At 68.5% G+C, this 115,343-nt stretch carries 92 protein-coding genes and 2 pseudogenes (1 of these 94 only partly in view); 35 read left to right on the top strand and 59 right to left on the bottom strand.

Annotation, left to right across the window (positions count from 1 at the left end; all coding sequences use genetic code 11):
• Positions 1–326 precede the first annotated feature (326 nt).
• From AB0H54_RS18590 to AB0H54_RS18540, 11 genes are read left to right on the top strand one after another with little or no spacing between them, the layout of a single operon-like run.
• Positions 327–896 carry a DUF3558 domain-containing protein gene (locus tag AB0H54_RS18590; RefSeq protein WP_355271458.1) on the top strand — a complete coding sequence of 190 codons (570 nt, stop codon included), beginning with the start codon at positions 327–329 and terminating at the stop codon, positions 894–896.
• A 45-nt stretch (positions 897–941) separates the two neighbouring features.
• Positions 942–1,448 carry a hypothetical protein gene (locus AB0H54_RS18585; RefSeq protein ID WP_355271456.1) on the top strand — a complete coding sequence of 169 codons (507 nt, stop codon included), beginning with the start codon at positions 942–944 and terminating at the stop codon, positions 1,446–1,448.
• Positions 1,445–2,617, top strand: a complete 1,173-nt coding sequence (locus tag AB0H54_RS18580; protein WP_357346549.1) for a hypothetical protein — start codon at positions 1,445–1,447, stop codon at positions 2,615–2,617. Before AB0H54_RS18585 ends, AB0H54_RS18580 begins: the two co-directional genes overlap by 4 nt.
• Positions 2,614–3,405 carry an ESX secretion-associated protein EspG gene (locus tag AB0H54_RS18575; RefSeq protein WP_357346548.1) on the top strand — a complete coding sequence of 264 codons (792 nt, stop codon included), beginning with the start codon at positions 2,614–2,616 and terminating at the stop codon, positions 3,403–3,405. The genes AB0H54_RS18580 and AB0H54_RS18575 overlap by 4 nt, the downstream gene beginning before the upstream one ends.
• Positions 3,402–3,743, top strand: coding sequence for a hypothetical protein (locus tag AB0H54_RS18570; protein ID WP_357346547.1), 342 nt, complete (start codon positions 3,402–3,404; stop codon positions 3,741–3,743). Before AB0H54_RS18575 ends, AB0H54_RS18570 begins: the two co-directional genes overlap by 4 nt.
• 22 nt (positions 3,744–3,765) lie before the next feature.
• Complete coding sequence (locus AB0H54_RS18565; RefSeq protein WP_357346546.1) at positions 3,766–4,104, top strand: hypothetical protein; 339 nt, start codon at positions 3,766–3,768, stop codon at positions 4,102–4,104.
• Between the two features lie 3 nt (positions 4,105–4,107).
• Complete coding sequence (locus AB0H54_RS18560) at positions 4,108–6,069, top strand: hypothetical protein (protein ID WP_357346545.1); 1,962 nt, start codon at positions 4,108–4,110, stop codon at positions 6,067–6,069.
• A 26-nt stretch (positions 6,070–6,095) separates the two neighbouring features.
• Positions 6,096–6,419 (top strand): type VII secretion target, encoded by a 324-nt coding sequence (locus tag AB0H54_RS18555; RefSeq protein ID WP_357346544.1) that lies wholly within the window; start codon positions 6,096–6,098, stop codon positions 6,417–6,419.
• Positions 6,416–7,153, top strand: coding sequence for a hypothetical protein (locus AB0H54_RS18550; protein ID WP_357346543.1), 738 nt, complete (start codon positions 6,416–6,418; stop codon positions 7,151–7,153). The genes AB0H54_RS18555 and AB0H54_RS18550 overlap by 4 nt, the downstream gene beginning before the upstream one ends.
• Positions 7,150–7,650: a hypothetical protein gene (locus AB0H54_RS18545; RefSeq protein WP_357346542.1), complete on the top strand. Its 501-nt coding sequence runs from the start codon at positions 7,150–7,152 to the stop codon at positions 7,648–7,650. Before AB0H54_RS18550 ends, AB0H54_RS18545 begins: the two co-directional genes overlap by 4 nt.
• Complete coding sequence (locus AB0H54_RS18540) at positions 7,647–8,420, top strand: hypothetical protein (protein WP_357346541.1); 774 nt, start codon at positions 7,647–7,649, stop codon at positions 8,418–8,420. Before AB0H54_RS18545 ends, AB0H54_RS18540 begins: the two co-directional genes overlap by 4 nt.
• Before the next feature lie 39 nt (positions 8,421–8,459).
• Here AB0H54_RS18540 and AB0H54_RS18535 read toward each other — a convergent pair whose 3' ends face one another.
• The 7 genes and pseudogenes from AB0H54_RS18535 to AB0H54_RS18505 form a co-directional block, all read right to left on the bottom strand.
• Positions 8,460–9,659 carry a serine/threonine-protein kinase gene (locus AB0H54_RS18535; RefSeq protein WP_357346540.1) on the bottom strand — a complete coding sequence of 400 codons (1,200 nt, stop codon included), beginning with the start codon at positions 9,657–9,659 and terminating at the stop codon, positions 8,460–8,462.
• A gap of 70 nt (positions 9,660–9,729) precedes the next feature.
• Positions 9,730–9,972: pseudogene (locus AB0H54_RS18530) on the bottom strand (protein kinase); the annotation flags it as partial.
• Positions 9,973–10,120: 148 nt separating this feature from the next.
• Entirely contained in the window at positions 10,121–10,546 is a 426-nt protein-coding gene (locus AB0H54_RS18525; RefSeq protein WP_357346539.1) for a hypothetical protein, read from the bottom strand.
• Between the two features lie 50 nt (positions 10,547–10,596).
• Positions 10,597–12,294: a hypothetical protein gene (locus tag AB0H54_RS18520; protein ID WP_357346538.1), complete on the bottom strand. Its 1,698-nt coding sequence runs from the start codon at positions 12,292–12,294 to the stop codon at positions 10,597–10,599.
• Positions 12,295–12,325: 31 nt separating this feature from the next.
• Entirely contained in the window at positions 12,326–12,679 is a 354-nt protein-coding gene (locus AB0H54_RS18515) for a hypothetical protein (RefSeq protein ID WP_357346537.1), read from the bottom strand.
• A gap of 102 nt (positions 12,680–12,781) precedes the next feature.
• Positions 12,782–13,090: a DUF6802 family protein gene (locus tag AB0H54_RS18510; RefSeq protein ID WP_355271439.1), complete on the bottom strand. Its 309-nt coding sequence runs from the start codon at positions 13,088–13,090 to the stop codon at positions 12,782–12,784.
• A gap of 94 nt (positions 13,091–13,184) precedes the next feature.
• Entirely contained in the window at positions 13,185–13,376 is a 192-nt protein-coding gene (locus AB0H54_RS18505; RefSeq protein WP_355271437.1) for a PspC domain-containing protein, read from the bottom strand.
• Between the two features lie 145 nt (positions 13,377–13,521).
• Between AB0H54_RS18505 and AB0H54_RS18500 the strand changes: the two genes are divergently transcribed.
• On the top strand, positions 13,522–15,162 hold the full coding sequence (locus AB0H54_RS18500) for an ABC-F family ATP-binding cassette domain-containing protein (RefSeq protein WP_357346536.1): 1,641 nt from the start codon (positions 13,522–13,524) through the stop codon (positions 15,160–15,162).
• 8 nt (positions 15,163–15,170) lie between these two features.
• The gene (locus AB0H54_RS18495; RefSeq protein ID WP_357346535.1) at positions 15,171–15,602 is read left to right on the top strand and encodes a hypothetical protein; all 432 of its coding nucleotides are present in this window, start codon (positions 15,171–15,173) and stop codon (positions 15,600–15,602) included.
• Here AB0H54_RS18495 and AB0H54_RS18490 read toward each other — a convergent pair whose 3' ends face one another.
• The 6 genes from AB0H54_RS18490 to AB0H54_RS18465 all read right to left on the bottom strand — a co-directional run bounded on the left by AB0H54_RS18490 (position 15,603) and on the right by AB0H54_RS18465 (position 22,682).
• Positions 15,603–15,977 carry a hypothetical protein gene (locus AB0H54_RS18490; RefSeq protein ID WP_357346534.1) on the bottom strand — a complete coding sequence of 125 codons (375 nt, stop codon included), beginning with the start codon at positions 15,975–15,977 and terminating at the stop codon, positions 15,603–15,605. It abuts the gene before it with no gap.
• A 132-nt stretch (positions 15,978–16,109) separates the two neighbouring features.
• Positions 16,110–17,447 (bottom strand): phosphoglucosamine mutase, encoded by a 1,338-nt coding sequence (gene glmM / locus AB0H54_RS18485; protein WP_355271431.1) that lies wholly within the window; start codon positions 17,445–17,447, stop codon positions 16,110–16,112.
• A gap of 165 nt (positions 17,448–17,612) precedes the next feature.
• The gene (gene rpsI / locus AB0H54_RS18480) at positions 17,613–18,128 is read right to left on the bottom strand and encodes a 30S ribosomal protein S9 (RefSeq protein ID WP_355271429.1); all 516 of its coding nucleotides are present in this window, start codon (positions 18,126–18,128) and stop codon (positions 17,613–17,615) included.
• Entirely contained in the window at positions 18,125–18,568 is a 444-nt protein-coding gene (rplM, locus tag AB0H54_RS18475) for a 50S ribosomal protein L13 (RefSeq protein ID WP_022567307.1), read from the bottom strand. The genes rpsI and rplM overlap by 4 nt, the downstream gene beginning before the upstream one ends.
• A gap of 177 nt (positions 18,569–18,745) precedes the next feature.
• Positions 18,746–20,080: a hypothetical protein gene (locus AB0H54_RS18470; protein WP_357346533.1), complete on the bottom strand. Its 1,335-nt coding sequence runs from the start codon at positions 20,078–20,080 to the stop codon at positions 18,746–18,748.
• Between the two features lie 76 nt (positions 20,081–20,156).
• Positions 20,157–22,682, bottom strand: a complete 2,526-nt coding sequence (locus tag AB0H54_RS18465; protein ID WP_357346532.1) for an FHA domain-containing protein — start codon at positions 22,680–22,682, stop codon at positions 20,157–20,159.
• 107 nt (positions 22,683–22,789) lie between these two features.
• Between AB0H54_RS18465 and AB0H54_RS18460 the strand changes: the two genes are divergently transcribed.
• Entirely contained in the window at positions 22,790–24,235 is a 1,446-nt protein-coding gene (locus tag AB0H54_RS18460; protein ID WP_357346531.1) for a metallopeptidase, read from the top strand.
• Here the strand turns inward: AB0H54_RS18460 and AB0H54_RS18455 are convergent.
• Together AB0H54_RS18455 and AB0H54_RS18450 are read right to left on the bottom strand one after the other, a co-directional pair.
• Positions 24,232–25,524 carry an FHA domain-containing protein gene (locus AB0H54_RS18455; protein WP_357346530.1) on the bottom strand — a complete coding sequence of 431 codons (1,293 nt, stop codon included), beginning with the start codon at positions 25,522–25,524 and terminating at the stop codon, positions 24,232–24,234. The genes AB0H54_RS18460 and AB0H54_RS18455 overlap by 4 nt on opposite strands.
• 214 nt (positions 25,525–25,738) lie before the next feature.
• The gene (locus tag AB0H54_RS18450; protein WP_357346529.1) at positions 25,739–26,884 is read right to left on the bottom strand and encodes an RNA-guided endonuclease TnpB family protein; all 1,146 of its coding nucleotides are present in this window, start codon (positions 26,882–26,884) and stop codon (positions 25,739–25,741) included.
• A 175-nt stretch (positions 26,885–27,059) separates the two neighbouring features.
• On the opposite strand from AB0H54_RS18450, the gene AB0H54_RS18445 reads away from it, so the two are divergent.
• From AB0H54_RS18445 to AB0H54_RS18400, 10 genes are all read left to right on the top strand, one after another.
• Complete coding sequence (locus AB0H54_RS18445) at positions 27,060–28,265, top strand: hypothetical protein (protein ID WP_357346528.1); 1,206 nt, start codon at positions 27,060–27,062, stop codon at positions 28,263–28,265.
• Between the two features lie 138 nt (positions 28,266–28,403).
• A complete protein-coding gene (locus AB0H54_RS18440; protein ID WP_357346527.1) occupies positions 28,404–29,558 on the top strand; it encodes a hypothetical protein in 1,155 nt (384 codons plus the stop codon).
• Positions 29,555–30,796, top strand: coding sequence for a hypothetical protein (locus tag AB0H54_RS18435; RefSeq protein WP_357346526.1), 1,242 nt, complete (start codon positions 29,555–29,557; stop codon positions 30,794–30,796). The genes AB0H54_RS18440 and AB0H54_RS18435 overlap by 4 nt, the downstream gene beginning before the upstream one ends.
• Positions 30,797–30,877: 81 nt before the next feature.
• A complete protein-coding gene (locus AB0H54_RS18430; RefSeq protein ID WP_357346525.1) occupies positions 30,878–32,413 on the top strand; it encodes a serine/threonine-protein kinase in 1,536 nt (511 codons plus the stop codon).
• Between the two features lie 188 nt (positions 32,414–32,601).
• Positions 32,602–33,834 carry a hypothetical protein gene (locus AB0H54_RS18425; protein ID WP_357346524.1) on the top strand — a complete coding sequence of 411 codons (1,233 nt, stop codon included), beginning with the start codon at positions 32,602–32,604 and terminating at the stop codon, positions 33,832–33,834.
• An 11-nt stretch (positions 33,835–33,845) separates the two neighbouring features.
• Positions 33,846–35,069 carry a hypothetical protein gene (locus tag AB0H54_RS18420; RefSeq protein ID WP_357346523.1) on the top strand — a complete coding sequence of 408 codons (1,224 nt, stop codon included), beginning with the start codon at positions 33,846–33,848 and terminating at the stop codon, positions 35,067–35,069.
• Between the two features lie 3 nt (positions 35,070–35,072).
• Positions 35,073–36,287, top strand: coding sequence for a hypothetical protein (locus AB0H54_RS18415; protein WP_357346522.1), 1,215 nt, complete (start codon positions 35,073–35,075; stop codon positions 36,285–36,287).
• Positions 36,288–36,379: 92 nt separating this feature from the next.
• On the top strand, positions 36,380–38,002 hold the full coding sequence (locus tag AB0H54_RS18410; protein WP_357346521.1) for a serine/threonine-protein kinase: 1,623 nt from the start codon (positions 36,380–36,382) through the stop codon (positions 38,000–38,002).
• Between the two features lie 33 nt (positions 38,003–38,035).
• Positions 38,036–39,235 (top strand): hypothetical protein, encoded by a 1,200-nt coding sequence (locus AB0H54_RS18405; RefSeq protein ID WP_357346520.1) that lies wholly within the window; start codon positions 38,036–38,038, stop codon positions 39,233–39,235.
• A 39-nt stretch (positions 39,236–39,274) separates the two neighbouring features.
• On the top strand, positions 39,275–40,414 hold the full coding sequence (locus AB0H54_RS18400; protein WP_357346519.1) for a hypothetical protein: 1,140 nt from the start codon (positions 39,275–39,277) through the stop codon (positions 40,412–40,414).
• 86 nt (positions 40,415–40,500) lie between these two features.
• Here AB0H54_RS18400 and AB0H54_RS18395 read toward each other — a convergent pair whose 3' ends face one another.
• The 4 genes from AB0H54_RS18395 to eccCa (AB0H54_RS18380) form a co-directional block, all read right to left on the bottom strand.
• Positions 40,501–40,806 (bottom strand): WXG100 family type VII secretion target, encoded by a 306-nt coding sequence (locus AB0H54_RS18395; protein WP_357346518.1) that lies wholly within the window; start codon positions 40,804–40,806, stop codon positions 40,501–40,503.
• Positions 40,807–40,839: 33 nt separating this feature from the next.
• Complete coding sequence (locus AB0H54_RS18390; protein WP_357346517.1) at positions 40,840–41,163, bottom strand: WXG100 family type VII secretion target; 324 nt, start codon at positions 41,161–41,163, stop codon at positions 40,840–40,842.
• Between the two features lie 123 nt (positions 41,164–41,286).
• A complete protein-coding gene (locus AB0H54_RS18385) occupies positions 41,287–42,753 on the bottom strand; it encodes a type VII secretion-associated protein (protein WP_357346516.1) in 1,467 nt (488 codons plus the stop codon).
• On the bottom strand, positions 42,735–46,769 hold the full coding sequence (eccCa, locus tag AB0H54_RS18380; protein ID WP_357346515.1) for a type VII secretion protein EccCa: 4,035 nt from the start codon (positions 46,767–46,769) through the stop codon (positions 42,735–42,737). Before eccCa (AB0H54_RS18380) ends, AB0H54_RS18385 begins: the two co-directional genes overlap by 19 nt.
• A gap of 185 nt (positions 46,770–46,954) precedes the next feature.
• Between eccCa (AB0H54_RS18380) and eccD (AB0H54_RS18375) the strand changes: the two genes are divergently transcribed.
• The 3 genes from eccD (AB0H54_RS18375) (at position 46,955) to AB0H54_RS18365 (ending at position 50,645) form a co-directional block, all read left to right on the top strand.
• On the top strand, positions 46,955–48,421 hold the full coding sequence (eccD, locus tag AB0H54_RS18375) for a type VII secretion integral membrane protein EccD (RefSeq protein ID WP_357346514.1): 1,467 nt from the start codon (positions 46,955–46,957) through the stop codon (positions 48,419–48,421).
• Positions 48,418–49,818, top strand: coding sequence for a type VII secretion-associated serine protease mycosin (mycP, locus tag AB0H54_RS18370; RefSeq protein ID WP_355271397.1), 1,401 nt, complete (start codon positions 48,418–48,420; stop codon positions 49,816–49,818). Before eccD (AB0H54_RS18375) ends, mycP (AB0H54_RS18370) begins: the two co-directional genes overlap by 4 nt.
• A gap of 65 nt (positions 49,819–49,883) precedes the next feature.
• Positions 49,884–50,645 (top strand): potassium channel family protein, encoded by a 762-nt coding sequence (locus AB0H54_RS18365; RefSeq protein WP_357346513.1) that lies wholly within the window; start codon positions 49,884–49,886, stop codon positions 50,643–50,645.
• Here the strand turns inward: AB0H54_RS18365 and eccB (AB0H54_RS18360) are convergent, their stop codons facing one another.
• Complete coding sequence (gene eccB / locus AB0H54_RS18360; protein ID WP_357346512.1) at positions 50,646–52,133, bottom strand: type VII secretion protein EccB; 1,488 nt, start codon at positions 52,131–52,133, stop codon at positions 50,646–50,648. It lies immediately after the preceding gene.
• A gap of 83 nt (positions 52,134–52,216) precedes the next feature.
• Between eccB (AB0H54_RS18360) and eccE (AB0H54_RS18355) the strand changes: the two genes are divergently transcribed.
• On the top strand, positions 52,217–53,860 hold the full coding sequence (gene eccE, locus AB0H54_RS18355; RefSeq protein WP_357346511.1) for a type VII secretion protein EccE: 1,644 nt from the start codon (positions 52,217–52,219) through the stop codon (positions 53,858–53,860).
• 4 nt (positions 53,861–53,864) lie between these two features.
• Here eccE (AB0H54_RS18355) and AB0H54_RS18350 read toward each other — a convergent pair whose 3' ends face one another.
• Positions 53,865–54,425: an NAD(P)H-dependent oxidoreductase gene (locus tag AB0H54_RS18350; RefSeq protein WP_357346510.1), complete on the bottom strand. Its 561-nt coding sequence runs from the start codon at positions 54,423–54,425 to the stop codon at positions 53,865–53,867.
• Positions 54,426–54,541: 116 nt separating this feature from the next.
• Between AB0H54_RS18350 and AB0H54_RS18345 the strand changes: the two genes are divergently transcribed.
• Positions 54,542–55,522: a GAF domain-containing protein gene (locus AB0H54_RS18345; protein ID WP_357346509.1), complete on the top strand. Its 981-nt coding sequence runs from the start codon at positions 54,542–54,544 to the stop codon at positions 55,520–55,522.
• Here the strand turns inward: AB0H54_RS18345 and AB0H54_RS18340 are convergent, their stop codons facing one another.
• The gene (locus AB0H54_RS18340; RefSeq protein ID WP_355271387.1) at positions 55,523–56,332 is read right to left on the bottom strand and encodes an S-methyl-5'-thioadenosine phosphorylase; all 810 of its coding nucleotides are present in this window, start codon (positions 56,330–56,332) and stop codon (positions 55,523–55,525) included.
• Positions 56,333–56,476: 144 nt separating this feature from the next.
• Between AB0H54_RS18340 and AB0H54_RS18335 the strand changes: the two genes are divergently transcribed.
• Positions 56,477–56,812 carry a metal-sensitive transcriptional regulator gene (locus AB0H54_RS18335; RefSeq protein ID WP_357346508.1) on the top strand — a complete coding sequence of 112 codons (336 nt, stop codon included), beginning with the start codon at positions 56,477–56,479 and terminating at the stop codon, positions 56,810–56,812.
• A gap of 6 nt (positions 56,813–56,818) precedes the next feature.
• Here the strand turns inward: AB0H54_RS18335 and AB0H54_RS18330 are convergent, their stop codons facing one another.
• From AB0H54_RS18330 to infA, 17 genes are all read right to left on the bottom strand, one after another.
• Complete coding sequence (locus AB0H54_RS18330; RefSeq protein ID WP_357346507.1) at positions 56,819–57,694, bottom strand: nitrilase-related carbon-nitrogen hydrolase; 876 nt, start codon at positions 57,692–57,694, stop codon at positions 56,819–56,821.
• A gap of 106 nt (positions 57,695–57,800) precedes the next feature.
• The gene (locus AB0H54_RS18325) at positions 57,801–58,766 is read right to left on the bottom strand and encodes a helix-turn-helix domain-containing protein (RefSeq protein WP_357346506.1); all 966 of its coding nucleotides are present in this window, start codon (positions 58,764–58,766) and stop codon (positions 57,801–57,803) included.
• Between the two features lie 154 nt (positions 58,767–58,920).
• Positions 58,921–59,835, bottom strand: coding sequence for a nitrilase-related carbon-nitrogen hydrolase (locus AB0H54_RS18320; RefSeq protein ID WP_357346505.1), 915 nt, complete (start codon positions 59,833–59,835; stop codon positions 58,921–58,923).
• Positions 59,836–59,934: 99 nt separating this feature from the next.
• A complete protein-coding gene (locus AB0H54_RS18315; protein ID WP_357346615.1) occupies positions 59,935–60,837 on the bottom strand; it encodes an AraC family transcriptional regulator in 903 nt (300 codons plus the stop codon).
• A 240-nt stretch (positions 60,838–61,077) separates the two neighbouring features.
• A complete protein-coding gene (locus tag AB0H54_RS18310; protein ID WP_357346504.1) occupies positions 61,078–62,025 on the bottom strand; it encodes an AraC family transcriptional regulator in 948 nt (315 codons plus the stop codon).
• Positions 62,026–62,128: 103 nt separating this feature from the next.
• Entirely contained in the window at positions 62,129–63,133 is a 1,005-nt protein-coding gene (locus AB0H54_RS18305) for a helix-turn-helix domain-containing protein (protein ID WP_357346503.1), read from the bottom strand.
• A gap of 250 nt (positions 63,134–63,383) precedes the next feature.
• Entirely contained in the window at positions 63,384–64,361 is a 978-nt protein-coding gene (locus AB0H54_RS18300; protein WP_357346502.1) for a helix-turn-helix domain-containing protein, read from the bottom strand.
• A 62-nt stretch (positions 64,362–64,423) separates the two neighbouring features.
• Positions 64,424–65,374 carry a helix-turn-helix domain-containing protein gene (locus AB0H54_RS18295; RefSeq protein ID WP_357346501.1) on the bottom strand — a complete coding sequence of 317 codons (951 nt, stop codon included), beginning with the start codon at positions 65,372–65,374 and terminating at the stop codon, positions 64,424–64,426.
• A 136-nt stretch (positions 65,375–65,510) separates the two neighbouring features.
• Positions 65,511–66,728 (bottom strand): hypothetical protein, encoded by a 1,218-nt coding sequence (locus AB0H54_RS18290; protein WP_357346500.1) that lies wholly within the window; start codon positions 66,726–66,728, stop codon positions 65,511–65,513.
• Between the two features lie 77 nt (positions 66,729–66,805).
• Positions 66,806–67,645 carry a tRNA pseudouridine(38-40) synthase TruA gene (gene truA, locus AB0H54_RS18285; RefSeq protein ID WP_357346499.1) on the bottom strand — a complete coding sequence of 280 codons (840 nt, stop codon included), beginning with the start codon at positions 67,643–67,645 and terminating at the stop codon, positions 66,806–66,808.
• Positions 67,646–67,729: 84 nt separating this feature from the next.
• Positions 67,730–68,242 carry a 50S ribosomal protein L17 gene (rplQ, locus tag AB0H54_RS18280; protein ID WP_019045113.1) on the bottom strand — a complete coding sequence of 171 codons (513 nt, stop codon included), beginning with the start codon at positions 68,240–68,242 and terminating at the stop codon, positions 67,730–67,732.
• Between the two features lie 46 nt (positions 68,243–68,288).
• A complete protein-coding gene (locus AB0H54_RS18275) occupies positions 68,289–69,347 on the bottom strand; it encodes a DNA-directed RNA polymerase subunit alpha (protein WP_022567324.1) in 1,059 nt (352 codons plus the stop codon).
• 91 nt (positions 69,348–69,438) lie between these two features.
• Entirely contained in the window at positions 69,439–70,044 is a 606-nt protein-coding gene (rpsD, locus tag AB0H54_RS18270) for a 30S ribosomal protein S4 (protein WP_218717566.1), read from the bottom strand.
• A gap of 24 nt (positions 70,045–70,068) precedes the next feature.
• On the bottom strand, positions 70,069–70,482 hold the full coding sequence (rpsK, locus tag AB0H54_RS18265) for a 30S ribosomal protein S11 (RefSeq protein WP_019045110.1): 414 nt from the start codon (positions 70,480–70,482) through the stop codon (positions 70,069–70,071).
• 9 nt (positions 70,483–70,491) lie between these two features.
• Positions 70,492–70,863, bottom strand: coding sequence for a 30S ribosomal protein S13 (rpsM, locus tag AB0H54_RS18260; protein ID WP_355271363.1), 372 nt, complete (start codon positions 70,861–70,863; stop codon positions 70,492–70,494).
• Between the two features lie 179 nt (positions 70,864–71,042).
• Positions 71,043–71,156, bottom strand: a complete 114-nt coding sequence (gene rpmJ, locus AB0H54_RS18255) for a 50S ribosomal protein L36 (RefSeq protein ID WP_011207363.1) — start codon at positions 71,154–71,156, stop codon at positions 71,043–71,045.
• A gap of 148 nt (positions 71,157–71,304) precedes the next feature.
• On the bottom strand, positions 71,305–71,526 hold the full coding sequence (gene infA, locus AB0H54_RS18250) for a translation initiation factor IF-1 (protein WP_003418601.1): 222 nt from the start codon (positions 71,524–71,526) through the stop codon (positions 71,305–71,307).
• Between the two features lie 2,815 nt (positions 71,527–74,341).
• Between infA and AB0H54_RS18245 the strand changes: the two are divergent.
• Positions 74,342–75,607: pseudogene (locus tag AB0H54_RS18245) on the top strand (AAA family ATPase); the annotation flags it as partial.
• Between the two features lie 21 nt (positions 75,608–75,628).
• On the opposite strand, the gene AB0H54_RS18240 reads toward AB0H54_RS18245, so the two are convergent.
• The gene (locus AB0H54_RS18240) at positions 75,629–76,021 is read right to left on the bottom strand and encodes a DUF4254 domain-containing protein (protein ID WP_355271361.1); all 393 of its coding nucleotides are present in this window, start codon (positions 76,019–76,021) and stop codon (positions 75,629–75,631) included.
• Positions 76,022–76,302: 281 nt separating this feature from the next.
• Between AB0H54_RS18240 and AB0H54_RS18235 the strand changes: the two genes are divergently transcribed.
• Positions 76,303–77,112, top strand: a complete 810-nt coding sequence (locus AB0H54_RS18235) for a GntR family transcriptional regulator (protein WP_357346498.1) — start codon at positions 76,303–76,305, stop codon at positions 77,110–77,112.
• Complete coding sequence (locus AB0H54_RS18230; RefSeq protein WP_357346497.1) at positions 77,109–77,708, top strand: GNAT family N-acetyltransferase; 600 nt, start codon at positions 77,109–77,111, stop codon at positions 77,706–77,708. The genes AB0H54_RS18235 and AB0H54_RS18230 overlap by 4 nt, the downstream gene beginning before the upstream one ends.
• Before the next feature lie 4 nt (positions 77,709–77,712).
• Here AB0H54_RS18230 and eccCa (AB0H54_RS18225) read toward each other — a convergent pair whose 3' ends face one another.
• The 3 genes from eccCa (AB0H54_RS18225) to eccD (AB0H54_RS18215) are packed head-to-tail and all read right to left on the bottom strand — an operon-like array spanning position 77,713 to position 84,655.
• Complete coding sequence (gene eccCa / locus AB0H54_RS18225; protein ID WP_357346496.1) at positions 77,713–81,783, bottom strand: type VII secretion protein EccCa; 4,071 nt, start codon at positions 81,781–81,783, stop codon at positions 77,713–77,715.
• Between the two features lie 8 nt (positions 81,784–81,791).
• Complete coding sequence (gene mycP / locus AB0H54_RS18220) at positions 81,792–83,198, bottom strand: type VII secretion-associated serine protease mycosin (protein WP_357346495.1); 1,407 nt, start codon at positions 83,196–83,198, stop codon at positions 81,792–81,794.
• A complete protein-coding gene (gene eccD / locus AB0H54_RS18215) occupies positions 83,195–84,655 on the bottom strand; it encodes a type VII secretion integral membrane protein EccD (RefSeq protein ID WP_357346494.1) in 1,461 nt (486 codons plus the stop codon). The genes mycP (AB0H54_RS18220) and eccD (AB0H54_RS18215) overlap by 4 nt, the downstream gene beginning before the upstream one ends.
• Before the next feature lie 157 nt (positions 84,656–84,812).
• On the opposite strand from eccD (AB0H54_RS18215), the gene eccA reads away from it, so the two are divergent.
• A complete protein-coding gene (eccA, locus tag AB0H54_RS18210) occupies positions 84,813–86,654 on the top strand; it encodes a type VII secretion AAA-ATPase EccA (protein ID WP_357346493.1) in 1,842 nt (613 codons plus the stop codon).
• Positions 86,655–86,693: 39 nt separating this feature from the next.
• On the opposite strand, the gene eccB (AB0H54_RS18205) is transcribed toward eccA, so the two are convergent.
• On the bottom strand, positions 86,694–88,202 hold the full coding sequence (gene eccB / locus AB0H54_RS18205; RefSeq protein WP_357346492.1) for a type VII secretion protein EccB: 1,509 nt from the start codon (positions 88,200–88,202) through the stop codon (positions 86,694–86,696).
• A 117-nt stretch (positions 88,203–88,319) separates the two neighbouring features.
• Here eccB (AB0H54_RS18205) and eccE (AB0H54_RS18200) point away from each other — a divergent pair, with 117 nt between their 5' ends.
• Complete coding sequence (gene eccE, locus AB0H54_RS18200) at positions 88,320–90,059, top strand: type VII secretion protein EccE (RefSeq protein WP_355271348.1); 1,740 nt, start codon at positions 88,320–88,322, stop codon at positions 90,057–90,059.
• A gap of 103 nt (positions 90,060–90,162) precedes the next feature.
• On the opposite strand, the gene AB0H54_RS18195 is transcribed toward eccE (AB0H54_RS18200), so the two are convergent.
• From AB0H54_RS18195 to AB0H54_RS18125, 15 genes are all read right to left on the bottom strand, one after another.
• Positions 90,163–90,456: a hypothetical protein gene (locus AB0H54_RS18195; RefSeq protein ID WP_022567327.1), complete on the bottom strand. Its 294-nt coding sequence runs from the start codon at positions 90,454–90,456 to the stop codon at positions 90,163–90,165.
• A gap of 32 nt (positions 90,457–90,488) precedes the next feature.
• Positions 90,489–90,818, bottom strand: coding sequence for a WXG100 family type VII secretion target (locus tag AB0H54_RS18190; protein ID WP_218717557.1), 330 nt, complete (start codon positions 90,816–90,818; stop codon positions 90,489–90,491).
• 42 nt (positions 90,819–90,860) lie between these two features.
• On the bottom strand, positions 90,861–91,652 hold the full coding sequence (locus tag AB0H54_RS18185; RefSeq protein ID WP_357346491.1) for an ESX secretion-associated protein EspG: 792 nt from the start codon (positions 91,650–91,652) through the stop codon (positions 90,861–90,863).
• Positions 91,649–92,638: a PPE domain-containing protein gene (locus AB0H54_RS18180; protein ID WP_355271344.1), complete on the bottom strand. Its 990-nt coding sequence runs from the start codon at positions 92,636–92,638 to the stop codon at positions 91,649–91,651. The genes AB0H54_RS18185 and AB0H54_RS18180 overlap by 4 nt, the downstream gene beginning before the upstream one ends.
• 15 nt (positions 92,639–92,653) lie before the next feature.
• Entirely contained in the window at positions 92,654–92,965 is a 312-nt protein-coding gene (locus tag AB0H54_RS18175; protein WP_357346490.1) for a PE family protein, read from the bottom strand.
• A 28-nt stretch (positions 92,966–92,993) separates the two neighbouring features.
• Entirely contained in the window at positions 92,994–94,316 is a 1,323-nt protein-coding gene (locus tag AB0H54_RS18170) for a hypothetical protein (protein ID WP_357346489.1), read from the bottom strand.
• 35 nt (positions 94,317–94,351) lie between these two features.
• Entirely contained in the window at positions 94,352–94,663 is a 312-nt protein-coding gene (locus AB0H54_RS18165; RefSeq protein ID WP_355271339.1) for a type VII secretion target, read from the bottom strand.
• A 100-nt stretch (positions 94,664–94,763) separates the two neighbouring features.
• Positions 94,764–95,060, bottom strand: coding sequence for a YbaB/EbfC family nucleoid-associated protein (locus tag AB0H54_RS18160; RefSeq protein WP_357346488.1), 297 nt, complete (start codon positions 95,058–95,060; stop codon positions 94,764–94,766).
• Positions 95,061–95,085: 25 nt separating this feature from the next.
• Positions 95,086–95,418, bottom strand: coding sequence for a hypothetical protein (locus tag AB0H54_RS18155; protein ID WP_355271335.1), 333 nt, complete (start codon positions 95,416–95,418; stop codon positions 95,086–95,088).
• Positions 95,419–95,438: 20 nt separating this feature from the next.
• On the bottom strand, positions 95,439–96,221 hold the full coding sequence (locus AB0H54_RS18150; protein WP_357346487.1) for an ESX secretion-associated protein EspG: 783 nt from the start codon (positions 96,219–96,221) through the stop codon (positions 95,439–95,441).
• Positions 96,218–97,957 (bottom strand): hypothetical protein, encoded by a 1,740-nt coding sequence (locus tag AB0H54_RS18145; RefSeq protein WP_357346486.1) that lies wholly within the window; start codon positions 97,955–97,957, stop codon positions 96,218–96,220. The genes AB0H54_RS18150 and AB0H54_RS18145 overlap by 4 nt, the downstream gene beginning before the upstream one ends.
• Before the next feature lie 254 nt (positions 97,958–98,211).
• Positions 98,212–98,688, bottom strand: a complete 477-nt coding sequence (locus AB0H54_RS18140) for a YbaB/EbfC family nucleoid-associated protein (RefSeq protein WP_357346485.1) — start codon at positions 98,686–98,688, stop codon at positions 98,212–98,214.
• Positions 98,689–98,701: 13 nt separating this feature from the next.
• A complete protein-coding gene (locus AB0H54_RS18135; protein ID WP_357346484.1) occupies positions 98,702–99,898 on the bottom strand; it encodes a hypothetical protein in 1,197 nt (398 codons plus the stop codon).
• A 15-nt stretch (positions 99,899–99,913) separates the two neighbouring features.
• The gene (locus tag AB0H54_RS18130; protein ID WP_357346483.1) at positions 99,914–100,663 is read right to left on the bottom strand and encodes a hypothetical protein; all 750 of its coding nucleotides are present in this window, start codon (positions 100,661–100,663) and stop codon (positions 99,914–99,916) included.
• Positions 100,664–100,684: 21 nt separating this feature from the next.
• On the bottom strand, positions 100,685–115,343 hold the 3' portion of the coding sequence (locus tag AB0H54_RS18125) for a hypothetical protein (protein ID WP_357346482.1). 8,429 nt of this gene lie beyond the right edge of the window; 14,659 of the gene's 23,088 nt are visible here — the last part of the coding sequence; its start codon lies beyond the right edge, outside the window; the stop codon is at positions 100,685–100,687.

The following is a 115,343-nucleotide window of genomic DNA, read 5'->3' as shown; positions in this document are numbered from 1 at the left end:
GCGCAACATCTGGAACCCGGGGACCGGACGTGGCGACTCCGCCACCCCGCGAGTCGTGCAGGTAGGTCGGCGCGACTCCCGCTGATGCAGGTACGACACCCGCTCCAGATGTGCGCTACACCACAATCGACTATCGGCGGTGCCAACAGGGAACCGACAGGGCTGGTTCCGCGTCCAATCATCATGTGAGCGGGTCCGTTGCGATGATCTACGCGCACTGCGGTTCGACCTCGAATGAGCAGCCTCGTGCCGCTCGGACGGTCCGGTAGTGTCGTGGCCCATCGGGCGGGAGTCCCGCAGGGTGCTGGCGTCGGTAGGAGAGACCTGTGCAGGTGAGTCGGGGAACAAGGCTGGTTGCGGGCTTGGCTGTCGCGGGGATGCTGGCGGTGAGCGGGTGTGGATCCGATAAGCCGGAAGACCAGGCGACCGCGGCCCCGACATCGACCGATGTTCCCCTGCCGACCGGGTTCGATGGATGCAACCTGCCGCAGTCGGTGATCGATGCGGAACAGTTGAAGAAGGGCAGCGAGGACAACAACTGGAACAGTCCGGGCACAGCGCGCAAGTGGCTGGGCTGCAGTTGGATTCAAAGTGACGGATTCGCGGCAGGCGTAGCGGTGACCACGATTACCGGGCAGCAGATCCGCGAGAGTCCGAGTTCTCAGTGGGTCATTGGAACCCAGTCAACGATCGCAGGCCGCGCGGCGATCACCTACTGGATGCCCGCACGCAACCCTGCAGAGAACTGCAACATCAATGTTGAGATGAAAGGCGGCGGGATGGAGATCAGCATAACGAATCCGCCATCACGCCGGAAGTCGAAGGACCGGAACGCCTGCGACATTGCAACATCGATGGCCGAGAAGCTGGCTCCAACGATTGCAGCAGGCAGCTGACCATGAGCACCAGAATAGATGACGCTTCGGGGAGGGAGCGAAACCATGGCTGACTCGACGCCGCTGGCAAGCCTGATCGAACAGGCCAAGAACGGGAATCTGACGGTCGGCTTCAGCAACAATATCGTGGTGAACGCCGACGAATTCGCCTACATCGAACGCGACTGCGAAGCATTCAAGGCTAAAATAGAGGATTTACAGCTCCGGGCTCAACGGATATCGGAGCGCGAGAATTGGGGACTCGGCGAAAAGACCGATCGCCTGAACTCAGCGCAAGTCCTGGTCGGCCGATTCCGCGGCAAAGCCATGATCGTCGACCCCGCCAAGGACTCCGCCAACAACGTCTACGACATCCTCGACCAACACTACAAAATCGTCGACGACATCCAGATCCTGCACCGCACCATCGCCCAGAAGTACCGCGAAGCCGACGCCACTTTCGCAGCCGAGTACGACCGTGCGATGGCGAACATGCCCGCCAGCCCGATCACCACGAACCCGCCAGGAAAGATCGAACCCGGCACCATCTCGATCGCGGTAGGCCAGTCATGACGCACACCAACGAGCCGACCAAGATCACCGAAGCACTCCGCGAAAACGCCGAGGAGTTCGAGCATTGGGACATCTTCCGCTCGTTCAATCCACTCGATCCGACTACCGCGCAACAGTCCGCTCAGGAGTACAACGAACTTTCGATCGGCTGGAACAACGCCGTCGAGTACTTCGCCGCCCGCATCAAGCATTCCAGCTCCGCGGCGTGGGAGGGCAACGCCGCTGAAGCCTCACGGACAGCGATCACGAACTACGCGACTCGCGCGCTGGAGCTATCACCCGCCTTGTCCGCTCTCGCCTCCGAGGTGGGGCTGTCGGCCAATTCCGTTGTCATGACCAAACAAAAGGTTCATGAGCCGATGAATGGACGCGATACGTGGGATCTGACCGGAAAGATCGCCGACTGGGTGACCGACGGCCCGCGGTCGAGAGAACAGATCGATAAGGAGAAAGCAGACGCCCGGGCGGCGATGCAGACTCACTACATCAACCAATTCAAGGAATCAGACGGCAAGATCCCGGTACTTCCCGCCGCGATAAGCCCCGTCAACCCTCTGTACTCCTACGACCCGGATAACGATCCCGGCGGCAACGGATCCACCAACGGATCCACCAACGGCGCAACCACCACCACCCCAGGCGCCACCACCCCGGAAACGGAACAACCGGCGACCACCGAGGATCCGACCACTACTGACGACGAGTCCACTGACGACTCGACCGAGGATTCGAGCACCGACAATCCCGAAACCGAGGATTCGACGGAGCCCAGTTCGACCACGCCCGAGTCACCGTCGACCACACCTGCCGGAACCAATCCTGCGGGGGCCGGTTCACCCGGTTCTGGCTCGCCTGGCTCGGGATCGCCCGGCGGCGGAGGCTCTCCGGGTGGCGGATCTCCGTCCGCCCCCGGTCCCGGGAAGGCGATGCCAGGTACCCCGCTGACGGCCGGTATGACGGCTGCCGGCCTCGGCAGTACCGCCGCCAATGGTGGACGTGGCATGGCCGGAATGGGTGGTATGGGTGCACCGGGCGCTCGCGGTGGCGGGAAAGACGACGAGTCCACCCATGACATTCCGGACTGGTTGAAGAACATGGAGAATACCGAGGAACTCCTGGGTGAAGCACCGAAAGCCTTGCCCGGCGGTGTGATCGGCGGGGACGAATGACGGAATGGACTTGGGAGCCGGACGATTTCGCGGCGCTCTGGTACAGCCCTGGTCGCGACCGATTTCCCTTCCCCTTGGGCTACACCAGCCGGTTGTCCTCGGTGGCGGAAGTAGACCGACATCGTGCGACGGTCCGCGGCAGCTACGACAGGGACGCACACGAGCTGATCGATCTCGCATTCCATACCCTCACCACCGCGCAGCTGCGGGTGGAGATCCTGGGCGAGTCGAGCGTCCTCGGCAAGGGCACCGCGAAGGAGTACCGCGTCATCGGCGCTCGGACGCCCCACCACGCGGTGATGCTGACGCAGACGGCTACCCGCGAGGGAGTCGAAGAGCGGATTCGCTGCCGATTGCTCCGACCGGAACAACTGCCCGGCCGACTCTCGTGGATCGTCCCCGAATGCGCGCCTGGACGCACCGCGGCCGAAACGTTCCACCTCGATGACCTGACACCGAAGCAGACAGACTCGAGGGATTGGTCCGTCACGCCGAAACAGCGATTCGACAAGTTCGTCCACCGCCCTCGCGAAGGTTCCGCCTGGGCGCAGCTGCGGACCGGCCCGGTCACCGATCGCCCGGAACCCTGGTCCAGCGCACGCTGGTTCGATTTCACCGACGACGGCCGCTACCTCATGCAGCGCAACCGCGAGCACGTCCGGCTGAGCCCGGCCGGCACCAACGACCTGACCACGCTCTTCACGACCTGGATCGACCGAGCCCTCACCCGGCTGCACGAACAAGAGGAATACGCCATGTCGACACCATGGGGCGGTGGTCCGCGATGAACTGGCTCGCCAGAATCGACAGCATCACCAACGAGCACATCGCCGCCACCCACCAGATCGAAGACCGTGTCGAGCAAGTCCAGCGCGAAGCCTACGAGGCGACCCAGCAAATCGGCGAGCGAGTCGCCGCGATGGGATTCGGCGCCGAGACGCCGGAGGAACGTGCGGCGCGGGAGGCCCGCGAGGAACGGGACCGGCTGATGTACGAGTACCGAATGCGCTCGCAGCAGACAGCCTCACCGGCCCACAGCCGGGAAGTCTATGTGCAGCCGACGGATTGGACCGACGTCGACGAGGCTCGATCGCAGGGATACGGCCGCGATTCATGGCTGGTGTAGGTCACAGTGAAGGGGGTTGCCGGTGAGCGACTTGTTGAACATCGAGACGAATACGGTTCGCACACAGGGCGGAAAGCTGCAGAGCACCGCACAAGAGCTCTCGGCCGTCGCCGGCTCCTGGGGAAATATGTTCGGCAAGAACGACCTGGGAAGTGAATACGCGATCGAGGCCGCGGCGATCGTCACCGGTTTCGAGCACATGGCAAGCGCTGTGAAGAACTGGTCCAGCGCCTGCACCGCGTTCGGCGATGCACTGACCAACAGCGCAAACAGCGTGCAGTACACCGACGATCAGTTCTCCAGCGCGATCAGCAAGGTCTCGGTCGACAGCAAGGGCGACCTGACCGCAGGGGGGAAGTAGCTCATGGCAGACAATTCCAAACTCGGTCTGGGTGAGGGCAATGCGGGATCCTGGGTTACCGTCAACGGCACCGGCCAGGACAGGTCTGCGGTGTGGGCGGGCTACGGAAATCATGGCGATGGCGACGTCAAGGTAAACGAGTCGATTTCCACCGACTCCGGTGCATACAACACTCAATTCGATGCGGCGCAGATCTTATCTTACAGCGCCGTCGGCATGGGCCCGTACCAGATCTCGACAGCGAATAATGAAAGCGTCTTGCTCTGGTTCCATCTCGTGCAGGCGCGGTACGAGTTCTCGGGACATGGCGGCGAGAACGCCGCAACCGGTATCTGTCTGGAATCGAAGGACGCGATCAGCAAGGCATACTTCAAGCAAGCCGACATGAAGCTCAACCACCTCGTCGGCGCCGCTCAACGAATCTCTGCCGGACTGCCGAAGATCGAGACGGCACAATCCGATCAACAGCAGGTGGTTCGCGTCCTCGACGGTGCATGGCAAGGCACTAGCGGCACTACGGCGAAAACCAAGCTCAGCAACCTCAACACCTGGTCAGACGAGGCCTCCACCGAGATCGGGCAGCTGCCGGGCATTCTCAACGCCGCCGTCGATGGCATCAAGAGCTGCCTCCAGCGAAAGGCTAACGCCTTCGCCAAACTTCATAACGTCACCAAGATCAACGGTGTCGAAATGACAAACGGAAACAGCGGCGGACAGGGCATAAACCTCCGAAATACCCCCAACGCGGCAGCCGAAAACGATGACGTCTCGATGATTATCAACTATGCCGCAGAACGAGGGGTGGGTGACGAAGTACGAAGCCGTATCCAAGTACTCGCCGACAATGGGGTATTCGGCCCGAATCGCGGAGGGCTGGATCGGTTCGTGCGGGGACGAAGGGATCCAGATGACGAGAGCGTGGCTGGTCCAGTCGAATTCGACAACCAGGCCCAGGCGCTGTGCGAACAATGGCGCCTACACTTTCGTGAGAGCGCCGAGGGGTACTTCAGGGCCTACACAAATCTGTGCACAGAAACAGATACGGCGGTCAAGGGATACCTCAAGGTCGTCACCGATGCGCTGAACAACGTCGAGCATCTGTCGACACCACCCGCACCGGCCACCGAGCAGCCGAACCCCCAGTCACCGGGCACCTCACCCGCGACCAACCCGGCGGGCACCACCACCGATACCTCGACCGGCGCCGGCGGCACGACGACCGGAGACACCACCGGTACGACGACGGACGAGACGAAGACAACCACTGCGGGAACCACCAACCCGACAACGACGGACGATGACGATGACGATGACGACTCGACCACGGACCTGAGCAGCCTGCTCTCCACGGTCTCGAGTGGCCTGTCCACATTGAGCTCGGTGGTCAGCGAACTGTCGAGCCTGACCTCGGGATCCTCGACCTCGGCCGAGTCCATCGCCGAATCGATCGGCACCGGCCTGAGCTCGCTCGGCACGTCGATCACCAGCGGTATCGAGCAGTTGAGCACGCTGTTCGGTGGCACAGGGTCCACCGAATTCAACATCGCCGGAACCACTCTCAGCTTGGCGACCGGTGAAAATGGGCAGGTCCAGCTCACCACTACGGACTCCACCGGCACAACCCACCAATACGGCCTCACCCTGAACGAGAACGGCATCCCGGTGGTCAGCGACACCACCTCGACCGGCACTGTCGGCACCGGAGAGCCCTCGACGTCCTCGGGCCAAGGCCCCGCGGGTCTCGAAGATGCCGGGACGTCATCGGGCGCAACGCCGAATCCGACAGGCGCGCTCAACGCCAAAGGCGAGGAAGCCGAACACAATCCGGGCAGCTACGGCGGCGCTCCGCGCTGGAACGCGGACCCAGAGCTCGATTCCTTGCCTCAGCCGACCCTCCCTGACAGCGGCCGGTCACCGAATCCCGGTGACTCCGGCGCTCAGCTCGCCGAAGCCGGTCCGCTGTAGGCGCCCCTCCAGAAGGAAGGTACAGAATGACATACGAATTCAAGGTCACACCCGATGACCTGGACAAGACATCGAGCCAACTCGCCGCACTCGCGACCGGCAGCGCAAAGGCTGTCGACTATGCCAAGCAGAACCTCGATGTGGAAGGCAACTCCGGATTGGCACTCAAGCCCGTCATCGATCGCGTAGTAGAGATATGCGCTGACCTGGCGGAAAATTACACACGATTGGGCACAATCACAAGCACTGCAGCCGCCGAATTAGCCAAGGCAGCAACTATGTATCGAACAACAGACCGGAATTTCGCCGAGCAACTCGACAAGACCTACCCTTCGGGGGTGGGAAAGTGACCACAGCGATCGACCCCACTCAGCAGCTGACCACCCCGGAGGTGGAAGTCTGGTGGTCCACCGGTGGCAAGCTGGTAGATTTCGCCCTGGGGAACGCCTATAGCCTTACCTACTACATTGACGTGATCATCTCGTTGACTGGGTTCGAGCCGATCAAGGAAGCCCAAGAATATCTCGGCGGCGACTGGGAGGGACTTCTCAAATCCGCGAAAGCCGTCGAAAATCTGGCGGCATACAATACGGCATACAGTGACGCCATCGACGCTGCAATGAATAGTACCGAGTCATCGTGGAGCGGAAACGCCGCGACGAGTGCCGATGCCTACTTCTCCAAACTGACGGCCGCAATCGACGCCCAAGTCGATCCCCTCACACAGGTCTCGAACGTTATCGCGACCTTTGCGTGGGAGGCATACGGCGTGGCACAGGCTGTGCAAGCGTTGATACTCGAGCTCGGAGACTTGGCCATCCAGTGGGTCGTCACAGAGGGCGCGGCAGCGCTCTCGGCGGGCACAGGAGTAGGCGCCGCGGCGGCAGTCGCGCTTCAAGTCGCAGCCGCGGCCATCGCCGCATCTATGGTGGCCAACGTGGTGAAGCAGGCGAAGCTCTACGGTAGCCTCGCTGCTGCAGCGGCGGCCGCGGTCGGCGCCGTGTACGGTCTGATCGGAAGCTCCGTGGAGCTCGATATTCCCGACCTCGGTGGCACCTACGACCACCCCGGGGTACAAGCATGAAGCCCGACGAGCCGATGCTCGACTTGGTCAACGGCGATGTCGGAATGTCACGACACCTCGCCAAAGCGATCACCGTCTTGAGCTCCAGCCCAGGTATCTCCAACGATTTGCGGGCGCAGCTCGCGGATATCCTTCAGGGCAGGGGCACGATTCGCGATCTCGCGCAGAGCGAGGTGTTCAGAAGTCTGGGCGATTCGGTCATTCCACGGGCGCTGGCTGAATTCGATGCGACCCCGCCGGAAGTTCGGCAGCAGATGGCCGAGGCGGGCGAAGCTTTGCTCGAGCGCTATCGCAACCAGGACCCCGAAACCACGGCGCCACCGACGAGTACTCCGGCGACGGCTCCGCCTGTGGCCGACACGGCAAGCGCGCCGACTAGCCACATAGTTCCAGGAACCCGTAAACCCGACCGCAACCGTGTTGTCGCCCCCAGTGACCTAGATGATGACGATGATCAGTACTTCCAGGATCGTAACCGGGGAGGCTGGCTCCGATGAGCGTGCCAGACGTCCGATCGGAGTACTACCACCCGAACCATGACAAGGGCTTCGAACCGACCCCCTTGACGCCGACTCCGATGACCTATGAGCGGCCATGGACTCACCCGGACGACATCACGGTCTGCCTCAGCCGGTGTCAGGAGCGTTTGCCGAACAACGGTGAGGGCAGCCCTTGGTTGAAGCACGCCCTCCGTCCACTCAGTGTCGAACCGCTGGAGTTGGAGATCGCGCAACCGCTACCCGACGTCTGTCCTCGTCATGGCCGACCTGCGGTATCGCGAACGCCGGTGCGCGCCCTCTTCTACGACACCTCCACGCATCCCAGATTCCATAATCAGGCGGTCGTCCGGGAACTGGTCCGTGCGCCGTGGCGGACTCTGGTCGGCGCATATACTCCTGCGCGCGTCTCGACAATTGTCGCGGGAACTTGGCCCGTCTGCGACCGTTGTGTGCGTGCCTCCGAGCTCTACCGCAAGATTGCCCGCCTATTGCTTTGGCTGACCGCCGCCAACATCATCGCCTTGATACTTGTTAGCGTGGCGAACATCGATGCCCTGGTGCCGCTCCTAGCGTTGGCATTGTTTCCAGGGTCGTTGCCCGGCCTGCTTATGATTGCTGTTCTGCTCCAGAAGAAGACCGTTCGGACCGTGAGATTCCGGCCTATCTACGACGAACGGTTTGCCTTCATCCAAGCCCACCCGAATTTCAGTCAAGCCCTCGAGCAAGATCTCCGTGTCCACCCGACCTCACCCGAGCAGTGCCCCTGACCCAACACGCGGGGCCTAATGGGCGCACTGCCAGAGAGTTCAATCGCACATGGGCGCGTTCCGCCACCAGTTGGCATAGAAAGCCGCCAAGCGCTCCGACTGGCCCTCGGCGGCTCCGCTGATATCGACCGTTATCCGAAATCGCGACCTGTTGGGATCATCGGGGAACGTAGTAACATGCAAGGGCGCCGCCCCCAGCCTGGAAACGATAATGGTCGTGGGGTCCTGCGCACATCCCGTATGGGCTTCACGGCGACCTGGCCCTACTCGATCACGAAAAGTGGTCAAGCTGTCCTGCACGTCTTCGGCGGAGCCGTAATCCGATACCACGAACGGCAGGCCGTCGGGCGAGGTGCATATGACAGAATCCACCGCGGGCCATGCCGAGTTCTTGCAAGCCGCACCTCCGAATCCTGAGCCGAGATCACTACCGATCTCCCCGACCAGGCCTGGAAACGCACCGCCGATGGTCTTGTATCGAGCCTGCACAGCTTCCCGCGACTCCGTTCCGCGCATGCTGTCGACAAGAAGTCCGATCGGTACGGCCGCCAGAAGGACGAGCCCACCGATCAGTGCGATGCGACGCAGCCGTGTGCGAAGAACCGAGCGCGAAGCGGCACCAGAGTCCTCGACCGCACCACTCTCATCTGATGTTTCGACCGTTGGTTCCAGGCCAGACTCCGGTAGAGCACTCACACGGTTCGGCTGCGGTGACACGAAGAGTGTCGGCGCCAGTCGGTTCGCCGAAATCGTCGGAGCAGAACGAGCACTCGGAGCTACAGCGTGAGCTCTGTCGAACGCTTGCCGCACAGCTTCAGCTAATCCGCCACATGTGTCGAACCTGTCGGTCGCCTGCTTTGCCATGGCGCGGCGCAACACCGCGTCCAGACCATCCGGCAGACCTGGCCGCATCCTCGACACGAGCGGCGGGGGCTCGGACATATGCGACTGGATTACTGCCACCGGGTTTGTAGCAGCGAACGGCACAGATCCTGTGAGCAGAACGAATAGTGTGCAGGCCAGCGAGTACTGATCGCACGCCGGACCCAGGGGCATCCCGGAGAGTTGTTCGGGTGATGCATAGGCCAACGTGGCAGTGAACGTTCCAGTCTGTGTGAGCGGATTCTGGTCGAAGTGCAGCCGCGCGATACCGAAGTCTGCCAGCATGACTCGTTCGGGCAGTTCCGGTTCGACCTCGCCGAGCAGAATATTCGCGGGCTTGATGTCCCGATGCAACACCCCCGCGGCTGTGTGCGAAGTCGAGCGCCTCGGCGACTTCGGTCACGATACGCATGGCCCGAGCCGGGTCCGAAATCCCGACCGCACCAGCATCGGTCCCGTGTACGTACTGCATCGCGATCCAAGGCCGGCGCCCCTCGACTCCGGTGTCGTACACCGCGACGATATTCGGATGGTCCAGGCGCGCTGCGAGATCCGCTTCGCGGGCGAACCGCGCCCTGGCTTCCTCGTCTCCGAACATCTTCTCGCCCAGCAGTTTCAGTGCCACGGATCGTGGCAGCCGTGGATGGCGCGCCAGGTACACGATGCCCATGCCACCGCGCCCGAGCACTCGCTCCAGTTCGAACCCGGCGATAAACCCGTTCTCAGTCACCCTGTCCCCGACGAATCCGCAGGCACGAATCGTGCATCCCGTATTCGGTTTTCCACCGAACGTGCTCAGGTTGCCCGATCAGACCAAGTCAGTCCAGCCAGGTCGAGCGACGGTAGTACTCGGACTCGGAGTCGTAGTCACCATCCGACGGCGCGACTGTCGATCGGGCCTGCCGGGCCGCCTTCGCCCGGGCGACCGCTGCCCTGATCTCGGCTTGCTGCTGCTCGGGGGACAGGTTCGGGTTCGCGACATACGGCGTGGGCGGTGGCAACGGTTGTATGGGCGCGATTCGTTGCACCGGTTCCTCCGGAACCGGTTGCGGTTCAGTGGTTTCAGGCTCCTCTTCCGCGGATTCCTCTTCGGCCAACTCGCGTAGCCGCTCGGCGGCGTCGACGGCGAACTGTTCTGCCCGGAGCGAGGTCTGGCGATTGATCTCGTCGATCTCGTCCATGAGCATCGCCGAACGCCGACGCGCGTCCGCCGCGATCTGCTCGATCTCTGCCGCGTAGTCCACGGTCGATCATTCTCCCGATCTCGTGCGCCGGTCGCCACCGGTCACCGGAGTCACAGCGGTCCCGCCTCGGCGAGGACCGCACCGCTGTCGCCCGGATCGCTCACCGGGTGATCCTCGACGCTGGGCACATGCTCACCGTCGGTCTCCTGCTTGGTCGACCGAGGACCGACGGGCACTCCACCCGCGACGGAACCCGATGACTGCTCGCCCGAGCCGATCTCGCTGGTGACCGGAGCGTTCGTGAGGTCGGGAGTCTCCGAGGTGGTCGCATCCGCGCCACCGCGGCCTCCGGTTCCGGCATCGGTGAGGCCGGCTTCGCCCTGACCCGTGCCGGATTGCGGTGTGCCCGAACCCAGTACGCCGGTCTCGTCCGACTGCCCGGTGGTCGAACCATCGGCAGAGGTGGAATCCTGCGTCAATACAGGAATGCCGTTCTCGTCCAACGCCAGCTTGTATTGAGTCGACCCACCGTTGGCGTCAGTCGTCGTCAACGTCAGCCCGTCCGTGCCGGCTCCGATGCTCACCTTGGTGTCTCCGATTTGGAACGACGCCTCGGTCTCACCGGACAACAGAGCGCTCGCCTGTTCGGTCATCTGCTCGATGCCGTCACTGATGGATGTGCCCACCGATTCGATCGCCGAGGTGAGGGTGTCCCCGAGATCGCCGGTCAGCGCCTCAGAGAGGGTGGTGCCGAGTTCGCTGATCGTGGAGGTCAGCGTGCTGAGCGCCTCGCTGGTGTCCGAATCATCGTCATCGGTGCTGTCGTCGTCGGTGGTGCTGGTGTCCTTTGTCCCGGTGGTCGTTTTGGCGGTCGACCCGGTGGTCGTCGTATCGCCGGACTGGGTCCCGGCTGTCGTCGTCTGACCGCCGTCCGACTTGCTCTGATCACCAGATTGCGTACCCGCCGTGGTGGTCTGGTCGCCGGTCACCTTCGACTGATCCCCGGTGAGCTTGGACTGATCACCGGTTGGCTTCTGTTCGACCGGCACCGTGCTGCCCTTGGCCGCTGGGTAAGGGCTCACCTCCAGCGTCTCCAACCCGACCGCGATCAGTTTGTACTGGTCCTCGACGCTGGTCTTGGTGGATGCGCAGATCTGCCGAAATTTTTCGATCCTGGCGTCGTAGTCTGGCTTGAAAACCTCGCGGAGCCAGCGATCGCACTCCTGCTTGGTCTCATCCGTATACCCGCTGAGAATTTCGTTTCCGAAGAGTTTCTTGTAAACATCACGCCGAAGCCACCCCTCCTTCTTGCCCGTGATGATGTTGTCGATCTCGTCAGCTTTGATTTCAGCGACGTAGACGTTCTTGCCATCTGCGAGGAGTAGCGCCCTGCATAGCGAGGCCTTGGCCTGCACAGCAGTGATCAGTAGCGCGGAAGCACTGTTGATCACACCGACCGCAGCATTCACCGTCCCTCGATCTGTCGCGGCTCGGCTCGCAATGTCCGCCACGACACCGTTACCTGCATCGGCAGCCTCGCCCTGCCATGCTGCAGCCAGCGCCCCAGTCAGATCACGTTGCTTGTCTCCCTGTTGGGTGGCTGCAGCGAGCATCTGCTGCAGTCCGGTTGCAGTTGCGGAGAGTGACTCCAGGTTCATTCCGCGCTCTTCGTCGTAGAGCGCCTCGGCCTGTGATACGGACAGCCCACCATCGTTCCCGAACACTTCGAGGTAGTGGGGACTCAATTGAATGAAGTACTGGAGCGCAATCGCGCCGTCGTCCAGGGTCTTGCCGACCGAGTCAACCATGACACATCACCTTCCCCCACGCTTCACGAACTTACTGACCTGGAATTTGTGCCGCGGCTTGTTTGGTGGCGCGAGCGTTCGTGTCGTCGATGGTGACGATCTCGACTGCTGCAGAGCCGATCGCGCCTGAAGTGTCCTCCACCGCAGTTGTCCACACCTTGAGCCACAGCGTGATCCTGTCGATGCCTCTGGATATCCGCTGGCCATGCGCCAAGTAGCCGCGACCCGCTTCGTACTCGGCGCCGTTCATTCCGCTACCCCACGACGGACTGGGTATGTGCTTGGCAGCGTCTCGCAGTTCCGCAGCAGAGTCGCCCAACTGCTTGTTCGCCGCGTTCAGGGCGCCGCGGTCCACCACGAGACCGCCAGTCACGGTCGTACCCATATCCCCACCTCCACTACTGCTTCCGGGTACACCGAGCGGCGCACTACCTACTTCGACGCACGACCCGGCCCACCGGTTCCCTCACCGGCGGGCCGAGTTCACTCACTTCCCCAGGTTCCCCTGGTCGGTTCGACGCCACTCCGACGTCCCGTCGGGATGTCGGTGGTACTCCCACGCCGCGTAGTCCCCATCCGCCTCGACCACGGTCACATGGTCGGCGAAACCGTCATGGTCGTAGTCGGACCAGATGGTGGTGTCGTGGGGGGTGGCGTCGGTGAGGGAGTCGACGACTCCGTCACCGTCGAGGTCTTGGGACGGGGAATGGAGCTCGACCGGGCCGAGGGCGCCCAGGGGGGAATGGGCGTCGATGTCGGGTAGGCCGAGGCCGGGGATGTCGCCCGAGGTGACCATGGGACTCCTCCTCAAACGGAAAACTCGCGGATGACGGCGCGGCGGGGTTGCCACCATCCTGTCATCCGCGAGCGGTTACCGGAGCGGTCGGGCCTTACTTCTTGGGCATGATCAGCCACAGGACCAGGTAGAGGAGGAACTGGGGGCCGGGCAGCAGGCAGGAGACCACGAAGACCAGGCGGACGACATTGGCGTTCCAGCCGAAGTACTCGGCGATGCCACCGCAGACGCCTGCGATCCATTTGTCGCTGGTCGAACGGGTGAAGCGGCGGGCGGGGGCAGTCATTGTGTGTTGCCTTCCTCGGGAAGCGGTGATGACTCCACTGTGCCGAGACCGGACCCCGGCCCGCATCGGTCGGCAGACCCATCCGCACCCTGATTTCCGGAGGGCCCGTCTCGGGGTCCGACCCCGAGACGGGCAGACTTAGGCGGTGAGCACGACATTGCAAGCCACCGGTCTGTCCGCGGGCCACGCCGAGCGGACGCTGTTCGCCGACCTCGATTTCACCCTCGCGCCCGGCGATGTGATCGGGCTGGTCGGGGTGAACGGCGCTGGCAAGTCGACGCTGCTGCGGATGCTGGCCGACGGGGTGGCGGGCGAGGGCAGCATCACGCTCAGTCCGCCGGACGCGACGGTCGGGTATCTGGCGCAGGAGCCGGAGCGGATCGACGGCGAGACGGTGCTCGGGTTCCTGTCCCGGCGGACCGGGGTCGCGCACGCGCAGCAGGTGATGGACGCCGCCGCCGAGCGGCTCGGTGACGGCGGGGACGACGACTACTCGCCCGCGCTCGAACACTGGCTGGCACTCGGTGGCGCCGACCTGGATCAGCGCGCCGAGGAGGTGGCCGCCGATCTCGGACTCACCGAGGGGCTGGCCGGCGGCCTTGACACCCCGATGACGGGGCTGTCGGGCGGGCAGGCGGCCCGCGCGGGTCTGGCCTCGGTGTTGCTGTCGCGCTTCGACATCCTGCTGCTCGACGAGCCGACCAACGATCTCGACCTGGACGGCCTGGACCGGCTGGAGCGGTTCGTCAAAGGTGTCCGGGTGCCGCTGATGGTGATCAGCCACGATCGGGAGTTCTTGGCGCGCACCGTGAATCGAGTGCTGGAGCTGGATCTGGCGCAGCAGCAGGTCGGGCTCTACGACGGCGGCTACGAGTCCTATCTGGCCGAACGCGAGATCGCCCGCAGGCACGCGCGCGAGGCGTATGACGAATTCGCCGACACCAAGGCGGGTTTGGAGGCGCGGGCCCAGATGCAGCGCAACTGGCTCGAGCACGGCGTGCGCAATGCCCGGCGCAAGGGCAAGGGCGACTCGGACAAGATGGGTCGCAAGACCCGTGCCGAGTCCACCGAGAAGCAGGCGGCCAAAGCGCGCCAGACCCAGCGCCGGATCGAGCGGCTGGACGTGGTCGAGGAGCCGCGCAAGGAGTGGGAACTGCGGATGGAGATCGCGACCGCGCCGCGCAGTGGCGCGGTGGTGGCGACCGCGGCCAACGCCGTCGTGCGGCGCGGTGACTTCACGCTCGGGCCGATCACCACGCAGATCGACTGGGCCGACCGGATCGTGCTGACCGGCACCAACGGTTCGGGCAAATCCACTCTGCTCGGGTTGCTGCTGGGCAAGATCGCGCCCGATTCCGGTTCGGCCGCACTGGGTTCCGGGGTGCTGATCGGCGAGGTGGACCAGGCGCGCGGACTGTTCCGTGGTCAGGACACGCTGGCCGCCACCTTCGGCGCCGCCATGCCGGACTGGCCCGACGCCGAGGTGCGCACGCTGCTGGCGAAGTTCGGCCTGCGCGGCCCGCACGTCACCAGGGCCTGTGACACGCTGTCGCCCGGCGAGCGCACCAGGGCCGCGCTGGCGCTGCTGCAGGCGCGCGGGGTGAACCTGCTGGTCCTGGACGAGCCGACCAACCACCTCGACCTGCCCGCCATCGAACAGCTCGAGCAGGCGGTCGAATCCTTCACCGGCACGCTGATTCTGGTGACGCATGATCGCCGGATGCTGGATTCTGTTCGTGCGACCCGCCGTTGGCACATGGCGGGTGGGTCGCTCACCGAGGGTTAGGACGGTCCATGGACCTCACACTTGGCATCGACACCCGCGTCACGCTGCTGGTCACCGGGCTGATCTTCCTGAGTGCCCTGCTGCTCGGGGTGTGGAAGTACCACGGCATCCGCACCTCGCCCGAGGGCGCGGCGCACGTCTATGTCGACATCGCGCATCGCGCGGCGCTGTTGTACTCCTTCGCCGGCGTGCTGCTCGCGGTGTTCACCGAGCTCAGCGCCTGGCCGACGATCGTCAATCTGACCGCCGACCTGGTGATCCTGGCGTTCTTCGCGGGCGCGATCGCCAGCTACGCGCTGCACGGATGGCGGCGCGACACCACCAACCAGTTCGCCGGGCGGATCCCCGCCGAACTGCGGCTGTCGATGTACGGGCTGATGGCGGGCGAGGTCGGCGGTTTCCTGGTGCTGTTCAGCGGATTCGCCGTCGGCCAGTTCTGATCAGAACGACTGCGTCACCGCCGGTGCCGGGGCACCGAACAGATCGATGTCGGACCCGAGTTTCGCGCCGATCAGCCCGGCGGCGCCGGTCACGAAGAGAATCGCCACGACGACGATGAACGACCGGGACCGCGGCATCCGCGGCACCGGGAACGCGTAGCCGCGCGTCGGCTCGGGGACCGGCTCGTAGTGCTCGACCGGCTGGCCGTAGCCCTCGTCGCGGATCGGGACGGTGTGCGAATACCCCTGCGGCACATCACGGCACCCCGGCCTGCCGCACGCCCCGCCGCAGCGGTGATACGGATCGGGCTCGCCGTACTCGACCGGGTAGCGGTCCTCGTCGCGATAGTTCCGGGCAGGCAGCGGCGGCACCATGAATCGGCCCCCTTCGAATCGTGCTGCGCGCCAAACTATCCGGTGCGCCGAGCAGCACACGCGCCACCGGCACACAGGTCCATACGGCGTATGCCGATAGTAGATGGGCCGGGCGCGACCCGCCAGGTGGAGCTAGACGGCCGCGACCCGCTTGGCCAGATCGTCGGCGAGCTGGCGCGCCTGCGCCGGATCGGTGGCCTCGACCATCACCCGCACCAGCTGCTCGGTTCCGCTGGGCCGCAACAGCACCCGGCCGGACTCACCGAGGATCCGCTCGGCCTCGGCGACCGCGTCGCGCACCTCGGGGGCCACGGCGACCGCGGCCTTGTCGCTGACCGGCACGTTCACCAGCACCTGCGGCACGGTGCTCATCACCGCGGCAAGCTCGCTCAGCGGACGCCCGGTCTGGGCCATCCGCGCCATCAGCCGCAGCCCGGTGAGCACGCCGTCACCGGTGGTGCCGTAGCGCGGGAACACGACGTGCCCGGACTGCTCGCCGCCGAGGCTGTACCCGCCGCGACGCAGTTCCTCCAGCACGTAGCGGTCGCCGACGGCGGCGGTGAGCACGGTGATGCCCGCCGCGCGCATGGCGATGTGCAGGCCCAGGTTGCTCATCACGGTCGCGACCAGGGTGTCGGCGACGAGCTCGCCCGACTCCCGCATGGCCAGCGCCAGCACGGCCATGATCGCGTCACCGTCGACGATCTCGCCCGCGGCGTCCACCGCCAGGCACCGGTCGGCGTCGCCGTCGAGGGCGATGCCGAGGTCGGCGCCGTGGGCGAGGACGGCGGCGCGGACCGCGTCGAGGTGGGTCGAGCCGCAGCCGTCGTTGATATTGAGGCCGTCGGGTTCGGCGTTGATCGCGATCACCGTCGCGCCCGCCTCCCGGTACACCTGCGGGGCCACCTCCGAGGCCGCGCCGTGCGCGCAGTCGACGACGACGGTCAGCCCGGACAGGTCCTGGCCGGTGGATTCGAGCAGGTGCTCGACATAGCGTTCGTGGGTGCCCTCGACGGTGTAGTCACCGCGCACGCGGCCGATGCCGGCGCCGGTCGGGCGCACCGTGACGCCCTCGGTGATCAGCGCTTCGATCCGCTGTTCCACGGCGTCGTCGAGCTTGTGCCCGCCCGCCGCGAAGATCTTGATGCCGTTGTCGGGCATGGGATTGTGCGAGGCGGAGATCATCACGCCGAAGCACGCGTCGTAGAGGCCGGTCAGATACGCCACGGCCGGGGTGGGCAGCACACCCACCGAGAGGACATCGACACCGACGGACGTCAGGCCCGCGGTCACCGCGGCCTCGAGCATCTCGCCGCTGGCCCGCGGATCACGGCCGAGGACCGCGACCGCGCGCTTCTTGCCGCGCGAGAGCACCTGCGCGGCCGCACCCGCTACGCGCATCGCCAGTTCCGGGCTCAGCGACTCGTTGGCGAGCCCACGAACACCGTCTGTGCCGAACAGCCGTCCCATAAAACCCTCTACTGGTAGTAGGTCCCCGAATACAGCACGAGAGCAGGCGACCAGCCGTGCTGGAAGCCTGCTCTCGCACACGAGCTCCGCCGACCGGGCCCCTCCCCGCTCTCGCGGGGGAGCATACCTAGCGTATGCGCGGGACGGTGGTCGGCAGTGCGTAAATCAGCGCTTCGAGTACTGAGGCGCCTTACGGGCCTTCTTCAGACCGTACTTCTTACGCTCGGTGGCACGCGGGTCACGGGTCAGGAAGCCGGCACGCTTGAGCGCGGGGCGATCCTCGGGGGTGACCTCGATCAGCGCGCGGGCGATGGCCAGACGCAGAGCGCCCGCCTGACCCGACGGGCCGCCACCGACCAGGCGAGCGTAGATGTCGAAGCTCTCGACACGCTCGACGGTGACCAGCGGGGACTTCACGAGCTGCTGGTGCACCTTGTTCGGGAAGTAGTCCTCGATGGTGCGGCCGTTGAGCACGAAGTTGCCCGAGCCGGGAACCAGGCGCACGCGAACGACGGCTTCCTTACGGCGGCCGACGGTCTGCACCGGGCGATCGATCACGATCGGGGCGTAGGTGGTCTCCTCGACGTACTCGGCCTCGTAGCCTTCGCCGTCTTCGACAACCTCGACCACGGTCTCGTCGACCACGTCGTAGTCTTCGTTGAACTCTTCAGGAGCGGTCACTGGGCCACCTGCTTGATCTCGAACGGAACCGGCTGCTGCGCGGCGTGGGGGTGGTTCGGGCCTGCGTAGACCTTCAGCTTGCCCGCGATCGCGTTACCCAGCTTGTTCTTCGGGATCATGCCCTTGACGGCCTTCTCCACGAGACGATCGGGACGGGTCGCCAACACCTCGCCGACAGTGCGCGACTTGAGGCCGCCCGGGTGTCCGCTGTGGTGGTGGATGAGCTTGTCCTGCTTCTTGTTGCCGGAGATGGCAACCTTGTCCGCGTTGATGATGATGACGAAGTCGCCACCATCGACGTGCGGTGCGTAGGTCGGCTTGCCCTTGCCGCGCAGCAGGCCAGCGGCCTGCACGGCGAGACGGCCGAGGACTACGTCAGTGGCGTCGATGACGTACCACTTACGGGTCACGTCACCCGCCTTGGGGCTGTACGTAGGCACAGTCGTTCCCTGTCTGTCGTCGGTGTTGCCGGCCACGGGTGTGGTTCGAGAGCGTCCCGGCGGCCGGTGGAGACCCGGGACATCGAGGAGACGCCGATCCGCGAACGGTTCGACGTTCCACACGCCAGCGAGCAACGATACCAGCTACGCATGACGCCACCACAATCGGGCGAGCGGCTAGATCACCACCGGCGGGCCGGGGTCGGTCGCGCCAGCGGGCCCGGGGATCAGGTAGCGCAGCGTGTCGATGCCCGGGGTGACGCAGGCGTTGTCCTCGATCAGGCCGCCGCCGCGCGCGCTCGCGATGCCCTCCGGCGGGACGGTGTTGGCGTACGGGGTGAACGCGCAGGTCACCCGCTCCCCCTCGGCCGCGACCGCGGGACCGGCGGCGCCGGCGTGCAGGCCCGTCGCGGCCAGCGCGACCATGCCGAGCACGGCCGGTGCGCCGAAGAAGCCCTTCTTGACCTTGCCGATCAGCTTGCCCCGGCGATCGTCGTCGTCGGGCTCGGCCAGCGCGTGCCGCGGCGATCCGCTCGCCTGCGCGGGCGGTCCGGCGACGATGCCCGCTGGACTCGGCGGCGGACCGGTCTGCGGCGCCGGGGCGCCCCAGCCGACCTGCGCGGCGTAGCCCTGGCCGGGATGCTGCGACTCGGGATAGTCGTCCTCGTCCAGCTCCGGCTCGGTGACCAGCAGATGCGCCGCGCCGAGCACCAGCGCGTGCATCGGATGGTCGGCCACGTGCAGGCGCTGGCCCAGGTGGTTCTGGAAGGCCAGGCGCAGCGCGTCGTTGAAGCAGACATTGCCCGCCAGCAGCACCGTCGAGGTGTCGGCGCCGATCGAGCGGGCCGCCGCCATCGCCTCGATGACCACATTGTCGGCCGAACGGGCGTCGCGCAGCGCCTCCGCGGTCACCGCGACCTCGACCGATTCGGTCGGCTGGTCGTCGTCCCCGTGCACCGCGACGACCAGCAGGGCGCGGCCGTCGGAGTACACACCGGTCGCGCCGATGCCGTGCCGGTGCCGCTCGCTGGGCGGCGAGACCAGCCCGAGCGCGCGCACGTAGCCCGACAGGGCGACGCTCTCCGGCAGCGGCTCGACCACCACGTCGAGCTGCTCGACGAGCGCGGCGTAGGTGTCGACCTTCTCGTCCGGCCAGCTGTCCGGATACGGCAGCGCGACCAGCTGCGGCTTGCCGCGCAGGTACTTGCCGACCGCGGCCAGCGGGTTGTACAGCCGGGCCCGGAACACCAGCTCGGCGGGCCAGGTGGCGCCGGCGATGACGATCTGCGGGTGCCCGAGGATGTCGCGCACGTCGGCGATCGCCATGCCGAGATCCGGGCGCTGCCGGTCGACACCTGCGGTGTGCAGCCTGCCTGCGGCATCGGCGAGCAGATAGGCGGGTGGGGTGTAGGTGCCCTCCACCTGAACCGGGCGGATCGGGGTCTCACCGCCGCCCGCGGCAACGGACACCACATCCCACCCCAGATGCAGGGCCCCAACTCGAACGGTCACAGGCTCAAGTGTGCCCGGTCGGCGAGCGACACGCGCAGCATGCCCGCCGATACGGCCCTGACCTCGCGATCCCCCGTCACGCCTGCGACTTCTTCAGCCGTAGGCGGCTCCACGTGATGACCGCCAGAATCGAGGTGATCACGATCAGCAGCACGATGTCGAGGATCCAGATCCCCGGCTTGTGTTCCCAGAGCGGATCCTCCTGGGCGCCGATGACCAGCTCGCGCAGGTCGACGGTCGCCGCGCCCGCGGCATAACCCCAGCGCGACGGGAACAGGTACGACACCTGCTCGAGGCCGACCCGGTCGGTCACCGGGATCAGGCCGCCCGCCATCACCAGCTGCACCATGATCATCACCACGAGCATCGGCATGACCTGCTCGTTGGACTTGGCCAGGCTCGACATCAGCAGGCCGAACACCACACAGCAGACCGCGGTCATCGCGATGTCGAAGTACAGCTCGACACTGCCGTTCGGGATCAGCGCACCCTCCGGCGGCGCCTTCTTGCCCAGGAAGGTGATGCCGACCAGCACCGCCGACTGCAGGAACGCGGTCACGCTGAACACCACGATCTTGGCCATCAGATACGCCGACGGCAGCAGGCCGACCGCGCGCTCGCGATAGAAGATCGACCGCTCGCCGACCAGGTCACGCACGGTCAGCGTGGCGCCCATGAAGCACGCGCCGAGGATCAGCACGACCAGCAGCTGCTGCGCCTCACCGCCACTGGATCGCGCGAACGATCCGTCCGGTTGCGCGATCAGCGGGCCCTCGGTGAAACCGTCGCTACCCGGCACCACCAGCGACAGCGCGCCGAGGATGAACGGCAGCACCACCAGGAAGATCAGATAGCCGCGATCGGCGAAGATCAGCCGCAACTGCCTGCGCGCGAGCGTGCTGAACTGGCGCATCCCGCTCGACTGCGGTGGCGCGCCCGCGTTGCCGCGCTGCATCGGCGCCGGTGGTGGCGGCGGTGGCACATACGCCTGCCTGGATCGATAGGCCGCGAAGGCCTGGTCCGGGTTGGCCGCCACCTTGGCGAAGATCTCGGCCCAGTCGGTCGTGCCGAGCGCGGCGCCGACGCCGCCGGGATGACCGGCGAAGGCGGTCTTGCCGCCGGGCGCGAGCAGCACCACCTGGTCGCACATGTCCAGGCAGGCGACCGAGTGGGTCACCACGATCACCACGCGACCGGCGTCGGCCAGTTCGCGCAGCATCTGCATGACCTGCCGGTCCAGCGCCGGGTCGAGACCCGAGGTCGGCTCGTCCAGGATCAGCAGCGACGGACCGGTCAGCAGCTCCATCGCCACCGACGCGCGCTTGCGCTGACCACCGGAGAGCCGGTCGACGCGGGTGTCGGCGTGCTGGGTGAGCGAGAGCTCCTGGAGCACGCCGTCGATCACCTGCTGGCGGTCGGCCTTGGTGGTGTCGGGCGGCAGCCGCAGTTCGGCGGCGAAGCCGAGGGCCTGGCGGACGGTGAGCTGCCGGTGCAGCACGTCGTCCTGCGGGACCATGCCGATGCGGGAGCGCAGCGCCTCGTACTCGGCGTGCAGGTTGCGCCCTTCGAAGGTGACCACACCGCCGGAGGGCTGGGTGCTGCCCGCGATCAGCTTCGACAGCGTCGACTTGCCCGCGCCGGACGGGCCGATCAGCGCGGTCAGCGTGCCGCGACCGGCCTGCATGTTGACATCGACGAGCAGCTGCTTGTTGCCCTCGACGGTGAATCCGACCCCGTGCACCGTCAGGCCGAGCTCGGCGACCGGCTTCTGCCGATGCGCCAGCGCGCCCTGGGTGACGACGAAGTCGATGTTGCCGATGGTGACGATGTCGCGCTCGCGCAGCACCGTGCGCTGCTGCCGGTGACCGTTGACGAAGGTGCCGTTGGCCGACCCGAGGTCCTCGATGACCAGGCCCTCCCCCGAGGACACCAGGCGCGCGTGCTTGCGCGAGGCCAGCGGATCGTTGACGACGATCTGGTTGTCGGAGGTACGGCCGATGCTCAGGCCGCCGGGCGGAATACGATCGCCGCGCGCCACCGGCTCGGTCGAGGCCGACTTGCGCACGGGCGGCAGCATCGAGGAGTCGGCGCGGCGGGTCATGTTGATGTTGTCCTGCGGCGCCATCGGCTGGGACGGCAGCTGCGAGGTCGGCACGTACTGCGGCTGTTGCTGCGGCGCCGGTCTGGACGGTGGCTGGTAGGGCTGCTGCTGCGGACGTTGCGGCGGACGTTGCTGTTGCTGCGGCTGCGACGGCGGTGCGAGCATCGTCGCGGCGTGCCGCGAGGACGGCGCCGCGGGCACCAGATGCAGCAACGGCCCACTGATGGCGTCCCCCAGACGCACCTGTGTGGGCCGATCGATCGATACAGGCTGGCTCAGCCTGCGCGCGTCGACGAAGACGCCGTTGGTACTGCCGTTGTCGGCGAGTACCCACGCGCCGTTCTGGAAGCGCAGAGTGGCGTGCACGCGCGAGACCAGCGGACTGTCCACGAACAGCGTCACTTCGGGCGCCCGGCCCATGGTGATCTGCTGACTCGCTTCGAAGACTCGTTCGGTTCCATCATGGCGCACGGTGATGGTCTGCGCCCCCGGTGAAGACATGGAGCGGATACTATGCCATCGCCCGGACATCGGCGGTGCCCCCGAGACGGCTTCAGTCCCGATCCGGCGATCGACCTGCACAAGTATCCGGCCGACCAGGGGGACTGATGCCGAAACCCCAAGTGCTCATTGCGATCACCGCCGTGCTATGCGCATTGCTGAGCACCGGCTGCACGCGGGCGATCGAGGGCCACGGGGTCTCGATCTACGACGATCCGTTCCAGGTGGCCGGGCTGCCGACCACCGGTGGCCCGAACGGGCCGCGGCCGAACGTGCCGGATTCGGAGCTGACCGCGTCGAACGGGGACGGCGGCGAGGTCGACGCGCTGGCGCTCAACGCGATCGACGACATCCAGGCGTACTGGAAGGACGCGTTCGGCATCGAGTTCCGCGGCGAGACCTTCGAGCCGGTGGAGAAGCTGGTGTCCTGGAACGCCAGGGCCTCGCGCAACCAGGCGGTCGATTTCTGCAAGGAGACCACCTACCACCTGGTCAACGCCGCCTACTGCCGCAGCGACAACTCCATCGGCTGGGACCGCGCGATGCTGCTGCCCACCATGACCGAGACCTTCGGGAAGATGTCGGTGGTCATGGTGCTGGCGCACGAATACGGCCACGCCATCCAGACCATGGCCAAGCTGGTCACCAAGAAGACCCCGGTCCTGGTCAAGGAACAGCAGGCCGACTGCTTCGCCGGCGCGTTCATGCGGCACGTCGCGGAGGGCAAGTCCAAGCACTTCACGATCAACACCTCCGACGGCCTGAATTCCGTTCTCGCCGCCACCGTTTCGATCCGCGACTCCGACCCGGACGACCCCGAGAGCGTGCACGGTTCGGCCTTCGAGCGCGTGACGGCGGTGCAGATCGGCTTCACCGACGGCCCGCGCGGTTGCAAGGGCATCGACGACGAGGAGATCGACCAGCGCCGCGGCAATCTGCCGCAGAGCTTCTCCGGTGACCAGGGCCGCGGTGAGTACCCGATCACCAAGGAGAACCTGGTCGAGCTGAGCAAGGCCCTGCAGTCCATCCTGCCGGTGAAGGAATCCCCTGCCTACGAGTACTCCGGCGCGAAGATCGACTGCAAGGACGGCACGGCGACCGAACCGGTCACCTACTGCCCGGCCAGGAACGTCATCGCCACCGACGTGCCCGGCCTGGCCCAGCGCGGCTCGGCCGACACCGACGACGACGGCCCGCTCCCGGTCAAGGTCAGCGGCGACTACAACGGCTACGTCGTGTTCATCTCCCGCTACACCCTCGCCGTCCAGCGCAGCCACGGCCAGGCGCTGACCGGCGCGAAGACCGGCCTGCGCGCGGCCTGCCTGTCCGGTGTGGTCACCGGCAAGCTGGCCCAGCCCGGCCGCCCGGCCAGCCAGGGCGACATCCAGCTCTCCGCGGGCGACCTCGACGAGGCGGTGTCGGGCCTGCTCACCGACGGCCTGGCCGCCAGCGACACCGAGGGCAACACCGTGCCGAGCGGATTCTCCCGGGTCGACGCCTTCCGGGCGGGCGTCCTCAACGGCGAGACCACCTGCCTGTCGCGGTACTCCTAGCCGAACGGCGGCGGCGCGGCGGGCTCGTAGCGCAGGACGCGGTTGCCGATCATCACCTCGGTGCCGGGGATCAGCGCCATCGGCTGGTTGGGCGTGAGCCGGATCCAGTCGCGGTAGCCGGGCAGGCGGGTGCGGGTGCCGTTGGTCGACCCGCGGTCGACGAGCTGGACATCCCAATTCACCAGGTGCACTTCGGCATGCGCGCGGGACATGCCGCCGGAGGTGTCGTCGACGCGCAGCGGGATGAGCCCGCGCTGGGCGGCCTCGGAGTTCTCCGGGTCGCGGCCGATCACCGCGTCGGCGGCCAGCAGGTAGGTCATGCCGTCGTCGAGGACGAGCATGCCCAGCGGCGGGCGCACCACCTCGCTGAGCGCCTGGGTCTGGTCGACCGGCATGCCGCAGACCGTGCAGAAGGCCGAGCGCGGATCGCTGGGATGCGCACGCGCGCACTTGAATCCCATCACCTTGACGGTGAGCACCGTCGACCTGGCCGTCGCCTCGAGCCGGCGCTGCAGGTCGGGGTCGGGTTCGGGCGCCGGGTTGGTGCCCGCGTTCCTGGTCTCCGCGGTGTGCGGGTCGACGGCCTGGTGCGCCGGTCCGGTAGCGCTGGTGGCCGCGTCCATCAGTGACGTCGCCGGCTGCATTCCGGTGGCGGGCGGCTCGACCGGTCGCGAATCCGCTTGCGCCGGACGCGGTTCCCGATCGATCCGGGCGGTGGGCGGTGGTGGCCTGCGGGTGCCCGCCGCGGGATCGGCGGTGCGGACCCGGGAGCGGGTCCCGTTGGACCACATCACGGCGCCGCCCGCCTGCGCGATGCCCTCGACCAGCCACCCGACACCACGCTCCGGCGGCAGATCGGGGATGCGGCCCTTGGCGTCGTCGACGAACAGCGCGACCGCCGTGGCGGGCTCGGACGCCACCCGGTCGACGGTGAACGCGGCGTCACTGCCCCGGTAGTACTCGGTGGTGCCGTCCCCGGCGAGCACCGCCGTCACCGCACCGTGCAGGAAGATCGCGACCCCACCGTTGTCGGCGGCCGAGAGCACCCCGAAATCGATCGGCGTGCCCGGCGAGATCTGCTCGGCGTACTTCATCAGCCAGCGCGTCGCCTCGCGCGCGACCACCGCGCCGGGGCCACCCGGAACTTCCTCGGCGGCGGCGCGCACGAGCTCGGCCAGCGACTCCAGCGCGACCGCCGCGGTGTCGTCGGGGGTGAGCCTGCCGTGCCCGCGATGCGCGACGACGATCACCGCGCCCGCGACCCGCGCGACAGCGTGACTTCCGAGCACGACTTCGACCTGCCGATCCCTCACAGGTATCGGCCTCTACCGGAACTGCGCAGCAGGGTCGTCGCCATGCCCTCCAGACTATGGCAAACCCGCCCACATAGGTCCCCCTGGGCGGCCTTGGTCCGTTGACGTCCTCCCCGCAGTGGCGCGGGGATTCCTACCGCGGCGGACGCCGCTTCGGTGGGTTCTTGCTTCACAGGGGCCGGCTTGCGGTCTAAGCCGAAAGACTGACAGCCCCTCCACAAGCGTTTAGCCTCTCCGCCCGTCCGGCGGCGAGAATGTTCTTGGCGGCGTTCAGATCGCGATCATGAGTCACCCCGCACGACCCGCACGTCCATTTCCGAACGTCGAGGCGCTTCGGCCCGTCGAGCAGCCCACACATCGAGCACAACTGCGACGACGGACAACGATCGACCTTGATGAAAGTTCGCCCGAACCGCTCGGCCTTGTCCATCAGCATTCGAGTGAACACGGCCCACCCGGCGTCGTGGACCGACTTACCGATCGCTGTCCGTGCCAGGCCTCGTACACACAGGTCCTCGACATAGACCGCTTGGTTTTCGCGGACGATTTTCGTGGATACCTTGTGCGCCCAGTCCCGGCGCGCGTCTCGAACCTTCGCATAGGCTTTGGCGAGCCGCACGCGCGCCTTTGCCCTGTTCAACGAACCTTTCATCTTGCGCGACAGATGCTGATGCGCCCTGCGTAACCGACGCTCAGCTTGCCGAAAGAACCTCGGAGACTCGATCGTGGACCCGTCGGACAGCACCGCGAAGTTCGCTAGGCCCAGGTCGATACCCACCTCGGACGCGCATGCTGGAAGCGGTCCGTCGCTGGTCGTCACCACGAAGGAAGCGAAGTACCGACCGCTGCTGTCGCGAACAATCGTGACCGACGATGGATCACTGGGCAAGCTCCGCGACCACCGGACTGCGATGTCACCGATCTTGGCAACGTACAGGCGGCCGTTGGGGCGCAGGCTGAACCCATTACGGGTCAGCCGAATCGTTTGACGGGAGTCCTTTCGAGATCGAAACCGCGGCGCACCGATTCTCGGACCACGACGCTTTCCGGACAGGGAGGCGATCCAGTTCCGATATGCCGCCCTCGCGTCCTGGCATGCCTGCACCAGCACCACGGCCGACACTTCGGCCAGCCAGGCACGCTCCGAGGTCCGCTTCGCCTCTGTGACAACACATTTCTGGATCTCGGTGTCCGACAGGCTTGTCCCCGCAGCACGAGCCTGCCGGCGCAGCCGGAGACTGTCGTTGAATACCACGCGCGAGCACCCGAATGCCCTGGCCAGCGCGATCTGCTGGCCTGGTGTCGGGTAGACCCGGAAGAGATACCTCAACAACACTCGGCAACAATAGCATTGAGCTATGACCGCTCCGGTTGGCTCGGTAGACGGCAGTTCGGGCACCGGCCCGGCTATCATGAAATCCACCTCGACCGGTCGAGCCGACACAGGTGTGGCGGTGCGAGGTCCGACGATCGTTGTCGCGGACACCGCGTAGGAGCACAGGGGCACTGTGATGATCTATTCGACGAAGATCCGCATCGCGTCCGCACTCTGCTGTGCCACGATCGCCGCCGCCCTGACCGGCTGCGCGGTCACCGGGACCCCGGTCGCCGCCGAACCCGATGTGCGCGGACTGGAGACGGGCACCTACGCCACCGATCACCACAGCTACGACGACACGGCGGGCAGCCTGGGCGCGCTCGTCGAGGGCACGCGCATGTCCGCGGCCGTCGTGCCCGCCGTGCGCATCGATCCGTCGCTGTCGCACGGCCGCGGCGGCACCGTGGTTCCCGATGTGGAGCGGGCGCTCGATTTCGTCGCCAATGTCTCCAAACCCGTTCTGGAGAACCGCAAATTCGTCACCGGGTACGCCGCACTCGGCTCCGACAAGGCCGATCCGTCGGGTCAGAAACGTCCGGCCGCCGACGCGACCGCCGTCACCACCGCCGTCTTCCGCTTCCCGGACGCCACGGCGGCCACCCTCGCCGCCCGTGAGCTCGAGGACGTCGACCTGGCGGTGTCGCCGGACAACCGCAAGCTGCCTTCGACGAAATACCCCGAGGCCTATGTCCATTGGCGTCCGAACGTGCCGACCATCGGCGCGTTCCTGGCGCACAAGGAGTTCGTGATCTCGCTGTTCATCCAGCGCCCGCGCGCGGATGCCGCCGACCTCACCGCGTGGGTGGACAAGACCCTCGCCGCCGAGCTCACCCAGCTCGCCACCTTCTCCCCCACCCCGTTCGACGAACTCGGCGACCTCCCGATCGACCCGGAGCGGCTGCTCGCCCGCGCCGTCGTGCAGGACCGCGCCAGCGAACACCCCGACCAGCACTCCTTCGCCGTCTACAGCCCCGCCCACCTGGTCAACAACGCCGACGACCAGACCACCCGCCAACGGCTGGTCGACACCACCGGCGCCGAGAGCATCGCCCTCGTCGACGGCGGCTCCATCACCCGGGTCCGCGACCTGGCCGCCGCCAATGCCCTGATGACCGGCCTCATCGACAGCGCGGGCCACTACGACACCCTGCCCGCCCCCACCGATATCCCCGGCGCCAAATGCCTGCAACTCACCAACGAGGGCGACGCCGAGGAGGAGTACAAATACCGCTGCTACGTCCCGTACAAGCGTTATCTCGGCATCGTCAGTTCCGACCAGGAACCCGACGTCCGCCAGAAGATCTCCGCCCAGTACGCCCTGCTCGCGAATAGTTTGTGAGACCGGGCCGCGCACCAGCGCCGCCCCATCCCCGAATTCGGTGACGTAGTATTCCGCCGACCATCGTTTCGGGGAGGAATGATCGTGTTACGAGCCACGAGACCAGTCAGGACCGCGTGTGCCGCCCTGGCGGCCACGATGCTGGCAGGTGTCGTCGCGGCCTGTGGCACCGGCGACCCGGCAGCCGGGGCGACCGATGTTCCGGTGGACCTCACCACGCTCGACGTCGGCGCCTACGCCACCCAGCCACGCCAGGTCGGCACGGTCGCGAACCACGATCAGGCGCGGTTCATCGAAGCCGAGCGGCTCGGTGACCACGTCCCCACGCCCGCCGACATCGATCCGCGTTTCATCCACACCAACTCCTCGATCGCCACGGTGTTCATCGATGCCGAGGCGTCGCTCGGCAAGATCATGGCGGTCGATCGTTTCGGCGAGATCGCGCCGGACTTCATCGGCGGTTTCGTGAGTTCGGCGGAGACCGCGGGCCACAACAAGGGCATCGACATGGTCAATGCCGTGATGATCTTCCCCGACGAACAGAAAGCCGCCGCCGCGGCGACCGCGCTCGAACGACTCGATTTCGGTTACGCGCCGAACAATCAGCCGATCGAGATTCCCGGTTATCCCGCCGCGAAAGCGCATTGGCAGCCCGACCAGCAGTCGATCGGATCCTGGTTCGCCACCGGCCATCTCGTGATCTACACCTGGTTCTACGACTACCTGAAGATCTATCTGGAGAAAGTCGACAAGCAGGCGCTGCTCGACCTGACCCGCAAGAGCCTCGACACCATCGTGCCCTCGGTCGCGAAGTTCACCCCGACCCCCGTCGACCAGCTGATGACGCTCCAGCGTGATCGCGAGAACATGCTCGGCCGCACCGCGCCCCGCCCGCGCGAGGATTCCTGGATCAACCCGCCGGGTGTCTACGCGGGTCGCACCGCACGGCATTTCTCCTCCGATCCGGAGAGCACCACGAAGATGATCGACGACAACGGGGTGGACCTGTTCGCCAACGACGGCTCGGATGTCTACCGCGCGCGCGACATCGCGGGCGCGCGGGCGGTGCGCGACGAACTCGGCGGCCTCACCCGCAAATTCACCGCCGCGGACCCACCGAAGAATCTGCCGAGCGCCCGGTGCAAGGAATACATCGGCCGGGAGAAGCTGGCTGTCCGTTTCTACTGCGCGGTGTCCTACGACCGCTACGCCGCCTACGTCTGGTCGAACCAGCTCCTCGATGCCCAGCAACGCATCTCCGCCCAGTACGCCCTGCTGGTGAACGCCCGATGAGCAGCCCGAAGCGCACCGCGACGGTGCTGATCGCCGCCCTGCTGACCGCCGCCCTCACGGCCTGCGGTGCCACCGTGTCCGGCTCCGGCGTGCCGGGTGAGATCGATATCCGCTCGCTCGATGTCGGCGCGTATCCCACCGAACCGCCCAATGCCCACGACGACGATCCGATTCCGGCCTTCTACGAGATGTACAAGCTGGCCGCCATGCGGATCGCCGACTACGCGATCAGCGCCTACGACATCGATCCGCAGATGATCTACGGCAACCGGGCCGACGCGAACAACGCCCGGCTGATGCCGTCGGAACTCGGCAACGAGACCGCGATGTCGGCCATCGCGCAGAAATACAAGATGCTCTACGGCTTCCATTCCAGCGGTGCCTCGAAGGATCTCAGCGTCGCCACCAGCGGTACCTGGCCGACCAAGAAGGACAACAACTGGTTCACCGCGACCACGATGATCCTGCAATTCCCCGACGCCGAGCGCGCCACCGCGGCTGCCCGGGAATTCCACGACGCCGACTTCGCCGCGCAGGAGGGGCGCAACCAGCCGGTGTCGCTGCCGAAATACCCTGCCGCCCATGCCCAGTGGCGTCCGGACTCGCCGTTCGTCCGGGTGCTGTTGCCGCACGGTCCGTATGTGATCGCCTTCCTGCTGTCGGTGGCGAGGCCCGACCTGCCCGCGCTCACCGCCCTGGCCGAGTCGGCGCTGACCAAGCAGATCGAGGCGCTGGCCGCGACGACGCCGCTGACCGACGAGCAGCTCATGACCCTGCCCTGGGACCCCGATCACGTCCTGATGCGGACCCTCAACCCCGATGGACTGACCGGCCCCGAGAGCTCGTACTACCTGGTCACCGGCGCGCGCGGCATCCAGCACTACTCTGGCGGCCCGCTCCCCGACCACCGCGAGTACATCGGGCAGCAGCTCACGAAGATGAACGCCCAGCAGGTCGCCATCTCGTGGGGCTCGATCGGCATCCGCACTCCCGACGCCGAGTCGGCCCGCCGCGCGGTCGCCGAGAAGCTGTTCCTCTGGCCCACCGCGACCGACGTCGCGCCACCGCCCAACCTCACCGACGCGACCTGTGTGGAGAACAAGCAGCTGGCCGCGAAGAAGCGCTTCAGCTGCATCCTCGCCTACAAGCAGTACGTCGGGATCGTCAGCAGCGAACAGCTCCTCGACGCTCAGCAACGCGCGGCCGCGCAGTACGCCGTCTTCGCCAACAGCCGGTGAGCTGAGGACTGCGCGTCGACAGGGCGGCCAGTATGCTCCCGCCGGAGCGCGGCACAGCAACGAGTCAGGAGACCGAAAGAGATGACGATGAGCCCGGGCACCATCGTCGGTGGCTACCGAATCATCCGCAAGCTGGGCGCGGGCGGCATGGGCTCGGTCTATCTGGCCGCGCATCCGAGCCTGCCGCGCACCGACGCGCTCAAGATCCTCAGCCCCGAGCTCAGCCGCGACCCCGAGTTCCGCGCCAGGTTCGAACGCGAAGCCAATCTCGCCGCCGGCCTCGATCACCCGAATATCGTCTCGGTCTACAACCGCGGCGAGGAGCACGGCCAGCTGTGGATCGCGATGCAGTTCGTCGAAGGCACCGACGCTGCCGCCGAACTCGCCCGCGACCCGCACGCGATGACCCCGCTGCGCGCCCTGCGCATCACCACCGAGGTCGGCAAGGGCCTGGACTTCGCGCACCATCGCGGCCTGCTGCACCGCGACGTCAAACCGGCGAACTTCCTGCTCTCGGACACCTACGGCGACGACGAGCGGGTGCTGCTCACCGACTTCGGCGTGGCCAAGTCGACCGACGACGCCTCCGAGCTCACCCAGACCGGCAGCTTCCTCGCCACCATCGCCTATGCCCCGCCGGAGCAGCTGTCGGGTGGTCATCTCGACCACCGCGCCGACGTCTACAGCCTGGCCTGCGCCTTCTTCAAACTCCTCACCGGCCAGAACCCGTATCCCGCAACGCAACCGGCCCTGGTGATGATGGGCCACCTGCACGAACCGCCGCCCCGCGCGACCGCCGTGCGTCCCGGCCTGCCACCCGCGATCGACCAGGTCTTCGCCCGCGCCATGGCGAAGAATCCGAACGAGCGGTTCTCGACCTGCCGCGAATTCACCACCGCCGCGACCGCCGCCCTCGTCCCCGGCTCGCATCTCCCCGGCCAGCACACCTCGCCGACCTACCCGATCCAGACGCACACCCAGTGGTCGCCCAACGCCGTCACCGCGATCGGCGCGACGAATCCCGGTGAACCACCGAAGAATTCGAAGAACCGGCTGGTCCTCGCCGTCGGCGCGCTGGTCGCCGTCGTCGCGGTGGCCGCCGGGATCGGCATCTGGGCCGCCCGCGGTGACAGTCCGCAGGTCGGCGGCTCGGGCACGACGACGGTCGCGACCGCCGCGCTGAGCCCGCTCGAGCAGGCCCGCAAGGACAACCCGGCCTTCACCGGCAAGACCGTGCTGATGGTCGACGTCGACGCCGACAACAAGGTCGCGACCTACCTGGGCGGCACCCTGCAGACCAAGTTCCTCGAGGACCTGGGTTTCGTCTACAACTTCAACTACACCAAGTCCGGCGAGGAACCCTCCCCCCGCCCCGTCGCCAACTCCTTCGACCGCCTGAACGTCGCCGAGGACAGCTACATCCTCGCCGTCCGCAGCGACGCCAAAGCCGGCGGCGGCGGCCTCCTCGGCCTCCCCTTCCAGATCACCGGCTCCCGCGCCACCGTCATCCCGGTCGACGACCCGATCAGCGTCACGGCCCTGCGCTCCTGGACGTCGAGCTCGGAACAGACCCTGCTGTCCCGGCTGCTCCCGGTCCTGAAGAGCCGCGTGAAGTAGCCCACGCTCGGTGGTCGTTCGCGCCCGGGGAGGGCGGGATCGGCCGATCCGCGCAGCTCGCTGGCGTGGTAGCGCCGCCGACGGGTGCGCTACTATGCCCGCGAGCCAGATCACCGGGGAAGGGTGGCCTGGGACTCGGTCCGAGTCGGTCCACGATCGGATCAGTTGGTCAGTTGGAGGGGGAGAGCGTGCTGCTCAACCGTGGTGCATCGAGAGCGCGCGGAGCGATTCTGGCGGCGGTCGCCGTCGTGGTCGCCGCCGCCGTGGTCGGGTGCGGATCACCGGTGTCGGGGAGCGCGACGCGCATCGAACCGGACAAGTCGGACCTGGATTTCGGCAACTACCAGACCCAGCCGCGCACGGTCGGCAACGCCAAGAGCCTGAACCAGGGACGGGCGTGGGAAGCGCAGCGGCTCGCGGACTATGTGGCCGTGCCCTTCGAGATCGACCCCGCCTACGTCTACGACAATCGCCGGGAATCGCTGGTCCATCCCACGCAGATCGTGCTGAATCGCAAGGGCCTTGGCAAGCTCATCATCAACGACACCTTCGACGAGGTCGCCGAGGATCTGGTCGCCGGCTGGCTGAACACCTGGGCGACCGGTCCGAGCGGGGGTGCGCCGCGCCGCAGCCTCAATCTCTCGGTCCTGATCTTCCCCGACGCCAAGACCGCGGAGACCGTCGCGCCGATCCTCGAGCACGACGACTTCACCTTCAACAGCGACAACGAGTCCGTCTCGATCACCAAGTACCCGAAGACCTACGCGCATTGGCGGCCGTCGGTCTCCTCCATCGGTTCCTGGACGGTCCACGACCGCTACGTGATCTTCATGAAGATCGACGACGAGACCAAGGGACCCGACCTGCCCTCGCTGACCGCGCAGGTCGAACAGGCACTCGCGGTGCAGATTCCGCTGCTGGACAAGTTCGTGCCGACCCCGTCTGACCAGCTCGAGCGGGTCCCGCTGGACCCGACCGGGCTGCTCGGCCGGACCCTGCCCTCGGATCCGTCGGCACCGGTGCGCGCGCAGCCCGACGGATACTCCATCGGACGCGGCGCACTGAGCCTGTTCGCCGATCCGGACGCCGATCTGCTGAACACGTTCACCAAGCACGGCATCGACCTGATCACCTTCGGCGACTCGGTCGTCTTCCGATCCACCACGGCCGCGGGTGCGAAAGCCCTGGTCGACGAGTGGAAGAAGCCGGAAGCGGACTCGAAGGAGGCGGCGGCGCCGTCGAAGCTGGCCGACGCGGTCGCCTGCCGGGCCAACACCTACGAGTCACAGGGCGAGGTGAAAACCTCCGATTACATCTGCTACCTGCAGGTGGACCGCTACGCCGCGCAGATCCGCGACGGGAACCTGCAGGATCTGCATCAGCAGGTCGCCGCCCAATACGTTCTGCTCACCCGCCGATGAGGATGCCCGAGATGAAGAACACCCTGCGGCTGGCCGGGCTGCTCACCATCCTGATCGTCGGGTCGGGTTGCGCGGCGCCCATTTCCGGCCAGGCCAAGCCCGGCATGACGCCGGTCGACCTGGCGACGCTGAAAACCGGCGCGGCGGTCACCGAACCGACCGCCTTCGATCTGAAGTACTCCGACACCGCGAAATCGGTCAGGTTGATCGAGGGGCGGCGGTTGCTCAATGTTCTCGTCCAGCCGATCGATGTCGACCCCGAACTGACGAAGCGCCTCTCCACCAAGGTGTTCGCCGACGGCACGGACATGTCGAAGGACGACGGGCTCCCGGAGCAGTTCAAGGCCGCGGTCGACGGCAACAGCTTCATCGCCGGCGTCACCGCGTCACGCACGAACGGCAGCGTGCGCGATACCAAGGGCCTGCACCTGAGCGTGCTGCATTTCGCGACCGCGCAGGACAGCAAGAACGCGGCGACGGCGATGTACCAGGTGAGCACGTCCGGCGAGAATCCCCGGCAGCCGGTGACGATCCCGGGCTACGCCGAGGCCAACGGGTCTAGCAAGGACGGCACGGCGGTCAGTGTCTTCCAGGCACACGGCCCGTTCGTGATCGCCGTCAGCATGTCGCAGGAGACCGCCGATCCGGCCGGTTTGGCCACCAAGATCAAGAAGACCCTGGATCTGCAGCTGCCCGCTCTCGACAAGTACCGGGTCATCGCCCCCGACGACCTGCTCGACCTGCCGCTCGATCCCGACGGGATCATGCGGCGGGCGACGGGCAAATCGCCGTCGGGCGATCCCTACGGCATGAGCTACCACGAAGAGGACTTCGGCACCTTCGAGCCGTCCGGGATCCTGCACTTCGAGCGGAACCCCGCCGAGGCGAGGAAGGCCTTCGAGGCGGCCGGAGTCGATCTGGTCGGCCGGCGCTTCAGCACCGTGTACCGCACCCGCGATCTCGAGGCCGCGTTCACGCTGCAAACCGCCCTCGCCAAGCGCGGTAAGGGCGATTCCGAACTCGCGCCGCCGCCTGGCATCGCCGACGCCCAGTGCCTGCGGATGGAGGACGAAGACCCGAACCGTGGCTACAACGGGATCTGTGTTCTCGTCTACGGCCGCTACGTCGCCGTTGTCATGTCGCTGGCGAGCGTGTCGAAGGCGGCGCTGCAGGTCGACCCGATTCTGCAGGAACGGACCGCCGCGCAGTACGCGATCCTGAAGAAGAGTGAGTGAACGATGATGCGAAAACTCCGCCTGAGCAGCGCATTGCTGACACTCGGATTCGCGTTGGCCGCGTGCGGCGGCTCCGATGCCGCCGCACCGCAGACCCCGGCTGTCGACGTCACCAAGCTGGACTCCGGCAACTACCCGACGAAAGCGGTCGACCTCGAGCCCAGCCGGGTGCCGACGTCGGGCGCCCTGCGCGAGGCGATCCGGATCGGCGCCGCCACTCCGATCGCCTCCCAGTTCGATCCGCGATTCGTCTTCGCGACCGGCTACAGCGGTGGCCGGCACATCACCGCGATCGACCCGCCGTACTTCGGCGGCTCCGGCATCGAATCCACTGATTTCAACACCGTCGTTCCCGGTGTCGTCGCCGGGTGGGACAGCTCCGCGAATCGCCGGGATCAGCTCTACGCCGGCCGCGAGGTCTCGACGATCACCCTGCGTTTCTCGACGCCGGACCAGGCGAAATTCGCGGCGACCGAACTCTCGAACCGCACACCGAGTTCGGCCTATCAGATCCCGAACTACCCCGACAGCCTGGCCAAGCTGGAGGTCAAGACCGATCCGCTGCGGCTGCAGCACCTGCGCGCCTGGCTGGTGCGCGGCGACATGCTGCTGTCCATCGACGTCACCGATCCGATCGGCCTCCCCTACGACCCGGCCGCGGACGCCGAAGTCGTGCGCAAGTACTTCGACAAACAGCTCGAAATGCTCCGCGCCTATACACCGACGCCGCTGAACGAGATCGACATTCTGCCGCTCGACACCGAGGGCTTGCTGAGTCATGTGCTGCCCACCGAGGCGGCGAAGCGCCCGAAGAAGGGAACCAGCAGCTCCGCGGTGTATCCGCTGCAGGCTGTCCTGCATCTCGAGGAACACCCCGCGGTCCTGGGTCCCGCCTACACCGACGCCGGAGTCGACATCATGGCCTTCGACACCGGCTCCGTGTTCCGCGCGCGGGACGAAGCCGCGGCGGGCCGATTCCGGGCGGCGATGGACAACGAAACGACCGGAAATACCGATTACATGAAGGTCGACAGTCCGCCGAATCTCCCGGTCGTGAATTGCTTCAACGCGAAACCCGAAGTGAAGTACGCGTCCGACGCACCCCCGACGTGCCACGGTGTGATCGGCCGATATGCCTTCGGTGTCTCCGGCACCAACCTGCAGGACGTTCACCAGCGGGCCGCCGCACAGTACAAGCTGCTGGTCGGGTTCAGCTGACCCGCACGAGCACTGTGGGGTGCGACAGCACCTGCTAGATTGCCCTGTTGGGACGTGCACTGCGGGGCGCGCGAAGGATTGAGGAGACGCGAATGGCCTTGCGGCCCGGCGCAATTGTGGGTGGCTACCGAGTGATCAAGGTACTCGGCGCCGGTGGCATGGGTACCGTGTACCTCGCCCAGAACCCCAGCCTCCCCCGTCGCGACGCGCTCAAGGTGCTCAGCGGCGACCTGTCCACCGACCCCGAATTCCGCGGGCGATTCGAGCGCGAAGCCAATCTCGCCGCCGGCCTGGACCATCCGAACATCGTCGCCGTCTACAACCGCGGCGACGAGGACGGCCAGCTGTGGATCGCCATGCAGTACGTCGACGGCACCGACGCCTCCGCCGAGGTCGCCAAGGGCCCGAGCGCCATGCCCGCGCACCGGGCCCTGCGCATCATCGGCGAGGTCGGCAAGGGCCTCGACTACGCGCACCGCCGCGGCCTGCTGCACCGTGACATCAAGCCGGCCAACTTCATGATCGCCGCGGCCGAGGACGGCGACGAGGAACGCGTCCTGCTCACCGACTTCGGCGTCGCCAAGTCCGCCGACGACGGCCAGGACCTCACCGCCACCGGCAATTTCATGGCCACCGTCGCCTACGCTCCCCCCGAGCAGCTGATGGGCACCAAGCTCGACCATCGCGCCGACATCTACAGCCTCGGCTGCTCCCTCTACAAACTCCTCACCGGCCAGAACCCCTACCCCGCCACGGTCCCGGCCATGGTCATGATGGGCCACCTGCACGAGCCCCCACCCCGCGCCACCGCCATCCGCCCCGACCTCCCACCCGCGATCGACCACGTCATCGCCAAGGTCATGGCCAAGGACCCGGTCCACCGCTACAACACCTGCCGCGAATTCATCCAGGAAGCCCACAACGCTCTGTTCGGCGCCCCGATGCAGGCGCCGGCGTCCCAGGGATTCCACACCGCCCCACGCATGCCGATCAACGGCCCGGCCACAGCAGCCACCGACGTAGTCAACCCACAGTGGGGTACCGACCCGAGCCGAGCTGTCGCCACACCCCAGTGGGGTAACGATCCCCGCGGGGCGCTCGTCGGCCAGCAACGCGGTGTCTCCGAGGCTGACCTCGTTACCGCCCGCAATCCCTCCCCCTCCCGAGAGAAGCGCACCAAGAAGTTCCTTCTCCCTGGTTTGATCGCACTGATGGTCGCAGCGCTCGTCGGTACGGGCGTGTTCGTGCTTACCAAACAGAACGGTTCCTCAAACAGTGGCGGCGCCGATCCGATAGCCCAGGTCCGCGCCGATCACCCCGAATTCAGTGGGAAGACGATCACCGCCTACAACTTTGGCAACTCAACACTGTCCGTCGTTCTCAACCCGAGTGATCAGTGGAAGTTCCTGCGCGACTTGGACTTCGACTACAATTCTGAATTCAAAGCCGTAGGAGACGAGAAGTCACCGCGCGCCCTGTCAGTCGGGGACTACACCGTCAAGAACAATACTGACGTTGTCCTCATTTTCCGCACCGACAGCCAAGCCGGAAACGGCGGGTTTCGAGGGCTGCCATACTCCCTGACCAGCGGAAACGGCAAGATTGTCGTGATCGACGATCCGTCGACGGTTCAAGCATTTCAGGTATGGAGTGAACAGTCGCAGAAGATTCTGATCGATAAGGTTGTGCCGGCCATATCGAAGTCACTCAAATAGAGCAGGGGGAGAATGCTACACACGGGATATCGAATGCGGCACCTCAGGGCAACTGCCGCTGCAATCGCCATAGCGCTGTGTAGCGGCTGCGGTTCGACTATCGCAGGAAACCCGCAACCCGGCGCGACACCTGCCGATATCAAAACCCTGCGTTCTGGACCCTTTACATCAGAACCCGAAACTTTCGAACTTAAGGACGGGTACGGCGCCCCAGAACAAGTTCGATTAATAGAGGGTCGGCGACTACTCAACTACCTCATCCAACCTATCGATATCGACACCGATGTCCAGGAACTGCGCGACGCCGAGGTCTTCGCCGCGCACACGAACATGCCCGATATTCAAGGCATCACCGATACCCATAAACAAGTAGTCAAGAACAATGTGAAATTCATCGCCGGAGTTGCTGCAAGCCGCACCAACGGCAGCCTTAGAAGTCCAAAAGAAATAAGTGTCGCCGTACTGCAATTCGACTCCGACACAGAAAGTAGTCGAGCTGCCCAGGAGTTCAACCGGATTTCAATGGAGGCCGTCGGCCGAGCCAACCTGGATCTACCCGGAGTACCCAACTCATACTCATCGGTGCTGGATGGACGCCAAATTGATTCGTGGCAAGCTCATGGCCCATACGTAATCCTTGTCAGCGTAAAGAGGTCGGTTGCAGAATATGATGGCACCATATCGAAGGTCAAGGACGCGTTGTTAGCGCAGAATTTTGCGCTGGACAGCCAGGCGCCGATACCGTTGGACGACGTGCTGGACCGACCTCTTGATCCCGAGAACATAGTAAGACGGACGATGACTCTCAGTGGTCGAGATTCAATTTTGTCCACGGATGATTTCGGTCCATACCGAGCTGCCGGGATCCTCCATTTCGAGAGAAATCCGGCCGCAGCGCGCAAAGCATTTGAAGAGGCCGGCGTTGACATAATAGGCCAACGAGCTAGCACCGTTTACCGAACGCGCGATCTTGCAGCAGCATTCCGACTACAGACCTTCCTGGCGAAAGCGGGTAAGGATGATAGCCCGCTCGACCCGCCGCTCGGAATTGCCGATGCGCAATGCGTCCGCTTCGATAACGTCGATGAGCGCGGAAACAACGCCATGTGCGCCGTTGTATACGGAAGATTCGTGGCCGTCGTCACCGCAAAATCGATCGGCCACGCTCAATTCGATAGTGGCCTCCAGGAACGTGCCGCCGCACAATACGCTATCCTGCAGAAATGCGAGTAGTTGATGAGAACACGATACTCGGCTTTTGCGATCACCCTTATGATTACGCTCGGAGCGTGCGGAAGTAACGAATCCACGGCTCCATCAATCGACGCAACCAATCTCGATGTTGGCAATTACTCGACAACACCATTGGATGTCGAGACCCTTCGCAAGCCCTCCTCAGGCGCTGTCCGTGAAGCCATCCGCATCGGTGACATAACGCCTATACCGTTCGAGTATGACAGCAGATTCGCATTCGGGCTCGACTATCCCAGAAGCCAGATCATCACCCCAGACGAGCCGCCATATCCGGATGAGTTCGGCATCGACCTCAAACGGGAACAATTTACGACAGAGTTTCCCGGGTTGGTCGCTGGGTGGCGTACTCACGCGACCCGTCGTCTTAACTCTGGTATGGGTCGGAACATCGACACATATACCGTCAGATTCGACTCGACAGATAGTGCACGCAATGCCGTGGACAAGATGGGGAGGCTCGCCCCAGGCGATACCCACCCGGTTGATGGCTACCCCCAGGCCATAGCGAAGGTAATTCCGCCGGAATCAGAGAATTCAGCGAAGATTTCCACTTGGCTTGCCCATGAGGATATGGTCCTCATCGTCCACATTACCGATCCGGTAAGTCGCCCGCTCGATCTGAGAGATAATACTGAACTGGTTCGAAAATTCTACAGCAGCCAAATCCAGCGGCTACAAACCTACTCACGGACTGCGCTCGCTGCAATTTCGCAACTTCCGCTCGACTTCGATGGAATGTTGAGTCGCACCTTCCCTGCCGAAAAGGCCACTAGTAAAATTGCCGCATATCCTGCACATGTTGCACTGTCGCAGATGCAGATGCCGGTCCCAGCCTCTGCAGCTTTTACGGACGCTGGCGTAGATGTCGTTGTTCAGAGTGGCGCGATAGTGTATCGCGCCAAGGACGCCGCGGGGGCCGAGCGTCTGTCGGCCGCGTTTGCAAACGGCGTGTTGAGCGCAGGACAGCCCACTGGGGAGGCCGCTCCACCCCCTAACCTGCCATCAGCTAGTTGCAGTCCGGCAGGCCCTGATCGATCCCAACCCCCGACATGCAGATTCACAGTTGGCCGATACTTGGTCCGAATTGCTGGCGCAAATCTGCAGGACACGTATCAACGCGTTGGAGCACAATACCGGCTACTGGCCGATCATGATTGATCCCGCTCGCGAAGTTGCCAGGTTCGATAAGAAAGGGGTGGGTTCAAGCCGTACGGACTGAACCCACCCCTCGACGAGGATATTCGTCAGGGTGCGAGCATCGCCGCCAGTCGCGCGTCGGTAGCACGCATGTTTTCAGCGCCGGACAGCGTGGTCGCGCCGATCTTCTGCAGACTCGCGTTCAAGTTCAGCGAATCGTTCGACCACTTCGTCTGCATGATGGTGAAGGCGACCGAGCCCTCACCTTCCGACCAGTGCTCTTCGATGAAGCGCTGGAACTCGTTCTCGTAGTCCTGCAGCGCGTTGGTGATGTTCTGCGCCTGGGTCTTCAGACCCGAGCCCGCGTCGTCGATCGCTGCGAAGTCGTACCTGATTGAACCGATGTCAGCCATTAGGATTCCTTTCCAGTGTTATTAGGTGCGAAGTTATGTGGACGAGGTGTCCATGTTCAACTGCTGTGCCTGAATGATCTGCTGAGCGTTCTCGACCTCGGCGTTGTCGATCGTGCCGGCAATCGTGCCGACCGTGTCGGCGGCGGCGTCGAGCGCATCGTTCAGCTTCTTGGCGTTGCTGAGGTACTCCTGCATCGACGTCTGGAAAGCCCGACCGGCCTCACCCTGGAACGAAGGGTTGTTGACATCGTTGGCGTGCGCCTCGGCGCGGGTGATCATCCCCTGGATGTCGGCATGCTTCTGGTTCATCTTGTCGGAGAACGTCCTGATCTGGTCAGGAGTTGCGTTGAAACCCATCTTCTGGCTCCTTCGTGGTCAAGGTGGACCAGACCCCCCTGCTGGCGATCTGAGCCCTTCTACTTAGGTTCGACGCACCGATGGTGCGTTCGGTTCCATCAAGTTCGGAGAAATTTCCGAAACCTACGGCGAGATCGACACTGATCGCATCACTTCCTCGCACGCAGTACTGACAGTCCCCCATCCTCCCGAGCCGTGCTGGCAGCCGACGTTGGTCTGGACGCCATGGTCGAGAAGGACGTACCACCTGACGACGGAACCGTCGCCAGGAAGCTCTTGGTAACCGATCCCCCGGCGCCCGGCGAACACCACATCACGTTCCGGCGTACCGAACCGCCCGGGCTCGGCGCGCGAGATCCGCGCGGTGATGTCCCTAAGCACTTCATCATATCCAGCCTGCTCCGCGACAGTGTTGTACGTCACAGTAATTCGGCCGGGGGTGGCTGTCTGCGGAACGAGCGCGGCTCGGTCCGCCGGTGAGCCGGTGGCGAGGCGCCAGCCGGCCGGGATGTTGAAGGTCACGCGGCCCATCGTGTGCTGGGCGGGAGTCGCGGCCGGCTGGGTGGTCGATGGCTTCGGAGACAGGGGCTCCGGTGCGGTGGACACCGTTGTCGGCGTGCTCTGGGTGGCCGTGGCCGCGTCGGCGTCGCTGTCGCGGGTCGCCACGACCGCGACGATGCCCGCGGTGACGACCACCAGCGATATCGCCGCCGCGGCAATGATTTTGGCGGTGCTGTGGCGTGGCGCGGGCGCGGTGGCGGCGGCGCGTTCACGGAGGGTGCCCACCCATTCCGCGTTCTGCGCCGGGATCGGGCGTGCCCGGTCGTCGGTGAGTCCGGATTGCGGCAGCAGCAGGGCGGTGAAGGCCACTGGCTGGACCAGCGGAGTGGGCTGGGTGGTCCAGGTTTCGGCGGCGAACTCGCGCAGGCGCTCCAGCAGGTGATCGTCGGTCGGGCCGACGATCAGCACCGAGGTCGGCTTGGAACCGTCGGCGACCTCGCCGATCATGGCCGCCAGGCGATCGATGTCGTCGTCGTTCCAGTCGCCGGCGCCCAGGGTGGGTTCGTGCGCGCAGGCCGCGACCGAGATCTGGTCCCGGGAACGGTCGACCGCGCTCACCGTGACGGCCAGCGGGTCGATTTCGACGACGACGACGAACTCGGTGGTCGCGAGGGGCTGGCGCAGCCGGGCCACGCGGGCCGCGATCGGCTCCAGCGCGACCGAACCCGAGTACCTGCCGAACGAACGGGCGAAGCTGGAGCTGCGGGCCGTCGACCACGAACTGGGATGCGCGACACCGATACTCGCGCCGGGCGGCGTCGGTGCGACGCCGGCGAGGACATCGTCGACGACCGCGTCGGTGGCCGCGGCGATGGCGAGCGGCTGCGGCTCGTAGCCGATCCATGCCGAGTCGGCCAGTGAGAGCGCCGAGATCGCCGGTTGCGACGGGCCGGTGGGCGCGCCGACCAGGATGCCGTTCGGCACCGGCATCACCGTGGGAGCGACATCCACGTGCCGGGCCGCGGTGCGCGCCAAGATGCGCGCATCGCTGACCACGACGTCGATGTCGGTCACAAGGCCGGTGCCCATGCCAGCTGCACCAGATCGATCGCGTTCCTGGTGACCAGGGTTCCGCGGCCCGGCGGCATCGCGCTCGCGCGCACCGTGCCGAAGAGCTGGCCTTCGTCGCGGCTACCGCTCATCACCAGGCCGATGCAACCGACGTCGCGCATCCGCGACACCACCGGCTCGTACAGCGCCCTCGACGCGCCGCCGGATCGGCGGGCGATGATCAGGTGGAAGCCGATGTCCTTGGCGTGCGGGATGAATTCGACCAGGGGCGAGAGCGGGTTACCCGACGGGGTGACGACCAGGTCGTAGTCGTCGATGATCAGGTAGAGCTCGGGGCCGGTCCACCACGAACGCGCGCGCAGTTCCTGCTGGGTGATGTTGGCACCCGGCATGCGGGACTTGAGGATCCCGACGACCTGCTGGACGAACGGGGTGAGCACTTCCGCCGAGGGCGCATAGCCGGCCAGGTGGTTGGTCTCGATGGTGCCGAGCAGGGTGCGCCGGTAGTCACCCAGGATGATCTTGGCCTGCGCCGGTTCGTTCGACTCGACGAGACCCTGCACGATGCCACGCAGCAGCGCGGTCTTACCGCATTCACTGTCACCGAAGACCAGGAAGTGCGGCGTATCCGCCAGATTGAGCATGACCGGCGCGAGCTCGGACTCGTTGACACCGATCGGCACCAGCATGTTCGGCCGCGACCGGTCGACCTCCGCTGGCCAGTTGCGCATGCCACGCAGCAGGTCGGTGCGGTCGAGCAGGTCCGGCAGCGTGCGGGTGCCGGGGGCCGGGCGGCCGGGGGTGCGCTGGGCGATCAGTTCGACCGCGTGCGCGACACCGGCGCTGAGGTCGAGCGGGTCGGAGCTGCCGTCGACCCGGGGCAGGGCCATCAGCATGTGCAGCGCGTCCGGCGTGATACCGCGGCCGGGACGGCCCTGCGGAACCAGCGCGGCGAACTTGCGGCCGATGTCGGAGTCCATCGGGTCACCCAGGCGCAGCTCGATGCGGGTGGCGATCTGGTCCTTCAGCGCCGGCCGGGCTTCCATCCACCGCGACAGGCCGATGACGACGTGCACGCCGTACGAAAGGCCTTGCAGGGCAAGGTTGGTGATCTGCTGTTCGAGTGCCTCGTAGTCCTGGCGGATCGTGCCGAAACCGTCGATGACGAGGAAGGCGTCGCCGTACGGGTCGGCGTGCGCGCCCGCCGCGGCGGGGCTGCTGTTGGGGTCCATCGCGCGCAGGCGCCGGTATTCGACCATGGACTCGATGCCCAGCTGGTGGAAGCGCTGCTCGCGCTGCCGCACCAGGGTGCTCATCTCGGCGACGGTGCGGCGGACCTTGTCCGGGTCGAGGCGGTTGGCCACGGAGCCGACGTGCGGCAGCCCTTCCAGGCTGGACAGCGTGCCACCACCGAAGTCGAGGCAGTAGAACTGGACCTGCTCGGCGGTGTGCGTCATCGACATCGACATGACCAGCGAACGCAGAGCCGTCGACTTGCCCGACTGCGGACCACCGACGATCGCGACGTGGCCGCGGGCACCCGACAGGTCCAGCATCATCGGGTCGCGACGCTGGTCGTACGGGCGGTCGACGATGCCGATCGCGGCGCGCAGGGTGGCGATCGGCGAGTACTCGCCGGTGATGATCGAGCGCGGGTTCAGCTGGTCCAGGGTCGGCGCGTCGTCGAGCGGCGGCAGCCAGATCTCGTGGGCGGGGCGGCCGTGGCCGCTGATCCGGGACACCAGCATGTTCAGGTTCGACATTTGGTCGGCGTCGTCGCCGGTGGGCTCCGGCTCGTAGGTCGACTCCGGGGCGACCGGGACGCGGTCGGAGGTGCGGAAGGCGACGTGGTTGGCGCTGAACGGGCGTGCGTTGACGTCGATCTCGCCGCCGACGATGCCCGCGCTGGTGACCTCGCGCTGCGAACCGCCGCCGACGTAGGGGCCGGAGACGTAGGAGGCCTGGAAGCGCTGGATCTCGCCGGAGTCGGCCTTGAGGTAGCCGCCACCGGGTGAGTTGGGCAGGTTGTAGGCGTCGGGGACACCGAGGACCTGGCGGGACTCGTTGGCGGAGAACGTCTTCAGGCCGATGCGGTAGGACAGGTGCGACTCGAGGCCCTTGAGCTTGCCCTCTTCCAGTCGCTGCGAGGCGAGCAGGAGGTGGACGTGCAGCGAGCGGCCGAGGCGGCCGATCATCACGAACAGCTCGGCGAAATCCGGGTGCTGGGTGAGGAGTTCGGAGAACTCGTCGAGCACGACGAACAGGGCAGGCAGCGGATCGAGGTCGGCGCCGGCGGCGCGGGCCTTCTCGTACTCGGAGACGTTGGCGAAGTTGCCCGCCTGGCGAAGGACTTCCTGGCGGCGGTTCATCTCACCCGCCAGCGCGTCCTTCATACGGTCGACGAGGTCGGCCTCGTCTTCCAGGTTGGTGATGACCGCGGCGACGTGCGGGACGCCGTCGAGACCGAGGAAGGTGGCACCACCCTTGAAGTCGACCAGGACCAGGTTGAGCTGGTCGGGCGAGTGGGTGGCGAGCAGGCTGAGCACCAGGGTGCGCAGGAACTCGGACTTACCGGAACCGGTGGCGCCGATGCACAGGCCGTGCGGGCCCATGCCGTTCTCGGCGGCTTCCTTGATGTCGAGTTCGACCGGAGCGCCGTCGGCACCGAGGCCGAACGGCACGCGCAGACGCTCGCGTCCATAGCGCGGACGCCAGGCGCTGGCCGGGTTGAAGTTGCCGATGTCGCCCAGGCTCATCAGCTGGGACCACGTCGAAATGGCCTCGGAATCGTCGGTTTCGACGTCGCTGCTGCGCTGGGTGGCGGCGCGGTAGGGGGCGAGGCGGCGGGCGGCCTGCTGGGCCTGCTCGGCGCTGACGCGGTCGATGGTGGCGAAGCGCTCCTGGTTGCCGGTGGCGCCGCGGCCGAGGCATTCGCCGTCCTCGACGACCATCTTGATGCCGCGCGAAACGGCAAGGCGGGGTGCGTAATTGCACAGGTCGATGATGGTGACGCCCTCGAAGCCGGATTCGCGGAGCTGGTCGTCCTCGGCCTCGAGCAGGCCGCCGTCGACGACGATCACCACGTGCACCAGGTTCGGGTTGTTCGGCTGGTTACGCGAGTAGCGCACGCGGTTGCCGAGCAGCGGGTGCAGGCTGCTCAGCGCCTCGCGGATGGAGCCGTAGAACATGCGCTGGGTGCCGATGCCGTCGGAGACGTCGGGGTGCTGGGTGTGCGGGAGCCACTTGGTCCACTCCCACTCGCGTGCGGTGTCGGGGCCGCAGACCACGGCGACGAGCACCTGGTCGGGCGCCTGGAACATGCACAGCTGCAACAACATCGCGCGGGTCATGTCGCGAGCCTGGGCGCGGTCGCCGTCGAGGGCGATGGTGCCGAAGCCCTTCACCGCGATCGCGGTGGGCAGGTCGGGGACCGTGGAGTGGGCGCGGACGAAGCGGCGCAGGGAGACCGCGGCGATCGGTTCGAGCTCTTCGACGGGGCCGGTCTCCGGGGCGACCAGGCGGGTGGCCAGGCGCTGACCGCCGAGGCCGATGCGGGCGTGGCAGAAGTCCTTGTCGCCGGAGCGGCGCTCCCACATGCGGCTGGTGCCGGCGAGCATCCAGATCAGGCCGGGCTCGGGGTGGCTCCACTCGACGGCGGCGCGCTGCTGCTTGGCGGTCTCGTCGACGTCCTTGCGGACCTGGTCGAGGTAGCGCAGGTAGTCCTTGCGGTCCTCGTTGGCCTCGGCGGCCTTGGCGCCCTTGCCGCTGCCCTGGCCGAACATGGTGACCATCGACATGATCATCATCAGCGGGAACATCATCGACATCGGGTTGGACAGCATGCCGCTGCCCTGGGTGAACATCAGCGCCATCATGCCGACCATGCCGACGACCATGACGACGGGCATCATCTTCATCAGCAGGTTGCCGGGCGTGATCCGGGGGATCTCGGGCGGCGGCTGCAGGGTGACCTCACCGCCGGGCGTGCGTGGCATCTCGCGCCGGGCACGGCGTTGGAACCGTACTGTGCTCATGGTCGAAGACTCCCCCTGCTTGACTACTCGCTGTCTTCCCTCGCGACGGGCTCAGTGTAGAGGTCGCGGCCGACATGTCGTATGGTTCGTCAGGCATTCTGCTGTCCGAACGGTGAGTTCCGCAAACTGTCGATCGCCCGAGGGGTCGAGCGGAAACACGAGGTAGAGACGGAGTTGGGGGAGTTTTGACGCACGCGCGACTCGATCATCTCGAGGAGGATTCCGCGCGCGGCATTGTTCGCGCACCGGATCTGGCCCGAGTGACGATCCTGGCCAAGCACACGCAGGTCGACATGGCGATTCCGGTCGACGTGCCGGTCGCGCTCGTCATTCCGAGCGTGGTCGACATGGTCGCTCAGCACAGCCGGTCCAACGATTTCGACAACGACGGCGAGCGCTACGAGCCCGCCGAATGGGTGCTCGCGCGCATCGGTCATCCGCCGTTCTCGAATTCGCTCAGCCTCGGCGAGCACGGGGTGCGCGACGGCGAACTCCTCATGCTGGAGAGCGCTTCGCACACCGCGCCGACGCCGCTGTTCGACGACATCATGTACAACGTCGCGATCGCCGACGCCGACCACTACCGCAGCTGGACCCCGAAGACCGCGCGCATCACCGGTTCGGTGCTCGCCGCGGTCACCATGCTGGTCGGCTGCTTCGGTCTGCTCACCGCCCCGGACGCGCTGCCGTTCTGGGTGACCGGTTCGCTCGCGCTGCTGGTCGCGATCCTGTGCGTGGTCGCGGGCACGGTGCTCAGCCGCATGTACGGCGACACCTCGGCCGCGCTGGTGCTCGGCGGCTGCGCGCTGCCGACCGCGTTCACCGCGGGCATGCTGCTGGTCCCCGATCATTACGGCTGGGCGCATCTGCTGCTCGGCGCGACGCTGTTCGGCGCGACCGCGGTGCTGGCCTGGCGGGTCACCGGGGTCGGCCTCGCGCTGTTCATCGGCGCGGCCGCGGCCTCGGTGTTCGTCATTCCGGCGGCGCTGGTCGGGCTGCTCACCGAGCAGCCGGTCAAGGCCATCGGTGCCGTCGTCGCTGCGGTCGGGCTGGCGGGGCTCTCGCTGTCGCCGCGGGTGTCGATGCTGCTGGCGAAGCTGCCGCTGCCGCCGGTCCCCTCCCCCGGCACCCCGATCGACCCGACCGAGGACGACCCGGACGACCACCGCGCGCTGCCCACCCTGGACGCGCTGCGCGCCAGGTCGGAGCGGGCCCGCAACTACCTCGCCGGACTGGTCACCGCGACCACGCTGGTCACCGTCGTCGGCGCGCTGCTGGCGATCGACGCGACCGCGGACGACCCGTACTGGCCCGGCATCGCGCTCGCGCTGGTCTGCGCGGCGGTGCTGATGTTCCGCAGCCGCACCTACGCGGGCGCCGAACAGGCGATCGTGCTGATCGCGGGTGGCGCGTCGATCGTGCTGATCATGCTGGTTGGTGTCGCGCTCGAAATGCGCCAGCCGCTGGTGGTTTTCGGTGCCGCGCTGGCGATCCTGGTCGCCGCGCTGGTGATCGGCCTGATCGTGCCGAACCAGTCGGCGACGCCGCCGATGCGCCGGGCGGTCGAGCTGCTCGAGTACGCGTTCGTCGCCGCGGTGCTGCCGCTGGTGTTCTGGGTCGCCGAGCTCTACTCCCTCGTCCGCGGGCTGTGAACGCGAGCCTGCGCGTCGCGGCGGCGGCCGTGGCGCTCGGTGTCGGCGCGTCGTTCGGGCTGGGCGCGGCGCCCGCCTCGGCCGACCGGCCGCCCGCCGCCGATCCAGCGAACCTGCCCGCCGGTGATCCGGCCGCGCCGCCGGAGAAGACCGAGGTCGGTTCGAACGCGGTGTGCACCACGGTGGCCACCGGTGGCGACGGGCCCGCCATCCCGGACGCGCAACGGTCCCTCGATCTGGCGCGGGCGTGGGAGTTCTCCCGCGGCGCCGGACAACTGATCGCGGTGATTGACACGGGCGTGAGCAGGCACGATCGCCTGCCCGACATGATCGCGGCGGGTGACTTCGTCGCCAATTCCGGTGACGGCGCCGAGGATTGCGACGCGCACGGCACCTTCGTGGCCGGGTTGATCGCGGCGACCCAGGTGCCCGGCCAGGGCTTCGCCGGGGTGGCCCCGGAGGCTCGCATCCTCACGATCCGGCAGACCAGCAAGATGTATCAGAAGGAAGGCGCCAACCGGAACAAGGCGCCCGAGGACCTGCCCGACGGCTACGGCAACCTGAACACGATGGCCTCGGCCATCCGGCGCGCGGCCGATATGGGCGCGGGCGTCATCAATGTCTCCGAAGTGTGGTGTGGCACCAACAAGGACGTCAACGACCGGGCGATCGGCGCCGCGCTGCAGTACGCGGTCGAGGTGAAGAACGCGGTTCCCGTTGTCGCGGCGGGCAATTCGGATACCTGCAAGACCGCGAACACGGTGATCGATCCGCTGGAGCCGAACGCGGACCCATGGACCAAGACCTCGATGAACGTCAGCCCGGCGCGCTGGGACGACTACGTGCTGGCCGTCGGCTCGATCGACGCGAACGGCGCACCGTCGAAGTTCACCGTCGCCGGACCGTGGCTCAGCGTCGCGGCGCCCGGCGAGAACATGACGTCGCTGAACCCGCGCGGACCCGGCACCGCGACCGGAACGGTGAACCAGCAGGGCCAGACCGGCCCGATCAGCGGCACCAGTTTCGCGACCCCGCTGGTGTCCGGTGTGGTGGCGCTGGTGCGGGCGCGGTTCCCCGAGCTCAGTGCCAAAGAGGTGATGAAGCGGATCCAGGCGACCGCGCACGCGCCCGCCGAGGGCTGGAACCAGTACATCGGCTACGGCAGCGTCGATCCGATCGCGGCGCTCACCGCCGAGGTCACCGGGCCGCTGCCGCCCAAGAAGCCGTCACCGGCCAAGCAGGTGCAGCTCGCGGTGCCGGCGCCGGCGCCGGTGCCGGACAACACGGCCAGGAACGTCGGGTTGATCGGCGCGGGTGTGGTCGGGCTGTTGTTCGTTCTCGGCATGCTCGCCTCGTTCCCGATCCGGCGTCGGTTCGGCGTCCGCGAGGACACCTGAGGTAGCGGACGCGGTACCGTCCTGGTCGAGCGCACTACGCGCAGCCCGTCGACCCAGGTAGCAGTATGGATCCGTTGACCACAGAGCAGCGCCCGCAGACCCGCAGACAGCGCTGGGAGCAGGCGACCAACCTGCCGATGATGACGCTGGCAGTGCTGTTCCTGCTGATGTACGCGTGGCGGGTGCTCGACACCGATGCCTCGCCGACGCTGGACGCCTGCCTGGTGTGGGCCGATGTCGCGATCTGGGCGGTGTTCGCGGTGGACTTCGCGGTCCGGCTGCGGCTGTCCACCGATCGGCGCCGGTTCGTCCGCAAGCACCCGCTCGATCTGCTCGTCGTGCTTGTCCCGCCGTTTCGCCCGCTGCGCCTGGTGCGCGCCGCGCTGCTGTTGCTCGACACGCTCAACCGGGCGATGCATCCGCGGACCCGGCTGGTCGCCTTCGTCGGCACCGGTTCGCTGCTGATCCTGCTGTTGTCGAGCCTGGCCTTCTTCGACGCCGAATTCGGTGCGCCCGACAGCAAGATCACGAGTTTCGGTGACGCGCTGTGGTGGTCGGCGGTCTCGGTGACGACCGTCGGCTACGGCGACGTCTACCCGGTGACCTTCGAGGGCAGGCTGGTGGCGCTGGTCCTGATGACGCTGGGCATCGGCCTGATCTCCTTCGCCATCGGCACCATGACCAGCTGGTTCGTCGAGCAGCTCAAGACTGTCGACGCGACCGACCGCGCCGAGCGCACACTGGCCGAACTCGTCGACGAAGTGCGCGAATTGCGTTCGGAGGTCGCCGAATTGCGGGCGCGGTCGGAACCGCCGCCCGTCGGCTGACTACTTGCTGTTGGCGACGGTGGCCACCGGCTGCTTGGCCGGTGACGAGTCGGGGGCGACGCCGTCGTGCGCGACCATCGCGTCCTCCCGGCCCAGGCTCGGGCCGCCGGCGAGCAGCCCGACGATCGGCCACGGCGCCGGCTCGGCCTTCACGTTCTCCAACCCGAGGGCCTTCACCGCGTCGGAGTTCTTGATGCCGAAGCGGACTCCGGTGTCGGCGATGTAGAACAGGCTGTCCTTGCGACGGCTGTCCGGTTCGATGCCGGTGGTCTGGACGTAGGCGCCCGAGGCGGGCGGAATGTAGACCGAATCGGCCTTGGGGCCGGAGCCGTCGGCCTGGGCGAGGCTGACCAGCTTGGCCTTGTCCGGGATGGGCAGGTCGATGCCGGTGAGCACGGTCAGTTCGGCGCGCGCGGTGGCGTCGTTGTTGTCGATGGCACCGGGGATCGGCTTCCAGGACAGGCAGCTGACCGACTGGTCCTTGGCGGTGACCAGGGTCGGCCGTTCCTTGGGGTAGTTGTCGACCTTCAGTGCCTGCGAGACCGGCGCGTTCACCCGTTCGGTGTTCTGGATGGTGGTGCCCGCCATCGTCGAGTTGACCGAGTTGCGGATGATCTGCGCCGTCACCGGCGAGATGGGCTGCAGGCCGTCCTGCAGCACGACGAAGTCCTGGTTCGGCGCGTTGAACACCTGGACGACATCACCGATCCGGTGGCCGCTGACGTTGTAGGTCGGCACCCCACCCGGGTTGGCGATGACCGGCGAGATGACAGGCAGCACCTCGGGAATCGCGTTGAGCACACCCTCGCTGATGGTGCGCGGGGTGACACCGGCGATGCCGAGCGCGAGCGTGACCGCCGGGTCGCTCATGTTCACCTTGGCGCGCTTGCCGTCGAAGACGAGGAACACATCGTCCTTGGCCTTGACCAGCAGCGCCTTGTTCGACGGCATCGCCGAGGCCTTGTCGCCGAGATCGAGCGAACCGGCCAGCACCGAGGTGGTCAGATCGGCGGTGCCGTCGGACTTGAGCTGATCGCACACCGACCACTGACGGCCCTTGCCGTCCTTGTCGTACAGCAGCGACGTCGGGGCACCGGGGATGCCGATCAGCTGACCGCGCGGCTTCTTGCCGAGCTCGGACTCCTTGACGATGACGGCCTTGGCCGCCTCACCGGCGGCGAGCCGGGCCGAGGCCAGGTTGAGCGCGGGGTGCACGACATTCTCGATGACGACGTAGACGCCACCGGATTCCTTGCCGATCAGGATCTTGTTGTCGCCGATCTTGTCCTGCGGGCGCAGCAGCGCGAGGATGCCGCAGCCCGCCAGCACCACCAGGCCGAGCACCAAACCCACCGCGTAGGCCCGGGACTGGGCGCGCATCGGATCGTGCAGCATGCGCACGTCCCGGCGCACCAGGGCGTGCTCCATCCGCCGCACCAGGAAGCGGTAGCCGCTGACCTGCCAGCGTGTAGTGGGTTTTGAAGGCATGGTTCCTCCCCCGAACAGTGCTCTCGTCCGGGCAACACAGTACAGTTCCCGGCAGCACTTGTTCACATTCGGGGGAGGAACCAATGGCCGAGTACACCGGTGCTGGTCCACGTCCACTGTTCGGTCGCATCTCGTTGGCGCAGCTGCTCATCGCGCAGGTGCTCGGCTTGACCGTCGGGCTCATCGCCCTGGTCTGCGGCCTCGGACCCTTCCCCGCCCTCGGCATCGCGGTCGTCGTCGCGGTCATCCCGTTGATCCCGATCGGCAAGCGCACCGTGTTCGACTGGCTCGGCACGATCCGCCGCTACTTCGGCAAGCGCGAATACACCCTCGGCGACACCGTCGACTTCCGCGACACCGACGGCCGCTCGCTCGGCCTGTACTGGGACGGAAGCCGGGTGGTCACCGTGGTCGAGGTGCTGCCGCCCAAGGGCGGGCTGACCAGGATCGCCCGCAACGCCGTGCACGCCTCCCACCTGCTCCCCCTGCCCGAGCTGGCCGCCTGCCTGCACCAGCACGACATCCTGCTCAGCGGCATCGACATCATCAGCCACGGGCACCGCAGCCGCTCCGGCACACCGGCGGGCGCGATCTACGAGTCGCTGCTCGGCCCGCTGCCCGCGACCGCGCACCGCACGGTCTGGCTCGCGATCAGCTACGACTCGGTGCAGTGCCCCGACGCGACGGCCCGGCGCGGCGGCGGAACCGACGGCGCGTCCCGCGCGGTCACCATCGCCACCCAGCGCATCATGCGCACGCTCGAAGACGCCGATTGCAGCGCTCGCATCCTCACCGCGCCGGAGATCCGCAAGGCCGTCCAGCAGATCACCGCCGGTCTGGACCCGCGCACGCTGACCCAGCGGTGGAAGTTCGCCGAGATCGGCAACACCGTCAATATCGGTAGCGCGGTGGATCCCAAGCAGCTCGGCTCGGACCTGCTCGCCCAGCTGTGGGTCGCGCCCTCGCGCGGCACGACGGTCGCGGTGCGGCTGCGGCCCGGTAGCGACGCCGAGTCGGTGAGTGTCGGTGCCGCATGGCGGTTGACCGCGCGTGAGCTGCCGGAGAAGACCACGACCAAGGGCATGGTCTCGATGAACGGCCGCCACCGCGACGCGCTGCTCGCGCACCTGCCGATCGCGGTGCCCGGCGTGGACGACACCGTGCCGACCACCGAGTACCCGATCGATGTCATCGGCGCGCTGCACCTGCCGTCGGCGGGCTGCGGCCAGCTGCTCGGCTCCGACGACGAGGGCAACGGCGTCGCCACCAGGATCATCGGCGCCGGTATCTCCTCGGTCTATGTGGCGGGCGAGCTGTATCTGGCCCAGCAGCTGGTGTTCCGCGCGCTGGCGGTCGGCGAGCGGGTGCTGGTGCGCACCGATCGCGCGCACGCCTGGGAGCAGCTGGTCAGCACGGTCGGCAACCCGGAGCGCCTGACCATCGCGGTCGAAACGCACCAGTCCGACGCGGGTTTCACCGCCACCGTCGTCGACGGTGTGCTGGCGCCGGCGCCGCACGCCGGTGTCACCACCATCTACCTGACCGGCGATCCGAACGGCTGGCCCGCTTCCCGTCCCGACCTGGAGATCTTCCAGCCGGGCGCGATCGGCAACCGGGTGGTGCTGCGCACCGGGACGACCAGGGTCAACCTCACGCTGGTGTCGATCCCGCGCGAGGCGACCTACATCGGGCAGCCGCGCGGACAGCGCACGATGGCGCCGGCCTGACCGGTCAGCCCGGGTAGGGGTCGGCGCTGCGGGCAGCCCGCAAAGTCCGTCCCCACCAGGCCAATTGGCCGAGCATCCGCGCACTCGCGTCGATCGCGGCGTGGTCATCGGTGGTGCCGTCGGCGCCGAAGCGCCGCTTGGCCTGGGCGAAGCTCACCGATTCGCGCACCGAGACCATGTGCAGTTCGGCGACCACCTGACGCAACTGCTCGACGGCCCGCAGGCCGCCCGAGAGACCGCCGTAGGAGACGAAGCCGATCGGCTTGGCCCGCCACTCCCGTTTGGCGCTGTCCAGGGCCGTTTTCAGGGACGCGGGATATCCGTGGTTGTACTCGGAGGTGACGACCGCGAAGGCGTCGGCGGCGGCGAGCCGCTCCCGGAACGCGTCGACCTCGGGGGTCTCGGTGAGCTCGACGGGCAAGGCGATGTCACGCAGATCGAGGACCCCGACCTCGAATTCCGGCCGCTCGGCGAGCACACCGAGGAACCAGTCGGCCACCACGGGCGCGAATCGCTCCGGCCGGGTACTGGCGACGACGACCTCCAACCGCAACGGTGTGTCCATACCGCGAGCTTATCGATGGACCCCCGCCCCGCGGCGCGCGGCGGATCGGGCACGATGGGCGCAGGCGATTTGGTTCGATATCCGCAGGTGGGGAGTGAACGAAGGGGGCAGCACAGGTGATCATCGGGCAGTGGCAGCTGGTCGAGACGCTCGGCGCGACGTGGTCGATGCTGAGCACGGGGACGACGCCGCGCGAGTGGGCGTCGTATCCGCGCGCGATCCCGGCCGCGCTGCAACCGATGATCGCCACCGCCCACGATTCCGGCACACCGGTCGACCGGGTGCTGCCGAAATCCCGGCAACCGTGGTCGGAGTTGCGGTTACGGGCCGAGCCGGTGGTCTGGCCGGGTGCCGGGACCCACGCGGTGAAGGTCTGGGTGGGTGAGCAGGCGCCCACCGAGGATCTCGGGGTCGGGATGTTCCGGGTCGACGCGCAGGCCAGGGTGGTGCACACCCGGCCCGCCGGGCTCGGCGCCCATCTCGGTTCCGTGCCACTCGAATTCACCGGCGCCGAAGCCTTCCAGCGGATCGAGCGATTCGATCGCGCGCTGGATATCGTTGCCGCCCTGACCCGCTCGGAACCGGACAGCCGCTGGTCGGCCATCGCGACCGTGCACTCGACGGCGGGGCCGCGGTCGCTGTTCGTCGCGGCCCGCAACGGGACCGCGGCGCAGCGGTTCTCGTGGCGTGGCCTCACGGTGGACGTCACCGACAGCATTGCCCCGCAACCCAAGTCCTTCGAGGCCGCCACGCTCGCGCTGCTGCGCGACACCCAGCCGGGTCTGTACCTGTGCATCCTCGACACCGCGCAGGTCCGGCAGGTGCGCTGGGTCACCGAGCCGGTGCCCGGCCTGCGCTGGCGCGGGATCGACGAGCGGCTGATCCCGCACCCCGAGGACCGGGCCCGGATCGTCGCGGCCAGGGCGGAGATCCTGGCGGGCGCGGCCCGCGCGGGCATGACCGGGGTGCGCCTGGCGGCGGAGTCGGGCGGCTGGCTGATCGCCGACGTCGAGGTGACGCCGCTGCCCGCGGGCGCCGACGGCGCGGCGCCCGCGTTCGTGCTTGCTCAGTTGCAGGTCACCGCGCCGGCCCGGTGATCAGGGCAGCTCGAAGGGCAGCGACACCCCGGCGTGCACGCGGCAGCGCTCGCAGGTGTCCTCGCCGTCGACCGCCGCGACCGCGCGCCTCAGCAGTTCCTTGAACGGGCCGAGGTTCTTCTTGAACTCGGCGAAGACGTCGACCGCGTGCACGCCGTCGCCTTCCTCGAGGCCCGCGTCCAGGTCGGTGATGAGAGCGACCGCGGCGTAGCACATCTCGAGTTCACGGGCGAGCACGGCTTCGGGGTGGCCGGTCATGTTGACCAGGTCCCAGCCCTGCCCGGCGAACCAGCGGCTCTCGGCCCTGGTGGAGAAGCGCGGGCCCTGCACGACGACCATCGTGCCGGAGTCCTCGACGCGCAGATCGTCACCGGCGGACTTCACCGCGGCGGTGCGCAGGTCGTCGCAGTAGGGGTCGGCGAAGGAGACGTGCACGCCGCCGCCGTCGAAGTAGGTCTGCGGGCGGCCCGAGGTCCGGTCGACGAGCTGATCGGGCACGGCGACGGTGCCCGGCCCCCAGTCGGCGCGCAGGCTGCCGACGGCGCACGGCGCGAACACCCGGCGCACGCCGAGCGAGCGCAGGGCCCACATATTGGCCTGGTAGGGCAGGGTGTGCGGGGCGAACTCGTGCTGCTTGCCGTGCCGCGGCAGGAACGCGACGGCACGACCGTCGACCTCGCCGATGGCGACCGGGGCGCTCGGCGCGCCGTACGGTGTGTCGACCTCGACGTGCACCGCGTCGTTGTCGAAGAAGTCATAGAAACCGCTGCCGCCGATGACGGCGAGTGCGGGCCGGGGAAGCGAACTCATACCGGTGATTCTCCCGTCCGGGCAGGTCGCGCGCATCACCGGGACCGCGACACCGGCCGCATCTGACATTTCCCGCCGGAAACTGTACCCTAGGGGGGTATCAGCTCGGTACTCCGAGCACCCCGTCAGGCGAGGAGACCTCCGGTGACCGAACCCACCCCCGACACCACGACCGGCGGCGAGCACACGGGCCACTCGGGCCACGGCTACATCACCGCCAAAGAGGACTACCTCAAGCGCCTGCGCCGCATCGAGGGCCAGTCACGCGGCCTGCAGCGGATGGTCGAAGAGGAGAAGTACTGCATCGACATCCTCACCCAGGTCTCGGCGATGACCAAGGCGCTCCAGGCCGTCGCGATGGGCCTGCTCGAGGACCACATCTCGCACTGCGTCGTCGACGCGGCCGTAGCGGGCGGCCCCGAGGCCGAGGCCAAGATCAAGGAGGCGACCGACGCGATCGCGCGCCTGGTCCGCTCCTGACCGTCCTCAGCAGGCCCGCATGAACCCCTGACCGTCCGTCCATGGGTTGGCCGACTCGTCGACGACGAAGTCGGCGAACAGCACCCCCGGTCGACCGGGTGGCAGCGGCCGAACCAGGTCGCGCCCGTCCGGACCGATGATCCGGGCGACCTCACCGCCGCCACTGAGCATCAGGTGCTCCGGCGAGCGCGCGTCGACGACCGACCAGCCGGTCATCGGGACCAGTGCGGTCGGCGCGATCACCACGGTCCGGCTGTCGCGTGCGTACTGTTCGCCGACCGTACTGTTCACCGCGATCGTGCTGTCGTCGTCGACCTCGTGATACACGGTGAAACCGGAGAACGCGGCGACGTGGACCTGCTCCCGCCACAGGTCCACGCGCCTTTCCGGGCACAGATGATCGGTGCCGCCGAGGACACCGATGCGGCCCAGCTCCGTGTGGTGCACCACCGGCGGCGCGATGCCGTCGGCGAACACCTCTCGCTCCAGCGAGGTGGGTGATCGCCTGTGCGACACCAGGATCCGGCCGTCGGGTCCGATCATCGCCTGCGCCAGATAGATCTCCGCACCCGCGCGCTCGGCGAAACCGAGCACCACATGCACCCCGGCCCACCGTGCCGCGTCGGCGATGGCGCGCATCTCGGCGCCGTCCCTGGTCATCGCGTTCGCCAGATACCGCGACCGGAATTCCGTTCCCCAGTCGACCGAGTTCAGCCACAGCCACCACGGATAGCCGGGCAGGAATGCCTCGGGAAAAGCGATCAACTGCGCGCCGCCCACCGCCGCGTCCTCGATGAAGCCGATCGTCTGCGCGACCCCGTCGGGCAGGTGCAACCACGTCGGCTCCGCCTGCACGGCCGCGGCGCGAACCCGAATCGCCATGGTGCCCGCTCCCCTGTCTCGCCTGTGAGATCCAGTGTCGTGCAGCGACTACGGCGATCCACAGACCTGCAGCGCCATCCCACTGACAACCAGTGCCAGCCGGCGGCTAGGCGAGATGGGTCTGCCGGTACTCGCGCGGAGTCATCCCCGTCTCCTGGTGGAAGACCCGGTAGAAATGCCGTTCCGAGGCGAACCCCGACGCGAACGCGACCGCGGCGGGCGCGTCGAACCGCCCGCGGGCGATCAACTCCTCGGCATGCCGGATACGCAGTCGGCGCAGGACGGTGTGCAGGCTCTCGCCCGGACCGCCGAAGAGGCGGAACAGCGTCCGGCGGGAAATGTGACAGGCCGCGGCGATCTCGTCGGCGGTGAGATCGGCATCGGTGTAGTTCTCGCGCAGGAAGGCCATGACGTGTTCGCGGTGCAGCGCCTCGCCGGGGGTGTCGACGGGCGCGGTGCCCGCGGCCAGCAGGACGGCGGAACCGAACAGATCGAGGGCGCCGCGCGCCAGCAGATCGGCCTGGTCGGGCGCGTCCTGCTGTAGCCGGGCCAGGTCACGGAAGAAGGCCGCGACCACCCCGGCCGCACCACCCGCGGGCAACGTGACGGCGGTCGGCATGGCCAGCCTGCCGAGTCCGGGCAGCTCGCGCAGCAGCCGGATCGGCACCTGCACATTCACCTGCCCGAACCGCTCACCTTCGGTCCAGTGATAGGGCCGCGACGTGTCGAAGAAGGTCATCTGACCGGGCAGGACGAGTGCCGAACGACCGTCCTGATTCAGGCGGGCGCGGCCCTCGGTCTGGATTCCGGCGAGCAGATACTGCTCGCCGGATCGGGCGATATGGCCGGTGTCGCGGCGGAATTCGTGATTGCGGCCGGTGAGCGTCGTCAGGTGACAGTCGGGCGCACCGGCGAGCGCCCCGGTGACGACCCGGCCGTAGAAGGGGCGGTCCGCGTAGGGGTGGACGGCGAGGGGCACGAAGGTCCGCTGCATGAGTGCTTCCCACTGCCCGAACGCGTCGCTGTGCGGCGTCGCCGAGGCGAACTCCGCCGTCATCGGTGCGATGGCCATCGGCAGCCTCCGGGAACGGATTTCGGCACGGCCGACTATTCGGCACGAACCAACGATACCCGTCCGTTCCGGCCGCTCCCATCGATCGCAGGCCACCGGACCAGCGAAAACCTCGCTGCGCAAGCCTCTTTCGAGCTGCGTGCGGCGCGCCCGCTCAGGCGCCCGCCAGCTCGGCCCGCACCGGTTCCCGGCGGGCCACCCGGCCGCTGGGTACCCGGAAGTTGTCGCGCTCGCCGCAGGCGGGCGGGGCGGGGCGCAGGCCGCGGGTGAGGTCGAGGTCGGCGTAGAGGAGGCCTTCGGCGCCCTCGGCCAGTGGGGTGGCCAGTTCCAGGCCGCCGGGACCGAAGATGCGGGAGACACCGCCACCGCCGCGCAGCAGCCGGCGATCGGGCAGGCGGGCGTCGACCACTTCCCAGCCGGCGACCGGCACCACGGCGACGGGAGCGATCACGTAGGCCGCGCCGTCCATCGCGTAGCGCACGCTGGCCGCGGTATTGAGTTCCGGGCCCCATTCCTTGCCCTCGCCGTAGTACACGGTGAAGCCGGACCAGGACGCGATGTGGATCTGTTCGCGCTCCTCCTGCATGCGGGCGCGCAGCGCGGGGCGCATGTGGTCGGCGCCGCCGAGCACGCCGATCCGGCCGTGTTCGGTGTCGCGCACCAGCACCTCGTCGTCGGCGGCGCTGAAGACGGTGCGTTCGAGGCCGGTCGGTTCCCCCTTGCGGGCGACCGAGATCTCGCCCTGCACGTCGATGAGCGCCTGCGACATGAACACCTCACGACCCGCGCGCTCGGCGAACCCGATCGACACGTGAATGCCTTTGCGGCGCGCGGCATAGGCGATGGCGCGCAACTCAGGGCCGTCGGCGGTGAGCGAATTGGCGAGATAGCGCGCGAGGAACTCCTCGCCCCAATCGACCGAGTTGAGCCACATCCACCACGGGAATCCGGGCAGGAATGTCTCGGGAAACGCGACCAGCCGCGCACCACCGTCAGCGGCCTCGTCGATCAGCCCGATGGCCTGCTCGACCCCGGCGGACAGGTTCAACCACTTCGGCTCGGCTTGCACCGCAGCAACGCGTACCCGACCAAACATCGTGACCCCTTGTCGCTCAATCCTTGAAAGGTGTTCGATTCACTCTCTCGCAGATAGCGCGGACATAAACTGTCATAGCGTGCCACTCGACTGACCGTCCGTGCCAAACCGGCGATACTCCCCGGGAGTCCGGCCTGTTTCCCGACGAAAGGCCCGGTAGAACTGCCGTTCCGTGGCGAAGCCCGACGCCACGCCGATGGCAGCGAACGTCAGGTCCGGTCTGGAGACCAGCATTCCACACGCACGCCGCACACGAAGCCGCCGCAACAGATCGGTGGGTGATTCACCGTGCTCCTCGAACACGCGGTACACCGACCGCCGGGAAACGAAACACGCCGCCGCGAGGGAATCGATCGTCAGCGCCGGATCGGCGTAGTTGGCCCGCAAATAGGCCAGCACTCCTTCGCGCGTCAGCGAATTCTCCGCGGGCCGGTTCAGCGGCCGGCCCGCCACCAGCGAGGCCGCCGAGGCGAGCAGGTCGATGGCGGTTTCAGTGAGCGCGGCGGCCTGGACGGTATCGCGATCCTGCAAGCGCGCCAGATCGGTCAGGAACCCGCTGACGATCGCGACCGGCCCGTCGGCGGGAATGGTGCGGGCGGTCGGGATCCGGACCGTCGACATGCCCGGCCTGCGGCGCACGGCGTCCATCGGGATCTGCACGATGACCTGCTCGATATCCTCGCCGACCCGCCATTCGTAGGGCGCGTTCGATTCGTAGAACACCATTTCCCCCACCCCGACCCGGGTGCTGCGGCCGTGCTGGCTGAGCACGGCCGATCCCCCGGTGTGAATACTGACCAGCAGATACTCCTCCGCTGCCCGCGCGATCAGCAACCGCGTCCTGGTGACCTCCTGGGCGGTCGAGGTCAGCCGGGACAGGCCGAAATCCGGATAGGCGTGGTGCGCGATGCGGCCGTGGAACGATTCCGCGCCCGCCGGGCGGGCGGCCAGCGGCACGTAGGTCTGCGTCAGCATGGCTTCCCACTGCTGGAACTGTTCCCCGGCGCCTGCGTCGGCGCCGACGGCGAGCACCCCGGGAAGACGGGAACGATCAACTGCTGCCGGAACATCGACTGTCATGGGGACACCTCGTCGTATTCGTATTCACACGACGTAAGACTCGTCGAGTACCCCCCTCGACTGGGAAGAGGATATCACCGACGGAAAAGAATTCTTTTCAGAAACGGATCGATGGTGACAGGCCCCACTCGACGGTCACAGACCGGAACACATCGCATATCCGGCGCGGTATTCCCCCGGCGCCATTCCGAATTCCGCGTTGAACGCCCGGTAGAAGTGACGTTCGGCGGCGAATCCGGCCGCCGCGGCCACTTCTTCGATCGGTCGCATACGCCCGTCGCGCAATAATTCGCACGCGTGTTCGAGACGCATCCGGAGCAATCGGCGGGCCGGGCTTTCCTCACCCTCGAACAACCGGTACAGGGTGCGGCGCGAGATCGCGAAGCGCTGCGCGACGGTATCGACGGTGAGGTCGGCGTCGGCGAACCGGCGCCGCATGAAAGCGAGGATCCTGGCGCGGGTCAGCTCGGCGGCCGACGGGCCGCGCGGCACCGACCCGGCCGCGAGTTGCAGCGCCGAGGCCAGCAGCCCCACGCCGTGGCGCGCGAGCTCGGCGGCCACCTCCGGGTCGCCGTGCTGCATGCCGGCCAGCCCGCGGAAGTACGCGCCCACCGCGGCGGCGGGATGCTCGGGCCCGAGCGCGACCGCCGACGGGATCGTGGCCAGCGGCGCGCCGACCGCGGCCAGCGCGTCGATCGGCACCTGGACCACCACCTTGTCGAAGTCCTCGTCGATCTCCCAGCGATAGGGTCGCGCGCTGTCGTAGAAGACCATGCTGCCCGCGTCCACATGCGCGATCCGGCCGTCCTGGTGCATCACCCCGCGCCCGCCCAGGTAGATGCTGGCCAGGATGTGCCGGTCGGCGCCTGCCTCGACCAGCCGGGAGGTGCGCCGGACGGTCTGCGCGCCGGCCTGCACCGACGTGACCAGCAGGTCGTCGTAGGCCGTCGCCGCGATCCGGCCACCGAAGACCTCGGTGCGATGCGGCGAGACGGCGAGCGGAATGTAGGTCTCGCTCATCAGCGATTCCCACCGCTCGACCACGCCGCGCTGTGACAGCTCGCCGCCGGCTCGAACAGCCACCGTCGTCCGTTGACTCATGACCGCTCAGCCCCCTCCGTCACTCGGCTCCGAGTGCGCTCAGTATGCCACGGGAATACGGACATAACGCCCAGGAGGTGCGGGGTCACGCGGTGTGGAGCCGGGGCTCGCCTGCCTGGAGAGCATGCCCGGTGACCAGGCGGTATTCGCCCGGAGTCATCCCGGTCTCGACCCGGAACGCCCGGAAGAAGTGCCGCTCGGAGGCGAAGCCGGAGGCGAGCGCGATCGAGGCCGTCGCCCGGGTGGTGTCGCGCAGGAGCAGCACCTGCGCGCACTCGACCCGCATCCGCCGCAGCACCGTGCTCAGGCCGTCACCGGCCTCGTCGAAGAGGCGGTACAGGCTGCGCCGCGACACCAGGCAGGCCCGCGCGATCTCGTCCACCGTCAGCGCCGGATCGGTACATCGGGCCCGCATGAACGACAGCACCTGCTCCCGCGACAACGCCTGCGCCGACTGCCCGATCGGCAGCGTGCCACCGGCCAGGGTGACCGCCGAAGCCAGCAGCTTGACCCCGTTGTCGGCCAGCACCACCGCCTGCTCGGGCGCGCTCTGCTGGATGCGGGCCAGATCGCGGAAGAACCCGGCGACCACGCCGGCCGGGCTCTCGGCGTGCACCGTCGTCGCGGTGGGCAGCGCGCCGCGCCCGGTCGGGACGTGCTCGCCGAGCACCGACAGCGGCACCCGGGCCACCACCTGCGACCAGGAGCCGTCGATGTCCCAGTGATAGGGCCGGGTGGTGTCGTAGAAGACCATGTCGCCCGGACGCAGCACGGCGATCCGCCCGTCCTGGTGCAGCCTGCCGAAGCCCTCGGTGAGGATGCTGACGAACAGGAACTCGCCGTCGGTGCGCGCGATGCCGCTCTTGGTACGCCGAATGCGCTGACCGCTGGCCCCGACGGTCGACAATTCGAACCCGGGCAGACTGCCGCGCACGATGCGGCCGTGGAACACCTCGTCGCGTTCGGGGTCCACCGCGAGCGGCACGTAGCTTTCCGACAGCAAGGATTCCCACTCCGCGAAAGCCTCGCCCGCCGCCAATTCCGGACTGTCGTTCAGTTTCAGCTCGACGAGAGGCTCAGACGACTCCACGCCAACCACCCCGCTTTCCTGCGAACCGACCAGCAAACCGTGGGCGCGACAACGAATCACCCGTCACCCGGTGTCCGAGCCTGCCAGATCGACCGGGTCGTTGCCAACGAGTGATTCACAATGGAAATATCGCCGCAGCTCAAATCTTCAACCGACCCCGGCCTTTACAGGTGATTCGGCCCGCGCCGCCCGGTGACCACCGCGACCTTGTGATGCTAATCACCGCAGCGCGCGGTTCGTCGTGTCGCGCTCAGCGCAGCGCCACGCGCGCCCGGGCAACCATCCGGTATTCGCCCGGTGTCATTCCCGTGATCTCCCGGAACACCCGATAGAACTGCCGTTCGGTGGCGAAACCGGAGGCCGCGGCGACCGTCGCGATCGAGCCGATCTCCCCGGCCTCCAGCAACTTTCGGGCGCGCTCCACCCGCAGCCCGCGCAGCACGGCGCCGAGTCCGCCGTCGAACTCCGCCACGATGCGGTACAGCGTCCGCCGCGACACCCGGCAGGCATCGGCGATCCGGTCGACCGTCAGGCCCGGATCGGTGTAGTTGGCGCGCACGTAGTCCAGCACCCGCTGACTGCTCATCGCCTCCGCGTGCGCGTGGCCGGGGCGACCGCCCGCGGCGATCACCGCGGCCGCGCCGACGAGATCGATCCCGCTGCCCGCCAGGATCGCCGCGGCGTCCGGATCGGAGTGACGCAGTTCGGCCACCCGCTGGAAGAACCGGGCGAGCGTGGTGCCGACACCGCCCGCGCCGAGCATCAGCCCGGCGGGCAGCGCTTCGGCCCTGATGCCGAGGAAGTCGACGACCCGCTGGCGGGGCACCCGGATCGTGAGGTCCTCGATGGCCCCGGTCGAACGCCACAGGATCGGGCGGGAGGTGTCGTAGAAGATCATCGACCCCGGCGTCAGCACGACACGATGCCCGGCGTGCTCCACCTCGGCCCGGCCGGCGAGCACGACGCTGCCGATGACATGGAACTCGTCGGCCCTGGCGATGTGCCGCCGGGTGCGGCGCAGCTCGTGCCCCTGCACGCGCACCGTTCCCACGGCGACCTCGCCGAAGTCGGCCGAGCGGATCCGGCCGCCGAAGTCGCCGTCGACCGTCGGCGCGATCGACACCTCGGTGAGCGCACTTCCGACCAGGTCCGCCCAGAATTCGAACGCGTCCGGCGTCGCCGTCCGCTCGGTCGAGCAGACTTCGGGAAAACCCTCGAACCCCTGCATCGCCCGATCGTTGCACCGGCGCCGACCCCGTGTCAGGAAATTTGGCGAACATCACCGTTCGCCTAGCTAACGATGGGCGTGGCCTGGAGCTTCTCCCGGAACTCGCCCGGGGTCATGCCGGTCGCCACCCGGAACACCCGGTAGAAGTGGCGTTCCGAGGCGAAGCCCGCCGCGGCCGCCACCGCGCCGAACGGCCGCGCCGGATCCGCCCGCAGCAACGCCTTGGCACGCTCGATCCGCATTCTGGACAACCGTGCGCGCACACCGCCATCGGCGCTACCGAAGACGCGATACAGCGCCCGCCGCGAGAGCTGACAGCCGCGCGCGATGTCGTCGACGGTCAGGGCCGGATCACCGCACCGATGCCGCATGAACGCCAGAACCCGTTGCCGCGCCAGGGCTTCGGCGCCGGCCGTACCCGGCAGCCGACCGGCGGCCATGGCCAGCGCCGAGGCGACCAGCGGGATGCTGTGCCCGGCCAGCTGGGCGGCCTGCGCCGGATGCGTCGACTGCAGGGCGGTCACCCCGCGCAGGTACTCGGTGACCACCGCGGCCGACGAATTCGCCGCGATCGTGAGCGCGGCGGGCGTGGTCGGCTCGGTCCAGCCACCCCGCTCGGATAGCACCGGAATCGGCACCTGGATGACGATCTGCTCGAACAGCCCATCGGACTCCCACCAGTTCGGCCGCCTGCTGTCGACGAACACCATGTCGCCGGGCCGCAGTTCGGCGAGCCGGTCGTCCTGGCGCACCCGGCCCGCGCCGCTCAGGCAGATGCCGACGTAGAGCATCTCCGCGCTCGACCGGGCGATCAGCCGTTCGGTGCGGGTCACCCGCTGCCCGCTCGAGCGCAGCGTCGAGAACTCGACACCGTCGACCGCGCCGTAGGTGAGGGTGCCACGGAAGGACCGCATCCCGGGCAGCGGTTCGACCGCCACCGGGACGTAGGCGTTGGACATGACGGCTTCCCACTCGTCGAACGAGTCCACCGAGGCGACGGCAGGGCCGACCATGCGCTCCGCCTTTCCGCGTCGGCCGTTGCTTCGACCCTCGACACCACCGCCCGGACGGTTGTCACCCGAGGTGGTGCACTCTATCCGGAATCACCGCTGGCAGAGCCATCAATCCCGCGCCCGGATGTGTCTTTCGTCATGCCGCCCGGCGCGGATGGGCGAGGATCTGCAGCGCCACCAGGGCCACCACCGCGAACGTGGCGATGAGCACAACCACCCACACCGTCGGGTAGTCCCAGAGCAGGAACACCGCCGCGGCGACGATCAGCACCACGGTCCGCAGCACCCCGAGGTTCGCGGCGACGACGCCGGACACCCGGCCGCCCTCCCCGCGGCGCATCCGCGCGATCGCGCCGTCGAGGGTGTCGCGCGACTTGGTGGCGAGTGTCGACGGCCCGGCGAGGTAGGCGCCGACCGCCGTGAGCGCACCGATCAGCGCGACCACGCGGGTGCTCACCCGCAGCGGATGGACGAGCGTGTCGTAGACCGTCCTGGCCACCTCGACCGAGACCGACCGCGCCGACAGATGATCGAGATAGACCGCGCGCGCGATCAGCAGCGCGGCGGCGAGCACCACCATCGACACCAGCACGCTCAGGCCGACCGCGAGCAGCGCGCGGCGGCGGGAACCACGCCCCGCCACCAGCACCGCGCCGATCGCACAGGCCAGCGTGGCGATACCGAACGCGATCGCGCCCCGGTCGAGCAGCCGCACGGCCCGCTGGGCCTTCGCCAGATCCTCGGATTCGACCAGGACGAATTCGCCGCGCGATTCGAGGTCGAGACGGGCCAGGGCGAAGCCACGCTCCTCGAGCTCGGCCTCCAGCTGCCGCAGCATCGGTTCCAGCGAGATCGAGACGACACCCTCCGTATTCACCTGCAGCACACCGTCTTCCCGCCCGGTGAGCGCCGCGACCATGGCACGGTGGGCCTGCCGGTTCGCCGTCTCCCACAGCCGCGCGAAGCGGTCGCTGCGGACCAGCGCGTCCGCCGCGTCCCGCACCAGCTTCTCGGACTGCGCGGTCAGCAGGGCGGGCACACTGCGCAGCGCCGCCTCGACGCGCGGGTTGCGGTCACGGCGCTCGGCGAAGGAGTCGACCAGTTCGGTCGCGGCGCCCTGCACGTCGACGCGTGTCATGACCGCCTCGGTCAGCCTGGCCGCGAGGGCGTCCTGGACCACCGGATCCTCGGCCAGGGGCACCATGGTCTCGACGTAGTGATCGGTATCGAGGAGTTCGGCGCGCACGAAGCCCGCCACCACGGTCGTGAGGGTGAGCAGGCCGGTCACGCAGACCAGCAAGGCCACGGCTATCCGCCTGGTCGTGCGAGCAACTCCACCAGAACCGTCTGCCATCTGCCCGGCTTCCTCGCTGACGTCGAGGAACCCATCGTATCGCCGACCGACCGGCGAGGACAGCAACTACGCAGCGGCTACTCGCCGCAGCACCCACCGGCGGCGGGCAGGGTCCTGGTCTCCCTGGTCTGGGCATTGCGGGCGGCGAGGTCGGCGTCGGCCGGGTAGTCGACGCGGACCAGGCTCAGGCCGTGCGCGGGCGCGACCGTCACCGAGCTCGATCGCTCGGTCTCGGTCAGCAGGCCCGCCACCCACTCGGGTGTGCGGCGGCCCTCGCCGACGGCCAGCACCGCGCCGACCAGGCTGCGCACCATCGACCAGCAGAACGCGTCGGCGCTGACGTGCGCGTTCAGCAGCTCGCCGTCGCGCTCCCAGTCGAACCGCTGCAGCTCACGCACGGTGGTCGCGCCTTCGCGGCGGCGGCAGAAGGCGGCGAAATCGTGCAGGCCGAGCAGCTGCCGGGAGGCCGCGCGCATGGCGTCGAGGTCGAGACCGGGCTTGGCGGCCACCACACTGCGCGCCTGCAGCGGTTCGGCGCCGTAGCGGGCGGTGGTGAGCCGGTAGACGTAGTGGCGACGGGTCGCGGAGAAGCGGGCGTCGAACTCCGGCGGCGCGGGGGCGACCGCGGTGATGCGCACGTCCTTGGGCAGGAAACGCGCCATCCGGTACAGCAGTTTGTCGGCGTCGAGGTCGCCGGTCGTGTCGAAATGCGCGACCTGGCCCTCGGCGTGCACCCCGGCGTCGGTGCGCCCGGCGACGGTGAGCTGGATCGGCTCGCGGAACACCTTCGACAGCGACTCCTCGAGCGTGCCCTGCACCGTGCGCAACCCCGGCTGACGTGCCCAGCCGGTGAAATCGGTGCCGTCGTAGCTGATCCCGAGCCGCACCCGGATCGCTTCCCGCTCGGTGTCGTCCATCGCTTCCTCCGCGCCTGCTGTCACTGGCAAAAGAACGAGCCCGTCACCCACGAAGGGTGACGGGCTCGGCCGAACTCCTGAGAATCAGGCGTCCTTCTTGTCCTCGGTGGCCTCGTCGGCGGCCGGGGCGTCGGCCACGGTCTCCTCGACGACGGTCTCCTCGGCCTCGGCGGCCGGGGCGGCCTCGGCCTTCTGCGAAGCGGCGACGCGACGGGCCCGGTCGGCCTCGTTGGTCACGGTCTTCTCGCGGACGAGCTCGATGACGGCCATCGGCGCGTTGTCACCCTTGCGCGGCAGCGCCTTGGTGATGCGGGTGTAGCCACCCTCGCGACCCTCGAACGAGGGGCCGATCTCCGCGAACAGCGCGTGCACGATGTCCTTGTTGCGGATGACCTTCATGACCTCGCGACGGTCGGCAAGGGTGCCGCCCTTCGCCTTGGTGATGAGCTTCTCGGCGTAGGGGCGAACCGCCTTGGCCTTCGACTCGGTGGTCGTGATACGACCGTGCTCGAAAAGCGCCGTGGCCAGGTTGGCGAAGATCGCCTTCTGGTGCGACGCCGACCCGCCGAAGCGAGCACCCTTCTTGGGCTTAGGCATTGGATTCTCCTTGGGAAAGGTTCACCGGGGGTGCCCCCCTGGCGACCTAGAGCTGTTCGGTCTCGGCGTAGTCCTGCTCGCCGCCGTCGGTGTCACTGAACGTGCCGCTGTCGCTCCACGTTCCGGTGCTCGCGTCGTAACCCACCACGGAGGACGGGTCGAACGACGCCGGGCTGTCCTTGAGCGAGAGGCCGAGCGCGTGGAGCTTGACCTTCACCTCGTCGATGGACTTCTGGCCGAAGTTGCGGATGTCGAGCAGATCCGACTCGGTGCGGGCGACGAGCTCGCCCACGGTGTGCACACCCTCGCGCTTGAGGCAGTTGTAGGACCGGACGGTGAGGTCCAGGTCCTCGATCGGCAGACCGAAGGAGGCGATGTGATCCGCCTCGGCCGGGCTGGGGCCGATCTCGATGCCCTCGGCTTCGACGTTGAGCTCACGGGCCAGGCCGAAGAGCTCGACCAGGGTCTTGCCCGCCGAGGCGAGCGCGTCCCGCGCCGTGATGGAGTTCTTGGTCTCCACGTCGAGGATGAGACGGTCGAAGTCGGTGCGCTGCTCGACACGGGTGGCCTCGACCTTGTAGGTCACCTTGAGCACCGGGGAGTAGATCGAATCCACCGGGATCCGGCCGATTTCCGCACCGGTCGCCTTGTTCTGCACGGCGGGCACGTAACCGCGGCCCCGCTCGACGACGAGCTCGATCTCGAGCTTGCCCTTGTCGTTCAGGGTGGCGATGTGCATGTCCGGGTTGTGCACGACGACGCCGGCCGGAGGCACGATGTCACCAGCGGTGACGGTGCCGGGGCCCTGCTTACGCACGTACATGGTGACCGGCTCGTCCTCTTCGGAGGACACGACCAGACCCTTGAGGTTCAGGATGATGTCGGTGACGTCTTCCTTCACACCGGGAACGGTGGTGAACTCGTGCAGGACACCGTCGATGCGGATGCTCGTGACCGCGGCCCCCGGGATGGAGGACAGCAGGGTACGACGCAGCGAGTTGCCGAGGGTGTAACCGAAGCCCGGCTCGAGGGGTTCGATGGTGAACTTCGAGCGGTTCTCCGCCACAACCTCTTCGGTCAGTGTCGGACGCTGGGAAATCAGCATGAGGATCTACTTCCTGTTCAGGGCATCCGCTATTTGATGCCTCGTCAGTGAGTGCGGGGGTCGCCGTATGCGCGACCCCCACCAAAAGCGCTTACTTCGAGTAGTACTCGACGATGAGCTGTTCCTGCAGCGGCACATCGATCTGCGCGCGCTCGGGCAGCTGGTGCACCAGGATGCGCAGGCGGCCGGGGACGACCTGCAGCCAACCGGGAACCGGACGCTCGCCGACGGTCTCACGCGCGACCTGGAACGGCAGGGTCGGCAGCGACTTCTCCTTGACATCGATGATGTCGTACTGGGAGACCTGGTAGCTCGGGACGTTCACCTTGACGCCGTTGACCACGAAGTGGCCGTGGCTGACGAGCTGACGAGCCTGACGACGGGTGCGCGCCAGACCGGCGCGGTACACGACGTTGTCCAGACGCGACTCGAGCAGACGGAGCAGGTTGTCGCCGGTCTTGCCCTTGAGGCGGTTGGCCTCTTCGTAGTAGCGACGGAACTGCTTCTCCATGACGCCGTAGGAGAAGCGAGCCTTCTGCTTCTCCTGCAGCTGCATCAGGTACTCGGATTCCTTGATCCGCGCGCGGCCGTGCTGGCCGGGCGGGTAAGGACGACGCTCGAACGCCTGGTCGCCTCCGACGAGGTCGACGCGCAGACGACGCGACTTGCGGGTGATGGGGCCGGTATAACGTGCCATTTTAAGCTTTTTCCTTTCCCGCTGTTAGACGCGACGCCGCTTGGGCGGACGGCAGCCGTTGTGCGGCTGGGGGGTGACATCGGAGATCGAGCCGACCTCCAGGCCAGCGGCCTGCAGCGAACGGATCGCGGTCTCGCGGCCCGAACCCGGGCCCTTCACGAACACGTCGACCTTCTTGACACCGTTCTCCTGCGCCTTGCGGGCAGCGTTCTCGGCGGCGAGCTGCGCGGCGAACGGGGTGCTCTTACGCGAACCCTTGAAGCCGACGTGGCCCGACGACGCCCACGAGATGACATTGCCCTCGGGGTCGGTGATCGAGACGATGGTGTTGTTGAACGTGCTCTTGATGTGCGCGTGGCCGTGCGGGATGTTCTTCTTATCCCGGCGACGCGACTTCTGAGTCTTCTTCGGGCCAGCGGCCCGGCTCTTCGGAGGCATACGCTATCCCTACTTCTTCTTGCCGGCGACGGTCTTCTTCGGACCCTTACGCGTACGCGCGTTGGTCTTGGTGCGCTGACCACGAACGGGCAGGCCACGGCGGTGGCGGATGCCCTGGTAGCAGCCGATCTCGATCTTGCGGCGAATATCGGCCTGGACCTCGCGGCGCAGGTCACCTTCGACCTTCATGTCAGAGGCTTCGATGTAGTCACGAAGCTTGGTCAGGTCGTCGTCGCTGAGATCCTTCGAGCGCAGGTCCGGGCTGACGCCGGTCTGAGCCAGGATCTCGGTGGCGCGGGTGCGCCCGATTCCGAAAATGTAGGTCAACGCGATCTCCATGCGCTTTTCGCGCGGGAGATCGACGCCCATCAGACGTGCCATGTGGCAGGTTCCTTAATGGTTGCGGAGGTCTGCTCCCCGTCCGTCCCCCCGTCTTTCAGGTGGGGGCACCGGCCTCCGTACCGGTGGTTGGCGCGCACAAGTACGTGCGTGCTGGAGCTGGGAGTTCTTCTTTTTCGGTCAGTCCGATCAGACGATCGGTGCCCGGTGGTGCTGCTGGATCAGCCCTGGCGCTGCTTGTGGCGCAGGTTGTCGCAGATCACCATGACCCGGCCGTGACGGCGGATCACCTTGCACTTCTCGCAGATCTTCTTGACGCTCGGCTGAACCTTCACGTCCGTCCAATCTTTTCTTGGTCCACAAGGGTCTGTGAACACAGTTTTTCCCCAGCCGACGACTGGGGAAGTCTTGTAGCGCGCTCCGGCCGGGGCCGGAACACCAGGCGACGCCGCGTGCCGTCAGGCTCGCGGCGTCGAGCAGGTCTCACTTGTAGCGGTAGACAATCCGGCCGCGGGACAGGTCGTACGGCGACAGCTCGACGACCACGCGGTCTTCCGGAAGGATGCGAATGTAGTGCTGCCGCATCTTTCCGCTGATGTGCGCGAGAACCTTGTGACCGTTCTCGAGCTCGATCCGGAACATCGCATTGGGCAGCGGCTCGACAACTCGACCCTCGACCTCGATGGCCCCGTCTTTCTTCGCCATATCCTCCGCGATCCCGGTTATGCTTCTAACCTGAGTTTGGATTGCCTCGTAGCTGCCCGCTGGCATGCGAACAGTCGGCGCATAGGTGCACCGCCGCTCAAGCTTACCGGTACCGCACTCCAGAGGCAAAAACGCCCCGAACCGGCCACCGGTCCGGCGCGGTCGGCCGACCGGAGGCGCCCACCACCGTGCCGGGGTTGTCGCGTAAACTCACCGGCGTCGGAGATGTGGGTCGAGCAGATCGGGGGACCCTGGTGAGCGGAACGCGCCGGTGAGTCGTAACAACGACAGCCTCCCCATGTTGCCGCCGTGGCTGTCGGAGAGCGAAGTCACACAGGTCGGCTACGAGGCTCCGGTGGAGAACCTCCCCCAGGACGATCTGATCGACGAGGCACCCAAACGCCGCCGCTTCATGGGCCGCGGCGGGAACGACGATGCCAAGAAGGACAAGCGCGGGCGTCGGCGCAGGGGTGAGGACCAGCCCGAGCAGCATCAGCCCGTCGCCGAGCAGGCCGACCAGCGTCCGCCCGTGGAGCAGCGCCGGCCCGCCGAGCAGCGTCCGCCGGTCGAGCAGCCGCCCGCGCGGCAGTCGTGGCCGGGCGAGGCCGCGAACCCACTCATCCCCGGCGACCAGCCCAACGGCTGGCAGGGCGGTCCGGCGGGCCCCGGCACGCCGCCGCCGTGGCCGTCACCGCAGAACGGGAGCAGCGCGGCCGTGCCGCCCGCTCCCGGGCCTTCCGCCCCCGCGCCGGTCGGCGATCCGTCGATCCCCACCGGCCCCTTCGCCAACACCCCACCGTCGCACGGCGGCCCGAGCGCCGCGCCGACGGCTGGCCCGACCGGTGCGCACGAGAATCCCGCGACGGCCTACGCCGACCCGACCGCGCAGGCCGGTGACCATTCCGGTCTCTCCCTGCCGACTCGGACGCCCGCGCCGCCGTCGACCGGGCTCACCCCGCTCGGTCCGGGCCAGCAGCAGCGTCAGCTCCCCGACCTGCCGCCGCCCCCGCCCCTGCCGGATCCCCCCGCCCGCCCCCGCCACACCGAGGCGCCACCGCGCCTGACGGCACCGGGCGAACCGTCGATCGGCGCCCCCGCGGACCCGCTCCTCGGCCCGGCACCGACCACCACCGGCGCATCCGCACCAAGCGTGGACCCGCTCCTCGGGCCTGCGCCGACGTCCACCTCCGGTACATCCGCACCCAGCGTGGACCCGCTGCTCGGCCGTGCGCCGACCACCGCCGGTCCATCCGCGCCGGGTGTGGCGGACCCGCTGGTCGGTCCGGCGACGAATGCCGCCACCACTGCTTCGACCGGTGGCGCGTCGGCAGGCGGGTGGACGATGTCCGAGGAGGCGGTCGCCGAACTGCGCTCGTCGTCCTCCGACCCACGCACTCCCGACCAGGCGCTGTCGCCCGACGCCGCTCGACGGCAGGATCCCGCCGACGTCGTTCCGCCGGAGTCCGGTGAACAGGCACGTACCGGCCGTGGACGGCACAGCCTCGATCAGCCGGAGTCCGCGGCTGCGATCGGCGACGCCGCGGATGCCACGCGGACGCCTCCGCGCCTGCCGGAACCGCCCGCACACCTGGGCGATCCGGCCGCGACGGGTACCTCGCAGGCGGGCTTCGCGTCGTCGACCGACGCGACGACGGCTCCCCCGCCGCTGCCGGAACCACCTGCGCGCCTTGGCGTTCCGGCTGAGACGAACGTGTCCGCCCGGGATGTCCTGTCACCTGACGATGCGGTGCGGCGGAACGAGCTCGCCCCGGAGGCGCCCGTCCATGACGGCACGTCGTCTGCCGATCGCGCCGCGACGTCCCAGGCCTCGCCCGACGCGTTCGCCGCACACGGCTCGACCGGCACGCCGTCGGCGCGCACCTCGCCCGCCACGGGCGATGCCATCGCATCGCCCCGGCCCGCGGCGGCCAGCCCTACGGACGACGCTCTCATCGGCCACGTCTCGGCGGGCAATGCGCCCTCGACGCACGGCTCGACACCCCGCGATGGCGCCACCCCGTCGACGCACGGCTCGGCGGTCGGCGATGACGCCACGCGATCGACGCACGGCTCCGCGCCTCGCGATGGCGCCACGTCGGCGACGGACGGCTCGGCAGTCGGCGGCGGTAGCGCGGAAGACAGCGCACCTGCCGACCGCACCACCCGGATGAGCCTGCCGACGGATCTCACCGGCGGTACGGGTCCCGCCACCGCGAGCGCCCCCGATTCCCGGTCGGCGTACAGCGCAGGCGAATTCACGCCGTCCACCGGTGCGGGATCCCCGTACCGGCCCGGCGAGTTCGTCGCTCCGCCGCAGGCGCCCGGCCCCGACCAGCCGTCGCACTACGTCTCGCAGACGCCGACCTACCATTCGTCGCAGTACAACGCGATGCCCGGCGATCCCTCGCCCGGTGCGGGCACCGGGTCAGCTCCGGACGCGCAGACAGAGATGTTCCGCGGTGACGACCCGCGGGTGCAGGCGGCCCGGAACCAGGCTCCCGGTGGCGAGTACGCGCCGCCGTCCTGGCAGAGCGGCACCGACCAGCAGGCCCACGGTCCGCAAACCGGTTATCGCTCCGGCGAATTCGCGCAGTCGGCCAACCCGTACCAGCAGACCCCGGGGCAGTACCAGCCGGGCGACCCAGCCCAGCACTTGCCCGAGTCGTATCACCGCCCGGACGGCGGTCTCCCGCAGCCCGACGGCGCGCAGGCGCCACAGGCCGAGGCGACGCGGCACTACCAGCAGCAGGACCCGCTGGCGCCGCGGCAATCGCAGCCCGACGGCTCCCCCGCGCAGCAGTACCTGCCCGACGGATCTCCCGCGCCGACCCACCTGCGGCCCGACGGTAGCCAGCAGTTCCTGCCCGACGGCACCCCCGCGCCGACCCACCAGCGGCCCGACGGCGGCCAGCAGTTCCTGCCCGACGGCAGCCCGGCGCCGACCCATCAGCGGCCCGACGGTGTCCAGCCGCAGCAATACCTGCCCGACGGCACCCCCGCGCCGAACTTCCAGTACCAGCAGCCGGGTGACGTTGCGCCCCAGCAGTTCCAGGGCGGCCCGACCGTGGCGCCGTACCAGCAGGGCCCTGGCCAGTACCAGCAACCCGGCCAGTACCAGCAGCCCGGGTGGGGCGCCAACCCGCAGCAGGGATACCAGCCGCCGTCGCTCGACAATGTCCCGGTCAAGCGGGTCAAGAAGGCGCCGGGCAGCGGCTGGCGTAAAGCGGTGCACCATGTTTCGGGTGGCGCGATCAACCCGGGGATGTCCGCGGAGGAGCGGCGCCTGCAGGAGCTGGTCGCCCGCATCCGCCAGCCGGTGCGCGGTGACTACCGGATCGCGGTGCTCTCGCTCAAGGGTGGTGTAGGCAAGACGACGACCACCACCGGCCTCGGCTCGATCTTCGCCTCGATCCGTGGTGACCGGGTGATCGCGGTCGACGCCAACCCCGACTTCGGCACCCTGTCGCAGCGGGTGGCGCTACAGACCCGCTCGACCGTGCGCGATCTGCTGCTCGATCCGTCGATCGAGCGCTACTCCGATGTCCGCAGGCACACCTCGCAGAGTTCGAGCAGGCTGGAAGTGCTTGCCAGCGAACGTGATCCGGCCGCGTCGGAGTCGTTCAACGACGAGGAGTACCGGGCGGTGGCCCGGATCCTGCAGCGGTTCTACAACATCATCCTCACCGACTGCGGCACCGGCCTGATGCACTCGGCGATGAGCGGCGTGCTCGATCTGGCGCACTCGCTGGTGCTGATCTCGTCGGCGGCGATCGACGGCGCGCGCAGTGCCGCGGCGACGCTGGACTGGCTGTCGTTGCACGGGCACGACCACCTGGTCCGCAACGCGGTCGTGGTGATCAACCTGCCGCGTGAGGGGTCACCGAATGTCGGCGTGCAGCAGTTGCGCGAGTACTTCCTCTCGCGCTGCCGGGCCGTGCACATCATCCCGTTCGACGAGCACCTGTCCGAGGGTGCCGAGATCGATCTGCACCGCCTGCACAAGACGACCAAGCGGGCCTACGTGGAACTGGCGGCGACCGTCGCCGACGAGTTCGGCGTCGACCACCACCGCTTCGGCTGAGCTACGCCGCGGGCGGGCCGGTCACCATTCCGGCAGCCTGCGACGCCCGGCGATCACGTCGCGGACCAGGTCGTCGTAGGCGTCGGCCAGCTCGGCGAGGTGGTGCCACGCGCCGTGCAGCATCTCGTCGTTGGCGGGCATGGTCATCAGGGCGTGGTGCGCGCGGACCGAGGATTCGGCCAGCCGGTCGATGACCGCGCCGATCGTCTCGGTGTGCAGGGTCGCGCCGAGGCGGTGCTGCGGGACGGCGCGATGCACCCAGTCGTCGATCGCGAGGACCAGTTCGGCTCGGCGGCAATCGATCTCACGCATCACCACCGGATCGGTGTCGACGAAGCCGCCCCGCCCGACGATGCGCTTCTCGTGCAGCACCGCGAGATCACGCGCGAACCACAGCAGTGGTCCCCCCACCACCCGATGTCCGCGACACGCCCGGACGAGAAGATCGGAGAGCGGCAGTAGACCGGTAGTCGCCGGCGGCCCGGCGGTATCGACACACCGCAATGTGTCGGGGAAAGCCATTACGACCGTAGAACTCTCCGAACCAGCCACGTTGCCTCGCCGTCGTCGCCGCACAGCACCGGATCAGGACGTTCATTACAATAAACCTCGCAAGCATCCTGTCAAGCATTACTCGGCCGTAGGTAACCCAGACGAGTACACTTCGTTACCTGCACGACCTACCGAGGAGCATGATGGCGGACGGTCCGACCTACCTCCGGATCGCAGACCTCCTCCGTGAGGAGATCCGCGCGGGCACGTGGAAACCGGGCGATCGGCTGCCCAGCCATTCCGAACTGGCCGAGCAGATGCAGGTCTCGATCACCACCTCGCGCAACGCGATCCAAGTGCTCGTCGCCGAAAACCTCGTCTACACAGCTACTTCCCGCGGCACCATCGTGCGAAACCAGGAAGTGCTGGAATCCGTGGTCACCGACCACATCCGCCCCGATCGGCCGCGGTCGGCGCACGACATCTTCGAGGAGATCGCCCGCGCCGCCAACCGCGAGCCTGCCAAGGAATTCAGCACCAGGATGGAGCCCGCCGACGACCAGGTCGCGCAGTGGCTCGGGGTCCCCGTCGACTCCTGGGTACTGGCCCGCACCGTGGTGCAGTACCTCGACAACGAACCGTGGTCGTGGGAGGTGAGTTTCTACCCACGCGATCTCGCCGAAGCCGCGAGCATCGACTCACCCCATGACATTCCCGAAGGCACGACCCGTCGCCTGGCCGATCGTGGCCACGGCGAGACCGCCCATCGAGACACCTTGACAGCGCGACCCGCCACCGCCGAAGAGGCGGCCGTGCTCGGCGTCGCCACCGGCACCGTCCTGCTCGACCACCTGCGCATCGGCGCCAACCACGAACGGGTCACCCGGGCGACCCGGCATCGTTGTCTCGCCGGCCGCAACCGGCTGGCCTACCAACTCGGCGACGCGGCGGGCACCGCCGTCATCGCCCGCACCCTCGGCATCGCACCCGGACCTGCCGTCGCATTGCCATGACCGTGGCGATGCGCCCGGCCGCCCTGGGCGACCTGCCGCTGATCTGCCGCCTGCGGGTGCAACGCACCGCCTGGCTCACCGCACGTGGGTCCGACCAGTGGACGGTCGCCGGTCGCGGCCGCCCCATCGAGATCTTCGCCGGCGCGGTCGGGCGGGCGCTGGACGCGGGCGAGACCTGGATCGCCGAGGTCGACGGTGAGCCCGCGGGCACGATCACCGTCAACCACCGGGCCGATCCGGGCCTGTGGTCGCCGTGGGAGCTGGCCGAGGCGGTGATCGTGCACTTCATGATCGTCGACCTGCGGTTCGCGGGCCGCCAGGTCGGGCATCGGATGCTCGCCCACGCCGCCCGGCTGGCCGACCAGAAGGACCGCGACTGGGTCCGGCTCGACGCCTGGACGTCCAACCAGCAACTGCACGACTACTACCGCCGGGCCGGCTTCACCCTGGCCCGCATCGCGGGGCCGTGCGCGGACGGCCCGTCCTGCGCCCTGTTCGAGCGCCGGACCGACAGCTGGTGCGGCCCGCCGATGTCCCGGCAGGCCCACCATCGCGCCGGTTCCCCGGCGCTGCCGATCGGTCGCCTGCCGGGCTGACCCGCTACAGCGGCGGCAGGTCGGCGATGTGGACCAGTTCGATGCCCTGACTGCGCGAGACCAGGGTGCCGCGACCGGGCGGCATCTTGCTCGGGCGCACGTCACCGACCAGCTTTCCTTCGTCCCGCGACCCGCTCATGATCAGCGTCTGCACCGACAGGTTCTTCATCGCGCCGAGCACCGGGTCGTAGAGCGCGCGCGACGCGCCACCGATGCGGCGGGTGACGACGAGATGCAGGCCGATGTCGCGGGCCTGGGGCAGGTACTCGAGCAGCGGCGCGAACGGGTTGCCGGAACCGGTGACGACCATGTCGTAGTCGTCGACGACGACATAGATCTCCGGGCCCGACCACCAGCTGCGTTCGCGCAGCTGCTGCTGGGTGATGTCGGAGCCGGGGATCCGCTTGGCCAGGTAGGCGGCGACCTCCTGGATCATCGGCCCGCACGTCTGCGACGAGGTCGAATAGCCCGCCAGCTGGTCGCCCTCGAGCACACCGAGCATGGTGCGCCGGTAGTCGATCAGGATCACCCTGGCCTCGGCGGCGGTGGACTGCTCGGCGATGCTCATCACGATGTTGCGCAGCAGGGTGGTCTTGCCGCATTCCACGTCGGCGAAGGCCATGAAGTGCGGCTCGACGCCGAAATCCAGGACCAGCGGCTGCAATTCGGACTCGCCGAGGCCGACGACGACCTTGGTGCGATCGAAGGTGACGCCCTGTTCCCGCGCGGTGGCGATGACCTGCTCGCGCGGGAAGCTCAGCGGCAGCATGCGCACCTCCGGCGCGCGCCTGCCCGGGTAGAGCGCGATCAGTTCCTCGCGCGCCCTGGTGACGCCGTCGGCGATGGTCGACGGCTCGGAGTCGGAATCCAGGCGGGGCAGCGCGATCAGCATGTGCAGCTGCTCGGCCGTGAGACCGCGACCCGGCCTGCCGACGGGAACCTGGTGCGCGGTACGGCGATTCATCTCCGAATCGCCCGGGTCACCGAGGCGCAGCTCGAGCCGGGTACCGATCTGGTCCTTGACCACCGGGCGGATCTCGGCCCAGCGGGACGCGCCGATCATCAGGTGCACGCCGAACGAGAGGCCCTGGGTGGCGATGGCGTTGATCTGTGGTTCAAGCAGATCGAATTCCTCCCGGATGGCACCCCAGCCGTCGATCACCAGGAACACGTCGCCGAATTGGTCGGCGGCCATCGGGTCGCCGGGCGCCGCGGTGGTGCCGTTGATCTGCCGGGCCTCCAGCGCGGAGAACTTGCGCCTGCGGAACTCGGTCATCGACTCGATGCCCAGCTCGGCGAACCGTTCCTCGCGCTGGCGCATCAGCGTGGTGAGCTCGGCGATGGTACGGCGCACCCGGTCACCGTCGAGCCGGCCCGCGACCGAACCGACGTGCGGGACGCCGACCAGACCGGCCATGCTGCCGCCACCGAAGTCCAGGCAGTAGAACTGCACCTGTTCGGGGGTGTGGGTGGCGGCCGCTGCCATGATGATGGTGCGCAGCGTCGTGGACTTGCCCGACTGCGGACCGCCGACCACGGCGACATTGCCCTGCGCGCCCGCCAGATTGATGGTCAGCACGTCGCGCCGCTGCTCGTAGGGCTTGTCGATCACACCGATCGGCATCCACAGCTGACCGTGCCGGTTCACCGGCGAGCGCCAATCCGGGTCGGGCAGCAGCATGTCGGCGGTCGGCGATTCCTCCAGCGGCGGCAGCCAGACCTCGTGGGCCGGACGGCCGTGGCCGGTCAGCCGCTTGACGACGACGTCGAGCAGCGAGTCCGGGATGCCCTCCTCGGCGACCGGACCGCTCGGCGGTGGCGGCGGCAGTTCCAGCCTGCCGCGCAGGATCGGATCGTCCTCGGTCTCCGGCTGTTCCGGCGCGGCCTCGGTCACCTCGACCGGCGCCGCGGTGAACACCACCGGCCGCTGGCCGCCCATCGGCGCGCCGTCGTCGTCGACGACGGTACCGACCGGCGCCACGTACGGACCGGAGACGTAGCTCGCGTTGAACCGGAGCGGTTCGGACGCATCGCTTTTCAGGTAGCCGGCGCCGGGCACGCTGGGCAGGTGATAGGCGTCGGTGATGCCGAGCACCGCGCGCGACTCGTTGGCCGAGAAGGTGCGCAGGCCGATCCGGTAGGACAGGTGCGACTCCAGGCCGCGCAGCTTGTTCTCCTCCAGGCGCTGCGAGGCCAGCAGCAGGTGGACGTGCAGCGAGCGGCCGAGGCGGCCGATCATGACGAACAGCTCGGCGAAGTCCGGCTTCTGCGAGAGCAATTCGGAGAACTCGTCGACGACGACGAACAGCGCGGGCAGCGGATCGAGCGGAACGCCGGCGGCCCGCGCCTTCTCGTAGTCGTTGACATTGGCGTAGTTGCCCGCCGAGCGCAGCAGTTCCTGGCGGCGGTTCATCTCACCGGCGAGCGCGTCCTTCATGCGGTCGACCAGGGAGAGTTCGTCTTCCAGGTTGGTGATCACGGCCGCGACGTGCGGCAGCGAGTCGAGCCCGAGGAAGGTCGCGCCACCCTTGAAGTCGACGAGCACCAGGTTGAGCGCGTCCGGTGAGTGCGTGGTGACCAGCGAAAGCACCAGGGTGCGCAGGAATTCCGACTTGCCGGAACCGGTCGCTCCGATGCACAGGCCGTGCGGGCCCATGCCGTTCTCCGCCGACTCCTTGATGTCGATCTCGACCGGCGTGCCGTCCGGCGTGATGCCGATCGGCACCCGGAGCCGCTCGCGCGCGGTCCGCGGCCGCCACACCCTGGCCGGATCGATCTGGGCGGCGTCGGGAATGCGCAGCAAGGCCATCAGGCCGGGGTCGCTGGTGGTGCCCTCCCCCAGGCTGACGATCTGCGCCGCCGTCGCCAGCCGGTACCTGGCCAGCGCGCGGGCGAACGCCTCGGCCTCGGCGACGCTGACCTCGTCGGCGGTCGCGAAGCGTTCCACGCCCGCCGCACTGCGCGCCGACACGGCCCCGTCACCGACGACCAGCTGCAGGCCGCGCCGGGCCGCGAGGCCGTTCTCGGGCGCGGTCAGGTCGAGCACGGTCACCGAGTCGAGCCCCGATTCGCTGATGATGCGTTCGTTGCCGCTGATGTAGCCGTCATCGATCACGACGACCACGTGCAGGCGTCCCTGGGTCGGCTGCGGGTTGCGCATGAACCGGCCGCGTTCCATCAGCTCGGTCTGCAAGGCGGATTCGAGCTCGCCGAGCGAGGTGTACATCATCCGGGCCGAGCCGAGTCCGTCGCGCACCGACGGATGCTGCACGTGCGGCAGCCATTTCGCCCAGGCCCAGTGCCCGTCCGGGTCGGCGCAGACGATCGCGACGACCAGGTTGTCCGGGCCGTGGAAGGTGGTCAGTTCCATCAGCATGGCACGCACCAGTTCGCGGCCCTCGTCGAGGTCGCCGCCGATGTTGATGGCGGGGAACGCGCGCAGCGAGACCGCGGTCGGCAGCTCGTGCACCACCGAGTGGGTGCGCACGAATCGGCGCAGGGCCACCGTCGACACCGGCTCGAGGTCTTCCAGCGGTCCGGTCTCCGGGCGCGCCAGCTTGGTGGCGAGGCGATGGCTGCCGACGCCGACCCGCACGTGGCCGAAGTCCGGGTCGTTGGGGCGGCGTTCCCACATCCGCCTGCTGCCGATCAGCGCGGGCAGGTCGGCCGGTTCGGGATGACTCCAGTCCAGCGTCTCCAGCTGTTTGACGCCGGTGTTGCGCACGTCCTTGCGGACCTGATCGAGGTAGCGGAAGTAGTCCTTGCGTTCCTCGTTGAGCTCGACGGCGCGCTTGGGGCCGCCGCCGCGCATGCCCGCCATCATGCCGACCATCGACATGAGCATCATCATCGGGAACATCATCATCATCGGATTGGCCAGCAGATTGCGGCCCATCGAGACCATCATCGCGATCATGCCGACGACCGCGACCACCATGATGACCGGCATCAGCTTCATCATCAGCGGCGACGGGATGGCGCGCTGGATCTCCGGCGGCGGGGTGAGCGCGACTTCACCGCCCGGCGCGCGCGGCGGCGCGATCCGGGGGCGACGGACGAAACCTTCGGTAGCCATCGATCCCTCTACTCGAATTCCTGGTTGAGGTCGGCGCCGCGCCTGCGGAACGGAAACGCGAACGCGGCGCCGATGCCCAACGCGGCCAACAGGGTCAGCGCGCCGATGATCGCGACCCGGCGCGGTCGCGGATCCGGCTCGGGGGCCGCGTAGGGCGCGGCGATCGCGTGCCCCACGTCGGCGCCCTTGCTCGGCGGCTCGGCGGCCAGCGGCGCGGTGAGCGCGGCCAGCGGGTCGATCAGCCCGGCTCCGATGGCGTCGTCGCGGCCGCGGCCGGGCGCGTGCGAGGTGCGGGTGATCCGCTCGATCACCTGCTGCGCGGACAGCTCCGGATAGCGCGACCGGATCAGCGCGGCCAGCCCGGCCACATACGGTGCGGCGAAACTGGTTCCGTCGACCGGCTGCACGCCCTCCATCGTCTGGACACCGTCGACCAGGCCGGCACCGCCCGGCTTGCTGTCCAGCGACACGATATTGCGCCCGATCGCGGCGGCCCCGATCCACGGACCGCGCAGCGACAGCGCCGAGGGCTTGCCGTCGGCGTCGACCGAGCCGACCGCGAGCACGTAGGGGGCGAACCAGGCGGGCGAGGCCACGGTGGTCACCGAACTCCAGCCCGAACCCTCGTTCTGGTTCTGGCACGGGCCGCCCTGTTCCACATTGCCCGCGGCCGCGACGACCACCACATTGCGGTCGTAGGCGTACTTCACGGCGGCGCCGAGCGCGCCGTCGGAGGTGTTGGAACCGGCCGGGGTACAGGCCACTTCGGAAATATTGATCACCGTCGCGCCCATGTCGACCGCGCGCACGACGGCGCCGGCGAGGGTGAGGACGCTGCCGTAGCCGTCGCTGCGCAGCGAGCCCTGTCCCTTGTCCGCGCCCCGGTCCTTGGCCTCGTAGGCGAGGCTGAGCTGACGGATGGTGAGGATCTCCGCCTCGGGCGCGACGCCGACGAACGCGTCTTCGGGGACGGGACGCGCGGCGATGATGCCCGCCACCAGCGTGCCGTGCCCGTCGCAGTCGACGGTGCCGTCGGAGTCGCTGACGTAGTCACCGCCCGCCTGGAGCGCGGGCAGCCGCGGATGCCGGTTGACGCCGGTATCGATCACCGCGACCTTCTGGCCCGCACCGCGGCTGAACTGCCAGGCCGCGGGCAGGTCGAGCACCCGCTGAGCCATCGGCGGTTCACTCGGCGCGTTGCCGCGCAGCACGGGTTCGGCGCACAGTTCGCGCTGTTCGGTGGGCTCGAGCGGGGCGGGTCTGCCGCTGAGCGCGAGCGCCGCGTCGAGCGCGCCCTGGTCGATCCGGGGCGGGGCGATCGCGCCAGCGGGCGCCGGGAAGCCCGCGACCGTGCCGAGCACGGTCGCCGTACAGGCCAGCCGCAGGACCGCGCGCCGCAGGGGTGCGCGGGTCATATGTTGCGGGCGGTCGAGTACACGTCCATGACCCACAGCGCGAGCGGGACCATCGTGATGATCAGCAGATACTCGAAGATCTCGATCATCCGCCTGGTCACCGGGGTCACCTCGAGATGCGGGCCGATCACGCCGAATCCGATGACGCTGCCCGCGGTCAGCAACAGCAGGGCGACCGCGACGAATTCCAGCGCGTCGTGACCGAGCCCGAGACCGGTCAGCAGCGCGATCATGATGAGCGCGCCGGTGGTGATCAACGTCGCGGCCTGCACCAGGTCGGCGTAGGAGCGTCCGCGCAGGCAGAGCACGATCGCGGCGACCGCGGCGAGCGCGACGCCACCGGAGTGGAACGGCCCGAGCGGATCGGCCGCGCCGACGGCGCCGAACAGCGCGGCCACCGCGCAGGCGACGACCAGTCCCGTCTGGATCTGATTGGCGACGCGAGCGCGTTCACCCAGGCCCGCCGCCGAGGGCAGCGCGATCGCGCCGACCGCGCCGATGCCCTCGATCGTCGGGCGCTGTTCGTGGTCGGCGGGGTCGATCGCCCCACCGGCCGTCGGCACCGGCGGAATCGGCAACCGGGCCGCCACCGCGGCCAGCCGCGGCACCGACGACAGCAGGATCACCGCCGCGACGAGCACTCCGGCGAACAGCTTGGCCAAGCCCGGATGCCACAGCAGGTAGACGGTGCCGGTCACCGCGCCGAACACACTCAGCGTGATCGCGGCGGCGAACAGGCCGGCCCCGATTCCGGTGATCCGGTAGCCCGCGACCGCCGCGACCAAAAGCACGACGCTGCCGAGCAGCACCTGCCCCGCGCCGAGCTGACCGGGCACGAGCAGCGCGCCGCCGCCGAACAGCAGCAGCAGGGCGTCGAGCGAAAGCCAGTTGGCGGTCATCGAATCGGCGAACTTGCGGGCGGCGATGCCGGCCGCCGCCGACGCGGCGATACCGGTGCCGAGCAGCGCGAACGCGGGGACCAGCGGATCGCTGTCGGCACGCGAGACCGCGAGCAGACCGAGCGCGGCGACGATCGCGATCGTCGCGATCACCAGACCCGCCCAGCGGGCCGCGGCACTGGACCAGCCGCGGAACTCGCCTGCGGTGAGCCGGGATACGGCATCGATCACGTCGTCGAAGAGCGCGGGCGCCTCTTTGCGCGTCACCGGGCTGAGCACGAGCAGCTCGCCGTCGTAGACCTCGGCCTCGGTGAGGGTGCGGCTGGGCGCGAGGGGGTCCTGCCCGAGCCGGGCCAGGGTCCAGTGCTGGGCACGGACCGGGGCGGAGTCCTCGTCCCCGTCCGGCAGTCGCGGATCCCGGGAACGGATCAGCGCCACCAGGTCGCCGATGAATCCGGCGATCGGTACCGTGGCGGGTAGTCCGATGTCGAGCTGCGTATCACCCCCGATCACTGAAACTCGGCATAGTTCCGGCTCATTGCCCAACAACGTCGACACCAGTGATGAACTCTCAGTCGTAGCTGACTACTTCCGTTGCGACCACACGGCAGCGTTACCTAATCTAACGGACAGGGCAAACCGGCGCGATCGAAGTCCCGCCGCCGGATTGAACAGCAGCTGTCCACCAGACGAAGATTTCGGGGTCCGACACCACATGCCAGACATTCGCCAGGCGCAGCGTGCCTTCGACGCGGGCGTCCTCTCGCTCGGTCTGTCCATCGACGGTCAGGAGTCCGCGCGCGACGAGGAGTACGCGAAGCTGGCCTTCCAGCGCGCGACGGAATGGGATTCGTCGATGTGTGACGCGTGGCTCGGCCGCGCCGCCGCGGGCGAGTTGACCAAAGAGGTGCTGTTCAATCTGCATCGCACCAGCCTCGATTCGCTCGGTCGCGAGCAGCGCAGGCTCGGCCTGGCGCCGCGGGCGATGGCGGGCCGCTTCCTGCCCGGCCTCTACATCGACTACCCGCTGGCCGGGCTCACCGAGATCTGGCTCGCCTGGGCCGCGCAGCTGATCGCCGACAAGGACTACGACCAGGCCGAGCAGGTACTCGACAAGCTCGCGGAATTGCGCGCCGCCCGCGCCGACGATCCGGACAAGCAGATCGACGACCGGATCAGCGCCTACATCCGCGGCATCATGCACTACAACACCCAGCGCTGGCCCGACGTGATGACCGTGCTGGCCGGCTCGGCGGACTGGAAGGACCCGTACCTGGCCACCGGCGCGAACGTGATGGTCGGTACCGCCTGCGCGCAGCTCGGCCTGTTCGGTGAGGCCGTGCGGCGGATGGAACAGGCCGAGGCGGGCCCGATCCCGTCGGCCAGGTTCACCGCGATGTACAACCGCGGCCTGTGCCTGCGCGAGTCCGGCAACGAGGCCGAGGCCCAGAAGCTGTTCGAGCAGGTCTATTCCCAGCTGCCCGACTTCACCGCCAACACCAACGCCATGCGCGACCGCACCTTCCGGATCGTGGTCACCACCCGCGAGGTGATCGACGCCCGCACCGACAAGTGGGACCCCACCTCGGCGCCCTCGCTGGCCGCGATGAACGAGGCCGCCGCCGAGGATCGCGCGAAAACCGTACTCGCCGAGGCACGGGCGCAGCTGGACAAGCAGGTCGGACTCGCGTCGGTGAAGAACCAGGTGGCCAAGTTGCAGTCGTCCGCGCAGCTGGCCAAGATCCGCGCGGGCAAGGGCCTGTCGAGTCAGTCCCGGGGCCAGCACCTGGCCTTCACCGGTCCGCCCGGCACCGGTAAGACCACCATCGCGCGCGTGGTCGCCAAGATCTACTGCGGTGTCGGACTGTTGAAGACCGACAAGGTGGTCGAGGCCAAGCGCGTCGACTTCGTGAGCCAGAACCTCGGTGGCACCGCCATCAAGTCCGAGAAGCTGATCGACAGCGCCATGGACGGCGTGCTGTTCATCGACGAGGCGTACACGCTGATCCAGACCGGCCTGTCCGGCGGTGACGCCTTCGGTCGCGAGGCCGTCGACACCCTGCTGGCCCGGATGGAGAACGACCGCGACCGGCTCGTGGTCATCATCGCGGGTTACGACGGCGAGATCGACCGGCTGCTGGCCGCCAACGACGGTCTGGCCTCCCGCTTCGCCAAGCGTCTCCAATTCCCTTCGTACACCGCCGAAGAGCTGGGCCAGATCGGCGAGATCGTGGCGAACGGACGCGATTCGCAGCTGGCGCCCGCGGCGCTGGAGACCCTGATCGAGACCTGCGGGTTCCTCTACGACCTGGAGAGCACCGACCAGAGCGGGCAGCCGCGCCGCGGCGTCGACCTGGCGGGCAACGGCCGCTTCATCCGCAATGTGATCGAGGCGGCGGAGGAGGAACGCGAGTTCCGGCTGGCCAACACCGACGGCCTCGACCTGGCCGAGGTCGACGACGACGTGCTGATGCGGATCGAGGAGACCGATATGCGCACCGCGCTGACCGGCATCGTCGCGACCCTCAATGTGGGTCAGGTACCCAATCTGAGCTGAGCCCGAACGTCGCGGCGGCCCCGGCCGCCGCGACGTCGACTACTTGGTCGCGGACGGCAGCGAATCGTAGCTGGTCAGAGCGTCTTTCGCGGAGAGCGTCGGGCCGGGGACCAGCTGGCCGATGATCGACCACGGCGCGAGTCGCGGCTTGTCGCCCAGCCCCAGGACCGCGGCGGTCGCGGCGTCGGGGATGCCGTAGCGAATCCCGTTGTCGGCCACGTAGAACAGCGACTCCCGCCGCAGGCTGCCCGGCTCGGTGCCGGTGACCTGCACGAATTCGCCGGTGCTCGGCGGCAGGTAGACCGCGTCCATCCGGTCGCCCGAACCGTCGGCGGTCGCGAGGGTCACGGGCTTCACCGAATCGCTCAGCGGCAGCTTGGTTCCGGCGAGCAGGGTCACCGTGGCCCGTTCGGCCGGGCCGTCGACGGAGCTGCCCTGCGCGGCCGCGACACCCGGGTTCTTCGCCCAGTTCACACACGCCACCGGGGCATCCTCGGCCGCCAGGATGCGCGGCTTGCGCTCGGGGAAACCGTCGACCGGCAGGGTGTGCAGCACCGGCATCCGGTCCAGCGCGTCCGGGGCCAGTGCGGCGATCTCGCGCATGCCCCGGGAATCGGCGTTGCGCAGCAGGTCCGCGGTGAACTCCGAGACCCGCTGGACCCCGTCGGCCAGCACCACATACATCGTTTCCTGACCCGCGGCCTGCACCCCGGTCACCGAGATGATGCCGCCGATCGGCACATTCGACAGCTTGCCGGGGCCCGGCTCGCCCGCGCGCTCGATCGTCGGCACCGCCAGCGCCGGCGCCTGCGTGGTGGCGCCCAGCACCGCGCTGCCGATCGGGCGGACCTGCTTGCCGGACAGGCCGAGGGTGCGCGCGACCACCGAGTTGTTCGGATCGAGTTCGGCCCTGGTCCCCTGGTACACCAGGTAGGTCTTGTCGTCGCGGCGCACCAGCAGCGCGTCGTCGGCGCCGGTGGCGCCTATCCGGTCCCCGGTTTCCGGCTTGCCGACGATGGCGGTGGTGAGTCCGCCGGTGGCGCCGGACGCGCTGCCGGAGGCCGAGAGCTGGGTGGTCTCGCACAGCGTCCAATTCGAGCTCGCGCCCTGCTTGGATCCCGGCATGGCGGCGGGCGCGCCCGGGATGCCGAGCAGCGGGCCGCGTGGCATCGAACCGAGCTTGTCGTCCTTCACCGATTTCGGCGTCTGCGCGTCACCGGCGATCAGCCGGGCCGAGGCCAGGTTGAGCACCGGGTGCAGCGTCTTCTCGCCTTCCTTGGCCTCGACGACCACGTACATCGCGCCGCTCTGCTTGCCGCTGACGATCAGCGCGTCGCCGATCGCGCCCTGCGGCTTGAGAAAGCCGAGAATGGCCGCGCCGGCCACGATGATCAGCCCGAGCACCGCGCCGACCATCATCGACCGGCTCTGCGACCGCATCGGATCGTGCAGCATGCGCACGTCGCGGCGGACCAGCGCGTGGTCGAGCCTGCGCAGGAGGAAACGATAACCGTTGACCTGGGCCTTGGTTGTCAGCTGTGCCGGCACAGGGACTCCATTGCTGCGTTGATCACCATCTCGTCGGACACGGTACCGTAAATCCGGAATTGTCCTTCACCATGATTCGACGGATGCCAAGCAGGGACAACGATTTTGAACAACAGTATGAACGGCGGGCAAACCGCCGGCGACAATGCCTACGACACGCTGCGTGACCCGGAATTCTGGCTGTTCCGGATGTATCCGCTGCGCGCGTGCGTGCCGGTCGCGGTGCTCGCGGCGATCGTGGCCTGGGTCGTGCTGGCGACGACGAATTCGGGCTACGGTGCGATCGGCGGGGCGGTGGCCGTGCTGTTGATCGGGCTCGTCCCGATCCGGCGGCGCACGCTCGCCGTGCGATTCGGCGGCTGGCTGGGGCGCCGCCTGCGCGGTCGCACCGAAACCCTGGACCGGGCCCCCGCCTTCGACGTGCCGCTGCCCGAGGGCGGCGGCTGTGGCGTGCGCTGGGACGGCGATCTGCTGCTGACCATGCTCCGCATCGATCCGCCGCCGGACACGCTCACGCTGCTGCGCCGCGGCACCCTCAGCGCCGACCAGTTGCTGCCGATGACCGAGATCGCGCGCTGCCTGGACCAGTTCGACGTGGAGCTGGTGAGCATCGACGTGATCGCCACCGGCGCGCGCACCGCGGGCACCGGCGCGGCCGCGCACCTGTACGACCGGATCCTCGGCCCGCTGCCCGCCATCGCGCACCGCACCTGCTGGCTCGTGCTGCGGCTGGACCCGGTGGCCAACGCGGCGGCGGTGGACAAACGCGGCGGCGGCGCGACCGGCGCCCTGCGCACCATGATCATCGCCACCCGTCGGGTCGCCAATCGGCTCGCCACCCACGGCATCGACGCCGCGGTGCTCACCGCCACCGAGATGAACAGCGCGGTGCGCGAACTGACCCACGGCTTCGACCCGCTGCGGCTCACCGAGTCGGCGCACGGCCTCGAGTCCGAGTTCGGCAGGCACCTGACCCACTACCAGCTCACCGCGCCGATGATCGGCACGAACGGGCTGGCCGAGATCTGGTCGCTGCCCTCCCTCTCGACCACGGTGACCCTGCGTCTGCACCCCGGCGCCCGTCGCGTCGGACGCGCGTACGACAAGGCGGGGACCGTCGTGCTCAACGCCGTCGTCCGCTTCGATTCGGTGGCGCCCTACGAGCAGGCGCCGGTCGCCGGACTGCGCGAGCTGCCGGGCAGTCAGCGCCGCATCCTGCTGGACACCCTGCCCATCGGCGCGGCCGATGACCTGGGCGGCCGGGACGGCTACCGGGGCACGCTCACCGCGCTCACCGACATCTCGGTGCCGACCACCGGCTGTGGTCAGCTGATCGGGGCCGACGAGCGCGGTCAGGGCATCGCGGTCCCGCTGATCGGCGCGGGTACCCGCCACGTCGACGTGATCGGCAATCTGGATCTGGCCCAGCAGGTCGTCCTGCGCGCCACCGCGCTCGGCGCCCATGCCGTCGTGCACACCGCGCGGCCGCAGGCCTGGCAGTCGATGGTCGCGAACCTCGCGACCCCACAGCTGCTCTCGATCGCGCCGAGGGCGGCGGGCGCGACTCCGCAGACTCCGCCCGGGCCGCCGCCGGTGCCCGCGGCGCCCTACCCGACGACGACCGTGCTGGTCTTCGACGGTATCGCCCCGACCAGCCACCTGGGTGGCGCGACCATCGTCGAGGTCCGCACGGCCGAACGCGATCCGGAGGCGCTCGCCCCCGACGTCACCCTCGTCCAGGACCCGTACGCGCCCAACCGGATCACGGTGCGGACGAGTACCGGTAGCGCCACGGTGTCCATGGTGACGACGCCGGACGAGATGCACTACATCGGCGAATCCCTGGCGGCCCGCTGATTTCGACAAAACGGGGCGTGACTCGTGCCGTCGGCACTGTCACGCCCCGTTTTCCGTCGGGCCCTCAGGGAGCCACGCTGGAGCGCTCCGGCGCTCCGGCAACTCAGAAGTCGGCGAAACCGTCGCCGACCTTGCCGTCGGCCTCGAGCGCGCGGTTCAGCGCGGACTCGACCTGAGCGGCGAGCTTGTCGAGCTTGTCGAGGGTGTCGGTCAGCTCGGTGGTGACGTTCTTGTGCGCGGTGTCGAAGTTCGAGATCGCGTTGTCACCCTGCAGGTTGTTGCGGAAATCCGAAGCGGCGCCCTCGAGTTCGTCGATCTCGCCCTTCATCTTCCCGCCGTAGGTCTGCAGGTCGCTGAACAGCTCGTTCATCGCCGCGGGATCGTAAAGAATGGTCATGAGCTCAGTTCCTGTTCGTTTCTGATTCGCGGTCAGAGGTTGGTGTAGCTGCCGCCACCGCTGGTGGAACCACCGCCGGACAGGCCTGCGCCGTCCATGTTCACGAGGGTGGACTTACCGGTGTTGACCGCTTCGGTGAGCCGGTCGAACTTCTTGTTCAGAGCATCGGCCTCGTCGTGCCAGGCCTGGGCGACCTTCACGAACTCGTCGGAGGCGTCACCCTTCCAGCCGCGGAGCACGGCCTGGGCCGCGTCGTCGATCTGACCGACCGACGTACGCAGGTTGTTGATCGTGCCTTCGAGCTTGGAGACGACGCCGTCTACGCCGCCGGCTTCTACACCTACTGGTCCCTGAGGAGGCATGTGCCGAACCTTTCCTACTTGATGGTTGAAATGGGAGATGGCTTAGTCGGGCCGCCACCCCCCACCGGGAAGCCCCTCGAGGAGCGCACCGACGGCCTGGGTCAGGCGATGATCGGTGCCCGGCGTTATGGTCGACCACACCTGCCCGTCGGGCGCCGTCATCGGCGCGACGACGATCCGGCCGCGCGCGGTGTCGTACACCGCGACCGCGCCAGGGGCTCGGGTGGTCAGCCCGTCATGGTGGACGGTGGCGACGATCTCGGTGTAGCCATGGCAGGAGCCGAAGGCCGCGCCGAGGACGGTCGCCTCGTGCGCGTCGATACCGAGCGCGTACATCGCGTCCACGTACTGGGAAGTCGTTTCGGCGGCGTCCAGGCGCGCCGCCAGATCGTCGGCCGCGACGCTCGCCGCCGCCACCTCCGCCGGCGCGCAGTGCGGCAGCGCGGCGAGCAGCAGGCGGGTCAGTTCACGGTCGGAACCGTCGATCGCGTTGGTGCCGATCTCGAAGCCGCCGCCGATGCGGACGGCGCTGGCGTGACCGGCGCCGCGGCGCGCCAGGCAGATCCGGCGCGCGTCGCCGTCACCGTAGCTGCGCGCGACGAGTTCGGCGTCGGGCTGGGCGAGGGTGTGCAGGGCGTCCGCCAGGTCGGGCTCGACGTCACCGTAGCCGTCGAAGATTCCCGCGGCGGTGAGTTCGGCGACCGCGGCGTCTCTGGCGGCGCGCCAGTCGTCGAAGCTGTCCTGCTGCGGACCCACCGCCAGGACCAGCGGCAGGGTCTGGACGCCGAGCCGATCGGCGACGGCCAGCAGCGAATCGTTGGTGAGGGTGGTCATGGCCGCCCCTCCGCCGTCGTCGTGGACGTGCCACCGGTCTGGGGTGCCGCGCGTTCGGCGACGCCGAGCACGGCGGGGGCAGCCTGGATCTCGCCTTCGGCGACCAGCTGGTCCGATTCCTCGTAGGCCAGACCCGCGCGCGGGAAGCGCGACCCCGCGTCGTGCCCACCGGCGCCGGGCGCCATCGCACCGGGGACGACCGGGGCGGCCGGTCCGGCAGGCGTGGCGACCGGTGTGGCCTGCGGCGCGGTGGTGACCGCGGCGGTGGACTGCACGAAAACCGGTGCGCGATACGCGGTCTGCACCGGTGCGGGCAGCGACGGCAAGGCGCCGAGGCCGATCGCGCCGAGCCCCGACATCCCGGCCGCACCCGGCGACGCGGGGGTTCCCGCCTGCGCCGACTGTTCGCCGGCCAGCGCGGTCTCCGGCGCGATCGGCGGTGGCGGCGCGTGCAACCAGGGCGTCGCCAGTGGTTCGGTGGCCGCCTCGTAGCTGCGCATCACCCGGGAGGCGACCGCCTTCGCCACATCGGCATCGGCGTCGGTCTGCGCCGCGATGGCCTTGATCGGGGCGCCGAGCGCGGTGCCGACCTGTTCCAGCGCCTGCTGCATCGCCGTGATGGCCGCGATGTCGGCGCTGTTCGGCATCGCCAGTGCCGCCACCTCGTAGGCGAGGACCTGGGCTTGCAGCCGCGCGGCATTGGCGGTCGCGGCGGCCGCGGTGTCGATCAGCCACTCCCGCAGAGTCGAGATCCGTTCCCACACCTGCTCGCTGCTCCCGGACTTCCAGGAGCCGCGCAGGGTCTGCAGCACTTGCTCGTAGTCGAGCACGGCCGCGCCGAAGGCCGCGGCGAGCCGCGTCCAGGCGGCGGCCGCGTCGGCCATCGGCATCGGTCCGGCACCGGTGGTGAGGTCGGTGGCGAGCTTGTGCGGCTCGCGCGCCTCCCACACCACTCCGGTGAAGCCGGGCTGCGGTGGTTCGATCATCGGTGATGAATGCCTTTACGCCGCGGGCCCGTTGAAGCCGGTGGTGTTGTCGGTTTCCATCTGGTCGAACTCCGAGACCTGTGCCCGCAGGGTGGCGGCGAGCTTGTTCATCTCGTGCGCGCCCGCCTCGGCACCGGTCAGGTAGTCGTCGGCGACACCGTTGGCGGTGGTCGCGGCGCGCGCGGACACCTCGTCGACGCCGGCCGGGGCCACCCGGAGGGTCGGGGCGACGGCCGACAGCTCGGTGGTGAGCCGGTCGGCGATCCCGTCCAGTGCTGCCGCGGCTTTGCTCGCCGCGGCGGAATCGAATTCGAAGGTGTTGCTCATCTGCTGCTCCTGTCGTGGTCGTGCCGCGTCACAGTGAGAGTTCTTTGTCCGGTGGCGCTTCGGTGGTCACCGGTTCGGCGGCGCCGACGACCGGAGTCGCCACCCCCGCGATCTGGCCGACGACTTCGTCGCCGTGATTGCCGGTGACCAGCTGTGAGTGCACGGCCTCGCTGCCGCCACCGTCCACCGCGCGGGCCATCGGCATACCGGCACCCGCGCCCGCGCCCATCGGCATGTAGCCCGGCGCCGAGCCCGCCGCCGAGGCGGTGGTCGTACTCGCGCCACCCGAGGTGGTGCCGCCGAGCGCGCCGGTCGCCCCGACGGTGGACAACCCGCCGGCGCGTCCGCCCTGCCACGGGCTCAGCGGCGACGACACCGCGCCCGCGCCGCCGATCGCGCCGATGCCGCCGATCGCGCCGCCACCGCCGCCGGCGCCGGACAGGCCCTCGGCGGTTTCGCCGTCGGCGTCGGTGATCTCGGTGCCGGTGCTCGCCGCGTCATCGGTCGTGCCGGTGGTGCTCGTCGACAGCGAACTCACCTGCTCGGCCAGCGAACCCAGCGACGACACCGCGGTGCTCGCCGTACTGATCAACGGCGAGATCAGGCTCATCAGCTGGCTCAGCGAATCGCTGCTCGCGTCGACACCGGTGGGCGCGTTGGTCACCTGGACCTTCTCGCCCGCCTGCGCCATCTCGCCGCTGCGCGCCACCATCTCGGCCTTGGTCTCGGCCGTGATGGCCAGGCCTTCGGCCATGGCCTCCATCGTGGCCGCGATCAGCACCGCTTGACCGCCCGGCGTCGCCGCGTAGAGCGGGGCCAGGGCCAGGGTGGCCGAATAGCGCGCGATCACCGCGGCCAGCTTGGCGCCACCCACGGCGACATTGCCCGCCGCGTGGGTGAGCACCGCCTTCTCCTGCGTGCTCTGCGTCGCCAGTTTGGCGCCGTCGGATTGCGCCGCGGTCGCCTTGTTCGTCGCCTCCATCGCCGCGGCGCTCTGCCACAGCTGCATCACCGTCTGCAACGCGGTCGACCCGAGCGACATCGCCGTCTCGAGCACCGAGGTGATGTTCGACAGCGCGTCGGTGGGATTCGACGACGTGCCGGACGTGGTGCCGGTACCGCCGAGCGCACCGGTGCCGAAGGCGGAGGCCAGTTCGGTGAGCGGCTGCATCAGCGCGGTCAGGTCGATCGTCGGCAGCGCGGGCATTTCCGGCAGCTGGATGAACTCCGGCAGCTGCGGTAGCTGCGGCAGACCCATCGAGCTGAGCACCTGGCTCACCGGCTGGTCCAGCATCGGCGCCAGGGAACTGCCGCGCAGCAGATCGAGCACGGTCGGATCGACCGATGCCATCGCACCGGCCGTGCTTCCCCCGGGATATGTCATGGCTACTGATCGACCGCGGCGATGCCCAGCTTGGCCGCCCCGTCGGCACCCTCGTAGGTCGACGCGGCCTGCGCGGCGGTCAGCGCGGTACCCGCGTGCACCGCGGCGAGCTGCGCCACCGAGGTCAGGTGGTTGGCCTGCGCGTAGGCGAACGACAGCAGGAATTCCTGGCCGATCAGGCCGAAGACGGGCACCGCGGCGGCCATCGTGGCGGCCTGGTCGACCGCGCCCGCCTGGGCGACCCCCGCCGCCATGGTGGCCGAGGCGCCCGCGTACGCACGAACTGCATCGGGAACTACCGCAACGTGATTCATGGCTCTCGTCCAATCTCGAAACAGCCCATGGTGTTTCGTTACTTTATCTACCCGTCGGAAACCCGCGCCACACAAATCGGTGGTTAAGACCAGTTGAATCTCACGTGCCGGTTCGGTTATAGGCCGTCACCAGCTCGGCGCGCTCACCGAACGCCCGGTGCGCGGCGGCCTGCGCGGTCTGCACCAGCACCCGCTCGAAATCGGCCGGCGACAGCGTGCTGACGGCGGTGGTGAACTCCAGCCCGATCAACGCGCCGCTCCCGTCGACGGTCACCGTGACCGCTCCGTCGGGCGAGGTCTCCTGCGCCCTGATGCCACTGGTCGCCTCGGCCAGGTCCTGCAGTCGATAGAGCTGGCCCTGCACCTTCGCGATCAGCTCGTCCATGGTTTCGACCATCGCCGTGTCCTCCCCGCTCCGCTCGCTAGACCGACCGTAGCCAGCTGTCCGGCTCGGTGTCGTACTCCTGCTCCTCGACGATCTCCGCCGCCGCGACCTCGGCCTCGGTCGGCAACCCGGTCGCGGCCAGCAGCGCCGGATCGAACCCGGCCGCCGCCAGCTGATTACGCCGCGCCAGGCCGGCCCGCTTGGCCGACTTCTGGCACAGCCGCAGGATCTCGGCCGCCAGATCGGCGGGATCGCGGCGCAATTGATCCGGGTCGACGGTGATACCCACCGGCAAGCCCTGCTCGGTGGTGCGCACCGCGATCGCGCCGGTCAGCGACGACGCGCTGAACTCGGTCGGAAACTCGTCCATCGATTCCCCTCCCATCCGCCCTATGCCCGATCATCCCTGATGGCTCTGACAACTTCGGCGATCTGGCTGTTGATCAGCGAGACCACCCGCCTGCGATCGGCGCCGACCGCCACCGGCGGCGTACCGGGAACGATCACATAGCGACCGTCATCGGTCAGATCGCGCCACCCGAGCCGCAATCGGAGGATCCCCCTCGGCCCGAAGCGCGACCAGCCCTGCTCGATGTCGATGAAGCCGTCACGGTCCAGCCGGGCCTGCTGAAAGGTCTGGGTCTGCACCGCGGCGTCGTCGTCGTAGTGCTGCACCAGCGAGCGGCCGTACGAGTGATCGAACTGGTCGCCGGAGGGTTCGTCGAGGGTGATCTCCCGGCCGCGACCGGGTTCGGCCGCGGGCAGTTGCCCGGCGACAACATCACCGAGGGACAGCGCGTCGTGCCGGGTGATGACGAATCCGTCTGCGTGATACAGGGTTCGGCCCGGACGCTGACGCACCAGATAGCCGACGTCGCCCTTGCGCACCGCGAGCATGCGCACCGAGAGGGTGGGATCGGTGAGCCGTTCGCCGCCTCCGTACCCGCGCACGATCACCCGAATATCGGGCTTGGTGAGCACCTCGATGATCTCGTCGAGCTCATGCCCCCAGCGCTGCTTGACCGTGATCCAGTCCTGCCTCAGCGCGAACTCCGCTTCGTCGGCCGAGCACGGCTCGCTGGAGTGGATGAACGGCTCCGGCATGTACTCGGCTTCGAGACCGGCCCACAACGCTTCGAACTCCGCGCCGGTGAATTCCCAAGTGGGCGTCACTGTTCCACCACCGGCCTCGCGACGATCGGCGCGTCGCCGAGCGCTTCGTCCAGGTGCTCCACCGAGTCGAGGTAGTCGGCGCGCTTGTGCTCCTTCTGCTGGCCCTGTCCACCGGCACCGGCACCACCCATCGGCGCCATCGGCATGCCGCCCATCGGCGAACCCGCGGCCGACGAGGCGACGCCGGCCCGGAACGCCGACTCCATCCCGGTGGCGGCCGACGCGCGCGGGAACAGTTTGGAGGCGCTGTCCAGACTCGGTGAGAGCGGGGCGGCACCCGCACCGGCGCCACCACCGCCCGCACCCGAGCCACCACCTCCGCCACCGCCTTTGCTCGCGGCGCTGAGTGCCTTCTTGGCCTGTTCCTGGAGCGAGCTGAGCCCGGCCGCACTCGGAATCCCCGCGAGCGAGCTCTGTTCCGCGGCCGAAGTAGCCTGTTCCAGCGCGGACTGCGCGGCGGAACTGGCCTGCTCGAGACCGGATTGCAGGGCCGAGGTCAGCTGATCGGTCGAGGACGAACCAGAACGGGAGCCGGAACCGGATCCCGTCGAGCCATTGGAACCGAGCCCACCGTTGCCGTTGGTGTCCGCGCTGCCGTTGCCCAACTGGTTACCGGACTGCTGTTGCTGCAGTTCGGCCATCGCCTTCTTGAACGCGGCGGAGGTGTCACCCGAACCCGAGCCGCTGCCCGAACCCGACCCGGAGCCACTTCCGCTGCCGTTTCCGGAGCCGTTTCCATTGCCGTTGCCGTTCCCGGTCCCGTCTCCGGAAGTCGGCGCGGTCGGCTCGGGCAACGCAGCGATGTGACTCGAGGTGGCGTTGACGCCAGGAACGTAGGTCGACATCAGGACATTCCGCGCGTTCTTCGCGGCCTCTTCCTTCGCAGCCTGCTGCTCGCTCTGCTTGACAGACGACGGGATGTACAGCGTGCTGTCCAAGCCTTGTTTCGTAGCGGAAAGCCAGCCGGCCGCGTACTCCAGCGCGACAGAAATCTGGCCCATCTGCTCGATCAGCTTCTGGTTGCCTTCGTGGTACGCGTTCATCGCCGCCCTGGCTCGGGTGGCACCGCCCGGGCTCGTCCAGTTCTTCGAACTGTCGCCAACCTTCGTGTTCAGGTCATCGAACGCCGGCTTGACTTGATTCTTGAGCAAGGTCCAGTCCGCGGCCGCCGTCCGCAATCTGGCGGGCACGCCCTCGATGGAAACCCGGATCGCGTTGAGTTGCTCGTAGTTGTAGGGCCCGGGGTTCTCCGCCGTCACTTCGGACGGATCGAAGTTCTTGCCATTGCTGAGCTCGTTCGGAATGTTCGCCGAGCCGGCGGCCGGCATGGGCACGAGCGGCGGGACTTGGGTGGTCACGCCGGGGAGGTACGGGGGTGCGCCCTGCGACACCGGCGGTATGGCCACGACAGGCGCAGAGGAGCTGACTTTGTCACCCTTGGACTTGCTCTGCTCGATAGTGGTGCGCAGCTGGTTCATGTCGACTCCGCTGGCGGTGTCGGCGCCCTTGTAGCTCTTGGCCGCATCCATGAAGGTGTTGGCGACATCGTCGAGGATCGTCTGGTGCTTGCCCAGGACGGTCGCCAGCTCACCGGCCTTGTCCGAGAACTGTTTCGCCAGCTGCTGCCCCGAATCCAGCGAGGAGAACCGCGCGAGCTGCCCGACCAGGTCGGTGGACAGTTTGACCGAGTTCACCTTGATCCGGGCATCGGTGGCCGCGTTCACCAGATTCGGCAACGCCGACGGCTCGAGGACCAGCGCCCCGTCTGAAGCCGATGAGCGCAGGCCCGACCACTGTTGGGCCGCCGATGGTCCAGTCGGTGTCATGTCCGAGAGCCTCCCTGTCGTCCTGATCACCACCGCCGTCCCGCCGCGCGGCGCTCCCAGGACACCGCCGATTCGCACGGCTTGCTAACGATTCTACGGTCTGACAGATGAATTCCGCATGTACAGCGGCGATCCCGCCGGTGGCGGGGGCGCGAGCATCCGGGTCACCAGCCCGCGTCGGTGGCGGTGCGCGACGGGTCCCGCGAGCCGTCCTCCTCGTCGGACGAGAGTCGTTCGCGGTCCGGCGAATTGGGTGGCTCGAGGGAGGCCTCGACCGGCTGCGGGATGGCGAATCCGTCCATGTCGTCGACCAGTTCGGTGATCTTGGGCAGGCGGGAACGCTCGCTCTGGATCGGCGCCATCATCTCCTGCGTCCTGCGGGCGACCTCGGCCGCGGCCTGCTGGGCGGCCTCGGTGACGGCCTTGGCGATCTCGGTGTAGGTGAGATCGTCGATGTCGGGGGTGAACTTGGTCTCGATGACCTTGTAATCGGCGTTGACGGTGACCGTCACCCGCTTGCGCACGGTGGCGCTGGCGATGATCTTCGCGCGATCCTGCTGCACCTGCGCGATCGCCAGCATCTGCTTCTGCACCGTCTCGAGGATGTCGGCCATCTGCGCTTTGGCGTGTTCGTTGGTCATTCCTGTTGTCCTCTCACTTCGCCAGGCCGACGGTGTGGGTACCGAGCAGACCGGCGAGATTCAGCTCGAACCAGGCGGAATCGACGTTGTAGATGTCGGCGGGGAAGACCCTGGTGAACGCTTCCCTCGCCACGGCGGCGCGTTCGGCGGCCTCGACCAGACCGGGGACGGCTTCCTTCTGCGCCTGCGAGGCCTTGTCGCCGAGCAGGCCGGTCAGCACGTCGACGACGGTCCTGGCGTCCCACATGCCCGGCACGGCGGACGCGAGCGCGTCGGCGCCGGCCGAGGCGCCGCGATACCAGCGCCCGCCCTCCCACCAGTAACAGAAGGTGAGCAGACCGTTCTCCGCGCGCCTGTTGATCACCGGGGCGGCGACCCAGTCGGGGGCGCCCTGGTAGAACTCGGGCATCGGCAGGTCGTTGTTGTAGACGGCGTCGAGTTCCGGTGCGTTCCAGACGCCGCCGGAGAGCACCGCCCGATCGCCGGGCAGCAGGCAGAGGGTGGAGCCGCTGAACTTCGAGCCCTCGAACACGTGGAACGCGGGGGTCACGCGCGGGCCCCACTTGGAGCCGACCGCCACGAACGCGGCGGCGATGAGCGCCCACCGGCGGGCCATCACGTCGAGCGCCGGGAACTCCACGCCCGGCGCGGAGCCGACCGGGTTGCGGCCAGCGGCGGCGTCGGCGCGCGCCTGCTCGGCGGCGGCGAGTGGACCGCGGATTTGCCGGTTCTCGTGGTGGATGTAGGCGGCCAGCCAGACGGGCAGCCGGTCGCGCGGGTAGATCTCGATGTCGGTGCGGTACACCGTGGGTGGGAAGAGCTGGTCGTCCGGGAACGGCTCGTCGCCGTAGTCGAAGTCGACGTCCATCCGGCCCGCGTTGGTCAGGGTGAGCAGGTAGCGCCACCACGGCCCGTCGCCCATCGTCGCGGACACATGCCGGTGCTCACGCAGCAGGTCCAGCAGTTCCGGGCTCGGGAACACCCGGGCGAAGCGTTGCTGCTCGTCGTGGAAGACGACCATCGACACCTCGGCCGCCGCGGTCATCGCGAACGATGCCTCGACCTTGGTCCACCCCGGCGGGCCGAGCGCCGCCAGCGTTTTGGCGATGCGATGACTCAGCGCGGCGGCGCGCTCGGGTATCCCGTCGTCGGCCACCACCGTGGTGAGGGTGAATCCGAGATCGGGATCCCCGGCCAGCTCGTCAGCCACTGCGTACTCCTTTGCCTAATCCCGGTTCTCGCCGTACCGCGCGATCTCGGCGCCGGTCTCGTCCCACGTCGTCCGGGCGAGCAGCGCGCCGTCGGGACCGAAGACGGTTTCCTCCTTGCGGTTCCCATTCGGGAACCAGCTACTCCACGTGCCCGCTTCGTGCCGGTCGGCGTATTCGCCGGTGTAGCGCGGGGTTCCGTCGAGGTACCAGCCGCGGATCGGTCCGTCGCGGTAGCCGTCGGCGTAGGTGGACAGCTCGGTGACGGCGCTGCTCGGTGCGGGGCGGCGGAACTCCTGACCGGTGAACGGCACGTCACGGTAGTACATGCGGCCCTGCTCGTCGTCCCAGCGCAGGTCGGGGTCGTCGGCCGCGACCGCGTCGACGGCGATGCCCTTGCGGGTGCGCTCGTCCTCGAATTCGATCAGCTCGCCCACCTCGTTCCAGCGCGAGTGGGTGAGCAGGGTGCCCTCGATGTCGTAGACGTCCTCGAGCCGCCGGGTGCCGTCGGGAAACCACTCCTGCCAGGTGCCGACGGGGCGGTTGCGGTAGAACTCGCCGTTGTAGCGCATGGTGCCGTCGGGGTACCAGCCCGACCAGTCGCCGTCCCGGTCGCCGTCGTCGTAGCTCCAGTACTCGCGCCAGGTCCCGTCGGGACGCGTCAGGGTCACCGCGCCGCTGTACGGCTCACCGCGGTACGACAACGTGCCTGTCGCCGCGTCGACCACCACATCCGGATCGCTCAGTTCGATCGGATCGTCACTCACCCGGGAAACCTCTCCGATCGGTCAGGCACGGTCGCTGAACATTGACATCCGGTGGGCCGGATCGGCAACCACGTTACGGATAAGCAGGCCGAGGTCCAGTTCCGGCGGTAGCGCGCGGTAGATCAGCTCACCGATCGGCCTGCCGTTCACGGCGACGGTGAACCGTGTCATCCGCTGCGCCGAACGCTCCCAACCGACGTGCGCGCCGTCGGTGACATCGATGGGCTGGCTGCCCACCTGCACGAGCAGCCGGTCGCCGAGCCGGTAGAAGATCACCGTCACCCCGCCCAGATCGCCGTACAGACCATCCGCGCCGAGCTGCCCCGGCGGCGCGGGCCGCAATGCCCCCGACCGCGGATCGAACTCGGCCAGCACACCACTGCCGTACGGACGCACGAGCAACACGACCTGCTCGACCGGCGACTGATACACCGGACGATAAGGCCTGCGGTCACCACCCTGCCCACCGTTGGGCGGCATCACCGGCGGCGGATACATCGGCGCACCCGCCTGCCCACTGCCCGAGTTCCCATTCCCCCCGCCATACGGCTCACTCGACCCGTAAGCCTGAACGGGCCCGGGCGAGTAGGGCTGCCCGTGACCCGGCGAGTACGGCTGCCCCGACCCCGGCGAGTACGGCTGCCCAGCGCCGGACTGGTAAGGCTGATTGTTGCCCGGCATATAAGGCTGACTGCCCGGCTGCCCCGCCTCAGGCTGGTACATCTGGCCTGGCTCGGACTGATTCGGCTGTCCTGTCCCAGGTGGGTGCGGCTGACCATCGCCGGGCGGCTGACCGTTCCCTGGCGCAAATGGCTGGCCGAGCCCCGGCTGATGGAGCTGACCATTTCCAGGCGCGAACGGCTGACCATCACCAGGCGAGTACGGCTGACCGCTCCCCGGCACGAACGGGTTACCGGCGATCGGAGCGTACGGCTGACCGGAGCCCGGCGCGTACGGCTGGCCGTGGCCCGGGTGGTAGGGCTGGCCATTCCCCGGGGCGAACGGTTGACCGTTGCCCGGTGCATAGGGCTGGCCGTTGTCCGGCAGCGAAGGCGAGCCGGAGCCCGGAGGCTGGGTCACCCACGGTGGGAGTGGCGGCAGTGCGGGGCGGTCGCCGGGGGGCGGCGGAACCTGCCATGGCGGCGTCGTCGGTGAAGGTACCGGCGGCACAGGCACATTCGGCGACGGGACGGTGGGCGTCGGTTCCGGGAATCCTGGCGGCACCGGGAGTGTCGGCGGAATCGAGGGATCCGTCGGCACCGGGGGTTCCGACGGCGCGGGCGGCTGTGGGAAGCCCGGTGGCAGCGGAATCTGCGGCGGCACGGGAGTCGCCGGCCACTCAGGAAGCTGTGGCGGCACGGGCGGCTCCGGCAGCTCCGGAGGTACCGGTGGCGTCGGAGGCTGCGGCGGGACCGGAGGCACAGGCGGGTGCGGCGGGACCGGAGGTACAGGCGGGTGCGGCGGCTCGGGGACCTCCGGCGGGCGCGGCGGATCCTGATCGGGCGGGCACGGCTGCCCCGGCGGGACCGGTGGGACCGGAGGGACCGGAGGGACCGGAGGGACCGGAGGGCGGGGAGGCTCGGGTTCGTCGGGATCAGGCGTCGAATCCAGTGGCGGCACCGGCCATTCGACAGCATCGAAGCCCGGCACATCGAATTCCACCTCGTATTCGTGCGGCGGGTGCGGAATGTGCGACCGCAGCGCCGATCCCGGCAGATGCCGACGCCCACCGGGCCGATCGCCGTCCGTGGACCGCGGCGGCGTGCCCGCCCCGCCCGGATCGAATCCCTTGTCCGGATCCGCGTCCGAACCGTCGGCCTCGTCTGGGTCGACAGCCGGATCCGGATCGGCGGAGGGCCGCCGCCGCGACCCGTCAGGCTCGGACGAACCGTCTCCGTCGGCCTCGGCCGCGGGACGATGTTCCGCCGGAATACCGGGATCGCCCGGATCCGTCACCGGACGCGATACCGGCGGCGCGGACGGATCATCACCCGTCACAACGACATCGTCATCGTTTTCGGAACGGCGAGGCTCACGCGATTCGGCATCACCGGCCGGATCGGTCACCGGCACGGGCGATTCCGCACCCGTCGCGATGTCCTCGTGCGTTGTGCCATCGGACGCAAGCGGGTTCGTCTCGCCGTCAACGGGTTCCGGGCGGGCGGGAGAACGCGAGTCGCCGCCCGGTTCCTGAGGTTCGGGCGCGCCTGCGCTCTCCAGCTCGGCCGCAGAGCGGTGACCGTCGGGGATTCCTGGATCGCCCGGATCGGTGTCCGGATCCAGCACCAGTGGTGCGGACGGATCGTCGCCCGTGGTGGCGCGGTCCTGGTTCTCGACCGGTGTCTGGGACCCGCTCGGGTCGAAACCGCCGACGGGCGGAGTTCCGTTGCTGCCGTGCGATTCCGGCGCGGAAGGCAGGCCCGGGCGCACCGGCGCACCTGGCACGGCCGGAGCCGGGCGGCCGGGGCCGGGCGAACCGTTCGGGTCCGACGACGGATCGACGCCCGATGCCCCGTCGCCGAGCGCGGGCGCCTCGCCGCCCCCCAGCTCGGGATCGGTGACGAACGGTTCGTTGAACAGCTCCCGCAACCGGGCGATGTCGGCAGCCCGCTGCCGGATCTCGTCGCGGATCTGTTCGTGCACCTCGGCGAGCTTATCGAGGGTGAGTCGCTCGTGCTTGTCGATGCGGCCGTCGCGGAACCACTCGTAGACCTGGGCGACCTTCGCGTCGTCGGCGTCGGTGATGTCGGCGCCGAGGAGGCGGGCGTGATCGCGGCTCGGGCCGCGGACGGCGTCGTCGGGCGCGGGAGGCAGCGGGGACCGCTCCCCGAGATCGTCGGCGCCGACTTCGCGCAGGAAGTCGAGGGCGTCGCGCGGATGCACCGGCGGATCGTCGCCGATGGCGCGCGGGTCGGTGGCCGGGTCGTAGACCAGGTTCTCGGCGTAGGGGTCGATCTTCGCCAGCGCCCGCACGTAGTCGGCGAGCGGGCCGGTGAGGTCGTTCAGCTCGCCGCGCGCGGCCCGGTTCGACAGCGCCTCGGCCAGCGCGCGACCGTCCAGCGGCAGCCCGCCGCGCGGCAAGCCGAGGTGCGGAGCCAGGGCGTCGCGGGCGGCGTCGACGGCGGTCGGGTCGAACGCGCGCAGCAGCTTCGCGTACTCGGTGAGGTCCTTGGCGCGCTGGCGATGCAGTTCCACCCGCGTCGCCGGATCGGCAAGACGGTCGGCGATCAGTTCGGGGCTGAGATCGCCCGCGTCGACGCCGAATCGCAGCGCCAGTGCGCTGCGCGCGTTGTGCAGCGCGTTGAAGTTGTCGACCGCGTCGACACTGAGCGCGTAGTCGACCAGGCCCTCGAGCTGCCTGGCCCGCACGTGATTGGCCCGGTCGAGCTCGGCGATCAGATCGTTGAGCCGCTCGGGCGACAGGTTGGACGGATCGTCGATGCCGAGCCGCGCCGCCACCTCGGCGACCTCGGCTCGCACCTCGGCCAGCGAGCGTGGCTCCGGGACAGTCCGATCGAGATCGTCGGCGGTAGCGGGCAAATTCTCGGACGCCGGGTGCCGGGCGGGGGTCTCGACCATTCGCCACGGCTCGGCGCCGTCACGCACCATGGTCACGTCGACGCTGCGCCCGTCCAGCTCGCCGCGCAGGTGCCGCACCTCCAGCGCCTCGACCTCCCTGACCTGCACGCGCCCCTGATCGTCGACGCCGACGATCCTGACCTCGATGTCGACCGCGCCGCGGTTGAGCCGGTCGATGAAGTCGGCGTCGGCCTCGGCCAGCGCCCGCGCCAGCGCGGCCTCGTGCCCGGTGCCGGTGTCGACGATCGCGATCCGGCCGTTCTCGGGATCGAGAACGAGCCGATCGCCCGTGTCGCTGCTCGTGAAATCCGCGACGCGCTGGGCGAATTCGTCGAAGTGCCCGACATTGCTATCGAGTTGATCGCGCAGCCTGGCGATCTCGCCTTCGAGGTTGCGGACAAGCGCCTCGAGGTCGGCCCCCGCCAGATGCGCCCAGGTGGAGCGTTCGTCACGCAGCCCGGCGCGGCGCAACGCGTCGTCGAAGATCTTGCGCGCGTCCTCGGCGTGGATGGTCTGGGAGCCGCCGTCGTCGCTCAGATCGGGCCAGAGGTCGACCCATTCGCCGCCGTTGTTCACGCCGCGCCAGTTCAGCATGTCGAAGCTGAACTTCTCGCCTCTGGCCGCGACGACTTCCTTGAGGTAGGCGCCCAGCGGGTCCTTGCTGAAGAAGTTGGCGGGCCGGAACGGGATGTCGGCGTGTTCGGCGTTGAAGTACCGCGCGGCCGCCTCCAGCGCCTGGATCACGCCGTCGCGCCGCAGCAGCCGGTACTCGGCCTCGGCGAGCGCCCTGCGCAGCCCTTCCTCGCTGAAATCGGTGATCCGCATGCCGAGTTCGCCGGCGAGCGCGTCGAGCACGGTGGCGTCGGCGATGCGCTGGTTGACCGCGTCCACCACGTCCCGCAGCCAAGGCGGCAGCGGTTCGGTCGACTCGACGGAGCGATCGGCTTCGGACGGGATTTGTTGCCGCTCAGCGGCTTCCGGCAGCTCGTCCGCCTGTCTGGCGGCGAGCTCTTCGGGCGTCAAGCTCTCGGGCTCGAGCAGATGTTCGAGCCCGGCGTCGCGCAGTTCCTGTTCGATCTGTCGGCGCAGTTCGGGATCGGCGTCGGAGATCCACGGCTTGTACTCGGTGCCGTCGAGATTGCGCAGCGGCAGGAACTCGCCCGCCTGGTCGGCGATTCGCGAGGAGAGGTGCTTGAGGATCGGCACCAGCTCGCGCTTGCGCCACATCTCGATGCCCTCTTTGAGAATGCGCACCGGATTGAACTTGATCTGCAGCTGGTCGTATTCACCGCCGGGCGCGTTCGGCGTCGCGTCCTTCACCGAGGTCAGCGGCAGGCCGGCGCCGTGACCGAGCATGGATTGGCCCGCGCTGTCGAGGCTGGAACCCGACGGGTACTTCGGGTTCTCGCCGAGGAACGGCCGGTTGACGATCCGGTCCCAGAGCCTGCGCAGCCAGTTCTTCTTCGGCTTCTCGACGGCTTGCTCGGTGGGCTGCGGACGCTGCGCGGGCTCGGGCGGTGCGACCGGTTCCAGATGCCAGGCGTTCGGGCCGTCTTCGACCCGGCGCAGCAGCGTCCGATCGCCTTCGGTATCGACGGAGAGCATCCGGTCGTCGAGTTCGGTACGGGCCAGCCGGTCCAGGTGCGCGAGGTCGGCGACAGCCCGTGACACCGAGGCGCGCAGACGGGTGATGTCGTCGGCCGCGCGGGTGAGACCGGGATCGGCGGGCAGACCCAACCGCGCTGCCCACCGCCGCGCGACAGCCTCGCGCATCGCACGCTGCTGCGGATCGTTCGCGGCCTCGGCATGGCGCACCGCGGCCGCGAACGCCTCGACCGCACCTGCCCGCAACAGCTGCCGGTAGCGGGCCGCGTCGAGCGAGGTGGGGTCGGTCAGGTCGACGCCGAACCGGGCGGCGAGCCGGTCGAGTGCCTGCTGGGCGGGTTCCATGCGCGGCGCGCCCGGCTGGGCGCCGTCCTCCGGCGGCAGCACGGCCGACGGTCGCAGCGGCTGGGCCTGGGGGGCGGGCTCCGGCTCGGCGCCGAGTCCGGGACGCGAGCCGTCGTCGAGTCCGGTCCGGCGCAGATCGTCGGCGATGTCGGCCCGCACCTCGGGGTCGCCCTCGACCCGCCACTGTTCGGGCCCGTCCTGCAGCTGGTCGAGGTCGAGCGGTTCGTAGTCGGCGGGGTAGCGCATGGGCGCGCCGAGTTCGGCGTCGGGATCCAGTGCGCTGTCGAGGAATCCGCGCGCCCGCGCCATATCGGCGATCTCCGCCAGCGCCCCCAGCGGATCACGCTGACCGGTGAGCGCGTCGCCGAGGCCGAGTGCCTCGGCGAGCTTGCGCACCTGCTCGGCCTGCTGCGGGGTCAGCGGGGTGGCGTCCGCGTGGACCGACGGCGGCAAGTCGCTGAGATCCCGCAGGAACCGGCGCACGTCGTCGATGAGGTCGCTGCGCTGCTGCGCGCGGCTCGGCGGGTCGGCGGTCGCATCGGTATCCGGCTGAGCCAGGTCGACGTCGCCGGGCACGGCCAGTTCGGCCGGCTTCGGGATGCTGAAGTCCAGCGGCGACGAAGGCTTGAACGGCTCTTCGGGTTCCGGGCTGAGCGCGGTCGGCGGGTGCGCGGGCGGCTTGCCGGGCGGGCCGCCGGGTGCGGGCGCGGGGACGGGCGGATCGCCCGCGTCCCCGTCACCGCGCGATTCTTCGACATCATCGCCGTCACCGGGCCGCGAGTCCTGCGGATCCTCGCCGATCACGGAGGCTTCGGTGTCGGCCCCGGTCGCACTCGGGTCCACTGTGTCACCGGGAAGAACGGTGCCGACAGGTGGCTCCAAGGTATCGGGGTCGGTCCGCATCGGCAGCCGCTCGATCGCGGGCCCGTCGGCATCGAAACCCATCCGCAACTCGACGCAGTTCGCTCCCGCCCGCAGGGCCGCGAGTACCTCGGCGTTGCCGAGCGCGATCTCCGTGCGCAAGGCCCGCTCGGCATCTCCCTCTGCCCAGCCCACGATGAAGAGCGTCGGCGGATCCTCGGCAACCGCGATCTTGGTGCCGATCATTCTGGTACCCGCGTTCAGCAGGGCGTCCGTTTCCGCAGCGTCCGCGAAGCTGTCGACGATCCGATCGGCGCGATCACGCGCGGCATCTGCGACGAGTTCGTCACCACGCCCCATGGCGGCATCGTGCTCACTCAGCGCCTCGGCAGCCTCGATCCTCAGTCGTTCGAGCACCGCGCGCCGAGCAGCCGGGTCCGCCGACGAGTCATCGTGCGCCACCGGGCCTTCGGCAAGGCCGCCCGAAACATCGTCGCCACCCACGACCATGTCCGCCGCCAACGCGTCGACCTCGGCGGCGGCCAGGACGTACAGCTCGGCCACCCTGCCCAGCGAGGTGACGATTCCCAGTTCCTCCGGCGCGTGCACCACATGGGTGAGGTGGTCGACCGTGTCGCGGATCGCCGTCGGCGCCAGACGATCCGGCGATACCCACTCTGTCAGGCCGTCGGTCAGTTCCTGGATCCGCGCCGCGAAGCGGTCACGCCGGGCCACCGCGTCGCCGTAGTCGGCCGCCGGCGGCAACGCGTGGGACTGCTCGGCCGCGCGCTGCTCGCCGCGGCTGATCAGCAACGCGTGCAGAACCTTCGCCGGTTCCGTTGCCTCGGCACCGTTGAGCTCGACATCGGCGAAAGCCTCCGCCAGTGCCTCCGTGGGGTTCAACGGCCCGGCGCCGGCGTCCTCGAAGCTGTAGCCGCTCAGCGCACTCAGCCACTCGTCGAAGTCGGCCTGTACGAACTCCCCGCGCTGTGCGGAATATCCACTCACCAGCGCGTCCATCACGTCTTCATCGGTGAGCAAGCCCGTGTAGTCCATGGCATGCCCGAATTCGTGGGTCATCGCGGTGTAGGCGGCTGAGTAACCGACCGAGGGTGGGTGGAAGCTGGTCGGCGTCTCGACCGTGAAATCGCGCAGGAAGTCCATGGTCAGGCTGATAACGGCCTTCGCTTTGCCGCCGGGCAGCAACGGAGGACGGTGTGAGAATTGGGCCTCCCGTTCCTCCACATCGAGATTTCTCACGGTCACCGCCGTGACGTGCACCCAGGGGTATTTCGTCTTCAGCCGGTCGAACGCGCGAACCGCGTCACGCACCGCATCCGGGTCGGCACCGGCCGCATCGAGCCCGCGGGTGATGACGCCGTGACGCTCACCGAGGAAACGCGCGATCTCGCGGGCATCGCGTCGACTCCACTCCCCCAGATCGCGCTGTGACGGGGGCCAGTGGCCACCGTCCCCGGGCACGGTACCGACCAGGCCGAACGCTTGGCGCAGCAACCGAAGTCGCAGCGACTCCGTCGGCCACTCTCCGGCCGGCGATTGGCGCACGGTGGAGAGCGCGGTACTCGACGCCAGCAGTTCACGTACCCGCACACCGGTCTGATCGACTTCGACGTGCAGATAGCGGACCCGCGTATCGACCTTCTGTGCGGCGTCGGCCGCTGTCGGAGCCGCGAGATTCGGATCGGCGAACCGGCCGACTACCACCAGCCCGTCCGCGAGCGACGGCACCAGTCCGAGCCCGTCGCTCGTGTGCTCGGCGCCGAGCGCGCCGAGCACCCCGCGCACCGCGAGGTCTTCGGCGCTCTCCCGCGCCATCGGGTCATCAGGATCGATGCCGGAACGAATCGCCCGCTCGAACGCGGCGTCGATATCACGACCGCCGACTCCGAGCTCACGCATTCGATCGGCGAGCTGGGTGAGGCTGCGCCCCGCAGGGTCGACGCCGCTCCGCCGGGCCGACGCGGCGAGCTCGTCATAGGCCGCCGCCCGCTCGGCCGACACCGCGAGCAGATCAGCGTCCGCATTCGACGCCGGAGTGATGTCGAGCGTGTTCCCGCGCAACCACCGGTGCGTCCGTGGCCGCAGTCCTTCGCCGCCGTCAGCCGCCTCACGTGCCCACCGCAACCGATCCTCGACCCAGCCCAGCCGGCGCACCAGCCGCGAGGCCTCCTTGGCCTCCGCGAGCCGGGCACGCGAGGCCTCCTCGACCCGCCCGGTGATACCACGCGCTTGCAAGTCCCTCAGCTGGCCCAACCGGCTTCCGTAGATCGACGAGGTGATCTCCCTCAGGCTCGATGTGGTGAACCTGGCCGGGTCCTCGATGCCGAGTACCGCGACGGCCCGCACCGCCTCGGCGGCGAACACTTCTCGTATCCGGGCGTTGACAGCCACGTGCGCCGCGGCGTCGGGCGCTGCCACGGCGCGCTGCGCTGTGTGTGGTTCCGGGCGCTGCTCGTTATTCGCCACGACCTGCTCGGTAGCAGGAGCGGCGGAATCGGGCGGATCGGTGTTCTCGACGGAAGGATGATCTCGCGAACTGTCGACCGGCGGAGTTCCGTTGTCGCCGTGGGTCTCTGGACCGGTGGGCAACTCGAGGCGCACCGGCGCTCCCGGCTCGGTCGGCGGCGGACCGGCGGTCGGCCGAGCCGGGGGCCCGTCGGGGTCCGGCCCATCCGTCGGCGGACGGGGGTTTCCCGGTGACGGCGGGCCGCCTGTGCCCAGCCCGGGGACCCCGTCGGGTGATCCACCCTCGAGCGCGGGCCGGTTCGTCGCGCCGAGCTCGGGATCGGTGACGAACGGCTCGTTGAGCAGCTCCCGCAGCCGGGCGATGTCGGCGGCCCGCTGCCGGATCTCGTCGCGGATCTCCGCGTGCACCTGCGCGAGCTGCTCGAGGGTGAGGCGCTCGTGCTTGTCGATGCGGCCGTCCCGGAACCACTCGTAGACCTGGGCGACGCGCCGGTCGTCGGCATCGGTCAGGTCGACGCCGAGCAGGCGGGCGTGATCGCGGCTCGGGCCGGGGACGGCGTCCTCGGGCGCGGGCGGCAGCGGCGAGCGATCGGTGAGGTCGTCGGCGCCCACTTCGCGCAGGAAGTCGAGGGCATCGCCCGGATGCACCGGCGGGTCGTCGCCGATCGCGCGCGGGTCGGCCTCGGGGTTGTAGACCAGGTTCTCGGCGTACGGGTCGATCCTCGCCAGCGCCCGTACGTAATCGGCGAGCGGACCGGTGAGATCGTCCAGATCGCCGCGCGCGGCCCGATTCGACACCGCCTCGGCCAAGGCCGCCGCGTCCAGCGCCAGTCCGCCACGGGGAAGTCCGAGGTGCGGGGCGAGCGCGTCGCGGGCCGCGTCGACGGCGACGGGGTTCAGCGCGCGCAGCAGTTTCGCGTACTCGGTGAGGTTCGCGGACCGCTGCCGATGCAGCTCGACCCGCGTCGCGGAGTCGGCCAAGCCGTTCGCGATCACCTCCGGGCTCAGCGCATCCGGGGTGACGCCGAATCGCAGCGCCAGCGCGCTGCGCGCCTTGTGCAGCGCGTTGAAGTTGTCGATCGCGTCGGCGCTGCGCGCGTAGTCGACCAGGCCCTCGACCTGCCTGGCCCGGACCCGATTGGCCCGTTCCTGCTCGGCGAGCAACCGGTCGAGCTGCTCGGCCGACAGGTTCGACGGATCGTCGATGCCGAGCCGAACCGCCACCTCGGCGATGTCGGCCCTGACCTCGGCCAGCGAACGGGGTTCGCGGACAGGCTGATTCGTGTCGTCCGCGACGACGGGCAGCGTGGCGCCGGGTTCGGCGCTCTGGGGCGGCAGCTCGACCAGGCGCCACGGCCCGGTCCCCTCGCGCACTGTCGTCGCGTCGACCGTGCGGCCGTCGACCTCGGTGCGCAGGTGCCGGATCTCGGGCGCGTCGACCTCGAGCAGGTGCACGCGGCCATCCGCATCGATCCCGACCACCCGGATCTCGATGTCGATCTCGCCGCGGTTGAGCCGGTCGACGAAGTCCGCGTCGGCCTCGGCCAGTGCCCGCGCCAGCGCCGCCTCGTGCCCGGTGCCGGTGTCGACGATCGCGATCCTGCCGTTCTCGGCATCGAGGACGAGCCGGTCGCCCGTGTCGCTGTCGATGAAATCCGCGACGCGGCGGGTGAATTCGCCGAGCCTGCCGATGTTGTCGTCGAGTCGCCCACGCAGCGCGGCGATCTCGGCGTCGAGGTTGCGCACCAGCGCCTCGAGGTCGGCGCCTGCCAGATGCGCCCAGGTGGAGCGCTCGTCGCGCAGCCCGGCGCGGCGCAGCGCGTCGTCGAAGATCTTGCGCGCGTCCTCGGCGAGCACGGTCGGATCGTTGCCGTCGTCGGCGAGGTCGGCCCAGAGGGTGGGCAGTTCGCCGCCGTTGTTCACGCCGCGCGAGTTCAGCATGTCGAAGGCGAACTCGTCGCCCCTGGCCGCGACGACTTCCTTCAGGTAGGCGCCCAGCGGGTCCTTGCTGTGGAAATTGGCCGGTCGGAAGGGAATCTCGGCGTTCTCGGCGTTGAAGAACCGCGCGGCCGCTTCGAGCGCCTGGATCACGCCGTCGCGCCGTAGCAGCCGGTATTCGGCCTCGGCGAGCGCCCTGTGCAGACCTTCCTCGCTGAAATCGGTGATCCGCACCCCGAGTTCGTGCGCCAGCGCCTCGAGCACGGTGGCGTCGGAGATCCGTCCGTTGACGGCGTCCACGACCTCGCGCAGCCACGGCGGCAGCGGCTCGGCGACGGCGGGCACTTCCGCGCCGTCCCGCGAAATCCGCACCGGGTCCCCGGATTCCGGGAGTTCCTTGGTCTCCCGCGCGGCCAGCTCCTGCGGCGTCAGGCTCTCCGGTTCGAGCAGATGCTCGAGCCCGGCATCGCGCAGATCCTGTTCGATCTGGCGGCGCAGTTCCGGATCGGCGTCGGAGATCCACGGCTTGTACTCGGTGCCGTCGAGATTGCGCAGCGGCAGGAACTCGCCCGCCTGGTCGGCGATCCGCGACGACAGATGCTTGAGGATCGGCACCAGCTCACGGTTCTGCCACATGAGCACACCCTCTTTGAGGATGCGGGCCGGGTTGAACTTGATCTGCAGCTGGTCGTACTCGCCGCCAGGCGCGTTGGGCGTCGAGTCCTTCACCGTGGTCAGCGGGAGCCCGGCGTTATGGCCGAGCACCGACTGACCGGCGCCGTCGAGACTGGAGCCGGAGGGATACTTCGGGTTCTCGCCGTGGTGGCCGCGGTTGACGAGGCGATCCCAGAGCCTGCGCAGCCAGTTCTTCTTCGGCGGTACCTCGACCGCCTGCTCGGTGGCCGTCCGGAACGGCTTCGGCTCGCGGTGCGCGACCGGTTCGAGATGCCAGGAGTCGGGGCCGTCGGCGACCAGTCGCACCAGCATCCTGTCGCCGTCGACGTCGAGCGACATCACGCGGTCGTCGAGTTCGTTGCGCACCATCTGATACAGATGCGCCATGTCAGCGGCATCCCGGGTCACCGCGGCGCGCAGGCGGTTGATGTCGTCGGCCGCGCGGGTGAGACCGGGATCGGCGGGCAGACCCAACCGCGCCGCCCACCGCCGCGCCACCGCCTCCCGCATCGCGCGCTGCTGCGGATCGGTCGCGGCCTCGGCATGGCGCACCGCGGCCGCGAACGCCTCGACCGCACCCGCCCGCATCAACTGGCGATACCGCGCGGCATCGAGGGCGCCCGGATCGGTGAGATCCACGCCGAACCGGGCGGCCAGGCGATCCATCGCCTGCTGCGCCGGCTCGATCCGGGGGCTGCCGGGCTGGCGCGCACCGTCTTCCGGCGGCAGGATCGAGGACGGCTGCAGCGGCGTCGCCTGCGGATTCGGCTCCGGATCTGTGCCGAGCGCGGGGCGGGCGTCGTCGTCGAGCCCGGCCCGGCGCAGGTCCCCGACGATCTCGGACCGCACCTCGGGGTCGCCCTCGACCCGCCAGTGGTCGAGGCCGTCCTGCAACTCGTCGAGGTCCAGCGGCTCGTAATCGTCCGGATACCGCATCGGCTTACCGAGCTCGGCATCGGGATCCAGCGCGCTGTCGAGGAATCCGCGTGCCCGTGCCATGTCAGCGATCTCGGCGAGCGCGCCCAGCGGATCCCGCTGACCGGTGAGCGTCTCCCCCAGACCAAGGGCCTCGGCCAGCAGACGCACCTGCTCGGCCTGCCCCGGAGTCAGCGGCGGCGTGTCGGCGTGGGCCGAGGGCGGCAGGTCACTCAGTTCCAGCAGGAACTGGTGGACGTCGTTGAGGAAATCCCTGCGCTGGTAGGCGCGTTCGGGCGCGGCCCCGGTGTCGGCGTCGGGTTCGGCGCCGTCGGCGACCGACTGATCCAGCGCGGCATCGCCGGGCACCGCCAGTTCGGCAGGCTTCGGCACGCTGAAGTCCAGTGGCGACGAATTCTTCGACGGCTCTTCGGGTTCCGGGCTCGGCGCGGTCGGCGGACGGGACGGCGGCTTGGACGGCGGGCCGCCCGGGGTGCTCGCCGCGAGCGGCTCGCCCGAGTCGTCGTCATCGTCACGCGAACCATCGCGCTCGGTACCCGGCCCCGGCTCCTCGGTGCGCGATTCGTCGCCGCCGTCGATCGGCGGTTCCCCACCCTGCCGCTCGACGGCGGCGGCGAACCTGGCGGCCATCTCAGCACGGGCGGCGTCGAATTCCTGCTGGGCCCGCAGATACGACTCGAGTGCCTGCGCATCGGCCAGTGCCTCGGCGTCGAGATCCTCGGGCCGCGTCTGCGTAGCCTCGGCCAGTTCGGCGCGCAGCGCGTCGAACTTCTGCTGCGCGGCGAGGAACGACTCGAGCGCGGCCAGATCCGCCGCGCGCACGGCGAGATCGGCGTCGGAGTCGTCGCCACGCCGTGCCGCGGCCTCGGCGTCGCGCGTCGCCAGTTCCTCGAATCTGGAGGCGATTTCGGCCTGCGCGGCCTCGAACTCCCGCTGCGCGCGCAGGTACGACTCCAGGGCGGCCACATCGGCGTCGACACCCTCGAGATCACGCATCGTCTCGTCGAGTGCGGCGTCGGCCTGGTCGGCGCGCCGCTCGTCGGCCTGATCGTGCAGCCGGTTCTGCCGTTCGACGGCGGCGTCGATGGCCGCCAGCGGATCGACCGGCTCCCCCGGCCCGACCAGGTCGTCCAGCGAAGGGATCGGTTCGGCGAGCTCGTCGGCGACCTCGTCCAGCTTGCGCATGGTCTCGTCGAGCTTCGCGTCGGCGCGATCATCGAGGTCGGTGCCGCGTTCGGGCGGAACCTCCGCGTCGGGACGGCTCGGCTCCGGCTGCGGGCCGATCGGGCGCGGACGGCCGCCTTCCGGACCGGCGGGCAGTCCGCGCCGCCCCTCGGGCAGCTCCGCGGGCCGCGAGCCCGGATGCTCCCTGGCCGGGGTCCCCTCGGCGGGCGGCAGATCCGCCACCGGGCGGTAGAACTCGTCGGTCAGCGCCTTCAGCTGGTTGATCTGCTCGGTCCTGAGGCGGATCTCCTCGCGGATGGCGGCGATCTCGGCGGCCAGCTTCTCCGGGCTCAAGCCCTCGTGCTTCTCGATCTTGCCGTCGCGGTAGGCCTCGTAGATCTCGACGAACTTCGCGTCGTCGGCGGTGGAGACGTCCACGCCGACCAGCCGCGCCCAGTCCCGGTTCGGCTGCGGCCGTGGGTCGTTCGGATCGGCGGGTGTGTCCGAGCCGTAGGAGCGGGCGATATTGTCGGCGACCTGGGCGGCGAAGTCGAGCGGGTCGGCGCCCGGTTCGGCGGCCCCGACCACATCGCGCAGGCCGTGGATCGCGCCGGAGTCGTAGATGTGCGGGTCGCCCGTGGTACGCGGATCGCGTGCCCTGGTGCCCGCGGGGTGATCGGTGTACGGATCGACGCGCATCAACACGTCGACGTAAGCGGCCAGCGCGTCCCGCACGTGGTCGCCCGCGCCGCGCCGGTTCAGCCGCGTGACGAGCTTGCGCAGCTTGGCCGGGTCGATGCCGCTGTCGGCCGGGCCGACCTTCGACCGGCCCGTCACCGGGTCGGTCTTGCTGACCTTCGGCCGCAGCGCCTCCGGATTCTCCGGGCTCAGTGCCCTGATCAGCGCTTCCTGCGCCGCCTTGACCGCGGCGTCGTCGACATTGCGCAGCTGCTGCGAGTACCCGGCGGTCTTGTCCGGCTCGCGCTGCTGGCCGTCGAGCAGATCCTCGAACTGCTGCTGGCGGGTGCCGCGCCGCTGCTTCGGATCCACCAGTGCCTCGGCGATCCGCCGCGGCGTGAGCTCGTTCTCC

It is taken from the genome of Nocardia sp. NPDC050718 (genome assembly GCF_040654235.1).
GTDB lineage: Bacteria > Actinomycetota > Actinomycetes > Mycobacteriales > Mycobacteriaceae > Nocardia.
Note: the sequence above shows the minus strand (reverse complement) of the source record. Positions and strands in the feature narration are given on the sequence as shown.

Bases quoted from the DNA above. Each gene is read 5' to 3' on its own strand.
- AB0H54_RS18350 (WP_357346510.1), bottom strand. From the start codon at position 54,425: ATGGACACACCGTTGCGGTTGGAGGTCGTCGTCGCCAGTACCCGGCCG.
- rpsK (WP_019045110.1), bottom strand. From the start codon at position 70,482: ATGCCTCCGAAGAGCCGGGCCGCTGGCCCGAAGAAGACTCAGAAGTCG.
- eccE (WP_357346511.1), top strand. From the start codon at position 52,217: ATGGCCGAGTACACCGGTGCTGGTCCACGTCCACTGTTCGGTCGCATC.
- AB0H54_RS18385 (WP_357346516.1), bottom strand. From the start codon at position 42,753: ATGGGCACCGGCCTTGTGACCGACATCGACGTCGTGGTCAGCGATGCG.
- eccA (WP_357346493.1), top strand. From the start codon at position 84,813: ATGCCAGACATTCGCCAGGCGCAGCGTGCCTTCGACGCGGGCGTCCTC.
- AB0H54_RS18395 (WP_357346518.1), bottom strand. From the start codon at position 40,806: ATGGCTGACATCGGTTCAATCAGGTACGACTTCGCAGCGATCGACGAC.
- AB0H54_RS18155 (WP_355271335.1), bottom strand. From the start codon at position 95,418: ATGGACGAGTTTCCGACCGAGTTCAGCGCGTCGTCGCTGACCGGCGCG.
- AB0H54_RS18290 (WP_357346500.1), bottom strand. From the start codon at position 66,728: ATGGCAGACGGTTCTGGTGGAGTTGCTCGCACGACCAGGCGGATAGCC.
- AB0H54_RS18160 (WP_357346488.1), bottom strand. From the start codon at position 95,060: ATGGTCGAAACCATGGACGAGCTGATCGCGAAGGTGCAGGGCCAGCTC.
- AB0H54_RS18415 (WP_357346522.1), top strand. From the start codon at position 35,073: ATGATGCGAAAACTCCGCCTGAGCAGCGCATTGCTGACACTCGGATTC.
- AB0H54_RS18410 (WP_357346521.1), top strand. From the start codon at position 36,380: ATGGCCTTGCGGCCCGGCGCAATTGTGGGTGGCTACCGAGTGATCAAG.
- AB0H54_RS18325 (WP_357346506.1), bottom strand. From the start codon at position 58,766: ATGGCCATCGCACCGATGACGGCGGAGTTCGCCTCGGCGACGCCGCAC.
- AB0H54_RS18165 (WP_355271339.1), bottom strand. From the start codon at position 94,663: ATGAATCACGTTGCGGTAGTTCCCGATGCAGTTCGTGCGTACGCGGGC.
- AB0H54_RS18365 (WP_357346513.1), top strand. From the start codon at position 49,884: ATGGATCCGTTGACCACAGAGCAGCGCCCGCAGACCCGCAGACAGCGC.
- AB0H54_RS18585 (WP_355271456.1), top strand. From the start codon at position 942: ATGGCTGACTCGACGCCGCTGGCAAGCCTGATCGAACAGGCCAAGAAC.
- AB0H54_RS18420 (WP_357346523.1), top strand. From the start codon at position 33,846: ATGAAGAACACCCTGCGGCTGGCCGGGCTGCTCACCATCCTGATCGTC.
- AB0H54_RS18520 (WP_357346538.1), bottom strand. From the start codon at position 12,294: ATGGTTGACTCGGTCGGCAAGACCCTGGACGACGGCGCGATTGCGCTC.
- AB0H54_RS18555 (WP_357346544.1), top strand. From the start codon at position 6,096: ATGACATACGAATTCAAGGTCACACCCGATGACCTGGACAAGACATCG.
- AB0H54_RS18400 (WP_357346519.1), top strand. From the start codon at position 39,275: ATGATTACGCTCGGAGCGTGCGGAAGTAACGAATCCACGGCTCCATCA.
- glmM (WP_355271431.1), bottom strand. From the start codon at position 17,447: ATGGGACGGCTGTTCGGCACAGACGGTGTTCGTGGGCTCGCCAACGAG.
- AB0H54_RS18315 (WP_357346615.1), bottom strand. From the start codon at position 60,837: ATGCTGACGCAGACCTACGTGCCGCTGGCCGCCCGCCCGGCGGGCGCG.
- AB0H54_RS18580 (WP_357346549.1), top strand. From the start codon at position 1,445: ATGACGCACACCAACGAGCCGACCAAGATCACCGAAGCACTCCGCGAA.
- AB0H54_RS18295 (WP_357346501.1), bottom strand. From the start codon at position 65,374: ATGGTCGGCCCTGCCGTCGCCTCGGTGGACTCGTTCGACGAGTGGGAA.
- AB0H54_RS18540 (WP_357346541.1), top strand. From the start codon at position 7,647: ATGAGCGTGCCAGACGTCCGATCGGAGTACTACCACCCGAACCATGAC.
- AB0H54_RS18405 (WP_357346520.1), top strand. From the start codon at position 38,036: ATGCGGCACCTCAGGGCAACTGCCGCTGCAATCGCCATAGCGCTGTGT.
- AB0H54_RS18170 (WP_357346489.1), bottom strand. From the start codon at position 94,316: ATGGCATCGGTCGATCCGACCGTGCTCGATCTGCTGCGCGGCAGTTCC.
- AB0H54_RS18505 (WP_355271437.1), bottom strand. From the start codon at position 13,376: ATGACTGCCCCCGCCCGCCGCTTCACCCGTTCGACCAGCGACAAATGG.
- AB0H54_RS18510 (WP_355271439.1), bottom strand. From the start codon at position 13,090: ATGGTCACCTCGGGCGACATCCCCGGCCTCGGCCTACCCGACATCGAC.
- AB0H54_RS18440 (WP_357346527.1), top strand. From the start codon at position 28,404: ATGCTGGCAGGTGTCGTCGCGGCCTGTGGCACCGGCGACCCGGCAGCC.
- AB0H54_RS18180 (WP_355271344.1), bottom strand. From the start codon at position 92,638: ATGATCGAACCACCGCAGCCCGGCTTCACCGGAGTGGTGTGGGAGGCG.
- rplQ (WP_019045113.1), bottom strand. From the start codon at position 68,242: ATGCCTAAGCCCAAGAAGGGTGCTCGCTTCGGCGGGTCGGCGTCGCAC.
- rpsD (WP_218717566.1), bottom strand. From the start codon at position 70,044: ATGGCACGTTATACCGGCCCCATCACCCGCAAGTCGCGTCGTCTGCGC.
- AB0H54_RS18460 (WP_357346531.1), top strand. From the start codon at position 22,790: ATGCCGAAACCCCAAGTGCTCATTGCGATCACCGCCGTGCTATGCGCA.
- AB0H54_RS18575 (WP_357346548.1), top strand. From the start codon at position 2,614: ATGACGGAATGGACTTGGGAGCCGGACGATTTCGCGGCGCTCTGGTAC.
- AB0H54_RS18190 (WP_218717557.1), bottom strand. From the start codon at position 90,818: ATGCCTCCTCAGGGACCAGTAGGTGTAGAAGCCGGCGGCGTAGACGGC.
- AB0H54_RS18570 (WP_357346547.1), top strand. From the start codon at position 3,402: ATGAACTGGCTCGCCAGAATCGACAGCATCACCAACGAGCACATCGCC.
- AB0H54_RS18185 (WP_357346491.1), bottom strand. From the start codon at position 91,652: ATGACCACCCTCACCAACGATTCGCTGCTGGCCGTCGCCGATCGGCTC.
- AB0H54_RS18465 (WP_357346532.1), bottom strand. From the start codon at position 22,682: ATGTCTTCACCGGGGGCGCAGACCATCACCGTGCGCCATGATGGAACC.
- AB0H54_RS18435 (WP_357346526.1), top strand. From the start codon at position 29,555: ATGAGCAGCCCGAAGCGCACCGCGACGGTGCTGATCGCCGCCCTGCTG.
- AB0H54_RS18545 (WP_357346542.1), top strand. From the start codon at position 7,150: ATGAAGCCCGACGAGCCGATGCTCGACTTGGTCAACGGCGATGTCGGA.
- mycP (WP_357346495.1), bottom strand. From the start codon at position 83,198: ATGACCCGCGCACCCCTGCGGCGCGCGGTCCTGCGGCTGGCCTGTACG.
- AB0H54_RS18515 (WP_357346537.1), bottom strand. From the start codon at position 12,679: ATGGGTACGACCGTGACTGGCGGTCTCGTGGTGGACCGCGGCGCCCTG.
- AB0H54_RS18560 (WP_357346545.1), top strand. From the start codon at position 4,108: ATGGCAGACAATTCCAAACTCGGTCTGGGTGAGGGCAATGCGGGATCC.
- AB0H54_RS18495 (WP_357346535.1), top strand. From the start codon at position 15,171: ATGGACCTCACACTTGGCATCGACACCCGCGTCACGCTGCTGGTCACC.
- AB0H54_RS18140 (WP_357346485.1), bottom strand. From the start codon at position 98,688: ATGACCAACGAACACGCCAAAGCGCAGATGGCCGACATCCTCGAGACG.
- eccE (WP_355271348.1), top strand. From the start codon at position 88,320: ATGAACGGCGGGCAAACCGCCGGCGACAATGCCTACGACACGCTGCGT.
- eccCa (WP_357346515.1), bottom strand. From the start codon at position 46,769: ATGAGCACAGTACGGTTCCAACGCCGTGCCCGGCGCGAGATGCCACGC.
- AB0H54_RS18275 (WP_022567324.1), bottom strand. From the start codon at position 69,347: ATGCTGATTTCCCAGCGTCCGACACTGACCGAAGAGGTTGTGGCGGAG.
- infA (WP_003418601.1), bottom strand. From the start codon at position 71,526: ATGGCGAAGAAAGACGGGGCCATCGAGGTCGAGGGTCGAGTTGTCGAG.
- AB0H54_RS18230 (WP_357346497.1), top strand. From the start codon at position 77,109: ATGACCGTGGCGATGCGCCCGGCCGCCCTGGGCGACCTGCCGCTGATC.
- AB0H54_RS18340 (WP_355271387.1), bottom strand. From the start codon at position 56,332: ATGAGTTCGCTTCCCCGGCCCGCACTCGCCGTCATCGGCGGCAGCGGT.
- rpsM (WP_355271363.1), bottom strand. From the start codon at position 70,863: ATGGCACGTCTGATGGGCGTCGATCTCCCGCGCGAAAAGCGCATGGAG.
- eccB (WP_357346512.1), bottom strand. From the start codon at position 52,133: ATGCCTTCAAAACCCACTACACGCTGGCAGGTCAGCGGCTACCGCTTC.
- AB0H54_RS18330 (WP_357346507.1), bottom strand. From the start codon at position 57,694: ATGGCGATTCGGGTTCGCGCCGCGGCCGTGCAGGCGGAGCCGACGTGG.
- AB0H54_RS18195 (WP_022567327.1), bottom strand. From the start codon at position 90,456: ATGACCATTCTTTACGATCCCGCGGCGATGAACGAGCTGTTCAGCGAC.
- AB0H54_RS18445 (WP_357346528.1), top strand. From the start codon at position 27,060: ATGATCTATTCGACGAAGATCCGCATCGCGTCCGCACTCTGCTGTGCC.
- eccCa (WP_357346496.1), bottom strand. From the start codon at position 81,783: ATGGCTACCGAAGGTTTCGTCCGTCGCCCCCGGATCGCGCCGCCGCGC.
- AB0H54_RS18390 (WP_357346517.1), bottom strand. From the start codon at position 41,163: ATGGGTTTCAACGCAACTCCTGACCAGATCAGGACGTTCTCCGACAAG.
- AB0H54_RS18490 (WP_357346534.1), bottom strand. From the start codon at position 15,977: ATGGTGCCGCCGCTGCCTGCCCGGAACTATCGCGACGAGGACCGCTAC.
- AB0H54_RS18430 (WP_357346525.1), top strand. From the start codon at position 30,878: ATGACGATGAGCCCGGGCACCATCGTCGGTGGCTACCGAATCATCCGC.
- AB0H54_RS18300 (WP_357346502.1), bottom strand. From the start codon at position 64,361: ATGCAGGGGTTCGAGGGTTTTCCCGAAGTCTGCTCGACCGAGCGGACG.
- AB0H54_RS18235 (WP_357346498.1), top strand. From the start codon at position 76,303: ATGGCGGACGGTCCGACCTACCTCCGGATCGCAGACCTCCTCCGTGAG.
- AB0H54_RS18175 (WP_357346490.1), bottom strand. From the start codon at position 92,965: ATGAGCAACACCTTCGAATTCGATTCCGCCGCGGCGAGCAAAGCCGCG.
- truA (WP_357346499.1), bottom strand. From the start codon at position 67,645: ATGGACGACACCGAGCGGGAAGCGATCCGGGTGCGGCTCGGGATCAGC.